The following is a 112629-nucleotide window of genomic DNA, read 5'->3' as shown; positions in this document are numbered from 1 at the left end:
GTGTGTACTTGCTCTCAACCGTCAAGACAGCGTAATCCATTCCATCCTGCCCCCGCAACAAGACTTGCTCCCCAATGGCCACATCGGCGTAGGATTTGTCTACGGAAAGCGTAATGGGAATCGACCAGATGAGACCGTTCTGGAGCCGCATCTTCTCGACTACTGAAGTATAATCCGCTTCATTCAAAAACCCGACAAGCGGGGAAAAAGCCCCAATGGCAATGCAGTTAAGATCAGAGAGCGTCCATGTGTCAACGGTAATCACGCGCAGGGATGGTATCAAGGAATGAAGCTTTTTTGAAGCCGTTTCTGATAATAAGCGATTCACCAGTTGCCCGCCATGCGGCAGGTTTTCTCGTTCCATTCATTCTCCTCCTAGATCATTTGTTAGATTATTGGTGCAAACCACACTCTGTCTTGGTAAAACCGGACCAACGTCCCGCTCGCGGATCCTCGCCAGGCAGTACTTGACGCGTGCAGACACTGCAACCGATGCTCGGATAATTCTGATCGTGCAGAGGATTATATGGAACATCGTTCTCATAGATGTAATTCCATATGTCCTTGTTCGTCCATGAGGCCAACGGATTGAACTTCACTAATTGAAATTTGCTGTCCCACTCCACCTTCTTGGTGTTGGCTCGTGTAGGAGCTTGATCCCGGCGTATCCCGGTGATCCATGCGTCATATTGACTTAACACTCTATTTAAGGGTTCAACTTTACGAATATTGCAGCATTGATTCGGTTCGCTTTTCCAGAGTTCATCTCCATAAATCTTTGCCTGTTCTTCCAGTGTCAATACTGGAAGCATCTGAACAAACGAGATACCGTAGCGTTCCTGCAAACGATCGCGGGTCTGGTACGTCTCCTCAAAATGCTTGTTGGTATCCAAGTAGAAAATGTTCGTGTCAATAGCAATTTTGGACAGCATGTCAATCAGGACTACATCCTCCGCTCCAAAGCTTGTGGCAAGTGTTATCTTCGAACCAAATTGTTTCGTCGCCAAAGCCAAAATTTCTTCAGGAGTTTGATCCTCCAAATCATCAGCCAAGAGCTGAATCTCCTCCTCAGATAACGGGCGATTTGTCATTAGCAATTCCCTCCTTGAAAGTATTGCACTCCATCTTATGATAGGCGGGCTCTTGTGGATACATGGCCGATCAAAGATGAATACATCATTTAATCCAATAATTCCAATCGGATTTAATAGTTATTAGATTACGTGGCATCTTTACGCCTGTCAATACGGAATTGTCAGAATTTAAAATCCGCAGATTATACCTCTATTTAGCGGGAATTTATTTAAATTTTCTGGTTGACCTCGATACAGTCGGACGTTATACTCATTTCATATTATTCCGATTAATTTGGTTGGTTTTATATAATCACAGGGAGGGTGTTAGCATGACAACGAGTGGGATTAGGCCGTGGGAACAAGATCCAAGCAAGCTCAGCAAATTGGAACTCGTCAAATTGAATCGTGATGGGTTGGATATCATTAACCTAATCCGTGAGAAAGCCAGCGGGGGCTATGAGGCATTCAGCGAAGAAGATCTTGGTTTCTTCAAATGGGCAGGTGTCTACGAGCAGAAACCAAAGGACGGACACTTGATGATGCGCGTGCGTATTCCTTCGGGGATCTTGAATAGTGATCAGGCTCGTATGTTAGCGGAGATTAGCCGCGATTATGGTCGAGGCCTGATTGATGTGACGACTCGGCAAGCCGTTCAGTTCCATTGGTTGCAGGTTCAGAATTTACCGGATATTTTTGATCGATTGGAGCGAGTTGGCCTATTCTCTTATCAAGCCTGTGGTGACGTGCCGCGGACGATTATCGGCAACCCGCTGGCAGGTATCGATCCGAACGAGCTCATGGACACAAGCTCGCTGGTTAGAGAATTGGAGGATTTCTTCCTGCTGAACCGTGAGTTCTCCAATTTGCCGCGCAAGTATAAAACGTCGATCTCCGCCAACATCTACAATACAGCCCACGCAGAGATTAATGACCTTGCCTTCACGCCTGCCAGCAAAGAATTAAACGGAGAAAATGTCATCGGATTCCACGTCTGGGTCGGTGGTGGGCTGTCCGCTAAGCCCTATTTGGCGAAACAGCTTGATTTGTTTGTTCGTCCTGAGGAAGTGTTAAAGGTCGCCAAAGGTGTGACGGAGATTTTCCGCGATTACGGCTTCCGAGAGAAACGCAACCACGCTCGCCTCAAATTCCTTGTAGCGGAATGGGGCCCTGAGAAATTTCTCGATAAGCTGATTGAACTGATTGGTCCGATGCCTGCTCGGGGAACAGATCAAGTAAAAGGCTGGAATGCTGGATACTTCACCGGAGTTCATCAACAAAAGCAGCCAGGCCTGAATTACGTCGGCTTGCTGCTTCCGGTTGGACGTCTGAATGCAGATGACTTCTTCGAGATCGCGCGACTTGCGGATACCTACGGTGATGGTTCCATTCGTACTTGCAACTCCCAAAACCTGATCATTGCCAACGTCCCCGACGCCAAGCTGGACGGATTGTTAACAGAATCATTACTGGAGAAGCTGACCCCTTATCCACGTACGTTTATCGGTCACGCTGTTTCCTGCACAGGGAACGAATTCTGTAACCTGGCGATTGTGGAAACCAAGGCAAGGATGAAAGCTATTGCCACTTGGTTGGATGAGCATGTGGCGATCGACACACCGATTCGCCTTCACGTCAACGGTTGCCCGAACTCTTGCGGTCAGCAGCAAATTGCCGATATCGGCTTGCAAGGCTCCCTGATCAAAACGGAGGATGGAATGAAGGACGCATTCGACCTATACGTAGGTGGAAGCCTTGGACCTGATGCAGCTTTTAACCAAAAACTAAAAGGACGAATTCTTGGGGATCGCGTCGCCCCTGTGATTGGCAGCCTGCTGGAGCAATATAAGCAGCACCGATTGCCTGATGAAAAATACCATCAATATGTTCGCCGAGTGGGAGTTGCCGAAATTCAACAGCAGCTGGACCAGATCCTGGCCGTGAATCAGGTATAAACGTCATCAGAAAAGAGGTGGACTATGTTTCTTTATAAATTGGAGATCATCACAGAGGAGAATCAATCGTTGGTGGCTGTCATCCTAGCTGAAACCGACGAAAAAGCCTTCTCCTATGCCGAAAGCCAGATCCGCAGACAATTTCTTGTTCCTCCTAAACTGACACAAATCTCTCTCGTGGAAAAGAAATACGTAGAAAAAGGAAAAGGATATTTGATTGAGGCCACTGCTTTGTAAGCAGTGGTTTTTTCTGTTAACAAAAGGGTAATTATTGGGATAACAGAAAAGGCAAAATACGACTTGTCAGATGTAGAAGAACATGGCCAGCATCCGGGAGAAGGTTGACTTTTGCATCAGGCAACAATCTGGTAAGCCTCTCTTCTGACTTTTTTGAATGAAGCATCACGTCTTTTTCACCAGCAATGAACATCACAGGCATGGTCAACCGTCTAAGTTCATAATCCGTAAAGATCGGTACTGGCTCCTTGCGAAAATGAAAATGGCGTGCAATTAATTTTACATTCTTTGCTGCCTGTTCCGGAATAGACTGGTTACCATTTACGAGCCGAGTAACTATGTCTCTTCCTTTCTCACTTAAAAGCAAAAGCGGCATTGCCTTAAACATAAATGAAGTTTTCTCGGAGCCAATACCTGAAGGAGAAATTAAGACAATCTTATCGACCTTCGCCGAGTGATTTACAGCAAAATGAATGACCATCCATGCTCCGAGAGAAATACCGATAAAACTTGATTTTTGTAGCTGCAATGAACTTAGAATATCATCTATCCATTCCGAATAGGCAGAGCTTTTCAATGAGTATCGCTTTTCCTCACTCTTTCCAGCATCACCAGGGATGTCAACCGCAAATACTCGATAATGCTTGGAATACTGAGCCATATCTCCAAGCCACATAGACGAGTTTGAACCTGAGCCATGTAAAAGGATTAGTGGCGGCAAGGATTTATCTCCACTCGCAATGATATACGTTTGTCCATAACGCGTAAGAATCTTCAATTCTTCATAAGGAACGGAGCATTGGGCAAGCAGTAAATCATAATGATTGAGTACAGCAGCCCTCCCAGCTTCTGTTTTGTACAATGATTTGTCATTCAATATTTTCACCTTCATTTTATGATCATTTCAAAAGCCAGCTCTCTGCACCTTCTCTTGTTTCAAAAACCCTAAAATGATTGCTTTTATTTGTCTCGGCCACCATTTCCTTAAACTTGCCTTTGTTAACCAACTCCATTGGTATGACAGCCGCCGTTTTTACAGAGTAGTTGATCCATTTTTGAATCATTCTTCCTGCTACGCCTGTTCGAAGTTTGAAAAAGTCTTCCGAAAGAGCCTGACTATGCAACATCAGAAGATTTGTCTCATTTTCGATGCTCAAAGCAACTAGATCCACAGCATCCTGTTCGCTGCTAAGTGGGGTTGGAGCAGAAAGTAATTCGATATACTTGTCGGTTCCGTTCTCGATTAGTTGATAGTTCATATTGATTCTCTCCTCCATCATTTCGTTTTCAAAAAGTTCTTTACGAATTCCTTGAACCCAGTTTAGTTCGTTGTGATAGGAAGATAGCAGGTTTTCGGAAATCTTATTCCACAAAAACACTTCACGCGCGTTTCTACTGGGTGAAGGAACGCCGCGTTTGATTTTTTCCTGCTGGAAGATCAATTGCATTTTGATCTCGTTCTCATAGTTGATCAGCAGATCATGTAATTCCTCGTCACTTAGTTGTTCCGCCCACGCCAATTGAATTAAAAAGGGTTTCCTGAACTCAGGAGCTTCTGGTGTTGAAAGAACCCATTCTTTCAATCGAGCAAGCCCATCATCCGTAATGCTGTATATTTTCTTGGATGGAGAGCTCATCTGATGTTGAATCTCATTCGTCACATAACCTTCATTCAAGAGCTGAACAAGCGTTTTGTAGATTTGATTGTTGTTACCCGACCAATACATTGCGGAAGATTCTTCAAAAATCTTTTTTAATTCATAACCTGTTGAAGGCTTCCAGCTAAGAAGTCCTAGAATGGCATATTTGATTGACATAAAAACACCTCTGGTTGTTATTGGTAACCTATGTTAATAGTAACCTATGTTATTAATAATGTAAATGAGATCGTGCAATACCTATTCACATTTAGACGACTGATGGGCCAATGCTACATTTCCCTGACGTTTAAAGGAGAAGGACGACAAAAAGGCCGTTACTTGGACGTACTGTACGCCACAAGTAACAGCCTTTTGAATCGATTGATATCGTTCTACCCTGATTTCCCAACGTTTTTCTCTTCGTTAGATACTAATCCGTTGCAAACCAACCGGCTCAACCGAAGCCTCAAGCGCCTGCTCCAGATCAGCCGCCAAATCATGCACATCTTCCAGACCGACAGATAAACGGACCAAACCATCCGTAATCCCTCTGCGGTGTCTTTCGTGTGCGGGCATGGAAGCATGCGACATCATCGCGGGATAGGAGAGAATGCTCTCTACGGAGCCCAGACTGACCGCCACAAGCGGCAATTTGACGGCTTGCAGGAAGCGTTTGGCCTGCTCCTTGCATCCCAAATCAAAAGAAAGCACAGCGCCATGTCCCGTTGCTTGACGCTCTTGCAGCGCATGTCCCGGATTATCGAAGAGACCCGTGTAGTAGACCCTCTCGACCAGCGGATGAGCCTCCAGCCAGGTAGCTAATCTGTGGGCGCTCAGCGTGCTTACATCCAGTCGAGCCTTCAGGGTTTTCAGCCCTCTCATCACCAGCCAACAGTCTTGAACGCCGAGAATGGCTCCAAAACCGTTCTGAATCATATACAGTTGCTGCCCCAGCTTCTCATCCTTCGTCACGACGAGCCCCGCCACGACATCGCTATGTCCAGCAATAAACTTGGTCGCGCTGTGAATGACAATGTCTGCCCCTAATGCAAGCGGACGCTGGTAATACGGAGTTAAAAACGTATTGTCGACAATCGTCAGCAGTTTGTGTTGTTGCGCAATCTGGCTGATCGCTTGGATATCGGTCACTTTTAACGTAGGATTGGAGGGCGTCTCCAGGTAAATGCCTTTGGTCGTGGGCCTGATCGCTGCTTGAACTCGCTTGGGATCGGTCGTATCCACAAAAGTTGCTTCAATACCTAATCGCGTAAATACGTTGGTTAAAATCCGAAACGTTCCGCCATACACGTCTTCAGACACAATTAAGTGATCACCGGTAGAGAACAACAGGAACACACTGGAAATCGCCGCCATCCCGGAAGCAAAAGCAAAGCCTCGGCTCCCCCCTTCCAAACCGGCAATTGCATCTTCTAGGGCTTCTCTCGTCGGGTTGCCTGATCGCGCGTAATCAAAATGTCCTGGTTGATCCAAATCAAATTGATGAAAGGTAGACGCTTGATAAATCGGGATACTCGACGCTCCCGTAACCGAATCAATCCCACTCGTCCCATGCAGTAATTGGGTGGCAAATTTCATTCTGATCTCCTCCTCACCTATTGACAAGATTCCAGGGCTTGCGCCAAATCGAGGATAATATCCTGAGCGTGCTCGATGCCGATGGACAACCGCAGCAATCGGTTACAAACTCCGACATGCTCTCTAATCTCTTGCGGAATATCAGCATGTGTTTGAGTGGCAGGATAGGTACAAAGCGACTCTACTCCCCCCAGGCTCTCGGCAAAAGAGATGATCTTGAGGTTGCTTAAGAAGGTCCCAACCATGGATGAATCCTTGATTCGAAATGAAACCATCCCGCTATACCCGCTAGACTGTTTTATTTGGACTTCATAGCCTTGATGAGACGACAGACCCGGATAAAACACGTCTGTCACCAGCGGTTGAGATGCCAGGAAACGAGCGACGAGATAAGCATTTTCCTGGTGTCGATCCATTCGAAGGGCCAAGGTTTTCAATCCGCGAATCAATAACCAGGAGTCTTGCGGACCAAGTACTGCGCCGATTGAATTGTGTAAAAACCGGACTTTTTCCGATAATTCCTCTCCCTTGGTTACAATCAGTCCCGCCAGCACATCATTGTGTCCAGCTAGATACTTGGTCGCGCTATGGAAGACAATATCGGCTCCAATCTCCAGTGGACGTTGATAATATGGGGTCATAAAAGTATTGTCAACAATCACGAGAAGCTGATGATCTCTCGCAATTCCGACTATTGCGTCTATATTAGTGATCTGCATCAACGGATTCGTCGGTGTTTCCACCAGTATGGCTTTGGTGTTGCTCTTGATCGCAGGCAGCACATTGTCTGTCTCACGTAAATCCACATAGCTAAAGGTGAAGCCGTAGCGGGAATACACCTGTTCGAACAGACGATAGGTTCCTCCGTATAGATCAAGCGAAACGATGATGTGGTCCCCTTGAGAGAACAATCCCATGATCGTCTGAATCGCTGCCATACCGGACGCACAGGCAAAACCGGCAGTGCCGCTCTCCAGTTCGGCAATCGCTTCTTCAAGCAAACCGCGTGTTGGATTGGCCGTCCGCGAATAATCAAACCCTGTACTCTCTCCCAAGGTAGGGTGTCGATACGCTGTCGAATGATAGATGGGAAAGCTGACAGCACCCGTTGTTTTCTCTTTTCCCACACCAATTTGAACCAGTTTCGTCTCTACATGCATGTGTATATCCCTCCACTTGTCATCACTTGAGTCTTCCCTTAATCCTGCATAGCTTTGGCCAAGTGGCTTTTTCCAAAGAAAAAAGCCCTCTTTCCTGTCGAAAGAAGGCTTTGTTTACGTTTCCGCAAGCAAATCCTTCTCATCTCTCAGAGCATAATGCTCCGCAGGAATTGGCACCGTATCCCCAAAATGGGTGATCGGTTGCCGGGCATCATCGGGCCAGTCCCTCCGCCTCTCTTGATAAGAAGTTTGCTATTCAGTTCAAGTTGAAATTAATAGTAGCGTAAGGATTCTCGAAAGTCAAGCGGTTAAACGGTAAAGGATTTTACCTTGTCATGCAGGATTGCGATATTACGGGATACTTCCGAAACGGATGCGACAGTCTCCTCCAGCGTAGCCGTTTGCTCCTCGGCAGAAGAGGCAATTGTCTCCATTCCTTCCGCAATTTCCACGCTGACTTTGGTTACATTTTGAATGCGTCCAAACGCAAGCTCGCCCTGCTCACGGATGTTGGTTGATGCCTGATAAATCTCCGCAATCTGATTGGAAACCAATCCGACGTCGTTGGTAATCTCTTTGAAGGATTGGCTGCTCTTATTCACCAGTTGTCCAATATCATTCACACTGTCCACACCGAGCTTGATGGCATCCACAGCTTCCATCGATTTACCTTGAATTTCACCCAGCACCTGTATAATTTCTTGTCCCGCTTTATTGGTTGCTTCGGCCAGCTTACGTACCTCGTCAGCCACGATCGCAAAGCCTCGACCATGTTCGCCCGCTCTAGCCGCTTCAATCGCAGCGTTAAGTGCAAGCAGATTGGTTTGTCCGGCGATGGCCGTAATCAGTTGGGTTATCTCGTTAATTTGATCCATCCTTCCCTTTAGACCCTCTACAACATCCGCGGAATGGAGAACAATCTCATTGACTCGATTCATTTCGCTTTGCACATGTTCACTTGTCTGCAAACCAGCCTGGGCGTTATCAGCGGCACGTTTGGTCGAGTCTGTCGTGATTTTCAACAGATCCGTCGATTCTTGAATTTCTGCCTGAAGCTCACGAATAGCTTCCGTCGTTACCATGGTGTCGTCCCGCATCATGGAAGTGGCTTCAGCCATGTCTGTTATGGTTACAGCAATTTGCTCGGAAGCCTTGCCTGTTTGCCCTGCCCCTTCATTGAGGAATTCGGCGTGTTGCGTCACCGTCTGCGTTACCTCAATGACCTCCTGAATCATGTTTCGCATATTAGCCGTAGATTTATTGAGATGAGTAGACAAGTGCGCCACTTCATCCCTTCCTTTTACCGTCGCCTGCAAGGTCAAATTTCCTTTTCCGACCTCTTCAATCACTGAGCCGATCTGACGAAGAACACGAGAATATTGATGGGCGAACCAGTATGCGACTAAAGCTCCCAGCAAGGTTGCGCTTACTGTAACGATTATAATCATGTATTCATAGGACTTAATCGATTGATAAAACTCATAATCATACGCTCCACAAGCTATGTACGCGTTCCAAGGCTCAAAATAACGAAGATACGACGTTTTGGTACCAATTTGAGCATTCGGATCATTCAGGCTTTGTCCAGGCAAGTAAAATGGAAAATCGACATAACGTTCCTCTATGTTCGCTTTCTTGGAAGCTTCCTGAAGCATCGGTAGAACTTCCTGACCATCAGGAGTCTTCATCATCGGAACCTTGCCAATCACACCAAACCGAGGATGCACGTAGGTTTTTTGAGGCGTTTGGGGATCTGCGCTGTTAATGAACAGATACCCACTCTCCCCATAATGATAGCTGGTTTTCAGATAGTCTCGTTCCTTGCCATCTGCTTTTAAGGGGCCCGCCAGAATTTCATTTGCTCTTTTCAGCGCTTCTTCTTGCGTAATTTTCCCTGTCTTCACTTGTTCATCTAACAGCGTCAGGACATCGTAGGCATTGTCTACAACCGTTTTCAGCGCTTGTTTGCCATCATCGATTAACGATTGTTTGGCTTGCATGTAACCAATCACACTAATCGTCAGCGCAGGAATCACCATACATGCAACAATTAATACGATTAATTTGCTTCGAATTGAGGATAACATTTGAGACTTCCCTTCCATTCCTTCTTTGGCTACTCTCTCTTGTTTGGATATGAATGCTGTTCTTTTCTCCTTACTGTAGCTTACACTTTAGCGACACAAGAAAATGTTAAGAAAAAAAGAACAAAGTCCAGACATAATTAGATTTAGACACATATATCTTCCCAATTTCCACTTGAAATAAACCTGGAAGATGATTCAGGAATTGTAGCGGTTTGCAATTGGTAAAGGAAACCTCCAGTTTGTTCATATATTGTTCATATTCGTGCAGTAAAGTATGAGCATAGACAAAAACAACATGAATGGAGCTGATCTTAAATGTTAGCAGCAGCCGTGATTATCATTAATCTAGCGCTTATTTCTTATACAATTGGTGTTTGGAGTGAAAAACGCTCCGGAGAACTAAAAATGAAACATCTCCTGTTTTTTGGGTTCGGAATTTTGTTTGATACCGTCGGGACATCCTTGATGAAAATGTTGGCGAAAGGTTCATTTATGAATATCCACGGGATTACTGGTTTGATTGCGCTTATTCTGATGTTGTTCCACACCGTATGGGCATGCGTTGTTTTGTGGAAAAACAATCAAAATCAAATCAAGAAATTCCATAAATTTAGCCTGACTGTATGGGGCTTATGGCTTGTGCCTTATTCCATTGGTGTAGCCTTGAGCATGATTCATTAATCAACACACTTTCTTTTTCTTCAACTACACAGCAACGAGAACGCGCAGACACCTTGTCTGCGCTTTTTTTATTTCTGTGATCAGTTTTTTTAGTTTTGTGACATTGCTCTCCAACACCTAGTTAATCGTTTGTTTCTGGTGTAAAATGTAAAAAAATGAAAGTGTGGGGACTATGAGCAAATTTGATCAAGTGATATTATATATTTTTAGCTTTTGCTTTTTCCCAATCGGAGTTATCATGTGGGCCGTTTCCTTGTTTAACCAGAACCAACAAATGAAGAAGATTGGCCGTAAAGCCCTCTATCTTTCTCTTGCTTCTTTTAGCTTGTATTTTATTATAGGAATCCTTAATTTTGTCGCGACTTAAAATTAGGTTCCGACAGTTATTTCTATTTCGATAGAGGATCGCAACTTGAAGCAATAATAATGGTTCATACAAGAATTATTTTTTGGTTCCACAATCATTCCGTAATTGCCCCTTAAGCTAAGTAGCGTAAAACCTACCACATTACTTAGGAGGGTTCATCGTGAAAAAGAAAATCGCAGTTCTATCAACCTGTCTGTTACTTACCGGAATACTTTCAGCCTGCGGTACTCAAAATACAGACTCTTCTTCCCAAGCACCAGCGTCTAACACTCAAACGGGAACTACCAATACCCAAACAGCTACTTCTAGCTCTCAGACAGCAACTTCTACACAGCCGCATGAGATCAAACTGGATATGAAGGAATTCTCTTACTCCATGCCTGAGATTAAAGTACATGCGGGAGAAAAAATTCACTTTGTCTTGACCAACTCCGGCAAAGTTGAACATGACATTAACAGCGAAGAATTGAAATTGGATAAAGATGTAGCGCCTGGCAAAACCGAAACTCTTGACTGGACTGCCCCTTCTAAACCAGGTACCTATCCAATCATTTGCGACAAACCAGGCCATAAAGAACAAGGAATGACCTTCAATTTAGTCGTTGAAAAATAGCCTGTACGTCCCAGCAGCCTGAAAAAGGCTGCTTTTTTTCTTCTCTAGAACACTCCGAAAAGAATCTTTTGACCTCCTATGGAGGAGTTTATTGCCACCTTCAGCTTATCCTTAATTTCGTCGATTGTTTTTTCTTTCCTGATAGTTGTAAAAGGATAAATTATGTGTATCCATTCAAAAAAAGCACTCATCCGAGGATGAGTGCTTTTTTCATGTGTAATTAAACATCGTGCTGGAACTTCGCCTCGTCTACTCGTTGACGATCAGTTCCAGTTGATCCGTTACCTTCCCGTTCGAGGCGATAATAGTTAGTTTGGTGCCAGCAGGAGCATCCTTTTTGACCTCCAGCAAACCGTCTTCGCTGATCGTTGCATATTCGGTTTCTGCCAGTTGGTAGGTAGTGCCCGCATTTCCTTTGGTAACATCACGCTTGCCGCCACTGGTCAAAGTCGCGTTGACGTTCAGTTGTACCGATTCACCTGGGGCTATCTCCTGTTGGCTGGCTGTGACGGTGATCTTCTTGATACTCGCGATCTGGATAGTGACGGTCTTCGTCGTCTTTCCGTTTTCCACCGTAATTTTGACCGTTTTACCACTTCGTGCGTTGCTAGCAATCGTCACGAGGCCGTCCTCGCTTACCGTGGCGACCTTCGAGTTGCTCGATTTGTAGGTGGTGCCGTACTCCGCTGCGCTCACATCCCCCTTGCTACCGTCGGGATACGTGCCGGTCACTTCCAGTTGCTTTTGTTCGCCCGCAAGCAGCGCCATTTTCGTTTCCTTCAGCTTGATGTCCTGGACAAGGACCTCTGCCACCAGGAACGTGCCTGTTGAAGCCGTCTCCAACGTGGCGCGATTCTTTTCTTTTGTCACTGCGGCGGCTTTGCCGTTGCTTGTCGTGACCTGTTTCCATTTCTTCTCTTTCTCGTCGTAGCGGTACGCCAGCAGCTTCTTGCCCTTCTTGTCATAAGGAATGCTCAGGCGAAGCGCATCCCGTTCTTTTCCGTCAGTCATCTTCATGGCTTTGCCGTTCGCCAGCAGGGAAACGTCATACGCTTTGCTCATTTCGCTGTATCCCTTCGGAAGCGCGACACGGCTGTTTTTCTTGATCGAAACCCCCAGCTTAGCTCCGTCTAGCACTTGCAGCCATGTGGTCGGGATAAACAGGCCGGTGTTTTCCGCGGTTTCCACCTGCAAGTTGACCTCTTTCTCTGCCATTTTCTCCGCGAGTTCTCCTGATAAAGTGAGCAATGACGAAACCGCCTGCGCGTCCTTCGTTACGTTTGCGCGTTTCTTCACGCTCTTCCCGGTGTGAATGGTCATCGTCTTCGCCAGTTCAAACTGCGAAGCATGCTTGCCTAGGCTCTCCGTAAACCGGTTCACCATCCCGGACAAGCGGTCGATTTTCTCTGCCACTTTTCCGGTGTCTTTCAATTCTTTTTGATCCGCAGCGTTAACCGTGGCGAGTAGAATCGACATTAATTCACTCATATTTCCCGCCAGCTTATCCTTGGCTGCATCGTCCTTCGGTTTGGCGATGATGGTATTCGCCATTTGCGCGACAGCCTCTTGCGCTTCTGCAATGATCGGCCAATCTACTTCTTGTGTATCTTCCTGCGCTTCGCTTACTGCCTGCTCCAGCACCTTCTTGGTCCGCTCTACTACCTGACTCTCTTCCACAATGCCCTGATCCTTTTTCTCCAGAAGTGTCCCAAACACCGTTGTGACCGTGGACGCGATGACCTGCCACTTTCGCTTCTGGTCAACCGCTGTGGATGCGTTGACCTTTTGAAGATGCGCCAGTACCTGATCCACACTGTTCAAAATCGTCCCTGCATCGTTACTGTTCTTAATCGTTTGTACCACCTGCTGATTCAGCTGCTCCTGCGATTCGGGAGTAGGTGTTACTGGTGTTGGCGTGCCTGGTGTCGTGTCCGGTGGCAGCGGTGGGGTTCCTGCTGCTACGGTCACTGCCCGGGCAGATAACGACTTGTTCATCTCATGGGCCGAGGCATCCGCCATCGAAAAATGCTCCAAATCTTTGGTTTGGACGTTATAAGATTTGTCACCCACTGTCGCTGTCTGTTTGATTTTGAAGGTAACCGTGAACAGCTTGTCGCCCGCAGCAAGCGGAGTTTCCCCGCCATCGCGGTCCACCCAAGCCGTTCTCAGCCAGCCCCCCGTATTATTGTAGTTGGAGTCAAAGTCATCACCGGATTCGCCCGTAATTTTGGCTACTTCCAGGGCAGACTTGTCAAAATCAATCTGCATCTGGTAGGCAGCGATACCTGCCGTTGCCTTCGTTACACGAACCGGAATCTGCACCGTCTGGCCTGCCGTTCCGCTCGCGCTGCCGATTTCCACCGTCGCGGCATTCGACTCCCGGACGGTCACGTTGCCCGCTGTGGCGGCAGCCGTTATCGGATTGTCTCCTTCATAGACAACGCCTGCGACCGGGTCCACTTTGGAATCGCCCGTTGTTGCTGTGCTTTTGATTTTGAAACGAATCGTAAACACTTTCGTTTCTTCCGTGAACAAGCTTTCCAGTAATTTCGCCTTTACCTTTACAGTACCGGCACTGGTTGCGTCCGCCTCGAATGTATCCTTCGAAACAACACCCCGTTCATCGGTAACCTTCACCACTTCCAGCACATCCGGATCATAGTGAACCGTCACATCATATTGCCAAATCATCGTTTCAGGAGTCAGAGATACCGGCACATCTACCGTATCCCCCGGCCATCCCTTCGCACTGCCGACGGTCATCGAATCAGGTTCGGCCGCACTAGCAAACGAACCGAAGGACATCACCATGCTCACAATCAGCCAAACCGAAACCAACCTTTTCCACAGTTGCCCTTGTCCGGTTAACCTACGCTTATTCAATCAGGACTTCCCCTTTCCAACAGCTATCGCCAAAATCAATTTCACGTCTTCGTTATCCAGCTTGTTATCGCCGTTCATATCCAATGCCTTCTTCTGTTCGTCAGTCAAGGAAAACTTGACCGGATCCTTCAAATACTTCTGCAGCAGCAGCATGTCCGTCGCAGTGATCATTCCATCGCCATCTGCATCACCGGTAACCGGCGGCGCTTCGTTCACCACTGTCGCCGCTGCCTGGCCGAATTTCACCACGTTCCCGCTTGCGTCCACTTCCACCATCGCGATCTTGTCGCCATTCGCCGCTGCGATGAGGCCTTCTGTCGGCAATTCCGTGTAATCTGCTCCGATGCTGTCCCCTACGCTTGGCACTGTCACTGCTGCGCTCTTATAGTTTTTGTACTTCAGCTTATTGCCGTTTCCGATCGTGTCCGTAACGCTCACTATCGTCTTTCCGTTTTTGTCGGCTCCCGCAGGGTCGCTCGTCGTCACGGTCAAACCGCTCGCCGCAAGCTTCGCCGTTGTCTGAGCGAAACGCACCGTTTTGCCATCTGCGTCCACTTCTATGACCGCGATCTTGTCGCCGTTGGCCGCTTCAATGATACCGTCTGTCGGCAGGTCTGAGTAATCCGTACCGATGCGATCCCCTTCGCTTGGCACTGTCACTTCTGCGTTCTTAAAGTTTTTGTACTTCAGCTTATTGCCGTTTCCGATCGTCTCTTTTATGCTCATTTTCGTCTTGCCGTCCATTCCGGCTCCTACCGCGCCTCTTGTCGTTACGGTCAAGCCGGTCGTCCATTTCGCGTACAGGGTCACTGCGGTTGTCCCCATGCTAAGCGTACTGCCTGCTGCATACGTTGTTCCCTTTCCATCCGCTTGTGTATTCCATCCGGTGAACTGGAAACCGGGCTTTGTCAGATTCCCAGGGTTGGCCAGTACGGTCACTGCTGCCCCCTTCTGGTATGTGTTGCTGTCCGTCGGTGCGGTTCCCGCCGTTGCGCCGTTGCCGTTATAGGTGATGGTGTTAAGCGCTACTGTTGCCTGTCCGAAATTCACCACTTTCCCACTTGCGTCCACTTCCGCCACCGCGATCTTGTCGCCGTTGTCCGCTGGGATGAGGCCGTCTGTCGGCAAGTCCGCGTAGTCCGTACCGATGCTTTCCCCTACGCTGGGCACTGTCACTTCTGCGCTTGTAAAGTTTTTGTACTTTAGCTTATTGCCGTTTCCGATTGTTTCCACAACGCTTACTTGTGTCTTGCCGTCCTTGTCTGCTACCGCAGGATCTCCTGTCGTCACGGTCAAGCCGGCCGTCCATTTCGCATACAGCGTCACTGCGGTTGTCCCCATGCTAAGCGTACTGCCTGTTGCATACGTCGTGCCGTTCCCATCCTCCTGTGTATTCCATCCGGTGAACAGGAAACCGGACTTTGTCAGATTCCCAGGGTTGGCCAGCACAGTCACTGCTGCCCCCTTCTGATATGTGTTGGTGTCCGTCGGCACAGTTCCTGCCGTTGCGCCGTTGCCGTTATAAGTGACGGAGTTTAACGCTACTGTTGCCTGACCGAAATTCACCACTTTCCCGCTTGCGTCCACTTCCGCCACCGCGATCTTGTCGCCGTTGGTCGCTTCGATGATGCCGTCTGACGGCAAGTTCACGTAATCCGCACCGATGCTGTCCCCTACGCTGGGAACTGTCAAGTCTGCACTTGCAAAGTTTTTATACTTGATTGTGTTGCCAACTCCAACCGTCTCCGCAACGCTTACTTGTGTCTTGCCGTCCTTGTCCGCTCCCGCAGGATCTCCTGTCGTCACGGTCAAGCCTGCCTTCCATTTCGCGTACAGCGTCACAGCGGTTGTCCCCATGCTAAGCGTACTGCCTGCTGCATAGGTCGTGCCGTTTCCATCCGCCTGTGTATTCCATCCAACGAACAGGAAACCAGACTTTGCCAGATTACCCGGGTTGGCCAGCACGGTCACTGCTGCCCCCTTCTGATACGCTTTGCTGTCCGTCGGTGCACTTCCCGCTGTTGCGCCGTTGCCGTTATAGGTGATGGTGTTAACCGCTACTGTTGCCTGTCCGAAATTCACCACTTTCCCGCTCGCATCCACTTCAGCCACCGCGATCTTGTCGCCGTTCACCGCTGCGATGAGGCCTTCTGTCGGCAAGTCCGCGTAATCCGTACCGATGCTGTCCCCTACGTTGGGCACTGTCACTTCTGCGCCTGTAAAGTTTTTGTACTTTAGCTTATTGCCGTTTCCGATCGTCTCCGCTACGCTTACTTGTGTTTTGCCATCCTTGTCTGCTACCGCAGGATCTCCTGTCGTCACGGTCAAGCCGGCCATCCAGTTTGCGTACAGGGTCACAGCGGTTGTCCCCATGCTAAGCGTACTGCCTGCTGCATACGTAGTGCCGTTTCCATCCGCCTGTGTATTCCATCCGGCGAATAGGAAACCGGGCTTTGCCAGATTGCCCGGGTTGGACAAGGTCACCGTTGCCCCCTTCTGATACGTGTTGCTGTCCGTCGGTGCGGTTCCTGCTGTTGCACCGTTACCGTTATAAGTGACGGTGTTTAACGCTACCGATGCCTGGCCGAATTTTACCACTTTCTCACTCGCGTCCACTTCCACCACCGCGATCTTGTCGCCGTTCGCCACTTCGATAATGCCCTCTGGCGACAACTCCGCGTAGTCCGCACCGATGCTGTCCCCTACGCTGGGTACTGTCACTTCTGCGCTTGTAAAGTTTTTATACTTAAATGTGTTGCCAGATCCGATTGTCTCCGCAACGCTTACTTTCGTCTTGCCGGCCTTGTCCGCTCCCGGCGGATCGCCCGTCGTCACGGTCAAGCCTGGCGCCCATTTCACGTACAGCGTTACAGCGGTTGTCCCCATGTTAAGCGTATTGCCTGCTATATACGTCGTTCCGTTTCCATCTGCCTGTGTATTCCATCCGGCGAATGTGAAGCCGGGCTTTGCCAGATTCCCCGGGTTGGCCAGCACAGTTGCTGCTGCCCCCTTCTGATACGTGTTGCTGTCCGTCGGTACAGTACCCACCGACGCGCCGTTGCCGTTATAGGTGACGGTGTTTAACGCTACCGCTGACTGGCCGAATTTCACCACTTTCCCGCTCGAATCCACTTCTGCCACCGCGATCTTGTCACCGTTCGCCACTGCGATAATGCCGTCTGACGGCAAGTCTACATAGTCCGCGCCGATGCTGTCCCCTTCGTCTGGTACACCCACCGCTGCGCTCTTTAAGTTTTTGTACTTGAATGTGTTGTCAGCTCCGACCGTCTCCGCAACGCTTACTTTCGTCTTGCCGTTCTTGTCTGCTCCCGGCGGATCGCCCGTCGTCACGGTCAGGCCGTTAGCTATCACCGAATACTTCATCACCGTGGCTTTATAGCCGTTACCGTAATCCGAATAGGCCACATACGGAGTGCCGTTTGCTACATACAGGGATATGTACCGACCCTCACCTGTCGTGAAGCCTTCGATGCCTACCGTCTCCCAACTGCTTTCATTGTACTTCTTCACCGTGACTTTACCGGCTTTCATCCAATCCGAGTATGCCACATAGGGGGTACCGCCTTCTATATACAAGGACATTTGATCAGCAGAATATGCCGAGAAGCCGGCGTTGCCTACTGTCTCCCAACCGCTCCCATTGTACTTCATCACCGTGGCTTTATAGCTGTTACCGTAATCCTTATAGGCCACATAAGGGATGCCATTATCAACAGACAGGGACATGAAATCTGCCTGTCCTGCCGAGAAGCCTTCGATGCCTACCGTCTCCCAACTGCTTCCATTGTACTTCTTCACCGTGGCTTTTTGGCTGTTTGCTCCATCCTGATAGGCCACATAGGGGGTGCCGTTTGATACATACAAAGTAGTGTTCTTTGCCTGACCTGCCGAGAAGCCGGCGCTACCTACCGTCTCCCAACTGCTTCCATTGTACTTCTTCACCGTGGCTTTACCGCTGTTTCCCCAATCCTGATAGGCCACATAGGGGGTGCCGCCATATACATACAAGGACGTGTAAGATGCGTCACTTGCCGAGAAGCCTTCGATGCCTACCGTCTCCCAACTGCTTCCATTGTATTTCTTCATCGTGGCTTTACCCCTGTTTCCCCAATCCTGATAGGCCACATAGGGGGTGCCACCATATACATACAAGGACGTGTAAGATGCACTTGCCGAGAAGCCTTCGATGCCTACCGTCTCCCAACTGCTTCCATTGTACTTCTTCACCGTGGCTTTACTAAGGATTACTGAATCCGTATAGGCCACATAGGGGGTGCCATTATACACGTACAGGGACGTGAAAGATGCATTACTTCCCAAGCCGGCCTGGCCAACTGGATGCCATTCCGCCGCTGCCGCATAGGCGTAGCTTCCCCCGGGCGCCAACCATCCCGTCATCCCTCCTATCGCCACAAGCATGGCCAGGAGAAGCGCTCTTGTTCGCTGCCATATGGTACGCATTGCCGTCCCCACGTTTCTCTCCTTTTTCCTGATAACCTCCTGTTGCAAAATGCCCACTCTCCTTATGAAAAATGTAAAATGCCGGGCAGCGTAAACCAAATCCGCTGCCATTCTCTCCCTGTTCCCTGCAATTTCGCTTGATTCATTCGCCGCTATTCCCCTTCCTCCTTGATCCACATGAATTTTATCAACTGGCTCTCAACAAATTCTCGACAAACCGCGAATACTGTCGAAACAACAACCAAAAAAAAAAAAAAAAGCACCCATCCGAAGATGAGTGCTTTTACTTTACATATGAAAATTAAGCGTTGATTTTCGCTTTAGCTACGTTAGCCAACTCGTTGAACGCTGCTTTATCGTTAACAGCCAAGTCAGCAAGCATTTTGCGGTTTACATCTACGCCAGCAACTTTCAAACCGTGCATCAAACGGCTGTAGGACAAACCGTTGAAGCGAGCTTGAGCGTTGATACGAGTGATCCACAATTTGCGGAAATCACGTTTTTTCTGACGACGATCGCGGTATGCGTAAAGCAAGGATTTCATTACTTGCGCATTTGCGGAACGGAATAAACGGTGTTTAGAACCGAAATAACCTTTAGCTAACTTCAAAACCTTTTTATGACGACGGCGAGTCACAATGCCACCTTTAACTCTTGGCATACTCAATTCCTCCTGATCTAATCCAGCATGGCGGTCCTAACGACGCTTATGGGGCGCATGACTGAGTGATTTTCGTGAAACTTATTTTATAACGGTCTTGCGTGTGATCCCTACTTCTTACAAGTAAGTGATCATTTGAGCGATGCGTTGTTGATCGCCTTTAGAAACCATTTCAGCTTTACGCAAGTGGCGTTTTGCTTTAGTGGATTTATTAGCGAACAAGTGGCTACCAAAAGCACGGTCACGTTTCAATTTACCGCTACCAGTTTTTTTGAAACGTTTCGCAGCTGCCTTGTTAGTTTTCATTTTAGGCATTGATGGATCCTCCTAACTAATTCTCCAGATTACTTATCCGTTTTCGGTGTTAAGATCATAATCATGCTACGACCTTCGATTTTGGGTTTACGTTCTACAAGAGCGATATCCTCACACAGTGTAGCGACGCGTTCCAAAACCTGTTGACCGATTTCGGAGTGGGTGATTTCACGACCACGGAAACGGATTGTGCATTTCACCTTATCTTCGTCTTCAATGAACTTACGGACGTTACGAAGTTTGGTCTGAAAGTCGTGCTCTTCGATGTTGGAAGAAAAACGTACTTCTTTCAGCTCGATGATCTTCTGGTTGCGACGTGCTTCTTTCTCCTTTTTTGCTTGCTCGTATTTGAACTTACCAAAGTCCATAATACGACAAACAGGAGGTTTAGCTGTTGGTGCTACGTTAACTAAATCCAGGTTAGCTTCTTGTGCAATACGTAAAGCTTCTCTAATAGCTACAACACCAAGCTGAGCGCCATCCGGTCCAATCAAGCGAACTTCACGAGCACGAATCGCTTCATTGATTAACATCTGTTCCTTGCTGATACTTGCCACCTCCGTCAACTTTCGAGAGCAAAAACGTAATGAAAAAAAGGTGTAGACGCTACTGCGCCCACACCTATCTCACCTAACAAGCAAACGATTGTGGTAGAGATTACCCGTCAACAATCCACGAAAGGATGTCGATGCAGGTGAGAAGCTGGGCGCTTCTGCTTATTCCTCGAATGTAATGTAATTGTACCTAATCAATATTAACCATGTAGGAACAACTTGTCAAGCATTCTATTTCATTTGTTCAATTTCTTCTGTCAAGCTGGCAATAAACTCATCCACAGCCATTGCGCCTAGATCGCCTTGGCCGCGTTTGCGTACAGAGAGAGTCTGATCTTCCATCTCTTTTTCGCCGATGACGAGCATGTATGGAATCTTGTTGACTTGAGCTTCACGAATCTTGTATCCGATTTTCTCGTTACGCGCATCCAGTTCCACACGGATACCCGCTTGCTTCATTTTTTCCTTTACTTGCTCAGCGTAGTTCACATGAACTTCATTGATGGTCATCAAGCGTACTTGAATTGGTGCGAGCCAAGCAGGGAATGCGCCAGCGTAGTGCTCTACCAAGATACCGATGAAACGCTCCATAGAACCATACATTGCGCGGTGCAACACGACTGGACGGTGCTTTTCGTTATCTTGACCAACATAAGTAAGGTCGAATTTCTCCGGCATTTGGAAGTCTAACTGGATAGTTCCGCATTGGTGCTTACGTTTCAGAGCATCCGTAATGTGGAAGTCGATTTTCGGACCGTAGAACGCTCCATCGCCTTCGTTAATGTCATATTTCATGCCAATTTCATCCAACACGCGACGCAGGGAGCTTTCAGCTGTTTCCCATAGTTCATCAGAACCCATGGAATCCTCTGGACGAGTGGACAATACCACGGAATATTCGAAGCCGAATACTTTGTAAATGCGATCAATCAATGACATCATGCCTTTGATTTCTGTTTCAATCTGATCAGGACGAACGAATACGTGAGCATCGTCCTGACAGAAAGTACGAACACGCAACATACCATTTAACGCGCCGGAATACTCATGGCGGTGCACTTGACCGAATTCAGAGTAACGGATTGGCAGGTCGCGGTAAGAACGATTTTTATTTTTGAAGATCAGCATGTGACCTGGGCAGTTCATTGGTTTCATCGCGAACTTAGTATTGTCTACCTCGGAGAAGTACATGTTCTCATGGTAGTGATCCCAGTGTCCGGACTGCTCCCACAGACGTTGGTTCATCATGAAAGGAGAGCGAACTTCAGTGTAATTAGCCAATTGCTGCAAACGGCGAGAGAATTGCTCCAGCTCGTTACGGACAGTGAATCCGTTAGGCAGATAGAACGGCATACCTGGCGCTTCTTCGGAGAACATATAAAGTTCCAGCTCACGTCCCAATTTGCGGTGGTCGCGTTTTTTGGCTTCTTCGATGAAGTGGAGGTATTCGTCTTGGTCCGCTTTTTTCGGCCAAGCCGTTCCGTATACGCGTTGCAATACTTGGTTTTCGGAATTTCCACGCCAGTAAGCGCCCGCTACACTCATCAATTTGAAGACTTTGATATGCCCAGTGGATGGAAGATGCGGCCCACGGCAAAGGTCGAAGAATTCACCTTGCTCATAAATTGAGATAACAGCGTCTTCTGGAAGGTCACGAATTAACTCCAGCTTCAAATGATCGTTGTTTTTTTGGAAAATTTGAACCGCTTCTTCACGGCTTACTTCTTTGCGAACGATTTGGAGATCTTCTTTGACGATTTTCTCCATCTCCACTTCGATTTTACTTAAATCGTCTGGAGTAAGGCTCGCAGGAATATCCATATCGTAATAGAATCCGTCCTCGATAACAGGACCAATTCCGAACTTAACCTCTTCACCATAAATACGCTTAACCGCTTGAGCCAACAAGTGAGCCGTACTGTGACGATACACTTCCAGACCATCTGGTGAATCAAGAGTGACCACCTCAACAGCCGCATCCTCATGCAATTCTGTAGAGAGATCGACAACTTTACCGTTTAATTTACCAGCAATTGCTTTTTTGCGAAGTCCTGGGCTGATGGACTGAGCCACATCAGCGATTGTGCTGCCCGCGACAAACTCGCGTACTGCTCCATCCGGCAGTGTAATATTCACCTGTGCCACTTGAAAAACTCCCTTCTGTTTTAAAAAAAAATAAAAAAACGCCCATCCCCATAAGGGACGAGCGTTGTTCTCGTGGTACCACCCTAGTTCAGATCAACGGGAATCCGTACGATCTCTCCAGTAAAATAACGACCCGTTTAATCGGACCGGCTAGTCGATAGTGAAGGACGCTCCTTTACAAAGAACTCCTCGTTCCCGACAGCTACTCGAAGGGGGTAGAGCATTATCCGCGCACTGTAGGCTCACAGCCAACGACCTACTTCTCTGAAAGCGGCTAAAATAACGTCCATGTCCTTCTCATTGTATTTCAATCATGTATTTAGTTATGTATTATAGTGAGTCGATTTAATGAAGTCAAGGGCGCGCTGGACATTTTGGCAATACGAACAGTTTTGGCATGATGCCAGACGGTCTCCAAAAATTCCGTACAGGGTCTCAATTAAATTGGAGCGCTGGTCCGCCAAGTGGAACAGAATTCTTTTGGGAGCCAAGGTTATTAAAGCGCTTACCACATAATCTTCCTCGCGAAAATCTTGTCCAACCGATTGTAAAATCATATCCAGTTGATCTAGATTAATTAAACTTCCGGTTTCATCAAAAAATAAAAAGGGCTTGCTTCCGCTCTGAACAACATGGACAAGCTCATAACGCGTCTCTTGAACGGAGACAAAATATCGCAAAAGCTCCACAAACTCTTTGTATTCCTTGTCCTCTTTATATTGCTTGAGACCTACCTCGATCGCATCCTGCAATGTATCGAGGTAAGGCTTGCAGCGAAAACGAACAAAACCGTCCATGACGATTTCTCGATGATCCTGCAGATACTCCAGAATTTGCTGGTAAAGCCTCGTCTTGTAGGAAAGCTGAGACTGTTCTCGATCATTATCTTGCAATACCACGTGAATATAAGGCAACAAAGCGCTCCAGTCGTTCGATACTTGATCGGAAAACGCCTTGCGAATAATTTGCCGAATCAATTGAGGCTGCAGCTGCTCAATAATAAACTCCATCACGACAAGCGACACAAATGATCGAACCCTATCCCGCGTCTCCAATGTATATTCTTCAGCGGACCAACTGACAAACGTAAACATGTCATATCCAGCGGAACGATCTTCCCTTACCTCTATGGTAACAGGAGAGGTTGACACTTGCTGTTTCGTTTTGGCGACGATCTGACGAAAATGATCACGGCTGGCAGGCTTGTCTTTTTGGAGAAGTACGGATAAGGTCTGCATCTTGCGTCACCTCCAACGTAGTACTAACAGTATATGTTGAAGGTAAGCTGATATACTTTTAAAGAGTTGGAAATGAGGGGTGTGGTGAGGAAGAAAAGACTTCGTCACGCTGGGCTCTGTTTAAGCTCGTGGTGAAGCTTAGACTGTCCGCTCCGTTCACTGCGAAAGGGAGTCGGCAAGAAAATCACTTAGCCTCTCAGTCTGAAGTAAAGAATGCCGACTTTTTTCCCTTCCTACGTTCCCTCCTCTGGGTTTCGCTTAAAAGGAGCTACGCGTCGACGAAGTCTTTTCTTCTATCGGAGTGAACGATTGGAAAGGCAGAAGGCAGAAGGCAAAAGCGGAAACCAAAAACCGGCAACCTACAGGGCTACCGGTTAATCTCTTTCATATTCGATTAATTCTGCATCACGAAATCCACATCAGCCATTTCAGTATCCTTGAACACACGCAGAGTGTCGTATTGCGTATTGCGTTGAGCCGGGATTTTGCCTGCTTCACGGATTAATTGCAAGATATGGTTAGTGTTTACTTTATACGCGCATTTGGCGGCGGAAACCACGTTCTCTTCCATCATGGTTGAACCGAAGTCGTTGCAGCCGTATGAAAGCGACAGTTTGCCGTAATCCGGGCCAAGCGTTACCCAGGAAGCCTGGAAGTTTGGAATGTTATCCAGCATCAAGCGAGCGATTGCTAAGGTCTTGAGATACTCTTCTGGTGTATTGTTCACAGCTTGCATGTTGGTGTTGTCTGGTTGGAACAGCCACACGATGAAGGCTTTGAATCCGTTCGTCTCATCTTGCGCTTCCCGGATGCGCATCAGTGATAATACGCGCTCCTCCATCAATTCGCCAAACCCGATTACCATCGTAGCTGTGCCTGGAAGCCCTACACGATGAGCGGTCTTCTGTACATCAATCCACTCGGTCCAGGAGCCTTTGAGTCGGGAGATTTTTTTGCGGGTACGGTCATCGAGAATCTCTCCACCCGCACCTGGCAGTGAATCAAGACCCGCTTGCTTGAGACGAATTAACGTCTCTTCCACTGTCAGATTGGAAACCTCAGCGATTTTCATTACTTCCGCCACTGACAACGAGTGCATGGTGATGTTCGGGAATCTCTTTTTGATACCTCTTAGTAGATTCTCAAAGTAGTCAATTTTCAGATCAGGATTGGTTCCACCCTGCATGAGAATTTCAGTTCCGCCTACATCTACGGTTTCTTGAATTTTTTGGAAAATAACATCATCTGGCAACACGTAACCCTCTGACGAACCAGGTGCACGATAGAATGCACAGAAACGACAGTAGGTGTCACAAACGTTCGAGTAATTAATATTTCGTCCAATCACGAATGTCGTAATCGGATCAGGATGCCACTTTTGCATAATTAAATTGGCAGCGTGACCAATCTTTTCTACTTGATCGCTGTCAAACAAGGCCAAGCCATCTTCGAGTCCCAAGCGTTCACCGGCGACTGCCCTTGCTAATATTTTATCAATCAAGAGAATCCCACCTTTACACTATTTGCACCTATCATCCTACCACAGGGAGATTAGACAAGGGAACCCTTGAGGTGTAAGAAGAAAAGACTTCGTCCCTTTCCGCTCTATTTAAGCTCGCTTGAAGCATCTACTGTCCGCTCCGTTCACTACGCTTTGTTTCGCTTAAAATGAGTCTTCAGTGACGAAGTCTTTTCTTCAGCGGGCTAACGCGAATGGAAGGAAAGTTTAATTGCTTTACCTCTGTAAAGCAATTAAACTTTCCGATATGATAAAAAAGCGTGTCCATCCACACGCTTTTTTTTGATCATATGTAGGATGCTTATTCAAATCCGATATGTTCGTACACTTCCGCTTCCCAATAAATGACACAGTTCGCAAGTGGAAAGTTAATTTCTCTCGCACCATTCGGACGTCCGTTAAAATAGATGATCTCCGTCACAACCACTCGATCCTGACGAATGGTGATTTCTCCTTTAATCTGTACTTTTGTCCCATCGGGTGCATAAAACAGGATTTGACCAGAACCAATATCTTTCATAAAAACCTCCTACAGCGTACCGTCTATGACTTCTATAGTAGGGAGAAAGTAATGATTCCGTCAACTTATTTTCAGAAAAATTGTAACAAATGTCACATCTATCGGTCAGGTTAGACTAGTGTCATTCGTATTATCTAGTCCTTCAGTTTCCCAACTATTGGAGGATACCGATTCACTAAAAGCTGTTTCGGCAGGAGATTTCGAATGCTCGAATGTGGATTGGACGGATTGAACGTCCGTCGGCTGAGGACTGAAATCATGCAACAAATGAGAATGCGATAATTCGTTCACGGATGGAACAGGATAATGGTCGTGTGAATGGATGTAATCCCATACCTCGTACGCCTGGTGCGCGCAATTCGCGGCTCCCTGCAACGTTAGCTGACGAATCTTGAAATCTGCGCATTCCAATGCGGCGTGCATTCGCATAGTGGCGCTAGCTTTGTGCAGCGTTAACATGCATGAGGCTAGTTCGATGTCTGACATAGAGTGATTGCGATAAGGGGAATGAACATTGGTCAGAGCATTGGGGACGTTTCCTTGATTGACTCCAGTTGTCCAATCTCCAAACGAATGGTAGGAAATCGTTTTACCCGCCGCAAGTCCATGGACAAAATGAACGAGTTCGTTATATTCCACTGTCATAAACCGCAATTGGTTTAACGCGATCTGCCGCAATGAAGAATCTTGGATCGATTGTAAATAAAGTTGAAACGTATGGATGGTGTTAATCGTATTGGTTAATACATCGTGTAATTCAATAACCTCATGAGCACCGTAAGCATGATGAGTCATCAGGATTCTTCCTCCTTCAGCGCGTTATTCACATTCTCCAGTATGTCCCAAATGGCCATTACCTACTAATGATTGAATTTGGGCTACCCAATTGAACCATGACAAAGGAGATCAAGATGTTTGAGCAAATCACCCAAATTTTTATGCAATATGGAGCATTCGGGCTTTTTTCGATGGCGTTCCTTGATTCTTTCGTGCTTCCCGTGCCCCCGTTTTTTATGCAAATCGCCATGAGCCTACTCGATCCTAGCAAATCCTTTCAGTATGCCACCTATGCTTTTCTTGGCTCTATCCTTGGTGCTCCAGTGGGATTCCTGTTGGGGAAGTTCTTAGGAAAACGATTCTTGGATCTGATTTTGCCCCAAAAGTGGGTAGATGTGGCCACTGAGAAGTTCACGCAGAACGGAGATGCCGCAATCTTAATTGGCTCTTTTACTCCCATTCCGTTTAAAGTGTTTACGATTTTATCGGGCGCCTTCGGATTCTCTTTTTTCAGGCTCATGATGTACGCCATCCTGGGAAGAGGACTCAAGTTTTATTTGATTGGCGTGTTGTTTTACTTTTACGGCAAGCATGCCAAAGAAATCCTGGATAACTATCAGGGAATGGCGTTGTTCGGAATCACAGTACTGCTCGTGATCACCTGGTATGTCGTTCAAAAAAGAAAACGAAAATAACTTACAGCTCGCCTTCTAGAAAGGTGGGCTGTTGTTTTTTTACCTAGACAATCACCTAAACGAACTTCGCCAATATATTGATAATGTAGGTTTCAGCGTGGAGGTGAACGAATGGCACTTATCAAGGCAAACTCAAGTGACGTAGATTTACTGGCTCGCTTACTTCGGGCAGAAGCAGAAGGAGAAGGTGAACTCGGCGAACTAATGGTAGGTAACGTTGGCGTGAATCGTATTTACGGGAATTGCATGGATTTTAAAAACATCCGGACAGTGAGTGACATGGTCTATCAATCTCCTGGTGGATATGAATCCGTACAAAAACCGTATTTCTATCAACGGGCCCGTGATAAAGAAAGACGTCTGGCAAAACGAGTGATAAACGGGGAAAAACAACACCCAGCTACCAATTCCTTATGGTTCTTCAAACCTGAAGGAGGCTGTCCAGGTCAATGGTTCAACCAAGCAAATGTTGGACGGTATAAATCTCACTGTTTCTTTGCCCCGATCCCAAGCAATTGCCCACGCGTTTACTAAGTTCATCCAAGCGAAATCGAGTACATCAGAAGGAGAGAGAAAATCGATGAGTTATCCAAGTCTCGGTGGACAAATGATGATGCCTTGCTACGATTGTAGTCAAACACCCATGATGCCATTTGATCAGCAGCAGTCTATGGGAATGGGAATGCCAATGCAACCAATGATGCCCATGCAGCCCATGCAGCAAATGATGCCGATGCAACAAGTTACGCCCGTTCAGCCAAGTGGAAGCGCAATCCCCGGTACACCAACTGGTTTTGTAGAAGAATCTTATATAGAAAATATTTTACGTATGAATTTAGGGAAAATGGCTACGATTTACCAGACTTTTGAAAACAACAGCGAATGGAACGCCAAAGTATTCAAGGGCATCCTCGAAGCAGCTGGACGCGACCATATTATTATTAGCGATCCCACAACAGGTCGTCGCTACCTGCTCTTGATGGTGAACCTAGATTACATTACGTTTGATGAGCCCCTAAATTACGTTCGTCCACAACTGCCACCTGGAGTTCGATAAGCTGTTCCATACGAAAAACCGACTTGGGCCATTAGCTAAGTCGGTTTTTCTATTCGTCAAAATGTGTAATTAGGCGAACCCGATTTCAACCAGGAACTGTTTGAGCGTGTCTGCCGAATGTTTTAATTGAGCTTCTTCTTGTTCTGTGAGAGGTAATGGGACGAGATGTTCTACGCCATTTTTTCCAACGACAGTAGGTACTCCGATACAAACTCCGCTGATTCCCTGGTAATCTTCCAGATAGGAGGAAACAGGAAGTACGGAGTGTTGATCTTTCAGAATGGCTTCGCAAATACGGGCGAGCGCCAAGGCGATCGCATAATAGGTGGCGCCTTTCTTTTGGATGATTTTGTAGGCTGCCCCCTTGGTGTTCTGATAAATTTCCTCTTTATGCTCATCGGATAAATGCCAACGAGAGTCTTGATCGGTTTTCTCAGGAAGTAAACCAGACACGTACATGGAACTCCATACAGGAACTTCCGTATCACCATGCTCACCCACGATTAAACCGTGAACACTTCGCGGATCGACCCCCATCTTCTCAGCGATGAGATAACGGAAACGCGAGGTGTCCAAAAGTGTTCCCGAACCAATGACTCGGTTCTTATCCCAACCGGACAGCTTTAACGCAACCTGCGTCAAGATATCCACCGGGTTGGTGGCAATCAGTAGGATCCCGTTCTGATTGTACTTCGTTATCTGTGAAATGATGGAATCGAAAATCGAGACATTGCGATTCATCAGGTCGATCCGCGTCTCACCTGGACGTTGGGCCGCACCAGCGGTAATTACAATAATGTCTGCATCTTTACAATCGGCATAAGTCCCCGCTGTTATTTTCATCGTATTGGCAAGCAACAGACCATGATTTAAATCGAGTACGTCACCCATTGCCTTGTCTTCGTTGGCATCAATAATAACCAATTCATTAGCCAATCCTTTTAATAAGACCGTATAGGCAAAAGTAGCACCTACTGCTCCACTACCGATCAATACAATTTTTGAAGAAATTCCCATTTAATTCACTCCACATACGTTCATTATTGTGCATCACCTCTCCCTTACATCCAGACCCTTCGTCTAACGGGACATGCAGGCTTGAAAAAAGGATTGAAAACTAAGGGATGCTTTTGTTAGTATTGTAACAAATTTCCCTTTCATTCATGTGACTAAATTCACTGCAAAATTCTCAAAAGATCGTCACACGAACTCCTTGATTCTTCTTCTCGTTTATTTGTTATACTTTACGTAAGACTAACTTACTTTATTTACGTGTATGATGAGGTGATCAAACAATGCCCCCCAACGGGCTATCTTTTGCCGAACAAATCTCATCGGCATTTACCGCACAACTCGAATCCAAAGCGACGCTCCAGACGTTCAAAGCCCCACATGTATTGTTTAACGATGGTGATAAAGCAGACTTTGTTTATCTTATTTGTTCAGGCTCCCTGAAACTAATGAAAACGACCATGGATGGCAAGGAACTGACCTTGCAGGTTTGTGGTCCAGGGGAATTAGTTGGAGTCGTAGGCATATTTGAAAAGAACCTGGTGTACAATTCCACAGTAATCGTCATGGACGTCTGTGAAGTTGCCATTGTACCTCGCGCAACCCTCGAAAATCTGCTGCTTTGCAACAGTGAATTCTGCATAGAGTTCATGCGTTGGATGGGAAGGGTCCATCGTCGCACTCAATCTAAGTTCCGCGATTTACTTTTGAATGGAAAAACAGGCGCACTCTACTCGACATTAATCCGCATGAGCAATTCGTATGGGGTGCCTCAAGAAGACGGCAGCATCCTAATCGATTTATCCTTAACCAACCGTGACCTCGCTCAATATATAGGACTGACTCGCGAAAGCGTAAATCGGATGCTGGCAGAGCTTCGCAAGCTGGATGTAATTGATATACTTCCACTGGGACATATCCTGATCAAAGATATTCATTACCTTAAGACAGCCATTCATTGCGATGATTGCCCACCTGATATTTGCCAAATATAGGGAAATATTACGAAACCCCGTTCCTCATTGACGGGGTTTTTTCGTAAATTTTTTCCTTTTCTCCCTTTCACTCCAAGGATGTCTGTACTACAATTCTTATTAGGATACATAGTGAAGGACGAGCCTAACGCAAGGAGGAACTCACGATGCTTGAAAAGATGAATCTTAATCAGCAATACGAAACTGAAAAGGATTATAAAGCGGAATTGAAAGAATATCAGTTGGAGCTTTTACTGTTGCAGCGCGAGCTTCATCAGGCGGGAATCCCTATTCTTATCGTCTTTGAAGGCTGGGATGCGGCGGGTAAAGGTGGCGCCATTCGTCGTCTCACCGAGCGATTGGACCCTCGTGGTTTTCAGGTTCATTCGATTGCGGCACCAGATGGAATTGAAGCCAAGCATCATTATTTGTGGAGATTTTGGAATCGTCTGCCCCAAAAAGGAAGTTTCGGAATTTTCGATCGTTCCCATTATGGTCGGGTATTGGTAGAGCGGGTAGAGAAGCTGGCTCATGAGCATGAATGGAAGCGAGCGTATGATGAAATCAACCAGTTTGAAAAAATGCTGACGGATGATGGATATTTAATCGTGAAATTCTGGCTTCAAATCTCCAAGGATGAACAACTTAAACGCTTTGAGGAGCGTCAAAAAAATCCGTTTAAACAGTGGAAATTGACAAAAGAGGATTGGCGGAATCGGGAAAAATGGGAGGATTATGAGGCGGCGGTAGAAGAAATGCTATACCGTACGAATACCCCTTACGCCCCATGGACACTGGTTGAGGCCGAATACAAATGGCACGCGAGAGTTAAGGTGCTAAAGACCGTTGTCGACATGATTAAAGCCCGTAAATCTATATAAAACGTTGCAAGTTTGCTTCTGAAGACAAAATCCCCGGGGCTCCGGGGATTTTGTCATGCGCAAATTATCCTTGAAGATAGATTTTCGCTTGCTGCAACACTTCTTCGGGATGCAGAGGAATAGCTCCTCCACCTTGAGCCATCTCCGGTTTGCCTCCGCCTTTTCCCCCGATATGCGGAAGTACCTGCTTGAGCAGAGCGGCTACATCCACTTGAAGATTTGCGCCTCTCGCAAAAACCAACTGGCATTTATCCGTTACGGAAAGAAACAGCGCGAGGCAATCCTGGTCCGCCGTCGTCAATTGTTGGGCTAACTGCTGTAATTCCTGCATGCTTCGCCCTTGGTATACCTTAGAGATCATTCGCATCCCTTGGTGAAGCTCCGCATGCTGAAGCAGATCCTTTTGTTCATAGCTAATCAGTGTGGCTTTGGCCTCTTGCAAGAGCTTGGCGGTTTCTTTTTGCTCTTCCATCAATCGGCTGACTTGAGCGGGCAGCTCTGATTCCGTGCACGTCAATAACCGCGTCACTTGTTGCATAATCGCTTGCTGCTCACGGGTAAACTCCAGCACCCGAGAACCCGCAATAAAGCTGAGACGAACTCTACCTCTCTGCTTCTCCCAGCCTAACAGCTTGATCATTCCTACTTCGCCTGTCCGACGCGGATGTGTACCTCCGCAGGGGTTATAATCAAAGTCCTGGATGATCACCAAGCGAATATTGTCTTCAACCGTAGGCGCTTTGCGCAACGGATAGGATGACAACTCCTTTGGATCAACGAATTTTGCTTCGATTGCCCTGTTTTGCGCGATGACCTGATTGGCGAGGTCTTCCGCCTTACGCAACACGTCGTCCGAAATTGAAGGGGTCTCAAGGTCAATCGTAACCACTTCACGTCCCAGGTGAAAGCCAACTGTCGGAAGTCCGGCTACCTCTTCAAAGGACGCGGACAAAATATGCTGACCTGTATGCTGTTGCATATGATCAAAGCGTCGGTTCCAATCGATTCTTCCCTGCACGCTGGTGACAGATTCAGAGAAGGCTTCTTCGAGATAATGACGAACTTGTCCCTCTACTTCCTCTACCTGTATGACTTTGGCACTGTTCAGAGTTCCCTCATCACAAGGCTGACCTCCGCCGGTAGGGTAAAAAGCTGTTTGATCCAGCACAACGTAAATTCCTGTAGTATCTTCCCCACGCTGGACAATCTCCGCGTTAAAATCTTGTATGTAGGCATCCTGATAATAGAGTCTATCTTTCATAACGTCCTCTTTTCTTCTAATGGTTATTACTTGCATTACTATAAAAGTAATACAAAATCACGTTAGAATAAAGGGCGCGTCTATTTAAATGTAGCTTGCACCAACCGATCTGCCGTTTGGGCAATGTGATCGAACGCATGATGGAGCTCTTGCATACTGGCCGAATGCTCTTCTGTATAACTCGCGATTTCCTGAATGTTTTCGTTAATACGCTCAACCGAATTGCGGATGTGTTGAAGTTGGTCGTGGATATTTTTGGCGGAACCCTTGCTTTGCTCGGCCATTTTGCGAATTTCGTTGGCGACTACGGAGAATCCGCGTCCTTGTTCACCCGCCCGTGCTGCTTCAATGGCTGCGTTAAGTCCCAACATGTGGGATTGACTTGCCACTTCCTGGACGAAAGCAAGAACAGAATGAATTTCTTGGATATCCCGAATCATCGTCTCCGATTCACTTAATAAGTCTTGTAGGCGATTCGCCATATCTGTAGAGGAAACCGAAACTTCATGAGTCGTTGCCGTCATTTCTTCGACAGTAGCAGAGAGCTCAGTGGCGCTCGTCCGAATGGTATCAATTTTGTCGGCTGTTACGATCGCACTGACGACACCTATTACTTTTCCATTTTCAATGATTGGGTTGGCTGTAGCGATATAAGCGATTCCAAAATGCTCAGCTCCACGTTCCTCTTGAAGGATTTGTCCTGTCTTGAGTGTTTTGTAAGTGACCGAGTCTTTAAAAACTTCAATCGACGCCCCAACCGGAACCTTCAGGTCGATTTTTTTACCTGGGAGAACTCGGAGAATTTTCTCTGTATCGGCCATAATAAGATAAGCGTCCTCCGGATACGTAGCTTGATAATATTCCATTGAATCCATAATGGACTGTAATTTAGCAGACATATGAACACCCCGTGTATGTTTGATTTCATCTTCTTATATTAATAAACATAATATTCTTAAAAAGAATAGCAGGAACAATTAGGAATCAAGTTCATTTGGATTGATGGAGAGAAATTGTTTGATGGGTGCAAGATGGTGCAAATCGTGTTCGATCATCCCTTTAAAATACAGATAGATACTGGTCTCTTTCTGTGATGAGGTGTACATAACAGCGGCAACCTCTTTCTCACTTCTTTTTGCAATCTCATCCAAAATTTTTTCCCGATCCAGGCAAAATTCCTGAATAACCGTTTCCTGACTAGCCTCTTCACGGGCGTACCTCGCCGCTTCTCCATTGAAGGCTTCCAGATCAATCTCCGCTTTGGGCAATATAGCCCCAGCATGCATGATTGGCATTCTCTCCTCCAAAATAAAGCGATCCCAAAACACCAAATGAGCAATCGTCTCGGCAACCGACCATTTTCCTGGTTGCATAGGAGTTAACCACAGATCATGATCAATACCAGACAACCCGCGAACATACGAAAGCATCTCAGCGAAACCAGTCAGTATCTCTTGTTTTCCCGATTGAATTGATGAATTCATCGCAATAACCTCCTGTTTAGTTAACTGAAAAGCCTGCAAAAGCCTCTCCTAAAATCGCCTTCTCCACTTCCTCCAGCTCCCCTGCTTCTGGAATGCACATCAGCCCTTTTTGATGATACTGGGTCAGCTGCTCCCAATCATTCACCACCTGAAGCTGGACCTCTAAAGGCGGCAGCAACACCTTCATCCGAAACAAATGCTTGCTATAGATAGCGGCTACGTTGGTGGTGGCACTCTTCATTCGCTGAAGCTGTGAGTTCCCCGAATTGGAATAGAAAAACCCCTGAATATACCGGGAGTCAACTCCATCCTGAAAGCGCATTCGCATCAGGTTGTTGTTAAACAGCAGCGGATATTCAGCCTGACCGAAGTAAACGGCGCTTTTCCCCACCAATTCCCAACTGTTGCGTGTGTTGATCACCAGGTCACCCTTCCTTAATTGGTAGTCGGCGATTTCTTGCTCGGTAGCCTCCACGCGCTTTAGATCCGTCAGGTCAAGTTCTCCGGATGACGTAATGTTATTCATCTTCATATATCCACAGCGATAATGCTCGGATTGCATCGCAGTAGAGCGTACCAGCCCGATTCGAGATTCCCGAACCAACTCCCCCAAGGTAGCCAATCTCCAGCCACTCGGAACCTTTTCCAGGGAGGTAGGATAAAGTTGATGGAGAATCGCCAATCTGCATTGGGTTAGCAAATTCGTTGATTCCCGAAGCAATTGCTTTACTAGCTGTAATTGATCAAGAGACTGCTCAATCCACCGGACAACTGCCTTTTGTTCCTTTAAGGGCGGCAGTGGAAACGGCAGATTCGAGAGTTTGCTCTTATTCACGATCGCGATCGTGGTTATCGTAGAACTCTCTCGCAGCATTCTCTGAAAGAACGGACTTCTCGTATAGTAGTAGGTAAAAGGCGGATAAACCACTTCACCCGGTATCAGACTGTTAATTTGCTGATTGGTCGTGACGGGAACACAGGAATAAGCTGATTTGCCGATGGTCCCGATGCAAGAGAGTAATGTGGCATGAGCCCCAACCACACGCGCCCTTTGTTTGCCGGCTTCACTCAAGTGTTCGGCGGCGTCCACCAGTCTTCTTCCTTGCTCGAGATCTTGCGGTTTGACAAAAGGGATACCTTCCCCATAATACGCGCCGTTTATCCGGGAGGGCGTAGAGCCTGTCACAATCGTATGCGCGTCACCCAGTCGAACCCGGCTCCACTTCATAGGCTTCTCCCTTTCCCTCTTCGCTTCAGCTCTTCAAGGAGGATGTGCAAATGCGACGTTGCCTGCTCAAGTTTGTGAAGGGCTTCTTCTGCCAAGGATTCGGGATCAAATGAAGGAGGATGTGTAACGCCCTCCTTTATTAAGCCTAGATCAAGATTGTCGTGATTGTCTCTGATTTGTTGACGCGAGTAGGAAGACCAGCGAGGATCTTGCACGGCTTTGCGATCCGAAGCGAGATAGGCGTCACAAAATACCGTAAAACAGTCTTCGGAAAGAGGCAGCTTCTTGCCATAGACGGGCATCTCGGAGCGCAGATCATAATACCAAACCTCCCGCGTATTGCCCTGATCTTCACAACCCCGCGTAAAAAAGAGGACACTGGTGTGAACTCCTGGGGCGTAAAAAATCCCTTTAGGAAGGCGCAGGATGGTGTGCAAATCGCATTTTTCCATCAAATCCGTTCGAATCTTCTGACCATCTCCTTCATGGAAGAGCACGTTATCCGGTACAATCACAGCGGCGCGGGAGAGGCCATTGGGGAGAAGCGAGAGATAAATATGCTGTAAAAAATTCAATTGCTTATTGTTTGACGGAAAAGGCAAGTCATCTCGCAGGCTTCGTTCTCCCCCTTTTTTGGCGCCAAACGGCGGATTGGTGAGGATCACATCATACAACGGTGAGCTGCTGTCTGCCTTGGCCAAAGAATCTTCCAAGCGTATGTCGCCCTTGATGTTATGAAGCAGGGCGTTCATCAGCGCAAGACGGTGGGTATCCGGAACCAATTCTGATCCGGTGAACGCTTCTGTCTGTTGGAAGCTGACTTCTTCCTCCGTTAAATCCCGATAATGATTGGTTAATGCGCGAACATGACGATCACAAGCAACCATGAACCCGAACGTGCCAGCTGCTGGATCGTGGCATCTCTCTTTTGGCTGTGGATTGATCAACTTCACCATTACGTTAATAAGTGGCCGTGGCGTAAAATATTGTCCGGCGCCCGACTTCTTCTCACTGGCGTTCTTGGCTAATAAACCTTCGTACAAATCCCCCAGTCCTTCGACGTCGGCATGGTACCAATCCAGTTCATTTATTGCCCGAATCAGCTTCTGAAGATTGCGGGGTTCTTGTATCTGAGTACTCGCATTCGCATAAATCTTTTGAATGAAGCCTCTTTCATTTTGCCCAAGATCATACAATAGCTGCGTGTAAAGGTTAAGGCAGGCCTCCCCTTCCGCTGCGACAAGTTGATCCCAACGGTAGCGTGTCGGCAGGTTATCCTCTTGTCCTGTTTCTTTTAGTAATTTTATGAACAGCAGGTAGGTGAGCTCGGTTACATATTGATGGTAAGTAATCCCGTCATCTCGCAGGATATGGCATAGGTTCCACAGTTTCTGTACAAATCCATGGATCGACATTTTGTTTACTCCAAGTCTTCTTAGTATTCCCACTATCAAAACGTGCTTCAAGTTAGTTAGAAAGGGATAAACTGGATTCGTTAGATGCTATCCAGTGCCATGACAATCATTTCATTGAAGGTTTTTTGACGCTCTTCCGATGAGGTTTCTTCGCCAGTCAAGATATGGTCGCTTACGGTTAAAACAGACAAAGCCTTCACATGGAACTTGGACGCCAGGGTGTAGAGTTCCGCTGTTTCCATTTCGAGTGCGAGAATATCGTAATCGGCCCATTTTTGGATGCTGGCTTGGTCTTCGTTATAGAAAGTATCACTGGTTAGAACGCTTCCGACATGAACAGAGAGTCCTTTATCTACTGCGTTTTCATACGCTTTTTTCAAGAGATGGAAGTTGGCTGTCGGCGCAAAATCAATTCCGTTGAAGCGGATGCGGTTCACTGCTGAGTCAGTAGAAGCACTCATGGCAAGGATGATATCTCTTACTCTCACATCCTTCTGGATCGCCCCGCATGTTCCTACCCGAATCAGGTTTTGGGCGCCATAGCTTTGGATCAATTCGTTCACATAGATAGAGATGGAGGGGATTCCCATTCCTGTTCCTTGAACAGATACTCGCTTTCCTTTATAGGTACCGGTGAAGCCGTACATTCCGCGAACTTCGTTATAGCAAACTGGGTTCTCCAAAAAGGTCTCGGCGATATATTTGGCCCGCAATGGATCTCCCGGCAGAAGAACGCTTTGGGCAATCTCACCTGGCTGTGCTCCGATATGTACACTCATCCTTCAACTTCTCCCTTCTAGTCAAACAAATCAAACACTTTCAAACTACCACAATTATCTGTAAAAAAACATGTCCAAATTGGTTCACTTCAATCCAGTGTCGTTCCATCTAATAAAACACTTGATCAGGCAAGGATTTCTAGTTACCTTATTTATATAGTCACCAAGAATAAGGCAGGTGTTGGAATGGCTAACTACTGGAAGGATATTCTCATCAACATTTCTTTCATCATACTACCTGTTTTTCTGTGCTTGGTGTTTTATACCGACCGTTTTCGTCTGAGCGGCAATCACAATCAGGTGCTGACCGGGGTATTATCCGCTATTAGTATTGCGCTTTGTATGAGGTTCCCTTTTGCCAGTGTTGATGGATATCTATTTGATCTACGGATGATTCCGTTTGTGCTAGGAATCTTGTATGGAGGCTTCTCGATCGGATTTCTCCTTACCTGCTTCCTCAGTATCTATCGATTTTTTCTTGGAGGAGCCGGGGTAATCCCCACCATGATCGTCACCAACTTTGTTCTGTTCGCCTTGTATAGACTAATCCCGCTTTATCACCGTCTTACGATTGGCAAAAAACTTCTGATGACAACCCTAATCGGATTCATCGGATCATGTATTCATAATCTTTTTTTTCTCTATTCCACACATCAAAGCGCTTCAAACATTGTTAATCGAATAGATTGTATCTTACTTCAAACCTTTTGTATGTTTTTTGTGACGTTAATGGTAGAGCGTTTACGAGAGAATGCGGCTTTAAAAGATAGGCTCCATCGAAGCGAAAAGCTGCGTGTGGTTAGCGAAATGGCTGCATCCGTGTCACATGAAATCCGTAATCCGTTAACCGTTACTCGCGGCTTTATACAATTCTTGCTTATCGATGAGCTCCCAGAAGACAAGCGCAAAGAGTATTTGAAGCTTTCACTTGACGAAATTAACCGCGCGGAGTCGATTATTACGGATTATTTGACACTGGCCAAGCCTCAATTGGAGAGTATCGTCCCCTTAAACCTGACGGATGAAATTCAATACGTTGTGGATGTAATGGCGCCATTCGCCACCCTGAATAATATCCAGATGGAAAGTTATTTCACCAATGATTGCGTCATTCAAGGAGACCGCCAGAAATTCCATCAATGCTTGATCAACCTGGTCAAAAACGGCATTGAGGCCATGCCCGACGGCGGCACGATTACGATTGGATGTTGTTCCTCAAACAAACAGGCCCAAATCGAAATCAAGGATACCGGTGTCGGGATGACCAAGGAACAAATCTCCCGTCTGGGTACCCCCTATTATTCAACCAAAGAGAAGGGGACAGGACTCGGAACAATGGTTGCTTTTCATATTGTTCATGTGTTGAAAGGCAAAATCCATATCGAGAGTCAGCTAGGCAGAGGCACCAGCTTTGTTATTTCCATTCCGACATCATCGTAAGGGAGAAAAGAGCTTCGTCCCTTTACGCTCTGTGGAAGTTCGCAATGAAGTGGGTAAGTCCGCTCCCTCAATCCGAAAGGGAGTCGCCAAACGCTTCGCGCCCCTACGGGGTTGGGTGGCGACTCTTTTCCCTTTCTCCTTTCCATCGCTAGGCTTTACTTCCAAGGAGGCTATGTTTCAACCCCCCGAAGAGAGGGGGGAAGTGGACGAAGCTCTTTTCTTGGTGGGCTTGCGCGAAAGGAAGGGAAGTATAAATTTCTTTCCTTTCGAAAAAAATTTCTACTTCCCGAATTAAATGAGAAAACCCTTCGTCCCCCAACCTTCCTGTAAACAAGAAAACCTGCTGCGCACGCAACAGGTTTTCTTTCATTTATTCCGCAAACACAGGGGCTTCTCCGGTATTTCTCTTCTCTTTTTTAAAGAGGAGTCCTAACGGTGCAAGCGCCACAATGATAAAGGAAAAGACCAGAAACACATCGCCAATCGCCCATGACGCCGCTTGTGCCATGACTTGTGAATTCATCATGCTTAGCGTTACCGCAGGAACGGAAGACGTATCGCCGACAGTGGCGAGCAGTCCAGTTGCGCTCTGCTGCATCATGCCCCAGCTGGGGGAGAACAGATCCAGATTCTCTGCCATCCGGTGCTGATGCAAGATTTGGCGATTCTCCATCAACACCGTAGTCAGCGCGATTCCTATTGAACCGGCCACATTACGTACCAGCGTAGTGAGAACTGAAGCAGCTCCCGCTCGTATTGGCGGCAAAGTATTAACTCCCGCGGTATTCACCGGCATGAAGGTAAGCCCCATACCCAATCCGCGGATGACCATTAACATACTGATGACACTGGATGGTGTCTCTGTAGACAAGGTATGCAATTCATAGGTACTGAGCAGGATCAACGGAATGCCGACCATAATCAGCGGCCTTGCTCCTACCTTGTCGAACAGTTTGCCAGATATAGGCATCATCGCACCCATCGCCAACGCTTGGGGCATCAGCAACAGACCTGTCTGGATCGCCGAGTATCCGCGGATGTTCTGCAGATAAATTGGAATCAGGATGACACCTGTAATCATGGCAATGTAAAGCCCGCAGCTTAACACCGTACTGTACAGGAAGCGTCGGTTCAAAAAGAGGCGTAAATCCAACACCGGTTCAGCATGGTTCAACTCCACGACAATCAGGAGGGCCAGCATCGTTGTCGCTGTTACGAACAGCATGACGATAGAGTATGAACTCCATCCCCAGCTCTCTCCCTCTGCAAGGGCGAGCAGGTAGAAAAACGCACAGCCTGATGCCAAGAGCAGCCCCCAGAAATCAAATCGCCCCATCTGTCTTCGTTGTGTCTCGGGCAACAAGATCTGGCATAACAAGACCCCAATTAGTCCGATTGGTACATTAATCATAAAAAGCCATCGCCAACTGTAATGCTCCACAATCAGACCGCCGAGTGTAGGACCGATGGATGGAGCTACGGCCATGGATAATCCGAAGATCCCCATTGCAGCACCCATCTTATCTCGAGGGATAAAGCGGAACATGAGAGCCATCCCGACTGGCATGATCAGGCCGCCGCCAATTCCTTGAATGACGCGAAAGGCAACCAGACTCGGGTTATTCCACGCTAACCCACACAAGAGCGAGCCAATCGTAAAACTTCCCACAGACCAGGCATATAGTCTTCGGTAACCGAATCGTTCACCCAAATAGGTGGTAATCGGAATAATCGCTCCGGAGACTAACATATACCCTGTCAACACCCATTCAATCTGTTTGGTATCGACACTAAACAGTACCATTAATTTGGGTAAGGCTACGTTAAGGATGGACGTATCCAGAATTGCCATGAATGTACCGATTACGATAATCAGCGTGGTCGTCATGACGCCCGGTACTTTTCTTTCTTCAGAAGAGCCCATCTTGATCCCCCCTTACATGTATGGCTATTTCCGCACCGGTTCCCGGGATAATGTTTACATCCGGTATAAGGATTCGTACGGGGACAAGTTGTTCTTCTCGCGGTTGTTTTCGAGTAGGAGTCAGAGAGATAAGAGGCCACACCGCAGTTTCAGTTACTCCTTCAATCCTTGAAACAATTCCCTTGTATTTCATCTTGCCATTGGTATCCAGCTGCACATCAACAACCTGACCCACACGCACACGATTTACTTCATCCTCCGTCAATCGCGCTTCCACATAAGTCGTTGTCAGGTCACCAATGGCAACAAGGTTTTGGCCGCTTGATACGACTTCCTGATTCTGAACACCAACTCGCAAAACCCGACCGCTAACCGGAGCGAGAAGCGGCATTCTGACCCCCGGAGTCGGCGATGCAGGTCCCGCCTGTATAACGCCTATCACTTCATTGGCCCGAACCTCTTGATTCTCTCGGATATCCAGCTGAATCACCCGTCCAGTTGCCGGGGCCTTCAAGACAGAGAATTCTATCTTCGCGCGAGCATCGTTCGTTTCCACGTAATTCTGGTGATGAATCCAGTAGTAACCCGATATACCTGCACTTACCACCAAATAGATGGAGATGATCATGATGATCATTCGTTTCGCTTTCATCGCTTCATCCCCCGGTGGAAATGTTAACCACAGCGTTCATGCCTGGCAACAATCGAAGCCCACCCTGATCCAGAATCTTGATTTTCACCGGAATACGCTGGGTCACCTTGATGAAGTTGCCGGAAGCATTCGAAGTAGGCAAAAGCGAGAAGGCACTATCCGCGGCAAGTCCTACCTCCTCGACGATTCCTTGAATATCATGGTTAGGAAAGGCATCAACCTGAATGGTTACAGGTTCGCCCACTTTTACCCGCTCGATCTTCGTCTCATCAATTCGGGCCGATACGAACACGTTATCTAGATTGGCTAACAGAAAAACACGCTGTCCGGGAGCTACCGTTTCCCCTGGAGTCATAAACTTTTTGATCACAACACCCGTGCCAGGTGCCTTCACCAGCGCGGCATCACGATTTTGCAGCGTGGTATTCTTCTCTTCCAATCGGGCAAGTGTCTCTCCCGCGTTGACCGAATCGCCTTCTTTTACCCGCACTTCCGTTACTCTTCCGGAAATCTCCGGACTTACTTTGACGAGATCTCCATCAACTCGAGCATCATCTGTCGTGACATAATGAACGCTGTCCCAATAGCTTTTCGCCCCGAGTGAACCCCCGCCGACGACCAAGAGAGCGAGGATCAGTAGGCCAATTTTCTTTTTCATTTGCTGTCCCCCTTCTCATAGTAGACATCAATCGGGTCTCCGTCCTTTAATTCATCCTGTCCGACGACGATGATTTTATCTCCTGCTTGCAAGCCATTCACAATTTGGATCGTGGTTCCATCAGTCGCTCCGGTCACTACAGGACGAGCGATCGCCTTCTTCCCGTCTGTTACCATGACCAACCGCTGATCTCCACGTTTGACGATTGTCTCTGCCGGAACAGTAATAGCAGCAGATTGATCATTAGTAGGCAATGTGACTTCGGCATACATGCCCGATTTCCATTGACTGCGATCACCCGGCAGACTTAATTTGACGGGATATTCCTTGCTTGTTGAATTCGAAATTGGTGAAATGGCCAGAACCTTGGCGTCAAATGGTTCTGTGGAAACTTGTTCAACACGAACCTTCAAGGTCTGTCCTACCTTGAGCGTGTTGATCTGGTCTTCCGGCACATAGGCTTCCACCACCGCGACCCCGCTCACAATCGTCAACAGCGGCGCACTCGTGGAGGCCGTCTCGCCAACGTGAATGTTTTGCGTTGCGATTTTACCAGAGATTGGTGCAGTTATAACGGTATTACTTTTGTTAATCTCGGCTAGGTTTACGGCAGCCTGCATTTGTTCAACGGTTGCCCGCAGGTTCTCGAGGGACGCTTGAGTCGCACCTTCCTTGGCCATGCTCTGCTCCTGTGTCACTTGTTGCAGGGCTGTTTGGGCTTGCGTATATGCCAGGTTGGCGGCATCCAGCTGGGATTGCGGAACGGCTCCCTGATTGAATAAGGTTTTAATGCGATCCAGATTGAATTTGGCATTTTCCAGAGTTGCCTGAGCGGATTGGATTCTGCCTTGAATTTGGATCAGTTGCTGAGAACGAGTTCCGTTCTTCGTATCCTCCAATCGAGCCTGTGCGCCGCGCAGTCCAGCCTGTGCTGATTCCAAAGCGGCTACATAATCCTTGTCATCCAGATAAATCAAAGGTTGACCCGCTTTCACTTCCTGACCGACGTCAGCCAGCACTTTTGTTACACGCCCCTGGATTTTGGACATAACCGCGGATTCCGTATCCCCCATGACGCGACCTACTGCCATTTTGGCTTTTTTCAGATCAGATTTGCCCACCTGCTGTACGACAACCTTTTGAACCCCGATTGTTGAACTTGTAGCAACACTTGAACAGCCAACGAGTGATGCGGCTAAGAGACAAATGAACGCTGCCTGAGCAGATGCTTTCGTTACTGTTTGCAGATGATTTCTCAACGATTAACCCCCCTGTTTCCATCCAGCTAACATCATTTTTACACTTTCCTGAATAAACTCCTCGTCAATCTCAGGCAAGTACTCAATCCCCAGCATCTGTTTATGAAAAAAAGACGTGAGAAAATGGCCAAAAAATAGATTGACCATAATCTTTGGATTGTGAGGCGCAAGCTCGCCTGATTTGATTTTCTCTTCAAAATAAGTCTCCATTAACTTCCGCGCATTTGTAACTACGTTGATAAACAGGGATAAAATTTCAGGATTTCGCAAACTTTCTCCAATGATGACCGCCATCATCTCTGATCGAATCCGTGCCCCATTGATCAATAGCGTAGCGATGTGAACAAGTCCCTCTTCAACGGGCAGTTTCAGAGTCGCGGGCAAAACTTCGGAATAGTAAGGGATTTTATCCGCCAGCGCTTCCTTAAAAAGCTCTTCCTTGTTGGCGAAATAATGATAAATCACGCCAACCGTCACATCACAATGCTTCGCGATATCTTTAATTGTCGTCCTGTCATATCCATTACGGCATGCGAGATGAACCGCCGCTTGTTTCAGCATCTGTCGGCGATCCACCGTCTGCTTCTCTGACAACTTTCATCCTCCTCATTAACGTGTATCCTACTTCAAACTCCTAAATAACTATTCAGTTACTTTTGTAGAGACAACAATCCCTAAATAACCGTTCAGTTAGCATTGTTATTTTTGCATGAGTAGCCAATTCCTGTCAACCAGATTTTATCCAAGGAATTTTCGCTTTAGAACATTTTGGCGCAAAGAAAACCTCTTGATTACAATTTCAAGAGGTTAATCCCAAATCATCGGTCGATCAATCGGAATCATTCGTAAATATTGCAGGAGCTGACCCGTGTGCACCGCTTCATGATAAGCGACGCGAAGCAGGAAATCTCCTAGCCCCCGGATATATCCCACATCCGTGCGATCAATTGTGATTTCTGTCAAGTCTTGAGGAGTAAGTGTTTGAATCATTTCCAGAAACGCTTGATGATGCTTCTCTCCGAATGCGATCTCATCAACGATTGAAGTCAATTCCCGATCATCGAAGGGGGATGTGTACTCCTTTAAGCTTGCGCGATTCAGGATCGTATGATGATAATAATGCTGGCTTTCTAACACATGCCTGACGAGCTCGATGCAGCTCATCGCTTCCCCATCAGGTCTGTAGTCTGCATATTCTGTAGGAATGGATAACCAAACCTCTTTGCTTCTCCTCCGAGCTTCTACTAGATTCCAGATAATTAACTCAATTTGTGTCATCCTTAACTCCTCCCGCCTCCCAATATTCGGCAGGGGAATCTTTTTTCCTTCATTTACTCGATAAAAACTATTGCAATACTCTTTATGTATTTAATGTAAAAATATTCTCATTTCAGTATCTACTAAGAATTATTTGGCACAAGGAAGTTGGCAAGAAATCAACTCATCCTCACGTTCGTACTCTATAATAGAGAGACTAGGAGTGGATTTAATGAGTTCAGTTATCATCGCCATCTGCTTTACAGTAGGATTAATTATCTATAACCATACCGTCGCGAAGGAAAAAGGGATCGCCAATGCCCATAGAAGCGTAAGAATATTTGTTTTTCTGTTTACATTGTCCGCATTTTTGGGTTCATTGGTCTTACCTGCCACGCTGTTGTTTGGAATCATGTGGGTTACCTCTCAGCTGTTTCCCAACGCAATCATGAGCCCCTCTCTTCTGTCCTTGCTTCATCTTAGTATCTTGGCTAGCTTTTCCATTTTTCTATATGATTTATTTATTGAAACTCCCTTACAAATCGTTGTGAAAAAGTTAAAAATCCCACTTGGGTTTCTGGCCTTTACCGCAATCGCAGCCGAAACGACGATTCTGCTATGGCTGACATCTTTTTGGGTGACAGATGTAACCCTCACCGTTACGGGTACGTTGTTGGTGAGCGGGTTTCATGTCGCTTGCAGTCATCTGCTGGATGGTTGGTTAACGAAACGCTCCAGACAGTCGTAAGAGGGCTTACGCGAATGGAAGGAATGTTACAAAAAATCCGAGGAATGCTCCTCGGATTTTTTTAATGGTGAATGAATTTAGATTACCTACCGATAGGTTTTGACCGTTTCGGGTTGATACTCGCCTCGCCCGAATAATTTTCTCAAATAAGGCAAGAGGAAGTAGTCTACACCGTATTTACCAGCGTTGGCGCCAGCGGCAAGTATGATAAAACCAATCATGATCATCCAGGGGTTTACAGAAACCGTACCGGCATAAAGGAACATGAAGTTCATCAGAAGTCCAAAGAACATGGCCGCTGTTGTTAAGACTCCTAGCAGCAAGCCTAGACCAACCAGGAATTCACCCCAAGGCACCAAGACGTTAAATAGCTTCACGTTGGGAAGAGCAAAGTTTTGCAGAAATGCTGTGAAAGTCGGATAGATCGCTTCCCCTGCTTTTGCTACAGGTTTCGCTATCGCACCAGTTAAAAATCCAGATGCGTCGAATGGTTTAGGACCCGTTAATTTGCCCCAACCGCCAGTGATCCATTCCCAGCCAAGATATAATCGAATAATAAGTAAGAGTCCTGCCGCAAATTTACTTTGTCTGAGCCAATTCATGATCATATTGCTCAACTCCTTTTGTCTTTCTGATTTGAGTGTACATCTCAGATAGACAAGGAGTTGTGAAAAAAATCACACCTCGTCACTCGAATTATGAACTTTGGGTTGATTCTGTTGGCATCGATAAACCTTTGGAGAGATGCTGCTTCCCCCACTCACTCATCATTTCCAGGAGAGGAGTGAGTGACTGTCCGTACTCGGTCAGTTCGTACTCTACTTTCAGAATTTTGCCGTAATATTCAACACGCTTAATTAAACCGTCATCTTCCAACTCATGTAAGGCTTGCGACAGCATCTTGCGTGTAACCTCTGGGATCAAGCGATTCAATTCGCCATAGCGGTATTTCTGATGACTCAGATGCCACATAATCCGAGACTTCCACTTGCCTCCAATCGCATCTACAGTAACCTCCACTGGGCAGTAGTATTTCTTTTTGGTCATACACATCCCCCGTCTCATTCAAGACTAGTTACAAAAAAGTGCCTAATTGTTGTGAAACCCACGCTCCCCTTATAGTGAAAACGAACGATGAGAGGAGGATCTGGATGAAACCAATCACAAACTGGGTCACAACTGTACGGAACTACCATATTTCTACCAAATACATCTTACTATGGAATATCTTATTTTGCACAGGATTTGGAAGCTATATGGTCTTATACAACCTTTACCTCAAAGAAGTAGTCGAACCGCAAGTAATTGGGCAAGTAGTGGGAATCAGCTACCTGTTCTACGCTCTTTTTTCACCGCTCGCAGGGTTATTAGCCGATCGAATTGGCTCAAGAAAAAGTTTACTGATCGGATTGTTTCTATTGTCCTGTGGTTTTATCGGAGGAGTTTTTGCTGAGCGCTCTGTTTTCCTCTCCCTTTGGGCGGTTCTGCTCGGAGTTGGGCAATCCTTTACGATCGTCATGTTCGTGCCGATTTTGACTGAATACTCCAAGCCGGAAGAACGACTTCATTTATTCAGCTTTGCCTATGGCTTGGGGACGTTCGCTACATTTCTCGGCACATTCGGATCAGGCATTATCGCCGATCAAATCGCTCGATGGTGGCAGGTTCCTTCACTCATCAGTATCCGCTGTGTGATTCTCATCGCGGCGTGCTTTCTTTTGATCAGTACATTGCCACTGTTTGCCATGCAAAATAAACGGAGAATGGTTAAAAAGGAAATGTCACAATCACTTGAAGCCACAAACGGGAATCCATCACGTCAATCCACGCAAGCCATGAAGCAGTATGGGATCACAAAATTTCTCGAAGGATTAGGTGTAGGACTGGTTATCCCCTTCATGAATTTGTTTCTTGCTAATCGATTTGGGCTTGATACCACCATGATCAGCGGAGTGTTGGCGCTAGCGACTTTGGGGACCGTTGTGATGATGCTATGCAACCCTCGCATCACCCAAAAGACTGGCGAATTCAAAACACTTCTCCTCTACTTGATGATCGGCCTTCCCTGTCTTTTGGTGATCGGCACATCGACGAATTTGTTATTCGCAGCGCTTGGATTTCTGTTATTTCGATCCATGTTTTATGCCATGATGCCAATCCAATCCAAAATCATCATGGAACAGGTGGAGGAAACCAAAAAAGGGTTGACCTCAAGCATCGGCTTTACAACGACGACAATCGGAACCGGAATCGCCAGTCCGCTTAGTATGTACGTCGTGACCCATTATGGCTTCTACTGGGGATACCTGATCCTATTTTTACTCTCCGCAATCTTCATTGCTTCGTCCGTTGGGTATTTCTATCACCGATTTATGAAAAAAGAGAAACTTCCGAGTTCGCTCCCGATGACAAGTTTGGCAAAATAATAGGGCTAAATGGAGATGGAAAATGGAAAAAAGCAGGGGAATCCCCTGCTTTTGGCGTACTTCATTCTATACATATTTGAAAGGAGCTACTAACCTTGACGAAATCCAGTTGGATCCCTTTTTCCATCGTTCTATTAGCTGCCGCAATCGCTTTTAGTGGTTTTTGGATTGGCAATGCGATGAAGGTACAGAACTCTTTGAAATCTGGTTCGTTTCTTACTTCCGCAAGCGCTAGTACAACCATCCCCACAGTTCCTGTCAAAGCCTTGTTAACATTAGATGAGGCCGCTCAGTATTTGGGGCTCTCCAAAGAACAAACCCTTTCGATTGTAAGACAAGAACAGCAACAGTTAGGACAAGCGGGAAGTTACACCGGTGTCATGTTGTCTCCAGTACGAATTAACTCGGATCTTTACTTTACCAAGAGCAATCTAGACAACTGGGCAAATGAGGTAACCTCCCAGGGTAAAAGCTATTAGCTCCTTCACTCTACTTCCTACAGCTCGCTATACAGCTTTTTTTGTTTCGTCGAGTACACCCGATAGGCTGAAAGCACAGGCACACGGTTCGTACATGCCGCATACAGTTGGAAAATTTTGTGAATGAGCGGTTCTAAAATTCCAGCGGACTTGCTGACGAGTAGCGCTACCAGTAAAGCAACAACCGCTCCACCTACTACGTCCGCAGGGTAATGCACGCCAACAAAAACCCGCGCAATTCCGGTCAGCGCAGCCAGTACCATCACCGCCCAGCGATAACGAACTTGTCGATAGTAAAACATTCCCGCAACAGAGAAAGCAAGAATCGTATGGTCACTTACGAACGACGAGTCTGCAGCATGGGGAATTAACTGATTGACTGCATGGGCCATAAAGGGGCGCGGATGCCAGTACAGATGATGAATCACTTGATTGCATAAGAAACTAATCAGGATCGTTATCACGGTGTAAAGGGCTGTCCGCTGATTTTTCTCCAGAACATCCTTATCTTTTTTAGAGCTAAACCAAAGCATCAAAAGGAATAACGCGAATACCTCTGGCGTGTAATCGGCAAGAAAAATCATCGCGCCATCCAACCAAACGGAGTGTCCGGCGTATTGATTCACAAGTTGAAATAATTGCTCGTTCAATGAAGTTCTCTCCTTTTTCAATAGACACGGTCCCACTTTACCACGATAATGCGGAATAAATATGGAATCGCTCGGTTCTGTTTTATCTGGGAATCGTATTTAGTAGATCGCTTGAACCCTGCCTACCTGTCCATCTTGGAGACGAACTTTAATCCCATGCGGATGATTCGGGGAATTCGTCAGGATGTCTTTTACAATTCCTCTGGTGGTTTTGCCCGTTCGTTGATCCTGCTTTAACACGATATCTACTTCTAATCCAGGATAAATATTTTTACGAATTTGACCGTTCATCTTCTGTGAAAACTCCTCTACTAGTGATTATTTGGTACAAACCGCCACCCCGATAAAATAGCGGACTCCCTCTCTTGGCTTCTCAAAAGTCACGCCTCTCTGGTAGTAGATCTCCACCTGCGAAAAACGATCAAACAGCTCCTCAAACTCTTGTGGTGTCAGCTGATGCACGTGAAACGGTTCACTCGTCGGCATTCCGCGCCCGCGTCCGAACGGGCTGGACAGCACCAGTGTTCCTCCGGGCTTGAGCATTCGATACAGATTATCCATGAACGTCCGATCATCTTCCACGTGCTCGATCGTTTCAAAGCTGAGAATCGTATCGAACATCCCCAGCTCCTCCGGGAGATTGGGATCGATCGCGTTTCCCACCTGATAGGTTACCTTCTGATGGTTGTACTCAATATTGGCGTAACGGATCGTTTCTTCATCATTATCGACACCGACAATGTGGGTGATTTCCCGCTTCCGTTCCTTCGCCACCATATGGCAGCCGTATCCAGTCCCGCATGCGATATCCAGTACCCTTCCCTGTACATACGGAGTCGCGAAGTAATATCTTGCAATGTGCTCCAGCAGCATGCCGTTGGTTGGCTTCAGTTGCTTGGGGATAATTCTTTCTCCTGTCCACTCTAACAAAACGCATCACCATTTTTCATCATCTACTTGTTTCCTCTCAATTATTTCTCGTTCGCTTTCTTCTGAAAAGCTGTGTGTGGTATAATCGACAAACCAAAACAATCCACCTGAAATGCGGAGGAATTCATGCTTACGTTCGAAGAAAAACTGTCTATTATTGAATCGTTTAAAGAACTGCAAAGAAATAATGTGTCCCTGGGACGGGTTAATTATCAATTGGAAGAAAGCCTCTACGACAAGAAAAATGTCATCTATCATTTGCATCCTAACGGAAACGGCTTTGTGTACGCCGGCCTTATAAAAGGGTACAAAAAGGATGAAAAAGGTCTCGTCAACATCCGCGATTTCTCTGCGGAAGCCCTGCGTTCCTTGATCCAGGCATCAATCAACTCCCTTACCACACCGCCGAAACCTTCTATTGAAGAAGCGATTGTTGGAGACGGAGAGGAAGAACGCTGGGTCGGACCACATAATCAGACGCTCCTGCTCGTCCATGAAGATGAACTGTGGAACGTATACTCCGGCCTGAATCTGGATGCGGCATTTGAATCCTATGTCGAAGCCAAGAACTATCTGGAGGAAGAAGGATACACCCTTCAATCCTAACCCCATCGTCGCTACATAATTATCAACAATGACAAGACGCCCTTCGTGAAGAAGAGCGTCTTTTTCATCTCAAGCCTAACGAAGAAATTGTTTGAGCTGGTCAAGCTCCTTTGGCGTCAGATTGCGCCAGTGACCTGTTTTAAGTCCGCCAAGCTGGATATTCATGATGCGAATTCGTTGCAATCGCATGACCTGATAACCAAACGCTTCACACATTCTTCTGATCTGGCGGTTAAGGCCCTGCGTCAAAATAATCCGAAAGACACGTTCACCAATACGATTTACCTGACAGGGTTTGGTTTTGGTGCCAAGGATATGCACACCCTTGGACATGCCTTGGACAAACTCCGGAGTAATCGGTTTGTTCACGGTGACGATGTATTCTTTTTCATGATTGTTTTCGGCGCGCAGAATTTTGTTCACGATATCCCCATCGTTGGTAAGCAAAATCAGCCCTTCCGAATCCTTATCCAACCGTCCGATTGGAAAAATCCGCTCAGGATGATCCACGAAATCGATGATGTTTCCCTGAACTTCCCTCTCCGTTGTACTCGTAATCCCCACTGGTTTATTTAACGCAATATAGACATTTCGCTTCTTGGCACCAATCGGCTTGCCATCAACCAGAACAACGTCGCCATGCTCTGCGGTACTGCCCAGCTCGGCAATTTTCCCGTTAATCGTGACACGCTTCGCTTCTATGAGCTTGTCCGCTTCCCGTCTGGAACAGATGCCGGTTTCACTGATGAATTTATTAATTCTCATCTCTTAATCCCTTCTCTACTGTAAAACTTGACTAATTGTACCACAACCAAGGGAGCCACATGCAAGTGTCGAGTGATTTATAAATAAAGTCAAAAAAGTTGCCTAAATTTTTTTAGGCAACTTTTCAATGAAATTGTTAACTTCTCTCAAGTGTTCCTAATCTGTATGGCTGATACAACCCGCTTAAATAGACATTGCCCCACCCGTAGGCCTTCTCAATCCAGTCCAACAACTCATCAACCGCGTGGAAGTGCTCAACATTCTGCCAGTATTCATTCGTTAAAATGGTCCAATTGGGGAGTTCAAGCTGATGCGTCTGCCGCTCTTGCGCGGATAGCTCCTCATAAGACATGATCTGAGGTTGTTCCAGCTGCTCTTTGGACAGAATCGAGTGCGAGAAACTCACAAAATCCAGCTTTACATGAAAATCAAGGCAACCGACCTTCTCGAGTATGTTTTGAAAAACGTTCCTCAGGTTATCCACATGAACCCTCCCCATCTACTCAACGTTATGTCCTAGTACACCTATCTTTTAAGGATTATGCTATAACTGTTATTTTTATACATTTGTTGCAAAATTCCCTTCTTTTCTTTTTTAGAGGAATGGTAAAATAAGGGTGGGAGTTGGTACCCGTGAGTTTAATCGTTTTTTTGTGGTGGATGTCTGGCATTCTCTCATTATTGGTTTTATTTTTTGCAATCATTGCACAATCATGGGTTTGGACGTTAATCAGTGGTGTACTATTTCTACCCATCGCCTATTATTTTGGAGGAGCTAAAAATTCTTTCCAGCTCATTGGCTTGATTCCATTGATTCACCTTGCTTTAGCCTGTTTGTTCTTGTGCAGAAAAAAACATATGTAATTCAGTGACAATGAAAAGCTGGGATTTCCCCAGCTTTTTTGTATTCAGGAAATCCCTGCTATCTAAAATTGGGCAAATGCCCATCACCAAACAACTTAGGCGAACGTACAGTGTAATGACTAGTTAAATACCCAATTTGAAGGAGGCAATGATCTTGTTTTCTCAATTCAAGGCTTGGACCCCCTATGTCAGTCCGTTCGATCCATGCCCACCAATTCGTGTCAAGTGGTACAATACGCCGCCACAGCTCTATATCCCCTTCCAGCCACCCAATCTACCACAGTTTGCTCCCTTTGAAGCCCTAAAATTTGGAGTTCTTTGGCCTTCATTATATGGACCCTATCCTCGCGAAGCAGGTCACATCCGACAAGAAATGCATGATTGTGAACCTTATTCTCGTGGAGCCGGCCAATTCCGACAAGAAATGAGTGATTATGGCCCCTATCCACGGGGAGCCGGTCAAGTCGTAGAAGAAATGAGTGATTATGAATGAGCGACAACAGAACGGTAGATGAACGTTACTACAAGATGCTGGAGGAACTTCAAGCTTTGGACTTCGTTCTCGTCGAGCTTAACTTGTATTTGGACACACATAAAGGCGACACCAACGCGGTCAATCAATACAATCAGTACGTACAAAAGCGTTGGATGTTGGCTCAAGAGTTCGAGTCTTTTTACGGCCCGTTAATGAATTTTGGTCACAGCTATTCCAGTTTTCCTTGGCAGTGGGTCGACACGCCTTGGCCTTGGCAGGTTTAAGATAGAAGGAGGAGAAACACATCGTGTGGATTTATGAGAAAAAACTTCAATATCCTGTTCGAGTAAGCAAGTGTGATCCCAGAATGGCTAAACTTTTGTTGGAGCAGTACGGTGGGGCAGACGGAGAGTTAGCCGCTGCCCTGCGTTATCTTAATCAGCGGTATTCCATTCCAGACAGGGTAATCGGCCTTCTCACTGATATTGGAACCGAGGAGTTTGCCCACCTCGAAATGATTGCTACCATGGTTTACAAACAAACAGCTGCTTAATTGCAACAAATGTGTTACACTCTTCTCAAGGAATAATATACCATGAGGGGATGAAATATTATGGCAATTAAGAAGGTTGCAATTTATTGCAGAAAAAGCCGCGAAGCCGATGATAAGACAACTGCCTCTATAGACGGACAAGCTAATTCTCTGATAGAACTATGTGAAAAGCGCGGGTATGTGTATGATTTGTACAGTGAGACTGGATCGTCTCAAGAATGGGATCGTTCAGAGTTCCAGAAGCTTCTTTCTAAAATAAAGCACTATGAATACGATGCTATCGTTTGCACCGAACAATCTCGCTTGACTCGGAACACGAAACATTACGAGGAAGTCAAAGAGATCATGATTAAGACAGGTTGTGTCCTTGTTACACCAACATCGATTACGGACTATACCAATGAAGATCAAATGTTTAGCGGCGACATTATTGCATTAATTGAAAAGCGAGAATGGCAAACCACTAGAAAGCGTCTTATGAGGGGTTCTAGGGAATCTGCAAAGAAAGGCAACTGGATGGGTAAGAAAGTTCCTTTTGGTTATCGATACAATCGCGACACCAAGAACCTTGAGATTGTACCAGAGGATGCCGAAATCATTGTTCGCATGTTCAATGAGTATGTGTCAGGAAAGTCTACCACAACTATAGCATACGACTTCACCAATGCAGGGATTACTAACATGCAATGGAGTTCATCCTCTGTGGCACGAATGATCGCCAATGTTGCTTATGCTGGTCACTCCTCCTACGGATGCACCAAGCAGTACAAACAAGGTGGAAAGCGTGTAACAGAACGGACTTCAGCGGAAGATCAAATCGTTATTAAGGACGCCCATGAGCCAATCATTCCCCAAGACTTGTTTGATATGGCACAGAGAATCAGGAACGAGAGAAACTCCCGACCTGCTGCTTTGAAGATCGGCAAACATATATTTTCGGGTCTAGTACGTTGTGGGGTCTGTGGCAGTATCCATTCATTTCAAACCGCACACGGTAAGAAGAGAATTACAAGCTGCACGACACGGACATACAAAGATGATGGAACGTATACCATATGTAAAAATGGCGGGGCATACGTTGACGACTTTAAAACGCTTTTCCACGAGTACTTTGCTCAATTTGTCGATCAGCTTGCACAATACGTTCACCTTATGACCGATGACGAAATACAGAATTTTGATGAAGAGATCAAGCGCAGAGAAAAACAGATCGAGAAGCTAAACAAGGATATTAAACGAGTGCAGCAAGGATTCGTTATGGAAATCTTCACACCAGATGAGGCTCGAAAGCAAATTGCATCCTTTAAGGAGCAGATCATAACACTTGAAGAACAGATCAAAACCATGAAAGCAGAGAACAATATGTCAGAACACGATAAAATTTCTTCGCGACTTGAAAACATGAGACGTTTTCTAATTCATGGCGACAACATTCCAGAATATGAAGCGAATGATATTCTACGTGAATTTATTGATACGATCATCTACACCAAGGAGGGAAATGAGATTAACCTGAAAATCATTATGAAGGAATGACAATGTTCCGCATTCTAGGGGAGTTATACTAACCTTTGGTCTAAATAAGAGGACAGTTAAGATTACTATCTTAACTGTCCTCTTATTTACTTAATCCAAACTGTTACTGCAAGTTCACCAAGTCTATTGTGTTTTTTAAGTGGGTTGATGGAACAAAAATTCTTGAAAAAGCTAGGATTCATATGAAAACGTACGTTTGCATTTTTTGCAGTAATATCTTTGACGTAACTTGTACGAAATGTAAGTACCATACATTACAACAGACTTAGTATAACATTCTTTACATGTTAAATGTCCGACATTACTCTTTCTTTTTTCTCGTTCTCCTACAGTGATAAACCCACATTCCCGACAACAGTAACGTTGCTTTCCACTCTCTGTTGTTCCGCGCTTAAAGAAATTTGAGCATATTATTCCTCTTTTTGGACAAGTGATTTGAAACATTTTTAGCCTACTCCCCAAAATTTAATCTAAAAAAACCTCTCCTTACCCCAATTTATCCAAAAAGCACACTTATATCAACATTTTTCTCTATGTTCCTTGAACCAAAAATTCAAGGGAGAGATACACTATGAGAAATTTTGTTGATGTTTTGATCGAGGAATGCAAAAAGAAAATCACATGTACCACAGGGAAGGAATGCAATAGGGAAACCGCATGGAAAGAACTTGACCGGATCTTTACAAAGGCACAAATAAACAGACAAAACAAAAACAAAATTCTCAGTGGTTACAATGGAAATCCAAATTATCGAATCAGCCGCGGTTTCGCAATCGCGCTCGGAGCAGCTTTTGAATTTCAAATTGAAGAAATGAATGCATTCCTCTCGAAAGCAGGCTATTTCCTATCGGGTTTCCACAAAGAAGATAGAATTATTATCAATCTGATGTCTAGAAGAAGACATTGCACAGTGAATGAACTGAATGAAGCTCTTGAAGAACAGGGGCTTAGCTTACTGACTTACCGAACAAAAAAAGTGTAACTTCCCAAGCGACCCCCAACGACCAAGTAACTGATAAGATTTTTATTAAGAAGCGACGAATAATAAGCAGGCTCGTCAGTTCGAACATAGCAAGTCCCTCTCTGGCCAGAGGTTTAACATACGCAACAAAACAATAACAGAGCAGCCTTGCTCAAAGAGCGGGCGCTCTCATTACAACCAATTAAACAAACAAATAAGAGGTGCTTCAATGAAACCAAATCAACTAGCAATCAATGAAGAAGCTGTTTTCAAGTCAAAGCAGGTTCGACTCATCGACATCACACCCTTGCATGGCTATGAGAACAACGTAAAAACCTCCCAAATTGGCTATAACATGGTATGCCTTGCGGAAGCCAATGGCTTCGAGAAGGTCACAGTGAAGCTTGAGGGTCTTAGTAATTTGCCAATTACACCTGAACAGTTAGCAAGCTCGAAAGAACCTGTTTACGTGAACTTCATCGAGTTCTCTGCAAAGTATTACTTTTCCAATCGTTCGCAAAGTTGGGAACTAACGTGCAAGGCTAGCAAGGTACAGCTAGTGAAGCCAGTACAGAACACATAACAACTTATTGATGAGAGGGAGTGAATTAACCTCACTCTCTCCTTCAACCAAGAAAGGATGACCCTCTATGAAACCTATTAAAAACTTTATTACTTTGATTGCTCAGACTATTAGCCGTATGAAACAAGGACAGCTTACACCCGATGACAAAGCCAATATTATTACACTTTCGGTCGTATTGATTGCCAGCGCTATTTCATTAGCTCTGCTCATCAATTATTGGGTTGTAATCGTATTAATCGTACTTGGAGTCTACGTCTATAAAAGCGAGTTTAAACAGCCTGAAAATAGACCTGGTATTGTTGCTGATACCATTGTCTATAACTGCCTCTATCAAACTCTTCATGCTATCCATGACCGAATCGGAGCAAGACGACCAATCGACTTATACGATATTGCCCAGAATCCATCTATCGTAATGAAGAACAATGTTGAGATGGTACGCGCTTCCGTTCCAAAATCCCATAATGGTTTCCTACCCGAGGAAGAAACGAGCATAATCTTAAAGCATCTACAAGCCCGAATTACCGCTGATTTGAGACAAGGTAAGGTTGCCTATGTATTTAATCCATTCCCTGTCGGAAACATTCCTGCAATCGTAGTTGATGACGTTGTAGATAACGGCACACACCTTCAAGTCGATGTTCTATTAGTAGACAGTGAATACAAAGTTAAGTATCTCTACTGGAAGCACAACAACCGCAAAAAACAAACCAACCAATCGTTACCCGAAGATGATGATTTCTAATGATGGGATTGATATAGCCTTTGACGCGACGTTGCTCCTTGATGGAATAAAGCATAGTTATAAATGGTTATACCGTAAAATCCCACATGCGATCATTATAGGAAATACGGGATCGGGGAAGACATCGCTCTTGAAGTTAATACTGGGTAAAATTAGTATTTATATTGCGGACGCATCTGTGTTGCTATGTGATTATAAAGCCCAAGATTTCAGCTTTCTCCGAGGCGAGCCGAACTATTATGAGTTTACTCGATGTTATTACGGCTTGGAGCACTTCTATAACTCCTTCCTGAGCCGTCAGAATGGAGAAGACTTGAATAGATCATTTCTCCTTTTGGTCTTCGACGAATTCATGTCTTTCATTAATATGCTTGAGAAGAAAGAGGCAGATGCGGCGCGATTGAAGCTATCTAACCTCCTTCTATTAGGACGCAGTTATAACGTACACGTTTTAGTCAGTCAACAGCGCGCAGATGCAGAATATTTCGCTAAAGCAAGAGATAACTTTGGACTAGTCATTGCCCTAGGCAATATATCCAAAGAGTCTGCCGCTATGTTCAATTTCGATAGAGATAAGATGGAGCCAGTGTCAGGTATCGGATGTGGCTATATGTTGACCAATGGCACGGACATGAGAGCCATCAGAGTGCCTCTGATACGCGATCAGGCTAAGGTCGAGAGGTATATTCGTAAGACAGTCTCGAAATAGCCTAGCCAAGGCGCGTGAGGGCGGCGGGGCTAGGCCCAAAGCCGCTCATACGCGCCTGCCTCGCGAAGCGAGGCTTGTGGCAAGCCAGTGTTACCTTGCCACTACTGTCGCAAGTCGCAAACCTGTAAATTTGTATCAACATTAGGTGGTGAGCGTAGTGCGTGATTCTCAATCCAGAAAATGGCAGATAACTATTAACAACCCTATTGACAAGGGATTCGATCATTCAAAGATCAAAGAAGTATTGAACGAGTTAAAGTCACTTCAATATGCTGTAATGGCAGATGAAATTGGTCAAACCCACCACACTCACATCTTCATCGTCTGTTCAAGCGCTGTTCGATTTAGCACGTTAAAGCATAAATTCCCCGAAGCTCACTTAGAGATTGCTAAAGGGTCATCAACGCAAAACTATGAATATATTTCCAAGAGTGGGAAATGGGAAAACGATAAAAAACATGGTACTTTTATTTCTGGGACACTGGAAGAAATTGGGGAAATGCCAGTTGAGCGACAAGGTGCGAGAAATGACCTCGCCGATCTGTATGACATGATAAAAAACAATATGAGCAATTATGAAATTATCGAGGAAAATCCAGATTATTTGTTGCGAATAAGCGACATTGAACGTGTAAGACAGATGGTGAAGGCAGAGGAATTCAAAAATACTGTCCGAAAATTAGAAATTACCTATATCTTTGGCTCTACTGGTTTAGGAAAAACACGTCACGTACTGGAAAAGTATGGGTTTACAAATGTCTACCGAATTACTGATTATTCACATCCATTTGATGGGTATAAATGCGAGGACGTGTTACTTTTCGATGAGTTCCACTCTCAGTTACCAATCACACAAATGCTCATGTATTTGGAGGGCTACCCGACAGAACTCCCTTGTCGCTACGCTAACAAACAGGCATGTTTTACAAAGGTTTACATTATTTCTAACATACCGTTTGAACAGCAGTACCCCAACATTAGACTTGAAAAGCCTACCACATGGGCTGCCTTGAAAAGACGAATTCAGAAAGTCATTAACTTTGGAGCTAACGAGCTAATGACTTATCATTTTGGTCAGGGTACGCCGATAAGCCTACCTAATGTAGCGGCAACCCCAGCAGCAGAAACACATTCACGGCTTGCACAAGAAACCATACATGAATCGGACAAATCTTAACACTCATAGGAATAAGGCAGAGGTGATTCCAATGCCGAAGACCGATACGATGATGGGGCAACCACTGACCTTTGAGAAGACTATTAACGGCAAGGGGACTGTGCAGGTATTCGGAAAATTTGATCTAGATAAATTCATAAAACGGTTATTATCCTCGAAAGCCCTATGATTCATATCAAGACCTAATGTAGCGTATTTCCGGTTCTATTACAGATCCAACGTAAATGCAGCTGCCACCTTTTCAAGAAATGTCGAAACAATGTGAGTGATTTACCACCCAATGTATCGACAATATCGTCGTAAGGACCGAATGATTGGACTACAACAAGGCTCCCACAGAATCGTCTGCGGGAGCCTTCGTTGCTATTTATTAGATGAACACTTCGATGGGTTTCCATACATTTCGGTTAGTCACATCCTCCGACCATTCTGTGTTGGAGAGATAGAGCTGCGTTCCGACCGCGCGCACAAATCCCCATTTGATTTCGGGATTGCGCTCGCCGTATTCCTTCAGTGCATTGAACTTACGGTTTGCGTAGCGATCGATGTTGTTGGATTCGCCGTCAGCGGTCCTGCCGCCTTTGGCCTCAATAATCCAAATTTCGCCATTATCGAGCTGAACGATATAGTCAGGGTAGAAGTTATTCCTTCTGAAGGCTCTAGGTAAATCAGGCTAAAGTACTCATCACCCTTATCACCGTTTTTATAGTACCACTGTAGTCGCTCATAGCTCTGGCACCATTCCTCAAATATAATTTCGGTATATGTGCGATTAGGCTGAATCAGAATGTTATTGCCGTAGTTATCAAAGACATTGCGTGTCATAATTGCGGTACTGGGAAGCTTCTTGTGCTGTTTATAATATTGATACGCAGGATGCTCCAGTCTGTCGTTTTCCTGTCGCTGAAAATACTATTCAGCTTCAGCATATCTTGCGTTGTACGAGCAACACCTTCGATAGCATCCGTTTTCAGAAGAGTACCAAAAACATATCCCTTGGTTTTTGCCATCTCTGATCTGTCCAGTTTTCCGTCCTGATTGCAGTCGCAATTTTCCAGCATCTGCTGGCGCACCACTTCAACCACGGCCTGCGGTTTTATAGCAAAACGGTCGGTGCCGTTCAGCGCCTCCTTTTGCAACACAATCGTGAGCGCATCCATTCTGAGTCTGTACTGATAGGTGTAAAAGGAATCACTCAGGCTACTGGTCAGACCTTCACTGAAATCACTGTCCAGCGTTTAACTACCCTAGTTTGGAAATGAAACATATACAAATCTGTGATATTATAATTTAGTATAGAATATGTGCGATTACAGCGGACTTGAAGAGCATTTAGGGAGGAGGAGCTTGGGTGGCTTTTAACGAGAATACTCGCGTAAAAATCCCGGCTTTGCTCCATTTGACACGTCTCGGATACGAGTATGTGTCTCTGAAGCATGCCGTTCGGGATACCGACACTAACATCTTCCATGAAATCTTCGCTGCAAGTGTTCAACGACTCAATCCCGGAGCAGATGTCAATCCCCAAGCCTTGCTTTCAGAGATGTCCGATCTGCTGGACTATAACGATCTGGGACGCGCCTTTTATAAGCGCATTATAACCAAGTCAGGTGTACGCCTGATTGACTTTGAGGACTTCAACAACAACAGCTTTCATGTTTGCACGGAGCTTACCTGCAAAAATGGCGAGGATGAGTTTCGCCCTGACATTACCGTTCTGATCAACGGTATGCCGTTGGTGTTCATTGAGGTAAAGAAACCCAACAATCGCGACGGTATCCTTGCCGAGCGAAACCGAATAAACAGTCGCTTCCAGAACAAAAAGTTCCGGCGGTTTATTGGCGCAACACAGTTCATGATTTTCTCCAACAATATGGAATATGATGCTGATTCGACCGTGCCGATTCAGGGAGCGTTCTATGCTTCTGTCGCGGCGAAGGAAGCCAGTTTCAATTGCTTCAGAGAGGAAGTCCCAGAGATATTTGACCGCTTTGTACCGTCTGACGACGCGACTGAAGATTTTATCCTGAGTGACAATAACCTGCCGCAGATTAAGTACTCGGAAGAGTACATCACCAATAAGTCGCCGTATAAGCCTACAAACCGTATTCTATCGTCATTGCTCAGTAGGGAACGTTTGCAGACCATACTGCAATATGGCATCGTATATACAACCGAGAAGAATGGCTTAGAGAAGCATGTCATGCGGTACCCGCAACTGTTTGCAACGCTGGCTATCGCCCGGAAACTCGATGAGGGTGTACGCAAGGGCATTATTTGGCACACACAGGGCAGCGGCAAAACCGCCCTTGCGTACTTCAATGTCGCCTACCTGATGGACTATTTCCAAAAGCGTAAAACGGTGCCAAAGTTCTATTTCATTGTGGACAGGCTCGACCTGATGACCCAAGCTCGCGACGAGTTTGAAAACCGGGGGTTGCGGGTGAACATCGCCAACAGTAAAGATGAATTTGTTGGCCACATCACTGCGCAAGGCGCGATAGAAAATCCCGAAGGAACGCCCGAGATAACGGTTGTCAATATTCAAAAATTCAGCACAGATTCCAAGGTTGTCAAGCAAAGCGACTATGATATAAATGTCCAGCGCGTTTACTTCATCGATGAGGTTCATCGCAGCTACAACCCGCACGGCAGCTTTCTTGCCAACCTGTACGAGAGCGACCCGAATGCGATCATCATCGGCTTGACCGGGACACCGCTCCTGAACCAGATGCTCAAGGACGCCTACGGCAAACCGCTGCGCTTCAACAGCAAAGATGTGTTCGGCGAGTATATGCACAAATATTTTTACAGCCGCTCCATTCAGGATGGCTATACGCTGCGCCTGATCCGGGAAGGAATCGAAACCACCTATAAGGCAAGGCTCAAAGAAATCCTCGAACAGTTGGAGGTTGCTCTCGGCTCTGTCAAAAAAGGTGAGATTTATGCCCACCACCGCTTTGTGGAGCCACTCGCCGAATATATCATCAACGACTTCATTGCCAGCCGCATGAAACTTGGTGACGCGTCTATCGGAGGCATGGTCGTTTGCGACACTAGCGAACAGGCGAAAGAATTGTTCCGGATCATAGTCGAAAAATATCCGGATATAAAAACATCGCTGATCCTGCACGATGTGGACGACAAAGAAACACGCCGCAACAACCGAGATGAGTTCAAGCTCGGCAACATCGACCTGCTCATCGTCTACAATATGCTTTTGACGGGCTTCGACGCCAAGCGATTGAAGAAGCTCTACTTAAATCGCGTTGTCAAAGATCACAATCTGCTCCAAACGCTGACGCGGGTAAACCGTCCCTACAAAGACTTCAGATATGGCTTTGTGGTGGACTTCGCCGACATCAGCCGCGAGTTTGACAAAACCAACGCTGCCTACTTCAAGGAATTTGAAGAGGAAATCGGCGACGAATGGCAACAGTACAGCACGTTATTTAAAACTGCGGAAGAAATTGAAGCAGAGATCGGGCAGATACAAGAAAAGTTATTCTATTACGATATACAGAATGCTGAACGGTTCAGCGAGCAGATCAGCGATATTAATGACCGCACCGAAATTCTCGAACTGAAACGGGCTTTGGAAAATGCAAAGGTGCTCGGCAACCTAATCCGTACCTACGGTCATGATGAACTAGCCGACAAGCTTGACTTTAAAAAGCTGAACAATTTGCTGACAGAGGTAAACAATCGTCTTGCCCTCATCAACCAGCGCGAGGCGTTGGAAAATGCCGAGGATAACTCAAACATTCTCAATATGGCACTTGAGGAAATCGTATTCTCCTTCCGAAAGGTGAGCGAGCGAGAACTGCCCCTCGGCTTGGTAGAAGATTACAAAGAGCAAGTCCGCAAAACCCGTGAGGCGATGCAGCAAAACTTCGATCACAAAGACCCTGTTTATGTTACCCTTTATGAGGAATTGGAACGTCTGTTCAAAAAGAAGAAGCTGACCGAAACGCCCACGCCGGAAGAACTGGATAACGACATTAAAATCCTGCGGTCGATTTTTGAGCGAATCAGCGAACAGAACCGCCGTGACAGAATGCTGGCTGACAAATACCAAGGCGACCAGAAGTTTGCCCGTGTGCATAAACGTCTTGTTGAGTTGGACTACCCCGATTGGAGTAACCGCATGGTCGCCATTAATCAGGCGTTGCTCGGAATAAAAAAGAAAACCGACGAAAACCTTCTCCATCAAGCCGCGCTCATCAAACACGAAGCGTTTTTCGAGAAAGACTTGATGCGGTTGGTCATCAGTAACTTCGGTGGCTTAAAACTCAAAACCGATGCGACCACTACCAAACAAATTGGCTATCTCATCGCCAATGAATACTTCGAAGAATATAGGAGTTGGGCAGTTTAGTGAACTTGACCATCAAAGATAAAACGAAACAGCTTGTAGACGACTTGAAGGCCATCTGCGCAAATCACGGATTGGGAAACGATGGCAACGAATATAAAATCATCACCGAGGTGTTCCTATACAAGTTCATGAACGACAAATTCTTCTTTGAGGTTCGCAATCTGAATGCCAAGTATCAGAGTGCCACGAACCTCGAGGAGCTATTGAAGGCTTTGCCCGATGATGAATATGATCTTCTCCTGTTAGAGTTGCCCGCTAGTGTGGCGCAGTTAAACCGCGAGCACTATATATCTAATCTCTTCAACAGCCAAAACGTCCCCGAGTTTGCAAAACTGTTTGACGACACCATGCGCTCGGTAGCGTCCTTGAATGCGGACATCTTTTCGGTTGGCACATCCGGCGGTGAAAAAGTCAGGCTTTTCAGCGGCGTCAGTCAGTATGTGGTGGAGGAAGCCAAGCGCGACGGCTTTTGCCGTGCCATCGTAAATAAGCTATTCCATTGCAACTTCGGCGAGATCTTCCACGAGAAATATGACTTCTTCGCCACAATCTTCGAATACCTTATCAAGGATTACAACAAGGACGGCGGTGGCAAATACGCCGAGTATTACACGCCCCACGCAGTGGCTCGGATAATGTCCGAGATACTAGTTAGTGATGAGGTGTCCAACGTTAAGTGCTACGATCCTAGCGCTGGAACGGGTTCCTTGCTCATGAGCCTTGCACACCAGATCGGCGAAGATCGCTGCACCATCTATTCCCAGGACATCAGCCAGAAATCCTCAACTCTTCTGCGTATGAACCTGATTCTCAACAACCTTGCCCATTCACTACTCAACGTGGTGCAAGGAAACACCATGACTGAGCCATTTCACATCATCAAGCGTGAGCCGAAGGACGGATTTGATTACATCGTCAGTAATCCTCCGTTTAAGCTTGATTTCTCCGACTGGCGCGACCGTGTGGACGCAAGCCATCATACCGTGCAGGAAGGTGAAACCGAAGAAACGAAAAAGCTGAATGCGCGTTTTTTTGCGGGAGTGCCGAAAATCCCAAATAAGGAGAAGGACAAGATGGCGATCTACCTCTTGTTCATTCAGCATATCATTTCGTCCCTTAACAGTAAGGGCAAGGCGGCTGTCGTCGTTCCGACCGGATTCCTGACTGAGGGCAAAGGCAAGGCGACAAGTATCGCGAACAAAATACGTATGCGGCTTGTCGATAAGGGGTGGTTGCGCGCGGTTGTCTCAATGCCGAGTAACATCTTCGCCACCACCGGAACAAATGTGTCGATTATATTTATAGATAAGACGAACAAGTCTGGAAAGTGCGTCCTCGTAGATGCCTCCAATCTTGGCACGAAAATCAAAGACGGCAAGAATCAGAAAATGCTCCTGTCGATAGAAGAGGAGCAGCGTATTATCGATGCTGTAAACGGTCAAGCAGTAGTTGATGACTTTAGTGTCGTCAAATCGTTCGCTGACATAAAGGAAGCGGGATACACTTTCAATCCGGGCGCATATTTTGATGTGAGTATTGATTACGTGAATATTTCCTCCGAAGAGTTTTCTTGGAGAATAAACGAGAGCAAGACGAGGCTCACTGAGTTATTTAACGAAGGCAGAAAGCTTGAAAAGGATATACTCAGCGGATTGGATGGACTATTCTATGTTGACGAAGCGTAAGATTGGCGATTTCGTTCGAATAAAGCACGGTTTTCCATTTTTGGGGGAACACTTTACTAATGAAGGCAAGTATATCGTTTTAACCCCTGGAAACTTTTTTGAAGCAGGGGGATTTAAGCACACACCAGGTAAAGAAAAATACTATGACGCTGACTTTCCAGAAGAGTATCTCTGCTCCGAAGGAGACTTAATTGTAGCAATGACTCAGCAGGCTGAAGGCTTACTGGGAAGTACCGCTATTGTGCCCGAAAGCGGTACTTTCCTCCACAACCAGCGAATTGGACTTATTTCTTGGAATGAAACGCTCTCTGAAAAAATGTACATTTATTATCTGTTTATGACTGACTTAGTACGTCAACAAATCCGCCGTACAGCTTCTGGATCTAAGGTTAAGCATACTTCACCAGAACGAATCTATGACGTAGCTGTTTGGATACCCGACGATATAAAGATTCAGAAAAGAATATCGAGAACCCTTGAGAATATCGACCATAAAGTATCTCTCAACAAAGCCATCATCGCTGAGCTCGAAAATACGGCTAAATTGCTCTATGATTACTGGTTTACACAGTTTGAATTCCCTGATGAGAATGGCAAACCATACCGATCCTCTGGCGGCGCGATGGAATACAATGCGCAGTTGAAGCGGGAGATTCCGAAGGGGTGGACTCATGGTGCCTTGTCTGATATTGCATATATCATAATGGGTCAATCCCCCAAAGGAATTAGTTACAACACGGAAGGAGATGGAATGATTTTCTTCCAAGGTTGTACGGATTTTGGGCACCGTTTTCCTACATCAAGGGTTTATACTAACAAGCCTTCTCGCATAGCGGAACAAGGCGATATACTATTGAGTGTTCGCGCTCCGGTAGGTAAGACAAACATTGCTTATGAGAAGTGTTGTGTTGGTCGTGGTCTTTCCGCGCTCAGAAGCAAAATCGGCGCTAACGCATATCTAAATCAGGTTATTCAAGGTGTTAGCGAACGCCTTAATACCATGAGCGGAAACGGTACAACCTTCGGAGCCGTAACGAAAGAAATGCTTTATGAACTGCCTGTTTGCAAACCAGAGGTCTCTGTTATAAAGGCATATGAAGATAAAGTCGCACCTATGGATCGGCTTATTTTCAAATATGAAATGCAGACACGCGAACTCACGGCCCTGCGCGACTTTCTCCTCCCGCTTCTGATGAACGGGCAAGTTACGGTAGCGACGGCAGAATCAGTGGAAGAGCAACTTACGCTTAATCGTTAATTATAGTATCCTCTCACAACTATGACTCTAATTAGGTAAAATCGGGCTTTCTCTTCTGTAGCATTTTATAAATTGTTTACAAGCTGATCAAAGATGCTACCCCCGAGCAAATGCAAGAAGCTGGCTTGGGTGAACATTACGTAGCGCACGACAATGGTCTCTTCTACCAAAGTGCTTCCGGTGTTCCGTGGACAGCCACTTATATTCAGGCCAAAGGCGATCCTTTTGTTCATCGAAGAACAAAATTTCCGCAATAAAAAGAGTGCAGTTATATATATAACGTAAGCCTGCTAACTGCACTCTTTCCATCTATTTTTTGAGTTCATTCATGTCCGAAAGACCACTTCTGTAAGAAATATCAATAGCTTGTCTAGCCATCAGAATAAATATATTTTCAAGATCAAAAATCAAATCGTTTTCTATATTAGTTGATTTAATCGAATTAATAAACTTGTTATAAAATCCGTGACGCTCGTCACATAGATCATTAAAAATTTTATCTGTTCTCCTTTCGATACTCGGCTCAAGCCATTTTGGAAGGCACTTGACTTCAATTTCCTGAAGCTTGATATCAATTTGTTTTGTTTCATGCATCAACATTTCATATCCTCTCCTGTGTCTAAATTAGGTCTGAGGATATAATAACATGGGCATTTTTTACTACTCTGATAATTCACTGGATAACCCACTCGAAACAGGCGTTTAGAAAAATAAACGCCTGTTTCTTATCCTAAGTTGGTGTTTTCAACGCGTTTAGAATTCTAAACGCCTAAATTATATGGAAAATTATGTCGAATTTTGCGGAACGTTTTGTATTGACGGATTTTCGGTTGCAAGCGAATTGTAGGTGTTCATCCATTCTTTTTTATGATCATCTGATACCCTTACCACCATTTGTTTTCCTGTGCCATCCGGTTGAAGGGTTAGCTCCATAGTGACTAAGTTATAGGACAAATACTTATCCAGATTGACTATTGTATTACTGCGGCATTGAAAAAAGTTGCAGCCATTCTCCGCCAGGAATTGAGCATAGACTTTTAGTGATACACTGGTTTCGTATACTCTATTATGCGTGTAGATAAATATTTGTCTTCTGATCCGTTGTATACTGTATACGTCCGAAACATGAATATATTCGATTGTCTCATTAATTGCCGGTATCCATATTCCGACCAATCCTCTCTTAACTAAAGTCGATTTAAGTAGTTGTAATCCCTTTTTTAATTCCTTTTGAGTTAGGCCGAGTTTCCTTATCAGACCTACTAGTTTCTCACCATCAATCTCTGTATCTTCAATCAAATACTCGTACCCAGTTACTATCAGCGCTGGATAGTCGTAGCCTTCGGCAGCTACTGTATGATACAACTCAATACCATTAATTTCTTCGCCAAGGTTATAATCGATTAGCATGGAGTTGTATTGATCAGTTTTCAGTTGCTGTCTGGTTTCGGTTAGGTTTTTTGCTGTTCCGTAAAAAACACCTAAACCCGAAAGAAGGTCTCCGATATATTTTTTGTGGCCTGGTTGATCCTCTATATGCAAAATCCGCAACTTAAACATGCTGTATCCCCCGTGATGTTAGTCGTGGTATGCTGATTGTAATAAAATATTTTGGGAGGCATCTATGGCTGAAATAGCTGGAAGATGCCTACTCAAGAGACTGCTTAGAGCTAGAAAAATGAGCCAACAAGATCTAGCAGACAAACTCGGTAAACCAAAATCTCAGATATCTGAATATGCCAATGGCAATGTGATAATGTCATTAACTACGGCTCGTAATATCGCCAAAGCATTAGGATGTATGATTGACGAATTGTACGAATGGATACCGAGCAAAGAGTAGGCACGAGTAGTTCGCTACTCGTCGCCAGAAGTTCGGTCTGTACCGAACTTTCCCGCAAGTTTAATCCATTCTATTTTGTGATATACCCTATTATGATTTAATTCTAACGTGGTAATATGTAACACCACAAGGAGACCATCTAATCAAAAAGGTTGATGGTCTTCTGTTTTTATCATTTTATTTTGTTGTTACATCGTCCAGAAATCATCCTGTTTAACATTCGGATCGATCTTTCTAATGGCCTGTAATACCTTCTTCATCGTATTTCCTGTTGGTATATACTCTTCTTCTGAAGCTAGCTGACTCACCGTTTTCTTATTCAGCTTGGCTACATCAGCAAGCCACTGTTGCTTAATTCCCCTCTTATCAAGATACCTTCCTAGCTTACTTCTTTTCTTTCCTAACCCGAACATTTAATCACCTCAACACCCAGTTTGGACAAGAGGTGAAAATTTAAAACTTTTGTGGAGAAAAAAGTGTAATTTTGGACAACCAATGCCTCATTACTAGTATCAAACGAGTGACAAACTCACTCAGTCACAGAAATGAGGTGATTGGAATGATCGGGAAAAGAATTGGGCTCACCCCGGACGTTGACACCAAGGAAAAGCTTTCAAAGCTATCTGTATCATGCGGTATGCAACCGACGACAATGGCCAACAGGATGCTCAAAATATGTCTTAACAACCCGAACATCGTCGAGTACATCCAGCAAATGTATAACAAGGATTCGCAATACAGAGTGAAGCCGCGACTAGTGGGTGACAAGTGCATTTATGAATCTGCTGGAGGTGTCGGAGATGGGGCGTAAACGGAATTATTACCGAGAGGAACGCAAGCCCGCTCGTTACCGCGACGATTATTACGAAGAATGGGATGACGACGAGGAAGAAGCAGAACCACTTGACGGTGATAAGCTTCTTAAGAGGGGTGGGTTGGGGATACTGATTTTCTTTGTATTTGGGTTTTTACTATGGGCGACACAGTTCTTTTACAGTCCGCCCGTTCAATCGATGACTGGCGGGTACCGTGTTGTCTCTGTCTCAAATGGGCAGCTACATACGATTGAAGTTGACTCAGGACGGAGTGTCAACTTCGCCGATCAAGACATGGTGCGTAAGGCGTTACGCGGTGACTTAAAGCGCGGGGATGTGTTTTACAGATGATCTGTCTATCCTCCACCTCTTTGGAGTGGCCTCCTAGTGTGTAGTGTGCTGAATGATGTTTTGAAATCAAGGTGAAATTCAGACGATTTCCAATCGATAAGCGAAAGGGGAAGGGGCATGGATTTCGGGGAGACTTTTACGGATTTGCCGCGCGTAACGTCAACGCATTCGTTGGTCACTTACGGAAACATTTTGAGAGCTGCTGATAACATAGATTTTCGGAACCAGATTTTCTTCGGAAAGTCAAAGAGGAATAGATCAGCTGGCAGCGCCCAGGCGTTCATAGTCGAGCTGGCATTATCTGATCCAAAGTTCAGGGAACATCTGAAACAGTACATGATAAGAGGTGGACTTGGGTTTATGTACGAATCAAGCTATTTAGACAAATATCGGTGAACAAAATGAGCTACCTGGACAAAAATTCAGGTAGCTTTCGACTTGGAGGTTTGTTTATTTTGTTTCTATCCTCACGATATTATCCATTGAAATCAACTGTATATCCTCATCATTCACAAGCTTGATCCTTCTTGCCTGTTGATCGATCCATTTGACGGCACCCCAAAAGGTACACGTTAATCCAAGATTCTCCTTCTTTGCCACCCACCATGTAACTGTAATCGCGTAATCGTTGCGTGCCGCATCCATAATCTGATACTGAAATGATTGCAACTCGTCATCTTCAAGAACAGGCTGCAGAGTGAGTTTCTTATCCTCTTGAAGTTCCAAAAGTGCCTTTACATGCTCAGGCAGCATAAAACGGCTGATTAACGGATCATCTATCTTAGATGCCATGGTTTGCTCTCCTTTCGTTCCCATGCTTCCAAAAGATCAATTTTATCAGGTTCTGTTCGGTTCCACACGATGTATTTTTCTTTGTTCAATACCTCAAGGACAGTCATTATACCTCCACGGTCGCGCCCCGTCTTGATGCACAATTCACCGATAGTCGGTGTTCGCCATCGGATTGATGTGTAATTACCGATCACACGCAAGACTTTTCGTTCGATATCAGATAGCATGATGATTCACCACCGGATGTACAGCAAGGATGTTCTCAAGTAGAAAAACACGCGGTGACTTGCTGGTTAGACAATATGCCTTTAGTCGGTTATCTTTTACCTCAAGTGGCCTGACAGTACGCTTACTTATGTTCCCGTGACGGTCCAGATATATGATCTCAATTGCTTGATTGATGTATCGTTCCAGTCTCATCTTGTTCGCTTCCTTTCACATTTTTACGAACGTTTGTTTGTATTATATACGAACGAGATGGGAACGTGCAAATAAAAAAAACTCCACTTGATCAGTGGAGTTGAGAGCCGTTTTCTGGTGGGCCTTGTTTAATTGGGTTATTTCCTTCTGGAGGACCAAAGTTCAACTTATCCCACCTTGGCCCAATTTCATCAAATGCAACACTTCCCCACCCATCCGGTGGGCCAAATTCGTGAATGCTTGTCTCGCCAGGACCAAACATCACCACATTTGTTTCTTCTGGCGCGTCTTGGAAGTTCCATCGTGGAGTCCCGTCAAATTGTGAAGTGGGTCTTGACCCATTTTCTAGATATCCTGTTTCGCCTGGCCCCCATCTTGGTCCAGAATCAAGCTTGTGTCCTGGGCCTATGTCTTTTCCCCATCTTGGAACTACGTCTAATTTATGACCAGGGACAAAATCATTGCACTTCCAACCTGGGCCACCGTCGAGCTTGTGTCCAGGGCCGGCATCGTAACATTTCCACACACCACCGTCATGTAAACCTGTGTCAATCGGCCCCAAAAATGGCGAACCACCTTCACCGTAACTACTCATAACACCGCTCCTTTCATATGACTCTATCATACTACCATCCAAAAAATAGAAAAAGCCCCCTACCAGAAATTAATCTGATAGAGGGCTTCGACTACGCGATCATAGACCGGATATATTCAGCGGTTTGATGTACCTCGTTGCACTTGTCCTGGCGGCCTTGACCGTTGTAGTAAGTCCAGGAATCTTTACACAATTTTTCGAGATATCTCAACGGATTGGTATGCAAACCGCATCCCCAGCTTGGATGGTCTGTTGTCCTGACCTCATAATGAAGGTGTTTACCTGTTGATCGCCCTGTTGATCCCATAATGCCCAGATGCTGTCCTGTTACGACGTGATCGCCAACATTAACTTTAAGTGATTGTTTTTGTAAATGGGCATATAGATGGACCATGCCGTTACGGTCTTTCACAAGCACAACCCAGCCATAGTTACCTAGGCCAGTACCTGGATGAGTGTCATTGGAATAAATGACATCTCCTTCAGTAAACGATTCGATAGGGTCATTTACCTCTTTACCGACTAAATCCACACCAGAATGGATGGCGCCTGGCTTTCCGGTAATAGGATCAATACGAGGACCATAATCACTAGTTACACGATACTGTTTCAAAATTTCAAGTAGTGTCATCATTTTACTTATCCCCTTTCTGACGTAGCGAACGTTCTGCCTTTGCTTTTATCTCCGAGGACACGTAGTCAACAATCTTTTTTGGAATCCATCGTTTCCAACCAGCTCGGTAAGCGTTAGCGGTCATGCTCTCCCAACTGTGGTAAGCAATGCCGAGAGTGAGTGCGTAGTAGAAGATGCCCGGTTGAGCGACTTGAAAAACCATAAATGTGACCTTATCCAATAAAAAACCAATGATCGGTATCCAGCCTAGAAGCAGTGTTCGAAATACACCAGCCAAGCCATATTCACTTGCGTAAGTTTCGTTTTTCTTTGCTGCTGAAGTTCCTGCTAACCAATCACCCGCGATAATTGAAGCCATAAAGAGGTAAGCCCAAAACTTACCGCTTTGCACCGCTGTGTCTAGGAACGGTGCTATTGTTGCTCCTATCAATGCTGCCAGACCATTTGAAGGCTTACCTAATGTTTCTAGGCTCAGGATAGCTTTTGCAAATCGTTCCATGTGTTCATCGTCCTCCTCACCCCCTTAAGGGCAAAAGTAAAAGGAGAGCCGTAGCCCTCCTATGAGAAAACGCCTCTCTCGTCTTGAGAAAAGGCGTTTATAATACTTGTTCAGCTAGATATTCAGCTACAGAAAGACGGTACGCCTCTGGAACCACTTTTTCTCCTTCTTCTCCAGTCGGTTCAATTACCCAACTACCAGATTTAACAAGAAGACCATAAACAGGAATCATATACTTTTTCACCATCATTTTACACCTCCTTTCAATGATGCTATTTCAGCCTTTAAGGTATCTACTTCGGATGATAGTAAAGCAATGGCCTCATAGGCTGCAACCAGTTCGGGACTAACCCCCTGCATCTCCTTATTAAGATTAATTTGAGAAATGCTCATTGGATTCTTGATATCCATTAGTCAAAAGCACCTCCGAATCCATTGATAATCACTGGTTGAGTAGCAGTTCCTTTTTGGATGGTTACCCGAATGTTGATGGCCCATTTCGTAGCCGTTTTAGTCGTATTGGCGAAAGTATGCCCGCGTCCTGCCAACACTTTAGATGTGATATCCTCCCACGTTGGGCTTGCATCATAGGCATTGTTACAGGTTTCTACCTTCAATGTCGCTCCGGTCGGAATCACTGAATCCATTGTAAACAAGACCCTGTTCGCCTTTGCATCGTTCGAAAATGGTTGGGTGAGTTGGAAAACAATGCTGTTGTCTGTTCGAACAAAAGTATAAACACGATCTGAGTACATTCCGCTGTTGTCCGTTGCACGCACCTTTAGTGTGTGTGTAGCCAGCGGAGTCCTGATCCACTTATCTTGCGGAATAGTTACGGTATACTGTTTACCTGCTTCTCCTGCAAATGTCCGAAGTACTTCACCGTCAAGGTACTCTGTAATCGTAAATGAATTGCCTTCTGGATCGGTTACGGAGTATGTTTTGCTCGGTGACGCGCTGATTGTACCCAAATTTTCATCTGCTCCGCTGATAGTTGGTGGTCGATTCCAAATAACAGTAAATGTACGCGTGACCTGGATGGATACCCCGCCTTGATCGTCCTCTGCCCACACATATAATGTGTGATTTGTGCCCTCGGCAAGATCAACACCTACAACATCCGTAGTGCCGTCCCATAGGCGCTTGTCGTGATACGTGAGACTTTTGGCAAAAGAAATAGGCGTGCTCCCGTTAGAAACTCCGGAATTCAACGCCCTGGTTGCACCGTTATTGATTTTGTACTTGATTGTCACTACATTTCCGTTGTCTAAATCAGTAGCCGATCCCTGCACGCTGTAGCTGTTTCCTTCTGATAATACGAGATTATTGGAAGGATTGGTTAGTGTGAGCGTTGGTGCTTGATTCAGCAGGATAAAGTCGAATTTTACTGATGACGTTTGTGAATCTTTCCATACCCATCCGATTAGTCCGTTAATTTCCTTTTCCATCGAACTGGGATTGATCGCTGATCCTCCACCGTTAGGCTGGCTAGTCAAGTTTGTGGTAGTTGACCAAGTTCCGGAACTAGTTTTGCTTCTTAATCTTATGTCGTTGACAATCGAGGATGTGTTATATCTACCCTCCCAAAAAACATAAACATTGTTCTTTTTATCAACAGATAAAGAAGGGTTGTATTGCGAATACATAGTGTTTGCGGATACGTTGAATATAGTTGACCAAGTTTGACCGCCATCGACAGACGATGAATAACGAACATTGTAAATAGAAGTATAAATAGAATCTGCTCCATGCCAGACCACATGAATCACGCCGTTACCGTCTACGACAGCGCATGGATTTGCTTGTACTTGAGCAACATTAGCTAAATAAGAAGAAGTTTGTGTCCACGAACTACCATTTTTATAGTATGCAGTCATTTGATAGATAGGCGTGTTTGTGTTTGCCATTTCAACTAAAATTACAGGGCGACTACTAGTATAAACAATACATGGATTATTATTGTTAGTACCAGTAGCATTACTTGTAGTAACTTGTTCTGCACTACCCCATGTTACACTACCGTTTGCATCAATTGTCCCTTTTGCATAACGGATGTTGAACGAGTTGGGGTACGTGGAGTTTTTCGATGACCATGCGGCGTGTAGTTCTGTTCCTTCGGAGTTGATTGCGAGTGAGCATCCAGATCCGCAGGATGTTTGAGACGCATCTAAATCAACAGATGCTTTATTGTCGTCTGTTACTGTTAACGCATCAAAAAATAGCCTTCTAACCGATCCGTTGCTATATGTGGCTATAGAGTAAACATTTGTCCCTTTTGATGCTAAAGCAAATCCCACTAAAGTTGTTCCTGTACTACTGAATGTTGTCCAGCAGAGCCTGCTAAAGGTTAATCCATTGTCCTTGGATACATAAAAATAGATTTGCGGTGCATTTACCTGTGGAGTGTATAAAGTTGCTACTAGCCACCCGTTACTTAACCGAACCAATTTACGCCCACCGTTACCATACGTATCAGCAGCCGCATTTACTACTGTTGAAACTGCCATTCTCTCACTCCTTTCTGCAAATGGTCGTTATCCGAAGGTTTCCACATATCTCCTATACCTCCAGCCTGGTTTGCGATGCGTTGTAATATCCATGTGTCAGCGTAATCGCATCCAAAGTTGTTAAATCCTCTGTGAACAAGTTGTGCGTAAAACTGTCAGGGAATGTGGCTTTAATTAAGTCAATTTGATTTTGCAAAGTAGAAAATCCTGATTGAATCTCGCTTCTCGTCATGTGCAGATTTGTGTCGTTTACGTGCGCTATAAAATCAGATTGCGTGACAAAAGCATTTGAAGGGATATTAACTATGACTTGACTGGCATTACCTACAGCTACATTCAGTTGGAATTCACGTGAAAACGGCCCAGCAGCAATTGGTGGGATGTAATCTCCATTACTACCAGCATTAGCGTAGGCATACAAAATCTCTCCATAGTCCGGGTCTTGGGCATACAAACCAATCTCGCAGGAATATGTGATTTGGGTAATCTCTGAATTTTGAAAAACTCCTTTGATATGGGCGGTTTGATTAGTTACGGATAACGAATTAATCGGTACGTAACCAATTGGCTGTACCAAATCAGTTAAGTTCGTAGGATCTCCTGAAAAGTTACCAGAACCAATACGTATGCGTGTATATGTGAGTGCCTTTCCGGTTTGAGCTTTCGCATAGAGAATTTTTCCGAGTTGAGTAACGATCATCTGTCCGTATAATGCCATCTGTTTCCCTCCTTTTTCAGAAATCTAAATAGGTGCTGCACAATTTATTGCGACGGTATCCCTAGTTGTGACTGCAATTCCCACATAATCCGTCCGAGACAATTCCGACTCCCATGAAATGTTCAATCGAACACCAGCCGGTTTAGGAAGAATATACCCGACTGTAACTAATTGCACACTTTGCAGCCCTAATTCTCCACGAATTGTTGCCTGCATGCTCATATCTTGATTGTCACGAATCTTTAGTAAGGCGTTCGGAAAAAGGTTACTCCACAAGTCATAGATTTGTGGAATAGTACCATTCCATTGATTCTGGGCTATTTTCGCTTTCAGGGCCACACGGTAGTTGGAGTCGTCCAAAACCGGAGACGTTCCATCAGCTAATTGAAAAGGCAGGTACCTTGACCTGCCAATCAGCTCGCCTTGGGTATCCAGTTGAACTCCAACTGCATTCTCCACATCAAAAGCGCTAGGAATGTTGTTCACTACTGTAACCGCTGCATCTCCCTTCTCCAGAACAGCGGTTAGCCAGGCCATGTACTTCGGTTTATCGCTGTGTTGCGAGGTGATCAGGTTAAGATATGGAGTAATAGACATAACTTCATCCCCCTTATTAACCTACAACGTTGACAGTGACATTTGCCACTGAACCACGAGCTGCTTCATTGAATGAGAGAGGAATATCTGCCGTTCCTTGTACACTTCCTAATCGTGCTGCTGTTACAGCGGTAATTGAGAAGTAAGGACTTGTCATTACTTTGTTTGCTTGTAGAGCAGCACCCCATAAACTAGACAGAACCAAACTGCTATTGCCAATGGCAAGGCTGTTGATAAAGTCGGAAACATAACTTTGGATATCGCTTGTTGTTTGTGTGGTGTACCCGGCCAGTTTCTTTACAGATACCACTACAACAATATCTACATAGGTAGGTCGGTAAAATCGAATTGGAGTAGGTTTTCCATACTTATCTGATACAGTTACTGTTGTCGTGCCGTTGGAGTAACATCCTAGTCCTTTTCGGGCAAAAATCGCTTGTGCGATATCTTGATCAGTGCCGCCCTCCGCAACCACCGTAATAGAGTGTGGAGGTTGCCCTTTTGAATTTGGTGTATCCGTGTCATTTTCATCAACGCTATATCGCGTAATGCCACTTACTGAGGCAACGGCCCCGCGTACCCCTTCTAAGATAGTTTGACTAGGATTGGCCGTACTGATTGATTGACGGGAACGTAACGCATGATCTGATTCAGTGTCGTTCCCTGCCACGGCAGGCTGTGGATTCGTTATACCCGTCCATCCTAGTGTTGGAGTGACAATCCCTGTGATCGTATTGGAAGACGCTTGGATGGGTCCGGGAGTTAGGCACGTAGCAATTGCGGTAACAGTACCATCAGTGCCTATCGTTAAAGGAGAAGGCAAAACCCATTGATACCCGGACGTATCCGAAGCAACGCCATTTGTGATGATCGCCCCTGGAGTACCCGACAGCACTACTGATGCGTTCGAAGACCTTTTTACAAGTCGTTTAATACCATTGATTCCTACAATAGCATCCAATCCTACGCCGACTGCCGCCGATGGTCCTCTACTGTTGTAAACCGCCTGACAAGTTAGAAAAGCATCATAAATCTTATTAGCAAAGGCCGAGATGTACTGATAATCCTGGCTATCATTCCCAAGATAGATGTCTTGTCCGAAAATCTGCTTTGCTTGGCTGATAAGATCGTCACGGATATCGTTATATGATGGCATGTGGAATCCTGTTTCATCGATGTACGGTGCGAAATAAGCCATCTTGTCCTGTACACCTCCTTAGAAAGTCATTGATATTGGAATTGTCTCACCGAATGTCGTATCCACATTGCACTGAAATGAATACGTCCGGTTATCATAAGAACTTTGGAAATTTGTTATCTGCGATACATCAGGAGTTTCAATGATTCTTGCTTGGATCAATAGATCAATAGCATTTAGACTATCTTGATGTCCTCTTGATCCAAGGATATTTTGGAAGAGAGGAAGTCCGTCGTCAGCTTGTTCCCACCATTCCTCTAATAGAAGCTTCAAACGCGTGTATATTGCTTGGCCTACAGCAGCAGACTTTGAAAGGAATGGCTTGCCCATAGAGTAGTCTCCACCATCTAACTGTCGATAGATCATCTATCTACTCTCCCTCCTCCTGTTATCCACTTGTCATAGTTATCCTGATTTGTGATGTTTACGCCATTCACACGGACGGAAGGGGACACAAGGTCAATTGCGCCCTCTTTAATGCGAATGAACTCGCTTCGGTTCTCATTCCGCAGTTCCACATGCTTGGTCGAGAAGTCTTTCAATTGTTTAGGCTGGCTCCATAAACCCGGAATGGCGATTGCGTCAGATAGGTCGTGACGTCTCATTTCAATCTGGTTCTGTATCCCTCCCACACTGAACCAAGCGTCAATACACATGTCTGCAAACACAACGAGACATTCGTCGCCTTGGCTAATCGGAAACGTTAGAACATATCCACCGCCTCTTGGAAATACGACCGGGACATCTTGTAGTAAAGGAATCTCTGTCCACTCCCTAGTCATATCTGGTTGTCGGACATGCTCCCTAATAGCTACTTGTACCGTGGCTGTCTGCGTGATCGAGTCGAATGACTGAATAATACCAGGAATACTTACCCGCATCGTGCTAAATATTTTATCTGCGAACTCTCGATGAAATTCCGCATCATTACCTTTTAACCTTTCGTTTATTGTAACGCCCACTCATACCACCTCACTTCGGATAAGTACTTGGACTAGCCATAATGCCTGGGATCACACCGCCTGCTTGTGTTAATGCCACACACTCTGTGTACCATTGATCCCCATGAGTATCTCCTTGGTGTCTCACTTCGATAATTCGGTACAATCCTGCCGAATCAAGAGGGTACGCGGGCTGTCCCGGAGTAAATGCCTGCGCCTGTATCTGGCTGTTTTGGATATGTACCCAAGACCCAATGTTTATTTTCGGGTTGAGCAAGCATTTAAAAGTGATATGGTAGTCGCTCTGCATCGGCGTACCGATCAAGCCAGACTCTGGCGATAAATCTAATATCGTAGGCGGTGGATCAGTGAATTGAGAAATATTCACTTGTCCGTCATTGGTATAAAAAGTAGCATTGTTAGTTTTTGCTACTTGATGATAATAGTCTTCTGCCTTACCGAATATCACTTTTCCGCGTGTCAGCTTGGCCGTAGATAGTCCTGCTGATATCGAACCAAGTTTTGCTGGGACAACAGCACGACTAGCCAGATTATTGACTACATCACGTTGAGTGAGTCCTTTCGCGAGCGAGGTATTGACAAATCCACCTAAATTAAGTGCACGATCACACGGCAATGCATAAAACGATAACTTATAGGTCACCCCATCATCTTTACCCCGAATAGCATTAACAACATCACCACGAAAGATCATGCCGTACTGCTCACCTTCATAACCAGCTTCTACAATAACTGTATCTCCTTCATTGATGAGTTTGTTCTCTGTCGTAGGATTCAAGTTGAATATCGTCACCGTAGAAAAATTGGGCTGTCCAACATATATTTTCCGAATTTCAAAGGTGCATCTTAGTTGCGAAACGTCTAATGCGGTTCCTTGTTTATTTGCAACCAAGATACGATACTTTCTTCCGTAAAGGATATTTCCATATTTTTGGCTGTTTGCTACGATACCGTAATTGGTTGATGGAAAGGAAACGCCGTTGATACTTTGCGCTTGTGTACCACTCCCGCCTGCATCAGCTCCACCAGGTGCAAATGAAGGAATTCCAGTCCCTGTTGTTACCACTCCACCCCCGGCGTATTTCTGATAAATCTTCAGGCGACGCTGATAGTCCCAATCAGGGATTTTTGGCCCAACATAATACTCGGAAAACTTGCGGAAGTTATAACTTGCTCCTTTCCAAGTTCGTCCTATTACGTATACAGCAGCAGCTGTAGCCAGTCCGTCATTGCTTAAAACGAGGTTTGTTTGCTCTTGAAGAGTTGACGGCCATTCTACGCGATATCGATTTGATGCGTATTGAAAAGCATCCGTGTGCCATCTAGGCCAAACTTGTCCAGGACCCAAGGCTTTGCCACTATCGCCAGTTTTGTTTGTAAAGTTTGTTTCTGCCTCAAGTGTGGCTAACACGATATTCACGTCAACACCTTGATAGTTAGCTTCATAGATAGCAATGCTACGAATATCACCCATGTCTGTAGTCACCTCTTCTGATTGTGACAAAAAGAAAAACGCCCCGATTAGGAGCGCTTTAGTTAGACCTATACAATTAATCATTATTTTGCAATATTCACATCCGTGTGATCTTTGCCGTCGCATATCCTTAGATTAACATTTTTCTCGGCTGTCGTCGGATACACATAAAATACAGCATTTAAGTGGACCTCTCGTTTAGACGGAAAGTCGAATTTCCCGAGTGTATTTCCGTTCGAGGCATCCATAATGTATTCTGGCTCAATAGCTAGTACGTTTAATTCACTTCCTACAGGAATGTTTTTTGGTACTAACGCAAAATTTTCTTTGCTAATTTCTATTGTTTGATTGCTGTTATTTGAAATAACAACTGGTACAACCCATATTTTTGCCTCTTTAATTCCGTAATCGTGTGTTATTTTGGTTAAACCGTCATCTCGAGTTGGTGTGTTAGTTTCTACATATAATCTGAATGTGAATCCATAATCAATGAGATTCGGACTAACTTTAAGAATTACGCTCTTGTTATTCTTCATATAATTTAAGATGTCATTGTCTGTTTTTATGATGCCTCGTGACTTTAAATATTTTACCAACTCATCAAGTGTTTTAATACTGTCAGGTATTTGCACCTGATTTTGTTTTACAGGATTGGGTGTTTCCGCGCTTACTATACCCAAAGACATCATAATCATAGTTACTATTGCGATAATTGAAACAATCCATTTAATTTTCATAACCTCACCACCAAGTTTAATTAAGAGAAATGGTACCACAGTTGAAGTAGGTCTTTTGTCGATTTTTGACGAGTAAAGAAATTTTCTAGTTATCTGCTTAGAGATTATCTCCCCAAGCAATCAAATGTTCACGTCCAAGAGACTCAAATGTTGGCATCGAATTGTCACCTGATTTAGAAATTAGGACGGCGCTGCCTATACCAAGGTAGCTATATTGTCCTAAGAGATTCGCTGATGGATACTCTCCAGACAACAATGGTAGCGCATCAATTAGCAATGTACCTGTATCATGGTCAGCGATTGACATAAACCAGTAGCCTCCCGGTGAATTGTATGTCAGAGAAAATTCCAAGCTGATATTCTTATCATCAACTGGTAGTGTACATGTAAAAGATTGATTCATCTCAGGAGTAATAGGCAACAATATAGATGACATTTTTTCATCCTCCTGACATTTTCCTGCGTATTTGTTCTAAATCACTCACATTTGCACTTTGAGGCTCCTGCTTCCCCCGTTTCGCCCGATCAGTCACAGCAGGCTTTGAACTTACCTTAACTGTCCTTACTTGTGCGACGATTATTTCACGCAAGGTAACTGTACAGCGTAAAGCATAAAGCGTTGTGAAGTCGTCAGGTGCTGATAACTCCTCAATGAGCATGTTTTGATACAACCCAAGCCTTGTGTGTACCTGAAGTGGGACACGCAAGGCTTGTAACTCCTGCAAAACCTTAAAGGCTTGTACAGAACGACTCCACCCACCCGTAAACTGCCCCGGGATAAGCCCCTTAGCAACGTCAGACATACCTATTTCCATAGTTAGTTCTTTCGGTTGTAGGAATGCATGATCAGTCACTGCTGCGCCTGTTTGAACAGGGTGTTGAGTAATATTTAAGCGGCTGGTATGAGTCGAGCGTAGAATCGCATCGAAAAACCAGCCGCCAATGTTTGTTTTCAGATAGACAAGGGAAGAAATCTGTGGATTCGTTAAATCGAGTATTGGATTCAATCCCATAAGCTATTCCTCCTTATCCATATACACCGCGAACAGAGCGAATATTCATACCAGACCAGCGTTGTTCAACTTCTTGAGCTGCATTCTTTGGATCCGTACTGCTAATATAAAACACTGGTTTGTTTTCATTTTTTATGACTGTCTGATTTGAAGTTGCGTTCGTTGTGTACATGTAACTGTTTGGAAGATTACCAGTACTCATATCTTGATATTGCTGGAACACATCGGGATTAATAGCCATCGCAAGCAGATTGAATCCCTTGTTCATATCCTGGTTGAACCCACGAAATCCCTTAACGACCTCCGACTCGTTCAACGCTTTTTTAAAGGACGGTTCCATTCCTTTTGGAAGGTTATTTACTGAGGTATTCAGCTTGTCTGTTTGTTTACTGGATTCAGTTGTATTAGCGGGAGCTGGCTCGGGTGCGTCTCCGAATAAAGAATTCAAACCGCCTTTAACTTTGTCAAACGTTTGACTAGTTAACTCTTTTCTTTCTTCCCATGCCTTGTTTAGCGCCTCATCATCCCCGGATAGTAACGCTTTTGCCATCTTAATTCCGTTTACCATGTTATCGATACTAAATTTAAGTGATTCGAGTGCAACTTTTAAAGTTCCAGAGAAAAAATCGCCAATCCATTGTAGCAGTTCTTTCGTTTCTTCCAACCCATATATTTTTTGGATAAACTCCGCAAGTGACTTATAGTCTTCAGCTATTTCCTTACCAAGGCTTACGAAAGAATCTTCAAGGCCGGATAGTGTACCATCCGAGTTGAGCTTGTCAAAGACCTTTTCCACCCATGAACCAAAGTCTTTGACCATTTGAATCGCTGTTCCAAAGTTTGTTTCAATGCCTTTTCCAAAGTTCTCAATAGAGCCGTTATCTTCAAATTTATTGTATAGACTGACAAGCCAGTTCCATACTTTCTCTAAACCTTCTTCAGCAGTTCGAGCAGCGCCATCAATGGCGTTTCCGAATCGCTTTATCACACCTGTATCTTTCAGCAGGTTGTAAAACCCCTGCAATTTTTTCCACATCGGGGCAAGCGCACTCTCGCCACCCTCAAGATAAGTGTAGAAGTCATCGAGCAAGAGTAACAGGCTGGTGATAAGCGTCATTGCAACTCCTATTGGACCCGATTTGATGATAAGGCCTAATGCAGCTACAGCTATCCCAATCACTTTCAGCTTTTGGGGTATATGGTCAGCCAGTTCATCGAATATTCTTAAAACATCCCTGCCGCCTTTTACCATTGCTATACCTAGCCGTCCTATCCAACTCAGGAACTGGGCAACATTTTTCGTCCAGTGAGGCATACTCTTTGTGATTGAATCATTAAATCCTTGTAACCCGCCCTTAATGTTTTTGATTGGGCCTTCTAGGTACTTAAAAAGATAGAAGCCAATCCATTGTAAGCCGTAGGTCATTTCCAACCTCATACGTTGGAACTCTAAGGTGATTGATCGGATAGTCTTCATCTGTTGTTGAAACTCAGGCGGAGGTTTCATCTCAGCAATCGTGGAGCGGAGTTGCTGGAAGTTTCTCAGCAATTCCGGGCTAAGATACAGGTCCTCCACAGTGGCATTCATGGCTTTCAGTGTGTTGTTCAGTTCCGTTGCTGTTTCCTTGGACATCCACATTCTACGAGCGAACTTCTCGTTTTCAAGATCAGCCTTTGCCAAACTACCAAGAAAAGAGGCAATGCCAATGGTTGCCGTGACCATTGCACTCGCCATTGCCGCGCCAGCGATAGTAAAACTTTTTACAATCGATCCCGCGGAGCTTTTTACCCCTTTTTCAAGAGTTTGCATCGTCTTGTTGGCCTCATCAAAAGACTTCTTATCAACTGACATGCCCAATGAAACCAAGTACTCCTTAATCACATCAATCATATCGGCATCCCCCTTTCTTGTTGCTGCTTGGCAGCCTCTTTCGCCCTGAGTGCGTTTTCAGCCCGAACCTCCATGATTTCATGAGCGTCCAGTAAGTCGTCAATGTCAAACACATCGTCTACCACATCCCTGTGCGTCCAAAGTCCGCCGAGAACAGGTCCGAATAAAAATTCATCGACATTCGGCAACCTTACCGGGATGAAATCAGGCCCGTTACCAGACCACCCAACCCGTTCCCTTGAAAAAAACTTGTCAGATTAAAAATCAACGAATGGACGGTTAGCGCCATTACTGTTACAGTGTCGTCCTCCAAGCCTTCCACACCAAATGTTCCATTCGGATTTAATACTGGTGCATGACCACCTGGCAGGGATTCATAGCAAACGCATAGAGCTTGTTCCTGGATGTAGTTGAAATCTTCTTCTGAGATTTTCCCGAGTTGTTCCATTACACCTTCAATATTGATGTAATCGACGTTGATTTCATCAACAGATTTCGCTTTCAAATTAGGCTTGAATCCTGCAAACATAGGAGCCAAGATTTTGGTCAATTTGATGATCATAAAAGAACCAACCCGGGCCGGAAACTTCCGAATACGGAAAGTCCGGCCATTGATTTCAACGTCCTTATACTTCACTGCTTGTTGCATCTCAGTTCCTCCTCACATTAAAAAAGAGCCTTCTTTGGCTCCATGAATGATTGGTATTTAAGCTACTGCTTGGTCAATATCTGCTGCCATCAGTACCCAAGAAACCTGTTGACCTTGTGCTTGGTACGGCTTGTCTGGGAGCTTTTGAATAGACACTCCTGTAGCGCGGATCAGATCCTGCATAGTGGGAGCCCGAACTGTTACCTTAATGGCCGCCCATTCTGAAGTAGGGGCTTTCTCAAGATAGTTATACAGTTTCAGCAACCACTTATGCAGGTCAGATGTTTGCTGTGCGGAAAGCGTAAGATTCCCGTTTCTCCCCATGATTTTAGAAACCATCACGGAACCATCAGCAGAAACATCGTGGGATGATCGATCTGTGGACATGGAAATAGAAATGGTACCCAATCCGGCCCCGGTAGCTACGAATTGTCCAACAGCTGGATGGCTGATGACCGTTGATACGTCTGCAAAGCTGTACGTTGTATACGACACTAGTGATTCCTCCCTTCTTATCGATTGACGGCTACACCGATCACGGCATGCTCAATAGCCCCTGCTAACTTGACAGGTACATAGATAGATGGTGCTTTTCTGGCATCCCGATCATCCTGTGATTGGTCTGCGATCCTTCCGGACAATACCAAGTATCCTTTTGAAAGCATGTCGCCTGTTTGCAGAGACAAAATGGGAGATGCTTTCCATACTCCTGGAGCGATCGCACCACGGCGGACAGATTTCTCGCATTGTTCCTCGATAGCACTCAACAAAAGTGAGTTACCGTCTTCTGTTTGCGGGATTTTTTTTGATATAACCAAAGCATTAGTCGCTCCGATTTGAATCTCCGCAGTGAGCATGTCCAAATTTAATACCTCGTCGAAATGTGTCCCGTCTGCCATCGTGCCTTGAACAAGCAGTTTATAGTTGTTACCGTACTTTGTATAAACGTTTCCATTCATACTTAGGATTTTCTGTGCCTCAGTTGTGGAAAGAGGTTCGGGATCTACCCCAACTAACGTTTTGTACGCCAATGTGTATGCCGAGTTTGTTAATCCGGTGTTCGCTCCCATTGCGTACCCCATTAAGGCCACCGCCGCGTGTGGAGTCGTACTATAGAGTCCACCTGTATGTTTATAGCCCGCATTCTTCAGTGTCTCCATGATGTTTCCAGTGGCTCCGGTTTTTACTGCATCATCATTTGTTGTGTAGAAATAGGCGGATGTTGGAATCATGGATTCTACTGCCGCTGCAACGGCTGCAATATCAGCACTCGTGGCGTTAACCACATAAGAGGAATACCAATCATTATTTGCTGCACGACATGCGGCTACTGCCGCATCTGCTGTCTCCGATCCAGCTCCGTCCCACCTGCCGACTACAAGTTTAGATGGCCGTGGAATCTGGCTGAAGTAAATCTGTGCCGCCTTGTATTCTTCATCATTAACTTTCCACTTATCTGATAGCATGTCGGTCGTGCTGGAATAAACCCTTACACGTTCTTTAACAGGAATCAATGTAGACTTCCCAACAATCAGACCGATATTGAACGAACCAGCACTTACCGACATTGGCGATACCGTGACGTTTACCTTAACGATGTCATCAAGAGATTGTGCCAAGAAAAACACCTGCCTTTCTTATCTGTTTGGAACAATTTGTACATCAGCTGATTCGATGTAGTTGACTGTGGATCTGCGGACGACCTTTTCGTTGAATCGTGCGCTGAATGATGTTCTTTCCCACCATTGCCCACCGAATAACTCTGGTAGCCGAAACGGAGAGGGAACACTCGTTACCAGATTCAATGGAGAGAAAAGTATTGGATTTCTGTATAAGCCGGCTCTCACTTTGTCAGCATCATCGAAACTACTTGGACCGTAGAACGTCCACGACACCTGAATAACGCGGGTATAGCTACTGATGTGATCTGCCGTCGTCTCACTGGTCTTTTTATAAGACATCTCGACTTGTTGTGAGATTGGATCATCAACCGGCGTGACAAGAATGAACCCGACGTTCTCAGTACGCTTCCAAGCTGGAGCGCCTTCTGCCGGGTACCCAATACGAACGCGTTTTTGACTTTCCTTTGCTACAGGGTCAAGCCCTAAGTTTCTAATCGTGCAATTCCAAAAGATATCTTCTATCTCCCGGAGTGTAAGCACAGAATCAGCCATCTAATCACCTGCCATTCGATCGCCAACCGCTTTGTAATATCCGTAGTCACCATAAGGAAAAACTTTCTTCACCCGATATCTCTCTCCGCGCCATTCAATTTCATCGGACGTTCCCTGCTCACGAGTCCTAAAAAGTTCCTGAGTAGAGTAGAAGCACATCATCCCCGTCACACGGTCACCCTCTGGTAACTGCTCCAATGTATCGGCGTCAGCCACAGTCACAATCCCGATCATTGAAAGCGATACTTCTGACGAAACTGTACGGCCAGATGACCAAGTATCAGACTTTCGATGGACAATAAACGTCTGCGCAAAATCAGGGTCAGTAATCACTTCGCTCACGTCAAGCATTTACTTCATCCTTTCACTACGTATGTGATAGCTTTACGGAGCTCGCCCTTATCGATGAGCGGCTTGTCGCTGCCCTTCCGTTCCTCGGTAATCGGAGAGTTTGGCGGCCATCCGTTGTTAGGATCTGTAAACCAACCGCGCGCAAAGTTTTGGCCCATCATACCTGCTTTGTGCAGCTCCACTTCCGGATCTCCGCCATCCAAAGCAACCTCCGAAACCTTCTTCAACTGTTTGGCAATGGCTTCCTTGTTATGCTCAATAGCCGGTTCAATGACAGGACGGGGAGGCGAACGCCATAACGGCGATCCATGCGTCTGTAGCCACATTTGGTAGGCTTTGCTGTAGCTCATTTCTCCACTTTCTACTTTCGGATTCATCTCGTCGCGCATTGCCTTCTGACGGATGCCGTTTGAGTGGATATAGAGCAATTGGGCGTTATCGATTGGCTGGCCGGGTTCCTCAGGTCGCTCGCTTCCTTCTGGAATTCCTACATACACCTGTTTTTTGGCTAATCCCTCAAGAATCTTGTTGAGCTCGCCAGTCTTATCAATTCCAGTCGTGACTTTGGAAAAAGCATTGAACATATGTCGTCACTCCTTAGTACACATACATGCCACCTTTTCCAACAATCCGCCCAATTGTTGCTAGCTGCTGGCCGTAAAGAGTTAGCTTCCACGCTGCCCAGCCGTCCAGGTCTTGAGCAATCGAAGAATAATCTGTGCTTACAGATACGTCTCCCGCTGACTTCGAAGTTGGTAACCCGCGCGTTTGTCCCGCCTTGAGTACTCCAGCAGCTCCACTGTTCGGATCGGCTACACCCTGTAGATACAACGTACAGAAGTGAGCAACAAACCAACCCATAGCTACTTTCCAATAGGAGTGCCAACGTGTTTCTTTGATGCTGGCATCCGCAAGAGCGATATACATCTCCACGATAGGTTGCGTAATTATATATGCTCCATCAGTATTAGGACCGAATTGCGGGTAAATAGCGATGAAGTCGTCAAACGTGAAAGCAGGGTTGCTTCCAGTCTTTACGTTGGAGGCAACCCCGATGATTCCGCTAGCGCTCATATTGCCATCATTTGTGATCGACATATGCGCTCACCTTCTTTATTGTTGTTGACCGGATTCTGCAGAAGCTTGCTCTTCTGGTTTCTTCGCGGCGGCTACCTTCCCTCTGGAGCCTGTTTCAGCTGCGATTTCATCCTTCTTGTTGCCGATCACATCGACGTCGCCATCTTGACTTGCCAGCTTGAACATGGTGGAGTCAGATACCCAATCTGGAACATCAACAAATGAACCTGCAAGAACAACAACGGCAGGCTCTTGGCCCGTCGGGTGATCGAATTGAAAAGATTTTTTAGAAAAAATTCGCATGTTTTGTTTTCCTCCTTTAGATTCCGTCCATGTAACGTGCACACTGTGTATACAGGAATTTCACTTGTCCCAGCTGTGCGGCGTAGGCAGTTAGATATGCCATTTCTGTGACTTGTGCCTGTGTCATAACGCGGCTAAGCGGAACGGGTAAATCGAAATTAACACGGTCCTCATCATTTACATAAGCCACCATTCGATCTTTACCACCAGCTCCGGCACCAGTGCACCAACGTGAAGGAGCAATAACCAGTTCAATTCCTTGGTTACGTCCAATGTTGTTTTCGAGTAAAAATTGCAGGATCGAGATATTACCAGCATTGCTGACTTTACGGCCAACTAGGTAGCCATATTGGACTGGCGGAACAAGAATATGATTCGCCATACCTGTCGTGTCGTACTCGGATGCTGCCCATGTAGCGGTGATAATAGCGTTCACATCATCCAGAATTTCGTCAGGCGTTTTCCGATTCCAATCCGCAAAGCCGCCGGCGCCGTTTGGTGCTGCCGTGGCAACCAAATTGGGGTTATTCACTAGACCATAAACTCCGAAGCTCGGGAATCCGTTATACACCAAATTGTCAATCGACTTGTTGTAGTTTAGCCGGATTCCTTTGTCCAAGATGTCATCTAGGCTGCGCCCGATACCCTGCAATTTTGCTTGATCAACGAACGGAACCTTCAAGATATTCGAGAATGTGAACACCTTGAAAACATCCTTGTTCATATTTGCTTGCATGATCGGAATATCGTTGGTTTCTCCACCGATAATACCGCTCTCGTTTCCTCCAGTAGTAGCATAATCCACGAAATAGTTAGACGTGAACTCTACCCATCCGCCGCCAGTTTTGGAGACGATATCCCGCATCCACGTCACGCTCTGCAACGGTTCAAGCAGGCGCGGATCACGCTTTTCCAACTCAGCGTTAAGAAATGCCATGCCAGAGCCGATCGCTGCGTCATTGGTGAGGATCGCGCCGCCAAGACCGTCGACTGAAAAAACCTTTGGTGCTTTCGGTGCTGTATTCATAGTTCTAATCCCCCTCGATTACGGATTATTCCGTTGTGTAATTGTGACTTCTGCAACACGGTTACTGTCGAGTTTACCGGTCTTCCACTTGACACCCGGTAGTTTGATAGTATTTGCCCCATCAGCAGCTGCTTCAAATCCGTTCACTACACCATTAGGGACTGAGCCGTTAGCAGTAATACGTACATAAACGTCTCCACCTGCTGTAGGTGTTCCGACGTTACATACTACTGTCACAGATCCGCGCTCTACCACATCGCATGGTTGCCCTGGCTTATAGAATCCTTGTCCTGCGAAATAGTCAGTGCTTTGTTTAACCTCTCGAACTGCAATTCCCGCGAATGTGGCAGCCGTTCCGGTAGCACCGAAGGCGGAATAAGTATTGTCACCATTAAGTACAACCGGATCACCAAAGTTGATGTTGGCTGCGTCCGTCAATTTAACGATACGATTTGTAATGATGGCGTCTGCACTTCGTGAAATATTACCGGGGTATCCAAGATTTAAGGATTTACCTACAACTGAACCTGGCATATTCTCATCATCCTTTCCTTACGCGTTCTGAGCGCGTTTCTTGTAATGGGGATTGTATTGCTCCGCGATATTCCGACCGAGTTGCGAGTGATCTACTACCTTTGTGGTATTAGCCTGCTTATCGGTTGCTGCTTTTTTCTGACCTCTACTGATAGCAGCGTAGGTGTTATTTCTTGATGTTGATTTCATGCTAGCAATTGCAGCATCGGCAGCGCGTTTTCGTTCAACTGGGTCAGGAATAGCCGCGATAATCGGCTTAATCGCTCTGAGCGCCGCAATTTTATGGGCGTTGTCTCCAGTGAAGGCACTTGTTGGGCGTTCATCAGGATCGGCAACAGGACCTTCCTCATCCATGATCTCAGCAGGAATGGTATGGCTTTCTTCTTCATCATTGTCGCCTGTTTGTTTTTCAAGCTCTGCAATTGCAGCATCGATCTGTTTTTCAGGATCGATCTCTGCATTATCAGTAGACGTAAGCTTTTGCACCATTTCCGTCAGTTTTGCTACCTGTTCGGTCAATGCTGAAATGGCAGGGTCTTGGTTGTCATTGGTGCCCTCTTTATTTGTTTCGGGGTCAGCTCCTTCATCGTCAACAATTCCTTTTTCCTCTGCCATCGCGCTGACTGCGTCCATGATTTCCTCCGGCTCAGCATCTGTCGCAAACTGCTTAAGACCAAGCGCGGCCAGAAAGTCCGTTACAAGTGATTGCTTTTTTTGTGGCAATTTGAGTTTTTTTGCCATGTTTGATTCTCCTTTCGGATTTGGATTGATATTCCCAATCGCTTGGGATTTTGAATCTTTTATTGCAACGCGGTCACCAGCGCGGCCGTTTTTAACAACAGCAACGTGGTTGCCGCATATTTGCTTCTGTTGGTACGTCCCGTTTCCCATATCCTCGTACACGCAATCATAGCCGCATGATACCTCTCGTTTGCCCTGTTGAATCTCGTTGATTAAGGTTTGATCATAGACAACTAGATCAGCTAATAGAAGGTCAGTATTGGATCCAGATCCTTCCCGGACATTCTGCACAACGCCCTTGGTATATCGAGTAGCGTTGTCCGGCGTTACGACTTCTGCCGGATGTTCGTCTGTCAGGACCTTTCCCTCGAAGCTGGCAATGGCAGCTGGGCTGAATACTTCTTCTGGGCTTCGATACACCTTCACAATCTTTCCTCGCTGATCATCTGCCCCAATTTCCTCACCCAGGTATTCATACCAGCCTGTCCGAGCTATCGGAACGTTGTGACAGATTAGGAAGCCTTCAGGAGTGGCCGTCATATTTGGGCTGAACCGTGAACCGTAATATGCTCTCATCAGATCGCACCACCTTTTGCCGTTCTCCTTATTTCATCAAAAACGTCCTGTCCAATTTGTTCAGCAGACTTTAATCTATTAGCCCCATGTACTACTACTTGATTTATTACTTTTTTCAAGTCATCAAGCTGAATTTCTTCTTCTTTAATTTTGATAACTGAAGGATTCAAAGCTTTTTTTAGATTAATGACGTCTTGAACGGTGTCACCTTCATAAGAAAGTTCGTAATCTCCTATTCGTTCTGTAAACTTGAACATGCCTTTCACCTCCCTTCAGACAATAAAAAAAGGACTCCATCTGGACTCCATTCGCTTGAAAATATGCAGTTTTTCATGCATGCATAGCATTGTATAAAGTGCTTTGAAACCGCATTTCACCGTATGCATAAAAGTGATGATTATTGATCATTCGGAAAGCATTGTCATAAGTGGGATTTCAAATGGCATCAGAGTCCTAATAGATTGATTATGTTAACAATGGATACATAATTTTGCATAACGTATTCACCTGGTTAGTACATCACGCAATCTTGTCAAACTGCTTGCGAGTCATACGCTGAATACGTCCACCGTAGTACACTTTTACAGGCCAACTAATCAAATCAAGATCGATCACAGGTTCGGTGTAACAACGACAGTTGAATATTTCTCCTGCGTGATAATGGCCGAATGTGCGTTTTTCTCCGTCAAGCTTCTCAGGGCTGGGTGGATCAGTCCACTTAACTAGAACGCCATCCATGAGTTTATGAGAATCACGAACGCGGGCATCCTCACTTGTACACCATATATACCAATCTGCTCCTACAAACTCGCAACGCGCTTGCGTCAAGGCAGTAGAAGTTTTGCTTACCTCTGTGCGGGCTATCAAGTTTGCTTTTGCCTTCGATGCATCCGGGAAATACGTCTTAATCTGCTGTGCAATCTCACTAGCACGCGTACCTTTCATAACCTCTCGAAATACATGCTCGTTAACCTGCTTTGCAACGTCGATAGGCAATGATTTAACTATCTCAGCGTTCCTCGCTACTTGCTGACGTACAGCCGCACCAATAGGACCTCGCATTTCTTTTTGAAGAGCTGCATAGATCATGCGGCCCTTGCTGTTATGCTTGGCAGCTTGTCGCCACGTCCGGCCAGCGTCACTAAATAGGTGAGTGACCATCTTTAGAGCTGTAGCTTCAGCGTATTCCATGAACTGTGGATCGTAAGTGTAATTCTTAATTCGTTCAAGAATTTCGGAAACGTCGTCTAAACCTGTCAATGACTCGTTTAATTTTTTCAACGCTGCTTGAATCGCCTTGCGGTAGGCTTGTTCGATTCGCCTTTTCGGTGCCCAAAGGGAAGCCGCCATAGTCTAAATCACCACCAAACCCCATCTCTCCTTGATGCGTGCTCTCATCGGCATTTTCAATATCCTCATCCGTGATGTTCGTGAACATTCCTGTTGTATCACCGAGTTGCTTGAGCTCTTTCAAAGCTGTTCTTTGATCTATGATGCCGGCATTGTATACATTGATAATTGAGGTCGTCTTCTTATCAGCCAACTCCGCGACGTCTTTGTCATTCGGTGTACGTATCGGATTGAACATGTAATCAATGTCATCTGGAATGGCACCCAGTTCCGACATGCACATGATAGGTAGCAACTTATCCAGGATGGGGGAGAGCGTCGATTCTTGGGCCTGTTGCACAGTCTCATAGTAATTCTGCATATCACTCTCACCTGTAGAATTCATCCCTGCGGGAGACCTACCAAAGAGTTTAGTTACAGGAATCTGGCATGCCCCGGCTACATCAAGCATGAAGCTCTCATAGATATCGTTTAGACCAGAGAACGTATATTGGTGAGTGGCAAAGTCATCATCCTTGCCTAGCAAATACATACCCATGTTTGACATGAGCCAGTTTTGTGCCTGCAATGTGTTGTAAAGGTCCTTTTGGGCGCGTTCATCACCTATTGCCATGACTTCACCCAAATCACCCATTTTCAATACCCGCAGATTCGCTAGGAAGATCAACTGTGCAATATTCCAACTGGTGTTATCACGCTTTTTCAGCTCATCGAACACTACCTCAATTTCAGAAGCTCCCCAATATACCTCAGCAAGCTTCTCCATATAGGGTAATTCCCGTCCTGTGAACCGAATTACGCGTGTATGGTGAACGTTGAATACTTGTCCATCTTCGGTAGTCACTTGATAAGACTGAGGCAGTCCAAACTCATTGTCGTTGATATCCTCAACCATTTCTTGGCTCGGGTATACTCCAGCCCATCGGTCGACGATCATTAGACCCTTTAGGGAACCTGGCATAATCGTGTCAAAGTCAAGCGGCTGATGTAGAATATCCTCATGACCTTCAATCATAATTAAACCAACAGCTCCGCCATACAAGCGGCCCCACTTGAGACCTTGGAGAATTTTCTGCTTGATCCTCCGTGTTCGCCATAGTTTATCTATCTTCCGTATCTTATCAGGAGGCAGCTGAGTATTAAGCGTGATCCAGTTCCTCGTCATGTCCTCTGGAATTGTATCGACAATACGACGAACAATCCAGTGGCTACGGTACAAGCTATTCATTAACTGGTAATTTTGCGTCAATCGAGTGACAGGGTATTCTGTACCTTCTAGTAGATTTGGCGTTCCATGCCCTAAGCGTGCTAAGACGTTCTGAAAGGCATCGGTTGTAAGTCCTCTTGGTAACTTCTCGGTCGGCTTCTTTTGTGCTCCACCGGACTTATCAGAGGCTTGTACCTGCCTGCGGTTTCGTCTGCTCACGTTGCCCCTCCTTTCTAGCCTAATAAGCGTCTAGACTTGATGATTGTTTTCACAAAATATCGCCCGGCATCCATACAGTGATCTGCATGCTTTAATGGTTGCTCAACTCCGCGCATGACAGCTTTTTCATCCCAAACATAGCTCGATACCTCATTCAAAAAGTTCTGGCATCGATCTCGATGAACTTTGAATTTTCGCTTTGATATCATTGTTGATGTCATTCGTATGCCTTCCAGCACTTCGTTGTCAGCATCTTTGATCCGAAACCCTCGATTACGTAAGGTTGTTTTGAATGCAGCTGCAGAAGGGTCAACAATTACAAATATCGGATAATCTGTACCAATAAACTTTTCAAGATCATCCGCATACTCAGAATTTTCCTTTTGCTTTCCTTCTTTTCGACCGTCGTAATAGTATTCATCCAACACCCACACTGTTTCGCCATCATCCCAACAATCTAGAAATACTGTTGGGTTCTGACTACCATAGTCGATGGAGATATATCTTTGAGCGACGCTCTTGAATCCTGGAACTAAGTTTTCGTCGGTAAATGTGTTCAAATCCTTATCCCACATATCATAGATCGCGCCTTGGGCAACAACCCATTTACCCTCGATCATTCGTAAATACCAAAAGCCCGTATAAGCACCACGGATAAAAGTTTTGTACTCCTCATCCAGATTTGGGTTGTCATCCAACTCAAAGTGATACACTTTTACCATACCGCTCTTAAGTTTTTTCTTGTCGGTAATGTATTCAGTGTAAAGGTAATGGTACGGATGATCTGGATTGGTTGTACCGTATAGCTTCGCGCCTTTCACCGATAAACGGTTAAGTAACTGCTTGAAAAACTTCTCTGGCATTAGTGTAAGCTCATCGCAGTATGCTCCAGCCAGCGTTTTCCCGCGCAGGTATTTCTCTGATCCTTCGTCCTTGGCCCCGATAACTTTGATCTTCCTACCAAACATTTGGATAAGCCCGGTTTGGTGATTGTATTTAAAATTACCAGTTCCGACTGTATCGAATAGATCCTGAAGAACGTTGTCATAGATGGTCTCTTTCGATATACCAGTTATGACAAGTAAACCTTTAGGGCCATGCTTAATGTAATTTATCCATTTTGGAATCATCCCAACTGTTTTCCCACTGCGAACCGATCCTTCAAGGATGTTTATTCGGGCATCTTTTTCTATTGGGTTAAGAATAAACCTTGTAATCTTTTCACCGAATAGTTGAAACTCCATTACGCATCACCTTTAATTGCTGCTGCACTTTTGGCTATGACTTCCGCAAGCTGATCAAGTCCACTCTGACCACCTTCACCATCAGGGTTATTCAGAGCTTTAACCTCCGCCTTCAGCTTTTCCACTCTCAGCAGTTGCTCTCCAGTAGCAAGGTCTTCATATTGCCTAATTAGTGATTGTAGGGCTGTCATGGCTCTGGACTGCGCTTGAAGGAATGTAGCATGCTTATCCCAGGCGTGCTGGTATGCCCATTGCTCTTCAACTCCTGATTCGGTGTACTTCTCTTTAGTCTTCACTTTCGTTTCATCTTGCTTATCACGAACAAACATGAGCTGCTGTGCTCGGATAATAGCCGTGTACTGAATTACGATGTTATCCCACAACATGTCAATGGGTGAACGTTTCTCTAGTTGTTCCATAATCTCCAGAGTGTCCTCGGGAAAGAACTTTCGAAAAAAACCGTGAGTGACGGCGTTAGAGTTTCGTACTGGCGCCCCGCCGTCGTTGCCTACGGCATTTTTATTCCCTTTTGGAGCTCCATTTCCTACAGCGTTTTTGTTCCCTTTGGGTGCTCCTGTTCGTTTGGTAACGTTACTATTCACATTGGTAACGTTACTAATGAGTTTTGACTCCCAGTTGTCCTGATTCTTCCACTTCCTGACCTGCGTATCACTAACGCCAAGTTTCTCTGCGATATGCTTGAGCAGAATTTCTCCATTATTCTCCAGATACATCTTTTCGGCCATTTCGCGATTTGGACTCCTAGCTCTTGCCACTACATTCACCCCACCCCCGAAACGGTATCAAATATGAATACCGCATACATTTTTGGTTTACATAATCGCCGCTATCGGACTTATCGTCTTTTACAATTTCGTTGATACTACAGCACTTTTTGGAATTCGAATTTTATTCATTATGCACCTTTTTATTCATACCACTAAAATCAAGGTTCAGCGATCGTTTATTGGTCTCGACATTGCATAAAAAAATGCATAAGCCGCTGTGTCATCTAGCTATTATTTGAGTTGTTTTGCAAAATAAAAAAGCACCGCGTGGGTGCTTAAGTAAAAAGACAATATTCTTATTCAAAGTGAATTGCACGGAGAGACTTAAGTTTATCTTGGTCCTCTACCATAGACTTAAAAGTTTCCATTAAAGCAATAGGGATTTCAGTTCTTTTTGTAACATCCGGAACATTGACCTGATCAAATTGGGTCCTAGATTCAGTAGCAGGTTTATCTTCCGCTGAATCATAGTATGTAATGCTTTCGATTTCAACACCAGGAGAACTGATAGCTAGATTAAAAAATGGTGATTGGTGCAAATCTCCCTTTGATGATGTTTTAAGAGTTAACTCGGATAACTCACTTGCATCATCATTCCATGTTATCTTGTGATTCTCCTCAATAACACTTCCGTCGTATAGCTTATCCACTAGAAAACCAGGACCAAAGTTTAATTTGGCTCCGAGGACACGCCTGCCATTAATAAAGTTTTTAATAAAATATTCATTTCCAAGAGTAAGGTTTGTTGGGATATAGTTGAACTCAACGTGCATTACTTCATCCCAAGCTTCATCAAGTATATTAACAATCCGTCGACGAACTGTTTTTCGTGAAAGATGTTTTGGTGAATAGTCTCGTTGTTGAATCAGAAGCTTTTTATTTGGAAAATCAATCGCAAAGATTGTTCTCTCCCAAGGATCAATATTATCAATAGATTGTTCTTCTTGATCATCGTTTAGAGTAGTCTGATCAGGAATGTATTCCTCGTGTATTGCACCGACATAAATGCCTCTTTCGAAATAGTACTCTTTATTCAGACTATACCGTAAATTGTGCTCACCAGGATAAAAAGTAGTTTCTGAAAGAATATCAATAATTTCTTGCCACTGTTCTTCTTTGTTTGGTGATTGGATAATTTGGTAGACTTTTAGATTCATGACTAAACACCCCTTTCTCGCTACATAATAGCAAAAATAGGGGAATTTTGTAAATCTAAAGGCCTATTTTGTAACAATCAGCAGATAATTGTCACATTTTCTGATGGAATCCATAACTCTTCACCACTTGGAAGTTGGATTCTGTAGTCGGTTTCGATCTCATCGCAATCCATTTCGATCACGTTACATACCAATCCTTCCAAACCATCTTCACTCCGATTAATCTCAACTAATCGTGGCATTGTTTTAGTAGTCATACTAAAGCCCTCCATGACTTTTTTAAAGTATTATCCTTATTTAAACTGATTATCCATAAATATGTATATTTGTCCGTTAATATAATTATGATCAAAGATGCCGCCCAGTTTCCCAGGCGACAAGAAGGGGTCTCGTGAAAAACAAGAAATTTGCTTCTCACTTATAGCGGGCTTTCGTATGACAAAAAAGGACCTCTTCACGCTAAGAAGAGGTTGGTCTGAAGCTGCTCTGTAATTTTTGCTTGTGCTCGTTTGACATATGTTTGGACACTGCCTTTTGTGATCTTCAGTAGTTTTGCGGTATCTTCAAAAGAAAATCCCTCACCGTGCGTTAGAATGTAGCATTCCCTTTCCCGCTCTGTAAGGCAAGATAGCGCTTCTTCTAATCTAAACATCTCATCATCTGTGAGGTTTGCCGGGCTTCCTGCCGTGCTACGTGATACAAATGCCTGCATTTTTACTGGGTCCATTGGCTTTTCTTTTTCATAAGCTGCTCTTCGTTCTATACCTCGTTTGTTGCCTGGACGCTTACCTGACTTCAACCATTCAATGACGTACTCGCAATCGCCTATCATTTCCCCGATGATCTGACGTTCGGTTTTGTGCTCATCACCATTTGAGAGGGCTTTGGCCTTCCCTGATTTAATTCTCGCTTCTTCTAAACGAATCACTCTAATATCATCATCTGACTCTTTCAAGCTTCGCTGTATGCTTTGTAATGTCTTCCTTGTCTCTTTATAACCATTTAGCAAATCTTGCATGAGAACCCCTCCTCAGCTCGTTTACTTGCGTCTATTGCCTTTATCCTTTAGGAACTGTCGCGCTCCTGTGTCGCCCATCATCCGACGAAGCTGTTCAATCGTCATTACTTCGGCTGGTTTATGGGGCGGCGGCTTCCGAAACCGTTCCTTTGCTTTCTCCAAATGATGTGCAAAGCTGATCGTCTCCTTTTGTTTCTCTCTCTTTGCGTCCATGATTTCGTAAATCTTCGCCACACTTTGTCCCTCCTTTAGACAAAATAAAAAGGACGCCAGAACTCATCCTTATTGGATGAATATTCTGACGCCCTCTGCTTTTCAGTCAGGCTCTTATTTAGATTTTCTGTATCGTTTGCGCTTGGTTTCTTCAGTATCGAGTAGCTTACCATCTTGAGTAATAATGGTGAACTTGTGATGAGGTTCTAACTTGCAATTCTCCACAACGTTTCCATCCTCAATGACTACTACTCTTACGCCTTTTTCTAAGGGTAATTTTACCACATTTTGCTGATTTTCGATAGTGCTCATCCGTTACTGTACCCCCAATCTCTGATTTTAAATTGAGAATCACTTTGCAAGAGTCGCATATTTTAAGCTCGTTACCATTAAACTTATTTTGTATGACATACCTTGCTGCATTTTCATAGCAAAGTTGGCACTTTTGACGACCACATTGTTTGCAGTGATCTTGCTTTACTTCCATATGTTCTCCCCTTTTACTCCCGAAATATTGTGTTAAATCAATACCATCTCTGCCTCCTGAATGGTACAATATGGGTATATAATAGTTGCGTTGGAGGCGATTGCATTGCAACAAGAAGACCTTATCAAGTCAATGCTATCCCGTATTGATAATTACGGACCAGCAGCGGACGAAGAAATAATAGGCTTCACAAGCGGTGTTTTATGGACGATCAAAAAGCTCCAAAAGGCAGGACATTTTAAGCAAGAGGTTGATATAGCCCAACTATATAAGGAAATGTTGGGTAAACATATGAACTTTCCTTTTCCTTAGTGAAGTCGCTAGATAAGCGGCTTTTTATTTTTTCTCTTTTGTTAAATGGACTGTAGCAGCTCCGGCTTCTCGTAGATGTTCCCGATGACTTCTGTCATTTCAAGATCACATCCATTCAAAAGATAATCTGACTCTGGTGAAGAAAGCTGTTTCACCATAAAAGCTCCTCCATCATAGTAAACGCTAAGTTTGTACATTTCCCCTTCATACCACTCTGTTAAAATGTCACCCTCATAAATCTCCTTGTCGTTCTTATCACGGAGGGCTGTGAATTGCATCAATTCAACATCATCTAAAAAAGCATCTGTTAGTGTTCCATCTAAAGCATCTCCCATTGTTTCATACCATGCGATAATTGGATTAGGCATCTCAAAGTTCAGGTAAATAACCTGGTCAATCATGCGCTTTTCTTGCTTGTGCCACGCCCGAAACTTGATTTCACGTCCTGCTTGCATCCCTTCGACCATATGCAAGTTGCCGTCCTTACCCAACTTAAACATCCCGTTTCCCTCCCCAATTCCATAGTCCTTGCTGACCTTTTGCTGGTATAGGATATATCTTTTGTACGTCCGACAGTTCCCAAGCATATCGACCAGGTTCGTACCACCCAAATTCATACTCATTACCAATGACCACGTTTGTGGGATCTCCTATGGTTGCCAAATGGTGATTACTTGAACGCACCTGATAGCATTCAGATAGATCACATATAGCGACAATGGACCCAGTTGGTAGGTTGTCTGATGTGTACCCGTGTTTGGCTAATACGCTCTTGTACGGTTCGATCTGGCAAGCATCCCGGTCAATTTTCTTCGCAGCATGGATGGCAATTTTCCCTCGATACTTGGTCGCCCAGCTGCGTGTTTCGAACTGCTTTTCTCCAAGCGCGATCAGCGTCGCCCACGGCTGGTGGATGGTAATGGCTTTCATGCCGATTCCTCCTGCATCTTTGTGATGGAATGTTCTCCATATTCAAAGATGATGTTGCATTCGTTTGCCTCCAAAAATTCGAATTGGTTTTGGCTGTATAAGCAGTATTTCAGCAGTAACGGCTTCAATGCTTTCAAGTCAATCCTGAGAGTGGAGCGTGCAATCGTGTCGTCATCGATCCAATCGCCTTCCTCCACAGTTGTCGATCTGCTGATGTGTTGCACGATCGCATCCAGAGCTGCTTCATTCTCTTCCAGCTTCTTTAGCGCATTGTATTCAAGTGTAACTGTTGCTCCGCTCAAATCAGTCATTGGTTCCATCCCCTTCTCAAAAGTAATGTTAAGTCAATTTTAGGTCGAGTTCGATGATGTCGCTTTCCTGATTAATTGCCCCTTCTCTCTTGAGCAATTGGATTACATCCTTTTTCATTTGTTCAATCGAATCCGCAACTTCTTCCTCACTTGAGGTTGAAAGATGTGCTTTTTCTTCGTCATCCAACGGTCTTTTAATCGTCAAACTCACATTAAAGGTTTGCATTTTGCGCCTCCCCATTTAACAAATCGATTGTTGTGTTAAATCGCACTGATTAATTTCCTGATTGGCTTCCTCTTTGCCCATTCAAACTCTCTAAACGGTGGCGGTTCATTCTTTCGATTGTTGTATTCTGACAGCGACATGTACTTCCACAAAAATCGATTAGCATATCTTGCAAAGTCCCGAAGCCGTTGTTCTGTCCAGTCATGATGTGTCTTGATTGGGCCGCCTAAGTAGTTCAGTTGTAACACTGGCTGACAGTAAGGCTCCCCGCCCCATTCCACTACTTTTAACAACCTCTCATAGCATGCTTCCATAGGTTCATTCCCGATAAGCACATAAACTCTCTTTTTCGAAGAAGCTACGCCATTCAATATTTGCATCATGTCAAAAACTGCTTGCTCTTCTTTTACCTCATCAAATGCGAATCTCCATGGTCCTCGAAGTATCTCTTTCCACCTAAGATAGGTTTCCTCATTGAAAAACCTTGGTTCAAAACCTGAATTTGCATCAGCAAGCTTTGTACCAGTCTCCTGATACCTTTTAATAATGTGTTCCTGAAAATCTACTGGCAGCGCTGATAGATTGTTATCACAAAGAATTGGTGCAGGTGTGAAATCCCAGTCTAATGTGAATTTCAGCCCTTCTAGTTGAGGAACGATGCAAAAATAACAACCTACTGGACATCCTCGACTAGCAAAAGTCATTCTATATTTACCTCTTTGCTTATCGAGCCTTGGATCCAGTCCTTTAAAACTGTCCAAACCCGTTTCGTTTTTCCACCAGTTGGAAAGAGAAAATATACCAGGTCCACCACACCACACTTCTGAGTTAGCTTTTACCCTTAATGCAATCTCTTTGGCAATTGGAGCATGCCAGGTAAAGATGACTGACAAACAGACAAGATCATATCCATACACGAACACGCCCGGATCCCCGTCTAGCATTTCAACTTGCCACCCTTGTTCAGAAAGCCAGTCATACAGTTTGTGTGCTCCAAGGTTATAGTGTGGTGCGGAAACATTTATTACTGCCGCTTTACCAAACATGTTCGTTCCTCCTTGAATGCACGATTATTCTCACTAACTAATAAGTTAATTAGCCAATTGAAGACTTTCTAAGAACTCTTTGTAGGTCATTTCGATTTGCCCTTCACCAGCGCATTCCTCGCAAGAATCATGATCTTCACCAAAACCCTTATCGAAAGTGATTAACCCATGACCCTCGCAGTTCTGGCACACGAAAATAAAGCAGCAATCATCTTTTAAAATTAGGAGACCGTTATCCACTTTGAAAGAGTCTGGGAACTCCTCAACAATTTCAAAGTCATCCTGTGTTCCGACACTCTCTGCGTACCATGCGCTTGGATCAGTAGCTTTCTCAACACGTACAACGTTTCCTACCATATATAACCTCTCCTTTACTATTTAAACAGTCGGGAACTCATCAGCACCCTCCGGTAAGGATACCGCGGGGTTGCTCCATCGGACTTTTCTGGACTTACCGCACCTTCCGGGATAGCTTCTACAGCCGGGACAGCGCCCACACAACACAGTACACGAAATGTTAAATCGCCATTCTAGTTTGAAGCTCCGTACGTGGTCTGAATGGTACCATTTGCTCACCATATCCTTGCAGCCATTCATCAATTGTTTTCTGTCTATTCCATTCACTACGAGGAATCCACGTTGTACTATCACCGCTGATAGCTTGCTTGTATGGTTCGAACCATTCTGGACGCCACATGCCAAGAATGTGGATGCTGGCCTTAATATCGTGATCGTAGAACAAGTGATCAAGGTACAACTTCCTTTGATCTGCTGTCATCGGCACCGTTCCGCCTAATGCTACTCGTTTCTCCTGAAGGAGCTGCGCGTCTCCGCCCGGCTGAAGTACAGGTACCGGATCATAACCGCGTCTCCTCATGTCGTTTAGATACCAGGCCGTTGCTTCTGGATCGCCAATCTCGTCATACTGCAAAAATTCGTCTTGGCTTCTAGCGTACCGATCAAGATATGACCGATATCCCTGATAACTGATTGCATCCTCGCTGAATGTTCCCGGGTCCCAGATAAGCGTCCGATTGCTTAGGTACTGCGCTAGCCAGTTTGGATACTTTCGGAGCAATGTTACGGAGAGAAGCCAGTAAGGACACTGATCGGCCGCAGACGCAAGATGCTTTCTATTCACACCTGCAACGTAGATGTATCTTTTCATTCGATCACCCTTTCAGGGCACTAAACGTAATATTCCAAACTTCTGTAGTATGGGAATTTCCCTTGCTTTTTCAGTTCAAGATACTTATTTTGAATGACTCGTTCAGACCGACCAAGGGCAAAGGACATCGATCTGCGGCCATCTTGTTTATAAAACTTAACAAGGTAGCAGAGCTCCTCTTCGCTAAAACGTTTTCCGTGGTTCTCATGAAATTCAGGATGGTACTTCATGCGACCAAGCTTATCAAACTCGAGAATCTCCACCTGAAATCACCGTCCATTTATCAAAATTGAGATTGTGTTACCTATAAGCTAAAGCTGTCCACGGCTGCGTCCATCAGGTCTTGGTTGATGCCAATGTATCGTAGCGTAATGGCAGGCGAACTATGGTTAAAGATCATTTGCAGCGTAGCCAGGTCCTTGGTTCGTTGATAGAAATGATATCCGAACGTTTTTCTGCAAGTGTGCGTACCGATATTTGTTAGCCCTACATTTCGAGCAGCTCCGTTGATAATCTGATACGCTCGGACCCTGGTTATTGGCATTTTGTACTGATCAGAAGCGAATAAGTACGCATCCGGATCCATTCCTTTGGTGTACTTGTAAATCGCTTTCTGAAGCTTGGCGTTCAGCAAAAATTGCTTACGTTTTCCTGTTTTCTTCTCGATGATCAGTAGGTGTGTTTTGTCTCTCACATCCCGCACCCGTAATGGCAATATGTCTGATATGCGTAGGCCAACATTGATTCCAAAGGTGAACAGAAACCAATCTCTTAATGACTGCTCTTTCAAAACTTTCTTCATCTGCTTGATTTTCTTCTTATCCCGAATAGGCTCAACATAGTTCATATCGACCATCCTTTTTTTGTCCCAATTTCCTGAGCTATCTTGATAGCAAAAGGAGCGTGACATTTATGGAAAAATCGTTTTACTATTTGGTGCCTGTAGAGAGAGTCAATCGAATGCAGAGAAAGTTTTTGTATCTTGATATTCCTTATTTTTTAGAGGCTCCAGGACAACGTTTGTTGGTCCCGGAAAATTATGTTGCATTTGTTTTCCCTGATCTTCCGGTAAAACAGTATGCTATCCTTCGATTGATCTTTGGTTTTGACGGATTACCTTATCCGTCTCAATAACCAGTCTGTTGCCGTCGAATGTTCTCTTCCCACTTCTGATGGTAAGCTTGTTCGATTTGCTCCCATGTGAATTCAAACATTTCACCAAGTCCGAGAAGTAGCTTTAGTGATTGATCATATCTGTCATAAAAATTTGAGGTAGTGAAATTACCTGCTTCATCTACTGACCATGCAAAGGACATACTACCGACGTGCTTATTCAAAGATAGGAACTGCTGAATAACTCCGCCTGTCTTAGCTTGTAGTGGCTCTACTATTCCCGGTTCATGCCGCGTTTCAATTCCAATCGACAGTACAAAGTGCAGACAATCAACGTACTCTTCTAGGAGTGGGTTATAGGTTTGTTCCCCTTCTCCTTGACACATTGGACAATTCTCAGCAGTCGATTCACCAATCGGGTAAGAGCCTGTCCCAGCACACATTTTGCACGTTCCACGCTCAGCTACAGTACGCGGCTCCCGGTTGTCGCTCCAGTACTTAAACCCGCGCCATTCGTTTGCCAACTCACCTAACTCCACCTGTAATGCCAGAATCTTGTTTTGCAGAAGGTCATGTCCTTCCAGCCCTTTTGTCTTGTTGATGAAATTGTCTAACTGCAGCTGCTTTTCAAAGAATGGTGCTAAATTCATTTCTCCTTCATCTCCTCACGGATGACTTGTTTCTGCCATGTTAACCAATTATTCAATGGTTCTTGTACTTTTGAACTATCCAATGAATTTACGCCCTTTCTGCAACTGATTTTTGCTTTATTGCTTAAATTGACATTCCTTTCGGCAGTTGTCCTGTGCCGTCGGGATCCATGTTTCCATCAAGTCCGCTCGAAGGTCACATTCCTTCCAATCTTTTCTTTCGCATCCGGTACAGTCTTTCCCGATCGCTCTCTCAGCTAGTCTATAGAGAGCTGATTGACTTACGCGAATCAAATCGTTTTTTGGTGTGTTGTTATCTACTAGCTTGAGGCGGCTGTTTCTTACGAGTGTCTTAAATTTTTTCACTTCACTGTCATGGAGTGTTTTGCCGACAGCACCTAAAGCTTTTGAAAGATACGTTCTTGCGCGTCTGAAATCTGGAAGACTTACCTTAAAAAATGGGTCCTTCTCGATATCATCTTTTCATTTGTGATTTGTTCCATTACAGCCAAATGTTCACGTTGCCTTTTATTCGCAAACATATCACCGCTCATTTGCAGTTACCTTCTTCGCAAGCTTTCCTCTCTTGGGCGGCCTGTAACGTTCTTCTGTCTTTACTAGAGGTATGTTGCTTAGGTGTTCCCACTCTTCTTCTGTCATCTTACGTGTGACGCACTCATGGAACTTCAGCTCAGGCTTGCGGTCCATATGTGCCCTTGCTCTATGATCTTGTCCAAATGAACGAGCCATTTCACACACTCACCTTTCCGAAGATTGCTCCGGGTCTATTCGAAATTAATCCATGTTCAGCCTGATCTAGTGCCAAAATGAATACCTCGTTGATATGACGCTTTAAAGCAATTGCCATTTTCATAATCGGAGTCCCCTCGGCCCACATCGTTCGGAATGCAGTGATTTCCGTATCGGACCAAGTAAAATCATAATCTTCACAGGCGATATATAATTTGTTCCGGCTTTTATTTAGATGAGACCTTTCTAGTCGACGTATGTTATCTGTTTCAGCTAATGCATTCACGCGGCTCCATCCCCGATCATTCGATCTACGTACACTAGGTAATCCAGAAGTGCCCTCTTGCTTTTTGTTACCTCATAGGCGTAATATTCGAAATCCTCACGAGGGATGCTTTTTCTACCACCGTTATTCACATGAATGAAGTAATGGCGGATTGTTGATAGTGGCACGAAGTAAACTTCATTGTAGGATGCGAATTCGATTAAGAAGAAACATATAGCCCCATTATGTTCTGCTTTCTCTAGGTGTTCCAATTGGTGTCGTTCAATATTTTTTAAATCAAAGCGGTTTTTTTCTCTGGTTGACTTTGCTTCGAAATAGATTGCCCTGCCTTTATAGGTGCCGTCATAATCGACTGTGGACTTTTTATCGTACACGGCATTGGTGATCAAGTTCCCTCTGGTTCGTAGAACTTTAACCGGCGTTGGTCGTTTATGAATCAACGCGATCCCTTTGGCTTCGTATTGCTGATTCGTAAGGTTCAGCAATTGTTCGAATGCTTGTCCACGATTGGCTTGACTAACTTTCATGTTCTCCCTCCGTTCTCATCCAGCAAATGTGTTTCCGTTGTTTCCGTTTTCTTTCATACGCTTATCGGCTAGTTCTTTCCGATAACTCACAGCCGAATTTTTCACAAATGTGCACATTTCGTAAATCCTGTCCTGCACACGTTCCCGATTCTGTACCATTGTTTCTGTTGCTCCTTGCGGCAGACTCTGGACAAGTTTGCTTGCAGGAACATTCGAGGTAAACACAACTGGTTTTTTATCCTCATACCGCGTATCAATGATTTCATATAGCGTTTGTTCCACCCACTCAGTTGATTTATCTACGCATATATCATCTAGGACGAGTACGTCACATATCCGTATATCCTTCATGATTTGAGTTTGAGAAATCCGTGTTTTCTGGTCGAATGTGTCCCGGATCCTTTGCAGTAGCTTGGTTGCCTTTTCGTATATTACAAAATGTCCTTTTTTTGATAGCGCGTTGACAATTGATCCAGCTAATTTTGTTTTACCGTTTCCAGGTGGCCCGAAAATGTACAATCCTGTATCAGTCTGTTTCGAGAATCCTTCAGCGAATTCTTTAGCTGTATTGAATGCTTGTTCCGACCCTTGCCTCTTCGTAAAATTTTCGAATACGTCATCCTTGAATCGTTCTCCAACCTTCGCCAACGAGAACCGTCTCTCTGCTTCCTTACGTTCTTGGTACTGTTCCATTTCGCGTAACTCTTTCATATGTGACTCAGACTCACACTTGCAAACTGGCTGTACCGTCTTTTTTACTCCCGGGAACAATTCGACTTCTAATTTTGGAACATGGCGTCCACAATGTTGGCAATAGTGTGGAATATCAGTAGGAAACATCTTCGTATTGGCTGAAAGCGCTCCGTTGATCACTTCTAGTACTGGATGCTTGTCCACTAGATCGATCCCCCTTTTGTCGCTCAAATTCTTCTTGCTCTGCTCGTACATCATCAATTGTCTTAATTCCCTTGGCGTACCAATCATTGAGGATACCGCATACGTATGACCATGTTCGCTTGTTCGCTGCTAATGTTCGTTTCATCGCTTCAATCACAATTGTGTCACCTAGAGTCTTACACCATTTTGTTATGTCCTCAGAGATGAATGGACTCATTACACCAAAATTATTTTGATAAAATACGAACGGATTGTCTGCTGCCTCTTTCCCTTCTTCTTCTTTTCCTTTTCTTTTATCTTCTTTTAACTTCTTTTCTTTTAGGCAAGAATCAATCTCTAGTTGATCTCTAACCGAGTTAGAAACATTCTTGGAATCATTCTCGGAATCATTCTCGGAATCGTTCTCTCCCTGATCTGGAATAAGACTCGGTTGAGGTTTATCAACTCTCTGGAACTTTTTCCAGTTAACGAATTTGATATATTTGCTTCCGTTTACTTCGTACTGAATGATCGATCCTATTTTCTCAATGCAATCTATGTCATCCTCAATTTCGCGTGTGCTGAAATCCTCATATGGAAATACAATTGATCTTACGAAAGAAGGATTTCCCCTGAGTTTCCCTTCGTCGTCAGCGTTTGAGAATAGACCGATTAACAGCAATCTTTGTCTAATAGAGAGTTTTGCAACGTCTTCGCTTTGCCAAAAATTTGGGTCAACCATCCGCCTGCGCGCCACGTTTGCACCACCTTGTTACTTACTCATAGAACCTTTTCAAATACTCGCCAATCCGTTCCCTTATTGCTCTATAGCTATGGGCCAACTCGTGGCATCGAATGCACAGCATGACAAGGTTGTTTTCCGTACCTTCCCCAAGCTGCGATCGGTACACATGATGGTGGCACTGTAGGCTGTCTGTACGCCTACATAAGACACATTGTCCGTTATCCCGGTCAAACACCTTGGAATATGTTTGAGGTTTGATTCTACCGCGCTCCTTTCGTTTTGGAACGCGTCGTTTGTGGTTTGGTTTTGGAACAGGATTATGAACGAACTTCATAGTGCTAGAAAGGCAAGTCATCATCTGAGATGTTGATTGGCTTACCTGCATCAGCAAATGGATCGTAGTCATTACCTTTGCTCGCTGGCTTGGATTCACCACTAAAACCTGTATCAAAACCGTTACCGTCATCTTTGGAGCCTAGGAACTGGACATTTTCCGCCACGACTTCGGTTACATATACTTTTTTGCCTTCTTTATTGTCATATGACCTTGATTGAATACGTCCTTCAACAGCAGCTTGCTTTCCCTTTTTTAAATAGTTGGCACATAAGTCGGCCAGCTTACTCCAGGCAACAATATTGATAAAGTCTGCTTCCTGTTGTCCTTCTTGTTTTCTTGATCGATTAACAGCTAGTGTCCAAGTGGTAACAGCCGTTCCGTTCGGTGTATATCTCAACTCAGGATCTCGTACAAGACGACCGATAAGAATCACTCGATTAAGCATGGTGAACCTCCTTAATACAGCGCCAATTCTGCAAAATGTTTTATTCGCTTGATCTTTTTAGTTTCACGGCAAAATTCGCATTTTTCGCAACGGATCGGTTCTTCTTTACCTGACTTAACATCAACCACTCGGTTTATATATTTCCCCACGATCGCCAATCCACTTTCAATTGCATCGAAGTCAAAAAATAAAATCTCGTGGTCAGGTGGATCTTGTTTTGTTACAACGACCATATGAGGCAAAAGCCAGTTATTACGTCCGATTGCTCTCTTCTCGATTTCAGAGTAGACCGCCATTTGTAGGTTATATCCGTAATGGTCAATGAAGTTCTCGTATACTTGCGCTTCTTTATTCCAAAACTTTCCATCTATCTCTTTCAGCGCCTTCAAATCTGCAAATATCCCTACTTCTGGTTGATAGCTGTCGATCATGATTTTCCACTGGATGCCGAATAGTTCCGCTGTCATGATGACTTCTTTACGTCCGGCCAGCGCCTTCATAACTAGCGGATCGTTTTCAAGGACCTCAATCATCTTATTGCAATGTTGAAAATTACTCTTGAGCTGCCCGGCTGTAGCGCCACGACTGCTATATAAATCAGGGTTGTTGGCTTTGAACTCGTCAAGCGACCCCTCGTTCCAACTATGCACATAATGTCCTTCCATAAATGCAGTTAGAGAAGGTTGCTCATATTCTCCTGAAAGTTTAGCCATTGCTCTGGCCTCACACCCTCCAAAAGAGGGCGTGAAGTCCTTAAACTGGCTGACGGACATATAATGCAGATTTGCTTCGCGACTGTAGTAGTTATCCTTGGTTAGCTTCATCGGCTACCACCTCGTATTCTGCTTCAACTACATTCAGAGGGCTTTGTTGGGACGGTTTAGCTTCTTGGTTGAAATCCATGTCAGAAGATTCCTCGAATGCCTGCGCCTGCTCGATCGTATCGAAATCCAATTCAATGTTTTTGCATAGTCGTCGCAAAACAGTTTTCTTGTACATTTCACCAGGACTTTTCGTCCATGCTTGTCCATTCGCTTGCTTAGAATAATTTTTGCGCGTGGCCTCTATTTCTGCTGTTGTCATTACCTCGTAGACAAGACCGCCATCCTCAAAAAGTGCCACTGCGAACGCTCCCAAGACCTTACCGTCATTAAACGGTTGAGGAATAAACTGGATGGTCTGCTGACCGTCTTTTACTTCCTCTTTGAACTCGTCTCCTTCGCGAACGAGTTTTGCATAAATATCCTTCACTGGGCGGACGCTGTACTTCTTGGCTAGCTTCTTTTCGCCCTTGTAGTCCGTTTGAAATTGAACATTTCCACCATATACGATTGCGTAGCATTCTTTATTAAAGAAATCCAAACCCAAGAATGCGCCTTTCAAAAGCGTTCTTGCTACACTCTTAGCGTCACATTTCTCAACGTCCCTCGTGTCTTGCAAAACTGTCATACAATTTTGTAAGAATCGCGTTTTATTGAAACTTTTCGGCATTGCTTCTCGCTTTTCGTCCAGTAGTTTTTCAAGATTGTTATGAATGGAAACCAATTGATTAGATTGATTAGACATAATTAACCCTCCACAATTTCAATGTTCAAATCTTGGCCGTCCACTGTTTCCAGAACGAAGTACTGATAATCATCCTGTTTCGCTGCTTCAATAATCTCCCGTTGGAGGCTACCTAGGTTTTGCCAACCATCCACGCAGATAACTTTCAGTGGTCCTGCTTGTGCCTTAGCAAGCTTGAATGCGAATTCCAAAGACTCACCTTCTGACAGCCCATCGATCAGTGTATCGTTGATTCGAATGCGTCCTTGCTCGTCCACGGATAATCCTTCAACCGGCAATGATGCAGTTTTAAGAAGTTCTTTTGGTAATTCACGAGACGTTTTGATCTTGACTGTCAATTCCGCGCTGCGTTCTTCTTTCGGAGCAAGTTTCTCTCGGATTATGTCGTTCATGCGCTCCCATTCACGTAGATATTCTTTCATGCTGGCTGCATGATCAGCAGCAGCCTTTAAAGGCTCTGAATCAACCCAAACCAAATTTGAAATAACCTCTTGCGCGTTGCCTGATTTTGATTGCTCTGCTGCAATTAGGTTCGCCTCATGATCAGTGATCTTCTCCAAATCTTTCCGTTCATGCTCGTCGATACTAACCAATGTTGCCCGTTTCTCTGCAATTTGTTCCTTATATTCAGATATGAAAACAAGGGATTGTTCAGATGACTGTCTGATTTCTTCACGTGCAGTCTGTTTTTTCACCTGGTATTGAATTTTCAAACGTTCAATTGCTTGTTCAAGTTCATTATCTAACTGAGTAGATGTCTCTAATATCCTGCGTTCCGTATCATCAATAATCGCCTGATCTCTTTGAATGAACTCTTCAAAACGATTGATCTGCGAACGAAGGCTGTCACGTTGCCGGCTGTATTCCAAACGTTTTTCTTCGGCGGCCGTCTCAGCCCTGCGCTTTATATCATCGATTCGCAATGATAAGCCATCAATAACAGACTGAGCTTCACGAAGTCGTTTATTTGACTCTTCTGCATCCGACAAATGTTTATAACAAGATTGGAGGTTGACGTCCTTCCATTCTGTTCCATCGTAGTTAGGTGGCAAATCGCGCTTGATACCTTCGATATTTGCTCGGAGCAGGTTAATTTCACGGTTTATGCTCTCTCGCTCTGCATAGTAACCAGTTTCAATTTGTTTGAGGATTTGCAGAATATGCAATTGATAATCTGCCTCTGGCACTTCTCCAAACCATGCCTTAATGCCATCAACTGTCCAATCGATCTGCAGCATATTGAGAATAATCTCGGTTTGTTCCTTGGCCGTTTTCTGTACAAATTCGATAGGACGGAAAATGTCTCCATTGATGAGTTTACGCAGGAATGCTTCTGTACTTGTAACAGCTTTACTATCGTGTTTAACCTTTAGGTAGTCTGCTTTCTCTGACCGGACTTTTCGTGTCGTCTGTAGACCATCGTCAAGTTCAACAAATAATTCAGCTTCATCAGCATCATGTCGGATAACTTCCGTTCGGCGATTTCGGTTCGTGAAAATCTTTTCCAAAGCTTCGACAAGGCTTGTTTTACCTGTTCCAGAGTCACCAGAAACCTTGTTAATTTTCCCTGGATTAAACAATAACTCTTTGATGCCAAGCCAGTTCTTTATCTCAATCCGTTTAATATGCACGCGTACCCCTCCAAATGAATTCTTATTGATTTTTCGTAACAGAAACGATACGCTTGTTTTATCCGAAACTTGCATAACGTTTCACTTAAGACTCCGTTGGTGCGGGGTCTTATTTCTTTACAAGCAACTGTGTAATTTCGTAGATTGCTGTAAGATGCTGAACAGTTTCTTTCACTGATTGTCCTCCTCTCTTCTTAGTCACGAGGCCGCCGATAGCCCAACCTCTCTACCAGCCGTTACAGCTCCGGTGACTGCGCCACGTTGTGACCTCGTTTATTTTTGGGGTACACGTTGGAGCATGCACCCCATTGCGAAAACCTTTATTAAGATGGATCGCTCCACCCGGGAAAGAACCAACTAATGAAGGGGTAAACCAGTCAGTTCTTTCACGCGAGGAGAAAACCTCACGTAGTTCCAAGAAGATGAGGATCATCGTAAATGTTGCCGATGACTTCTAAGGAACCCCAATCATTCCACATTGGTACAGCGCTGCTACAACGAACCAACTCCCCATATTCGTTGTGTCCGAACACAGTGGCGAAATAAAACGCTGCCCAAGATTCGTGGAACTTCACCACTCCGATAGCGCCATATTTATTTATAGCGACATCACATTTGTAAATTTCCTTGCTGTTCTTATCCATCTGGCCTGTAAATTGCCCTACTGTTTCCGGTCTCACTTGATAAGCAAACGGTAATCCAACACTGTTAGAAATGTAGTGACCTTGCTTTAAATGCCTTACATTTTCATTCAGCACTGCTAAATTTCCGTAGTGCCACCTTCCTTCTATGTCCATGCCGCGAAACTTAACCGCCATCATCCCGTCAGCCTCCTAGCCTGTTCTCGTACTGCATCCCAGTTCTCCACTCTACTCCTGGATGCCCATGAATCTCGGATATACTCCAGCTCCTCGATTACATCCCGTACTACATGGTCTGGAACTCCATCCTCATCAAATGCTGTACCAATCGGCTTGTCCCAAGTTTTCTGAGTCTGATTAACGTATGAAGGAAAATCAAGCAGTTCCTTTTTCATGTTGATCACTACCCAATGCCAGTTTTCTGTTACATAACCTGTAAATAGAGTCTCGTAACTCTTCTTCTTTCTCACGACCATTGTTTAGCCGCATACATAATGGTTTAAGATCAGCTTCCAAAATGTTGTTTTTCTCAACTAGGTTAATTAACTCCCTTTCGATACGCTTTAAATTCCAATCGATAACTGCAATTTCAAGGTCATGATTTTTCAAACTTGTCCACCCCATTTCTGATAGAAGGCTTGTAAACTCATGCGGTGATTTTCATTCACTTGATCGATACTTCCAGAGATTCCGTATCGTTCGAATATTTGAGCCCCAATAACCGATTGCAGAGCCATTTCACGCTCAAAAGTGGCCGTGATTACTTCGCTTAAGAGTGAGTTCACTTTCTTCATAAGGCAGCTACCAACTTTCCGCCCGCCAGGTAAGCCATAAACATTCTGGCCTCTTTAAAAGTCATCCAGCTTTGGTGAACTGTTTCTCCGAACGTACCCTCACCA

The 112629-nt window shown here is 45.0% G+C and carries 136 protein-coding genes, 3 pseudogenes and 1 riboswitch (2 of these 140 cut by a window edge); of the genes and pseudogenes, 34 read left to right on the top strand and 105 right to left on the bottom strand.

The window, feature by feature from the left end:
- Both sat and ACQCN2_RS01550 read right to left on the bottom strand, forming a co-directional pair.
- Positions 1-364: the 5' portion of a sulfate adenylyltransferase gene (gene sat / locus ACQCN2_RS01555; protein WP_426927123.1), read on the bottom strand. The gene continues 806 nt to the left of window position 1, outside the view; 364 of the gene's 1170 nt are visible here — the first part of the coding sequence; its start codon is at positions 362-364; its stop codon lies beyond the left edge, outside the window.
- A 28-nt stretch (positions 365-392) separates the two neighbouring features.
- The gene (locus tag ACQCN2_RS01550) at positions 393-1091 is read right to left on the bottom strand and encodes a phosphoadenylyl-sulfate reductase (protein WP_426927122.1); all 699 of its coding nucleotides are present in this window, start codon (positions 1089-1091) and stop codon (positions 393-395) included.
- 314 nt (positions 1092-1405) lie between these two features.
- Between ACQCN2_RS01550 and ACQCN2_RS01545 the strand changes: the two genes are divergently transcribed.
- Positions 1406-3028, top strand: coding sequence for a nitrite/sulfite reductase (locus tag ACQCN2_RS01545; protein WP_426927121.1), 1623 nt, complete (start codon positions 1406-1408; stop codon positions 3026-3028).
- A gap of 24 nt (positions 3029-3052) precedes the next feature.
- Positions 3053-3265 (top strand): DUF3906 family protein, encoded by a 213-nt coding sequence (locus ACQCN2_RS01540; protein ID WP_426927120.1) that lies wholly within the window; start codon positions 3053-3055, stop codon positions 3263-3265.
- Between the two features lie 31 nt (positions 3266-3296).
- Here the strand turns inward: ACQCN2_RS01540 and ACQCN2_RS01535 are convergent, their stop codons facing one another.
- The 5 genes from ACQCN2_RS01535 to ACQCN2_RS01515 all read right to left on the bottom strand — a co-directional run bounded on the left by ACQCN2_RS01535 (position 3297) and on the right by ACQCN2_RS01515 (position 9748).
- On the bottom strand, positions 3297-4142 hold the full coding sequence (locus ACQCN2_RS01535; RefSeq protein WP_426927119.1) for an alpha/beta fold hydrolase: 846 nt from the start codon (positions 4140-4142) through the stop codon (positions 3297-3299).
- A 22-nt stretch (positions 4143-4164) separates the two neighbouring features.
- Positions 4165-5082, bottom strand: coding sequence for a PadR family transcriptional regulator (locus tag ACQCN2_RS01530; RefSeq protein ID WP_426927118.1), 918 nt, complete (start codon positions 5080-5082; stop codon positions 4165-4167).
- A gap of 246 nt (positions 5083-5328) precedes the next feature.
- Complete coding sequence (locus ACQCN2_RS01525) at positions 5329-6501, bottom strand: aminotransferase class I/II-fold pyridoxal phosphate-dependent enzyme (RefSeq protein WP_426927117.1); 1173 nt, start codon at positions 6499-6501, stop codon at positions 5329-5331.
- 17 nt (positions 6502-6518) lie between these two features.
- Complete coding sequence (locus ACQCN2_RS01520; protein ID WP_426927116.1) at positions 6519-7661, bottom strand: aminotransferase class I/II-fold pyridoxal phosphate-dependent enzyme; 1143 nt, start codon at positions 7659-7661, stop codon at positions 6519-6521.
- A gap of 136 nt (positions 7662-7797) precedes the next feature.
- Positions 7798-7908: riboswitch (SAM riboswitch) on the bottom strand.
- Between the two features lie 61 nt (positions 7909-7969).
- The gene (locus tag ACQCN2_RS01515; protein ID WP_426927115.1) at positions 7970-9748 is read right to left on the bottom strand and encodes a methyl-accepting chemotaxis protein; all 1779 of its coding nucleotides are present in this window, start codon (positions 9746-9748) and stop codon (positions 7970-7972) included.
- A 315-nt stretch (positions 9749-10063) separates the two neighbouring features.
- Here ACQCN2_RS01515 and ACQCN2_RS01510 point away from each other — a divergent pair, with 315 nt between their 5' ends.
- Together ACQCN2_RS01510 and ACQCN2_RS01505 are read left to right on the top strand one after the other, a co-directional pair.
- Positions 10064-10429, top strand: coding sequence for an HsmA family protein (locus tag ACQCN2_RS01510; RefSeq protein WP_426927114.1), 366 nt, complete (start codon positions 10064-10066; stop codon positions 10427-10429).
- A 527-nt stretch (positions 10430-10956) separates the two neighbouring features.
- Positions 10957-11409 carry a cupredoxin domain-containing protein gene (locus ACQCN2_RS01505; protein ID WP_426927113.1) on the top strand — a complete coding sequence of 151 codons (453 nt, stop codon included), beginning with the start codon at positions 10957-10959 and terminating at the stop codon, positions 11407-11409.
- A gap of 249 nt (positions 11410-11658) precedes the next feature.
- On the opposite strand, the gene ACQCN2_RS01500 is transcribed toward ACQCN2_RS01505, so the two are convergent.
- From ACQCN2_RS01500 to ACQCN2_RS01455, 10 genes are all read right to left on the bottom strand, one after another.
- Positions 11659-14292, bottom strand: a complete 2634-nt coding sequence (locus ACQCN2_RS01500; RefSeq protein ID WP_426927112.1) for a cohesin domain-containing protein — start codon at positions 14290-14292, stop codon at positions 11659-11661.
- Positions 14293-18786: an InlB B-repeat-containing protein gene (locus ACQCN2_RS01495; RefSeq protein ID WP_426927111.1), complete on the bottom strand. Its 4494-nt coding sequence runs from the start codon at positions 18784-18786 to the stop codon at positions 14293-14295. It lies immediately after the preceding gene.
- Positions 18787-19075: 289 nt separating this feature from the next.
- On the bottom strand, positions 19076-19435 hold the full coding sequence (rplT, locus tag ACQCN2_RS01490) for a 50S ribosomal protein L20 (protein WP_426927110.1): 360 nt from the start codon (positions 19433-19435) through the stop codon (positions 19076-19078).
- Positions 19436-19552: 117 nt separating this feature from the next.
- A complete protein-coding gene (gene rpmI, locus ACQCN2_RS01485; RefSeq protein WP_426927109.1) occupies positions 19553-19750 on the bottom strand; it encodes a 50S ribosomal protein L35 in 198 nt (65 codons plus the stop codon).
- Between the two features lie 29 nt (positions 19751-19779).
- The gene (gene infC / locus ACQCN2_RS01480) at positions 19780-20283 is read right to left on the bottom strand and encodes a translation initiation factor IF-3 (RefSeq protein ID WP_426927505.1); all 504 of its coding nucleotides are present in this window, start codon (positions 20281-20283) and stop codon (positions 19780-19782) included.
- Positions 20284-20535: 252 nt separating this feature from the next.
- Positions 20536-22449 (bottom strand): threonine--tRNA ligase, encoded by a 1914-nt coding sequence (gene thrS, locus ACQCN2_RS01475; RefSeq protein ID WP_426927108.1) that lies wholly within the window; start codon positions 22447-22449, stop codon positions 20536-20538.
- Positions 22450-22772: 323 nt separating this feature from the next.
- Positions 22773-23687, bottom strand: a complete 915-nt coding sequence (gene ytxC / locus ACQCN2_RS01470) for a sporulation protein YtxC (RefSeq protein WP_426927107.1) — start codon at positions 23685-23687, stop codon at positions 22773-22775.
- Positions 23688-24081: 394 nt separating this feature from the next.
- Complete coding sequence (gene mqnC / locus ACQCN2_RS01465) at positions 24082-25188, bottom strand: cyclic dehypoxanthinyl futalosine synthase (protein ID WP_426927106.1); 1107 nt, start codon at positions 25186-25188, stop codon at positions 24082-24084.
- Positions 25189-25507: 319 nt separating this feature from the next.
- A complete protein-coding gene (locus ACQCN2_RS01460; RefSeq protein ID WP_426927105.1) occupies positions 25508-25726 on the bottom strand; it encodes a hypothetical protein in 219 nt (72 codons plus the stop codon).
- Positions 25727-25831: 105 nt separating this feature from the next.
- Positions 25832-26521 carry a spore coat protein gene (locus ACQCN2_RS01455; RefSeq protein ID WP_426927104.1) on the bottom strand — a complete coding sequence of 230 codons (690 nt, stop codon included), beginning with the start codon at positions 26519-26521 and terminating at the stop codon, positions 25832-25834.
- Between the two features lie 116 nt (positions 26522-26637).
- On the opposite strand from ACQCN2_RS01455, the gene ACQCN2_RS01450 reads away from it, so the two are divergent.
- From ACQCN2_RS01450 to gerQ, 3 genes are all read left to right on the top strand, one after another.
- Positions 26638-27198 carry a YqaA family protein gene (locus tag ACQCN2_RS01450; protein ID WP_426927103.1) on the top strand — a complete coding sequence of 187 codons (561 nt, stop codon included), beginning with the start codon at positions 26638-26640 and terminating at the stop codon, positions 27196-27198.
- Between the two features lie 111 nt (positions 27199-27309).
- Positions 27310-27732 (top strand): cell wall hydrolase, encoded by a 423-nt coding sequence (locus tag ACQCN2_RS01445; RefSeq protein WP_426927102.1) that lies wholly within the window; start codon positions 27310-27312, stop codon positions 27730-27732.
- A 136-nt stretch (positions 27733-27868) separates the two neighbouring features.
- Positions 27869-28255: a spore coat protein GerQ gene (gene gerQ / locus ACQCN2_RS01440; protein ID WP_426927504.1), complete on the top strand. Its 387-nt coding sequence runs from the start codon at positions 27869-27871 to the stop codon at positions 28253-28255.
- Positions 28256-28324: 69 nt separating this feature from the next.
- On the opposite strand, the gene ACQCN2_RS01435 is transcribed toward gerQ, so the two are convergent.
- Positions 28325-29272, bottom strand: coding sequence for an L-lactate dehydrogenase (locus ACQCN2_RS01435; protein ID WP_426927101.1), 948 nt, complete (start codon positions 29270-29272; stop codon positions 28325-28327).
- Between the two features lie 278 nt (positions 29273-29550).
- Between ACQCN2_RS01435 and ACQCN2_RS01430 the strand changes: the two genes are divergently transcribed.
- Both ACQCN2_RS01430 and ACQCN2_RS01425 read left to right on the top strand, forming a co-directional pair.
- Positions 29551-30261: a Crp/Fnr family transcriptional regulator gene (locus ACQCN2_RS01430; RefSeq protein WP_426927100.1), complete on the top strand. Its 711-nt coding sequence runs from the start codon at positions 29551-29553 to the stop codon at positions 30259-30261.
- Positions 30262-30407: 146 nt separating this feature from the next.
- Positions 30408-31121 (top strand): polyphosphate kinase 2 family protein, encoded by a 714-nt coding sequence (locus ACQCN2_RS01425; RefSeq protein ID WP_426927099.1) that lies wholly within the window; start codon positions 30408-30410, stop codon positions 31119-31121.
- Between the two features lie 64 nt (positions 31122-31185).
- Here ACQCN2_RS01425 and ACQCN2_RS01420 read toward each other — a convergent pair whose 3' ends face one another.
- From ACQCN2_RS01420 to deoD, 6 genes are all read right to left on the bottom strand, one after another.
- Complete coding sequence (locus ACQCN2_RS01420) at positions 31186-32382, bottom strand: alanyl-tRNA editing protein (protein WP_426927098.1); 1197 nt, start codon at positions 32380-32382, stop codon at positions 31186-31188.
- Positions 32383-32462: 80 nt separating this feature from the next.
- Complete coding sequence (locus ACQCN2_RS01415; protein WP_426927097.1) at positions 32463-33281, bottom strand: methyl-accepting chemotaxis protein; 819 nt, start codon at positions 33279-33281, stop codon at positions 32463-32465.
- Positions 33282-33359: 78 nt separating this feature from the next.
- Positions 33360-33866, bottom strand: a complete 507-nt coding sequence (locus tag ACQCN2_RS01410) for a DinB family protein (RefSeq protein WP_426927096.1) — start codon at positions 33864-33866, stop codon at positions 33360-33362.
- Positions 33867-33882: 16 nt separating this feature from the next.
- The gene (locus ACQCN2_RS01405) at positions 33883-35094 is read right to left on the bottom strand and encodes a restriction endonuclease subunit S (protein WP_426927095.1); all 1212 of its coding nucleotides are present in this window, start codon (positions 35092-35094) and stop codon (positions 33883-33885) included.
- Positions 35091-36509, bottom strand: a complete 1419-nt coding sequence (locus ACQCN2_RS01400) for a class I SAM-dependent DNA methyltransferase (protein WP_426927094.1) — start codon at positions 36507-36509, stop codon at positions 35091-35093. The genes ACQCN2_RS01405 and ACQCN2_RS01400 overlap by 4 nt, the downstream gene beginning before the upstream one ends.
- An 80-nt stretch (positions 36510-36589) precedes the next feature.
- Positions 36590-37288 (bottom strand): purine-nucleoside phosphorylase, encoded by a 699-nt coding sequence (gene deoD, locus ACQCN2_RS01395; protein WP_426927093.1) that lies wholly within the window; start codon positions 37286-37288, stop codon positions 36590-36592.
- Positions 37289-37474: 186 nt separating this feature from the next.
- On the opposite strand from deoD, the gene ACQCN2_RS01390 reads away from it, so the two are divergent.
- Entirely contained in the window at positions 37475-38728 is a 1254-nt protein-coding gene (locus ACQCN2_RS01390) for an ATP-binding protein (protein ID WP_426927092.1), read from the top strand.
- A 370-nt stretch (positions 38729-39098) separates the two neighbouring features.
- Here ACQCN2_RS01390 and ACQCN2_RS01385 read toward each other — a convergent pair whose 3' ends face one another.
- The 6 genes from ACQCN2_RS01385 to ACQCN2_RS01360 form a co-directional block, all read right to left on the bottom strand.
- Positions 39099-40652, bottom strand: coding sequence for a DHA2 family efflux MFS transporter permease subunit (locus ACQCN2_RS01385; RefSeq protein ID WP_426927091.1), 1554 nt, complete (start codon positions 40650-40652; stop codon positions 39099-39101).
- Positions 40639-41304 carry an HlyD family efflux transporter periplasmic adaptor subunit gene (locus ACQCN2_RS01380; protein WP_426927090.1) on the bottom strand — a complete coding sequence of 222 codons (666 nt, stop codon included), beginning with the start codon at positions 41302-41304 and terminating at the stop codon, positions 40639-40641. Before ACQCN2_RS01380 ends, ACQCN2_RS01385 begins: the two co-directional genes overlap by 14 nt.
- 4 nt (positions 41305-41308) lie before the next feature.
- Entirely contained in the window at positions 41309-41962 is a 654-nt protein-coding gene (locus ACQCN2_RS01375; RefSeq protein ID WP_426927089.1) for an HlyD family secretion protein, read from the bottom strand.
- Positions 41959-43221 (bottom strand): efflux RND transporter periplasmic adaptor subunit, encoded by a 1263-nt coding sequence (locus tag ACQCN2_RS01370; protein ID WP_426927088.1) that lies wholly within the window; start codon positions 43219-43221, stop codon positions 41959-41961. Before ACQCN2_RS01370 ends, ACQCN2_RS01375 begins: the two co-directional genes overlap by 4 nt.
- 3 nt (positions 43222-43224) lie before the next feature.
- Complete coding sequence (locus tag ACQCN2_RS01365; protein WP_426927087.1) at positions 43225-43815, bottom strand: TetR/AcrR family transcriptional regulator; 591 nt, start codon at positions 43813-43815, stop codon at positions 43225-43227.
- A 213-nt stretch (positions 43816-44028) separates the two neighbouring features.
- Entirely contained in the window at positions 44029-44499 is a 471-nt protein-coding gene (locus tag ACQCN2_RS01360) for a DinB family protein (protein ID WP_426927086.1), read from the bottom strand.
- Positions 44500-44710: 211 nt separating this feature from the next.
- Here ACQCN2_RS01360 and ACQCN2_RS01355 point away from each other — a divergent pair, with 211 nt between their 5' ends.
- Complete coding sequence (locus ACQCN2_RS01355; protein ID WP_426927085.1) at positions 44711-45226, top strand: hypothetical protein; 516 nt, start codon at positions 44711-44713, stop codon at positions 45224-45226.
- 86 nt (positions 45227-45312) lie between these two features.
- On the opposite strand, the gene ACQCN2_RS01350 is transcribed toward ACQCN2_RS01355, so the two are convergent.
- Positions 45313-45834 (bottom strand): DoxX family membrane protein, encoded by a 522-nt coding sequence (locus ACQCN2_RS01350; RefSeq protein ID WP_426927084.1) that lies wholly within the window; start codon positions 45832-45834, stop codon positions 45313-45315.
- A gap of 88 nt (positions 45835-45922) precedes the next feature.
- Complete coding sequence (locus tag ACQCN2_RS01345) at positions 45923-46273, bottom strand: winged helix-turn-helix transcriptional regulator (RefSeq protein ID WP_426927083.1); 351 nt, start codon at positions 46271-46273, stop codon at positions 45923-45925.
- 104 nt (positions 46274-46377) lie between these two features.
- Between ACQCN2_RS01345 and ACQCN2_RS01340 the strand changes: the two genes are divergently transcribed.
- Complete coding sequence (locus tag ACQCN2_RS01340) at positions 46378-47652, top strand: MFS transporter (RefSeq protein ID WP_426927082.1); 1275 nt, start codon at positions 46378-46380, stop codon at positions 47650-47652.
- 95 nt (positions 47653-47747) lie between these two features.
- Entirely contained in the window at positions 47748-48131 is a 384-nt protein-coding gene (locus ACQCN2_RS01335; protein ID WP_426927081.1) for a helix-turn-helix domain-containing protein, read from the top strand.
- A 17-nt stretch (positions 48132-48148) separates the two neighbouring features.
- Here ACQCN2_RS01335 and ACQCN2_RS01330 read toward each other — a convergent pair whose 3' ends face one another.
- The 3 genes from ACQCN2_RS01330 to ACQCN2_RS01320 form a co-directional block, all read right to left on the bottom strand.
- Positions 48149-48781, bottom strand: coding sequence for an undecaprenyl-diphosphatase (locus ACQCN2_RS01330; protein WP_426927080.1), 633 nt, complete (start codon positions 48779-48781; stop codon positions 48149-48151).
- A 99-nt stretch (positions 48782-48880) separates the two neighbouring features.
- Positions 48881-49072, bottom strand: a complete 192-nt coding sequence (locus ACQCN2_RS01325; protein ID WP_426927079.1) for a YwbE family protein — start codon at positions 49070-49072, stop codon at positions 48881-48883.
- A 27-nt stretch (positions 49073-49099) separates the two neighbouring features.
- Positions 49100-49654: a class I SAM-dependent methyltransferase gene (locus tag ACQCN2_RS01320; protein WP_426927503.1), complete on the bottom strand. Its 555-nt coding sequence runs from the start codon at positions 49652-49654 to the stop codon at positions 49100-49102.
- 183 nt (positions 49655-49837) lie between these two features.
- On the opposite strand from ACQCN2_RS01320, the gene ACQCN2_RS01315 reads away from it, so the two are divergent.
- Positions 49838-50317 carry a hypothetical protein gene (locus ACQCN2_RS01315; protein ID WP_426927078.1) on the top strand — a complete coding sequence of 160 codons (480 nt, stop codon included), beginning with the start codon at positions 49838-49840 and terminating at the stop codon, positions 50315-50317.
- A gap of 75 nt (positions 50318-50392) precedes the next feature.
- On the opposite strand, the gene rluF is transcribed toward ACQCN2_RS01315, so the two are convergent.
- Positions 50393-51082, bottom strand: a complete 690-nt coding sequence (rluF, locus tag ACQCN2_RS01310) for a 23S rRNA pseudouridine(2604) synthase RluF (RefSeq protein WP_426927077.1) — start codon at positions 51080-51082, stop codon at positions 50393-50395.
- 136 nt (positions 51083-51218) lie between these two features.
- The gene (locus tag ACQCN2_RS01305) at positions 51219-51566 is read right to left on the bottom strand and encodes a hypothetical protein (protein ID WP_426927076.1); all 348 of its coding nucleotides are present in this window, start codon (positions 51564-51566) and stop codon (positions 51219-51221) included.
- Between the two features lie 149 nt (positions 51567-51715).
- On the opposite strand from ACQCN2_RS01305, the gene ACQCN2_RS01300 reads away from it, so the two are divergent.
- The 11 genes and pseudogenes from ACQCN2_RS01300 (at position 51716) to ACQCN2_RS01250 (ending at position 59355) form a co-directional block, all read left to right on the top strand.
- Positions 51716-51946, top strand: a complete 231-nt coding sequence (locus tag ACQCN2_RS01300; protein ID WP_426927075.1) for a hypothetical protein — start codon at positions 51716-51718, stop codon at positions 51944-51946.
- Positions 51947-52100: 154 nt separating this feature from the next.
- A pseudogene (locus ACQCN2_RS01295) lies at positions 52101-52292 on the top strand (spore coat associated protein CotJA); the annotation flags it as partial.
- A gap of 143 nt (positions 52293-52435) precedes the next feature.
- The gene (locus ACQCN2_RS01290) at positions 52436-52705 is read left to right on the top strand and encodes a spore coat protein CotJB (protein WP_426927074.1); all 270 of its coding nucleotides are present in this window, start codon (positions 52436-52438) and stop codon (positions 52703-52705) included.
- A gap of 23 nt (positions 52706-52728) precedes the next feature.
- Positions 52729-52965, top strand: a pseudogene (locus tag ACQCN2_RS01285) (manganese catalase family protein); the annotation flags it as partial.
- A gap of 69 nt (positions 52966-53034) precedes the next feature.
- Positions 53035-54510: a recombinase family protein gene (locus tag ACQCN2_RS01280; protein WP_426927073.1), complete on the top strand. Its 1476-nt coding sequence runs from the start codon at positions 53035-53037 to the stop codon at positions 54508-54510.
- Between the two features lie 571 nt (positions 54511-55081).
- Complete coding sequence (locus ACQCN2_RS01275; protein ID WP_426927072.1) at positions 55082-55492, top strand: hypothetical protein; 411 nt, start codon at positions 55082-55084, stop codon at positions 55490-55492.
- Between the two features lie 208 nt (positions 55493-55700).
- The gene (locus tag ACQCN2_RS01270) at positions 55701-56054 is read left to right on the top strand and encodes a hypothetical protein (RefSeq protein WP_426927071.1); all 354 of its coding nucleotides are present in this window, start codon (positions 55701-55703) and stop codon (positions 56052-56054) included.
- A 67-nt stretch (positions 56055-56121) separates the two neighbouring features.
- Complete coding sequence (locus tag ACQCN2_RS01265) at positions 56122-56802, top strand: hypothetical protein (RefSeq protein ID WP_426927070.1); 681 nt, start codon at positions 56122-56124, stop codon at positions 56800-56802.
- Between the two features lie 181 nt (positions 56803-56983).
- Entirely contained in the window at positions 56984-57511 is a 528-nt protein-coding gene (locus ACQCN2_RS01260; RefSeq protein WP_426927069.1) for a hypothetical protein, read from the top strand.
- Between the two features lie 157 nt (positions 57512-57668).
- Positions 57669-58688 (top strand): hypothetical protein, encoded by a 1020-nt coding sequence (locus tag ACQCN2_RS01255; protein WP_426927068.1) that lies wholly within the window; start codon positions 57669-57671, stop codon positions 58686-58688.
- A gap of 280 nt (positions 58689-58968) precedes the next feature.
- On the top strand, positions 58969-59355 hold the full coding sequence (locus tag ACQCN2_RS01250) for a hypothetical protein (protein ID WP_426927067.1): 387 nt from the start codon (positions 58969-58971) through the stop codon (positions 59353-59355).
- 154 nt (positions 59356-59509) lie between these two features.
- Here the strand turns inward: ACQCN2_RS01250 and ACQCN2_RS01245 are convergent, their stop codons facing one another.
- Positions 59510-59830 carry a hypothetical protein gene (locus tag ACQCN2_RS01245; protein WP_426927066.1) on the bottom strand — a complete coding sequence of 107 codons (321 nt, stop codon included), beginning with the start codon at positions 59828-59830 and terminating at the stop codon, positions 59510-59512.
- Positions 59831-60039: 209 nt separating this feature from the next.
- Here ACQCN2_RS01245 and ACQCN2_RS01240 point away from each other — a divergent pair, with 209 nt between their 5' ends.
- The 4 genes and pseudogenes from ACQCN2_RS01240 to ACQCN2_RS01225 all read left to right on the top strand — a co-directional run.
- A complete protein-coding gene (locus tag ACQCN2_RS01240; RefSeq protein WP_426927065.1) occupies positions 60040-63066 on the top strand; it encodes a type I restriction endonuclease subunit R in 3027 nt (1008 codons plus the stop codon).
- A complete protein-coding gene (locus tag ACQCN2_RS01235) occupies positions 63066-64751 on the top strand; it encodes an HsdM family class I SAM-dependent methyltransferase (RefSeq protein ID WP_426927064.1) in 1686 nt (561 codons plus the stop codon). Before ACQCN2_RS01240 ends, ACQCN2_RS01235 begins: the two co-directional genes overlap by 1 nt.
- Positions 64735-66009, top strand: coding sequence for a restriction endonuclease subunit S (locus tag ACQCN2_RS01230; protein WP_426927063.1), 1275 nt, complete (start codon positions 64735-64737; stop codon positions 66007-66009). The genes ACQCN2_RS01235 and ACQCN2_RS01230 overlap by 17 nt, the downstream gene beginning before the upstream one ends.
- Before the next feature lie 71 nt (positions 66010-66080).
- Positions 66081-66266, top strand: a pseudogene (locus ACQCN2_RS01225) (manganese catalase family protein); the annotation flags it as partial.
- A gap of 52 nt (positions 66267-66318) precedes the next feature.
- On the opposite strand, the gene ACQCN2_RS01220 reads toward ACQCN2_RS01225, so the two are convergent.
- Positions 66319-66609 carry a hypothetical protein gene (locus ACQCN2_RS01220; protein WP_426927062.1) on the bottom strand — a complete coding sequence of 97 codons (291 nt, stop codon included), beginning with the start codon at positions 66607-66609 and terminating at the stop codon, positions 66319-66321.
- Between the two features lie 186 nt (positions 66610-66795).
- Positions 66796-67569 carry a response regulator gene (locus tag ACQCN2_RS01215; protein ID WP_426927061.1) on the bottom strand — a complete coding sequence of 258 codons (774 nt, stop codon included), beginning with the start codon at positions 67567-67569 and terminating at the stop codon, positions 66796-66798.
- A 64-nt stretch (positions 67570-67633) separates the two neighbouring features.
- On the opposite strand from ACQCN2_RS01215, the gene ACQCN2_RS01210 reads away from it, so the two are divergent.
- Entirely contained in the window at positions 67634-67852 is a 219-nt protein-coding gene (locus ACQCN2_RS01210) for a helix-turn-helix transcriptional regulator (protein WP_426927060.1), read from the top strand.
- A 188-nt stretch (positions 67853-68040) separates the two neighbouring features.
- Here ACQCN2_RS01210 and ACQCN2_RS01205 read toward each other — a convergent pair whose 3' ends face one another.
- Entirely contained in the window at positions 68041-68265 is a 225-nt protein-coding gene (locus ACQCN2_RS01205; RefSeq protein ID WP_426927059.1) for a transcriptional regulator, read from the bottom strand.
- 146 nt (positions 68266-68411) lie between these two features.
- On the opposite strand from ACQCN2_RS01205, the gene ACQCN2_RS01200 reads away from it, so the two are divergent.
- Both ACQCN2_RS01200 and ACQCN2_RS01195 read left to right on the top strand, forming a co-directional pair.
- On the top strand, positions 68412-68663 hold the full coding sequence (locus tag ACQCN2_RS01200; RefSeq protein WP_426927058.1) for a hypothetical protein: 252 nt from the start codon (positions 68412-68414) through the stop codon (positions 68661-68663).
- Positions 68653-69018, top strand: coding sequence for a hypothetical protein (locus ACQCN2_RS01195; RefSeq protein ID WP_426927057.1), 366 nt, complete (start codon positions 68653-68655; stop codon positions 69016-69018). Before ACQCN2_RS01200 ends, ACQCN2_RS01195 begins: the two co-directional genes overlap by 11 nt.
- A gap of 450 nt (positions 69019-69468) precedes the next feature.
- Here ACQCN2_RS01195 and ACQCN2_RS01190 read toward each other — a convergent pair whose 3' ends face one another.
- From ACQCN2_RS01190 to ACQCN2_RS00995, 40 genes are all read right to left on the bottom strand, one after another.
- Complete coding sequence (locus tag ACQCN2_RS01190; RefSeq protein WP_426927056.1) at positions 69469-69810, bottom strand: YolD-like family protein; 342 nt, start codon at positions 69808-69810, stop codon at positions 69469-69471.
- Complete coding sequence (locus ACQCN2_RS01185) at positions 69795-70037, bottom strand: LexA family transcriptional regulator (protein WP_426927055.1); 243 nt, start codon at positions 70035-70037, stop codon at positions 69795-69797. Before ACQCN2_RS01185 ends, ACQCN2_RS01190 begins: the two co-directional genes overlap by 16 nt.
- Entirely contained in the window at positions 70027-70230 is a 204-nt protein-coding gene (locus tag ACQCN2_RS01180) for a WYL domain-containing protein (RefSeq protein WP_426927054.1), read from the bottom strand. Before ACQCN2_RS01180 ends, ACQCN2_RS01185 begins: the two co-directional genes overlap by 11 nt.
- Before the next feature lie 91 nt (positions 70231-70321).
- Complete coding sequence (locus tag ACQCN2_RS01175; RefSeq protein WP_426927053.1) at positions 70322-70825, bottom strand: hypothetical protein; 504 nt, start codon at positions 70823-70825, stop codon at positions 70322-70324.
- 91 nt (positions 70826-70916) lie between these two features.
- On the bottom strand, positions 70917-71459 hold the full coding sequence (locus tag ACQCN2_RS01170) for a M23 family metallopeptidase (RefSeq protein ID WP_426927052.1): 543 nt from the start codon (positions 71457-71459) through the stop codon (positions 70917-70919).
- Between the two features lies 1 nt (position 71460).
- Complete coding sequence (locus ACQCN2_RS01165; RefSeq protein ID WP_426927051.1) at positions 71461-71958, bottom strand: phage holin family protein; 498 nt, start codon at positions 71956-71958, stop codon at positions 71461-71463.
- A gap of 97 nt (positions 71959-72055) precedes the next feature.
- Positions 72056-72208: a CD1375 family protein gene (locus ACQCN2_RS01160; protein WP_426927050.1), complete on the bottom strand. Its 153-nt coding sequence runs from the start codon at positions 72206-72208 to the stop codon at positions 72056-72058.
- On the bottom strand, positions 72205-72369 hold the full coding sequence (locus ACQCN2_RS01155) for a hypothetical protein (RefSeq protein WP_426927049.1): 165 nt from the start codon (positions 72367-72369) through the stop codon (positions 72205-72207). Before ACQCN2_RS01155 ends, ACQCN2_RS01160 begins: the two co-directional genes overlap by 4 nt.
- Positions 72369-74465, bottom strand: a complete 2097-nt coding sequence (locus ACQCN2_RS01150) for an Ig-like domain-containing protein (RefSeq protein ID WP_426927048.1) — start codon at positions 74463-74465, stop codon at positions 72369-72371. The genes ACQCN2_RS01155 and ACQCN2_RS01150 overlap by 1 nt, the downstream gene beginning before the upstream one ends.
- A 52-nt stretch (positions 74466-74517) precedes the next feature.
- On the bottom strand, positions 74518-75183 hold the full coding sequence (locus tag ACQCN2_RS01145) for a hypothetical protein (protein ID WP_426927047.1): 666 nt from the start codon (positions 75181-75183) through the stop codon (positions 74518-74520).
- Positions 75184-75207: 24 nt separating this feature from the next.
- Positions 75208-75780 carry a baseplate wedge 1 family protein gene (locus tag ACQCN2_RS01140; RefSeq protein ID WP_426927046.1) on the bottom strand — a complete coding sequence of 191 codons (573 nt, stop codon included), beginning with the start codon at positions 75778-75780 and terminating at the stop codon, positions 75208-75210.
- 16 nt (positions 75781-75796) lie between these two features.
- Positions 75797-76936: a baseplate J/gp47 family protein gene (locus ACQCN2_RS01135; protein WP_426927045.1), complete on the bottom strand. Its 1140-nt coding sequence runs from the start codon at positions 76934-76936 to the stop codon at positions 75797-75799.
- A gap of 60 nt (positions 76937-76996) precedes the next feature.
- Positions 76997-77344, bottom strand: a complete 348-nt coding sequence (locus ACQCN2_RS01130; protein WP_426927044.1) for a contractile injection system sheath initiator — start codon at positions 77342-77344, stop codon at positions 76997-76999.
- Positions 77341-77940, bottom strand: coding sequence for a Gp138 family membrane-puncturing spike protein (locus tag ACQCN2_RS01125; protein ID WP_426927043.1), 600 nt, complete (start codon positions 77938-77940; stop codon positions 77341-77343). The genes ACQCN2_RS01130 and ACQCN2_RS01125 overlap by 4 nt, the downstream gene beginning before the upstream one ends.
- 10 nt (positions 77941-77950) lie before the next feature.
- Positions 77951-79414: a phage protein gene (locus ACQCN2_RS01120; RefSeq protein WP_426927042.1), complete on the bottom strand. Its 1464-nt coding sequence runs from the start codon at positions 79412-79414 to the stop codon at positions 77951-77953.
- A gap of 83 nt (positions 79415-79497) precedes the next feature.
- On the bottom strand, positions 79498-80151 hold the full coding sequence (locus ACQCN2_RS01115) for a hypothetical protein (protein WP_426927041.1): 654 nt from the start codon (positions 80149-80151) through the stop codon (positions 79498-79500).
- A gap of 97 nt (positions 80152-80248) precedes the next feature.
- Entirely contained in the window at positions 80249-80587 is a 339-nt protein-coding gene (locus ACQCN2_RS01110) for a phage baseplate plug family protein (protein WP_426927040.1), read from the bottom strand.
- Between the two features lie 4 nt (positions 80588-80591).
- Positions 80592-81164: a phage baseplate protein gene (locus ACQCN2_RS01105; RefSeq protein ID WP_426927039.1), complete on the bottom strand. Its 573-nt coding sequence runs from the start codon at positions 81162-81164 to the stop codon at positions 80592-80594.
- 13 nt (positions 81165-81177) lie between these two features.
- Positions 81178-83055: a hypothetical protein gene (locus ACQCN2_RS01100; protein WP_426927038.1), complete on the bottom strand. Its 1878-nt coding sequence runs from the start codon at positions 83053-83055 to the stop codon at positions 81178-81180.
- A 190-nt stretch (positions 83056-83245) separates the two neighbouring features.
- The gene (locus ACQCN2_RS01095) at positions 83246-83704 is read right to left on the bottom strand and encodes a phage tail assembly chaperone (RefSeq protein WP_426927037.1); all 459 of its coding nucleotides are present in this window, start codon (positions 83702-83704) and stop codon (positions 83246-83248) included.
- 57 nt (positions 83705-83761) lie between these two features.
- On the bottom strand, positions 83762-84199 hold the full coding sequence (locus ACQCN2_RS01090) for a tail tube family protein (protein ID WP_426927036.1): 438 nt from the start codon (positions 84197-84199) through the stop codon (positions 83762-83764).
- A 17-nt stretch (positions 84200-84216) separates the two neighbouring features.
- Positions 84217-85323, bottom strand: a complete 1107-nt coding sequence (locus tag ACQCN2_RS01085) for a DUF3383 family protein (RefSeq protein ID WP_426927035.1) — start codon at positions 85321-85323, stop codon at positions 84217-84219.
- An 18-nt stretch (positions 85324-85341) separates the two neighbouring features.
- Positions 85342-85878, bottom strand: a complete 537-nt coding sequence (locus tag ACQCN2_RS01080) for a phage neck terminator protein (protein ID WP_426927034.1) — start codon at positions 85876-85878, stop codon at positions 85342-85344.
- Entirely contained in the window at positions 85879-86229 is a 351-nt protein-coding gene (locus tag ACQCN2_RS01075) for a hypothetical protein (protein WP_426927033.1), read from the bottom strand.
- Positions 86230-86234: 5 nt separating this feature from the next.
- Positions 86235-86813 (bottom strand): phage virion morphogenesis protein, encoded by a 579-nt coding sequence (locus ACQCN2_RS01070; protein WP_426927032.1) that lies wholly within the window; start codon positions 86811-86813, stop codon positions 86235-86237.
- A 13-nt stretch (positions 86814-86826) separates the two neighbouring features.
- Positions 86827-87327: a DUF4054 domain-containing protein gene (locus tag ACQCN2_RS01065; RefSeq protein WP_426927031.1), complete on the bottom strand. Its 501-nt coding sequence runs from the start codon at positions 87325-87327 to the stop codon at positions 86827-86829.
- A gap of 15 nt (positions 87328-87342) precedes the next feature.
- Positions 87343-87609: a hypothetical protein gene (locus ACQCN2_RS01060; RefSeq protein WP_426927030.1), complete on the bottom strand. Its 267-nt coding sequence runs from the start codon at positions 87607-87609 to the stop codon at positions 87343-87345.
- Positions 87610-87625: 16 nt separating this feature from the next.
- Positions 87626-88636, bottom strand: coding sequence for a DUF2184 domain-containing protein (locus ACQCN2_RS01055; RefSeq protein ID WP_426927029.1), 1011 nt, complete (start codon positions 88634-88636; stop codon positions 87626-87628).
- An 18-nt stretch (positions 88637-88654) separates the two neighbouring features.
- The gene (locus tag ACQCN2_RS01050) at positions 88655-89170 is read right to left on the bottom strand and encodes a structural cement protein Gp24 (RefSeq protein ID WP_426927028.1); all 516 of its coding nucleotides are present in this window, start codon (positions 89168-89170) and stop codon (positions 88655-88657) included.
- 18 nt (positions 89171-89188) lie between these two features.
- Positions 89189-90487 carry a DUF2213 domain-containing protein gene (locus tag ACQCN2_RS01045; protein WP_426927027.1) on the bottom strand — a complete coding sequence of 433 codons (1299 nt, stop codon included), beginning with the start codon at positions 90485-90487 and terminating at the stop codon, positions 89189-89191.
- The gene (locus tag ACQCN2_RS01040; RefSeq protein ID WP_426927026.1) at positions 90487-90744 is read right to left on the bottom strand and encodes a hypothetical protein; all 258 of its coding nucleotides are present in this window, start codon (positions 90742-90744) and stop codon (positions 90487-90489) included. The genes ACQCN2_RS01045 and ACQCN2_RS01040 overlap by 1 nt, the downstream gene beginning before the upstream one ends.
- 262 nt (positions 90745-91006) lie before the next feature.
- Positions 91007-91549 (bottom strand): phage head morphogenesis protein, encoded by a 543-nt coding sequence (locus ACQCN2_RS01035; RefSeq protein WP_426927502.1) that lies wholly within the window; start codon positions 91547-91549, stop codon positions 91007-91009.
- Positions 91550-91712: 163 nt separating this feature from the next.
- Positions 91713-93263 carry a phage portal protein gene (locus tag ACQCN2_RS01030; RefSeq protein WP_426927025.1) on the bottom strand — a complete coding sequence of 517 codons (1551 nt, stop codon included), beginning with the start codon at positions 93261-93263 and terminating at the stop codon, positions 91713-91715.
- Between the two features lie 14 nt (positions 93264-93277).
- Positions 93278-94507 (bottom strand): PBSX family phage terminase large subunit, encoded by a 1230-nt coding sequence (locus ACQCN2_RS01025; protein ID WP_426927024.1) that lies wholly within the window; start codon positions 94505-94507, stop codon positions 93278-93280.
- Entirely contained in the window at positions 94507-95283 is a 777-nt protein-coding gene (gene terS, locus ACQCN2_RS01020) for a phage terminase small subunit (protein WP_426927023.1), read from the bottom strand. The genes ACQCN2_RS01025 and terS overlap by 1 nt, the downstream gene beginning before the upstream one ends.
- A gap of 308 nt (positions 95284-95591) precedes the next feature.
- Positions 95592-96452, bottom strand: coding sequence for a hypothetical protein (locus ACQCN2_RS01015; protein ID WP_426927022.1), 861 nt, complete (start codon positions 96450-96452; stop codon positions 95592-95594).
- 77 nt (positions 96453-96529) lie between these two features.
- A complete protein-coding gene (locus ACQCN2_RS01010; protein WP_426927021.1) occupies positions 96530-96709 on the bottom strand; it encodes a hypothetical protein in 180 nt (59 codons plus the stop codon).
- Positions 96710-96906: 197 nt separating this feature from the next.
- Positions 96907-97470, bottom strand: coding sequence for a sigma factor-like helix-turn-helix DNA-binding protein (locus tag ACQCN2_RS01005; protein WP_426927020.1), 564 nt, complete (start codon positions 97468-97470; stop codon positions 96907-96909).
- A 21-nt stretch (positions 97471-97491) separates the two neighbouring features.
- Positions 97492-97704: a hypothetical protein gene (locus tag ACQCN2_RS01000; protein ID WP_426927019.1), complete on the bottom strand. Its 213-nt coding sequence runs from the start codon at positions 97702-97704 to the stop codon at positions 97492-97494.
- A gap of 93 nt (positions 97705-97797) precedes the next feature.
- The gene (locus tag ACQCN2_RS00995; RefSeq protein ID WP_426927018.1) at positions 97798-97995 is read right to left on the bottom strand and encodes a hypothetical protein; all 198 of its coding nucleotides are present in this window, start codon (positions 97993-97995) and stop codon (positions 97798-97800) included.
- A gap of 280 nt (positions 97996-98275) precedes the next feature.
- On the opposite strand from ACQCN2_RS00995, the gene ACQCN2_RS00990 reads away from it, so the two are divergent.
- Positions 98276-98482 carry a hypothetical protein gene (locus ACQCN2_RS00990; protein WP_426927017.1) on the top strand — a complete coding sequence of 69 codons (207 nt, stop codon included), beginning with the start codon at positions 98276-98278 and terminating at the stop codon, positions 98480-98482.
- Between the two features lie 41 nt (positions 98483-98523).
- Here the strand turns inward: ACQCN2_RS00990 and ACQCN2_RS00985 are convergent, their stop codons facing one another.
- The 8 genes from ACQCN2_RS00985 to ACQCN2_RS00950 form a co-directional block, all read right to left on the bottom strand.
- Positions 98524-98982 carry a YopX family protein gene (locus tag ACQCN2_RS00985; RefSeq protein ID WP_426927016.1) on the bottom strand — a complete coding sequence of 153 codons (459 nt, stop codon included), beginning with the start codon at positions 98980-98982 and terminating at the stop codon, positions 98524-98526.
- Positions 98975-99412 carry an ASCH domain-containing protein gene (locus tag ACQCN2_RS00980; protein WP_426927015.1) on the bottom strand — a complete coding sequence of 146 codons (438 nt, stop codon included), beginning with the start codon at positions 99410-99412 and terminating at the stop codon, positions 98975-98977. Before ACQCN2_RS00980 ends, ACQCN2_RS00985 begins: the two co-directional genes overlap by 8 nt.
- Positions 99409-99723 (bottom strand): hypothetical protein, encoded by a 315-nt coding sequence (locus tag ACQCN2_RS00975; protein ID WP_426927014.1) that lies wholly within the window; start codon positions 99721-99723, stop codon positions 99409-99411. The genes ACQCN2_RS00980 and ACQCN2_RS00975 overlap by 4 nt, the downstream gene beginning before the upstream one ends.
- A gap of 28 nt (positions 99724-99751) precedes the next feature.
- Positions 99752-99949 (bottom strand): hypothetical protein, encoded by a 198-nt coding sequence (locus ACQCN2_RS00970; protein WP_426927013.1) that lies wholly within the window; start codon positions 99947-99949, stop codon positions 99752-99754.
- 35 nt (positions 99950-99984) lie between these two features.
- Positions 99985-100995 carry a radical SAM protein gene (locus tag ACQCN2_RS00965; protein WP_426927012.1) on the bottom strand — a complete coding sequence of 337 codons (1011 nt, stop codon included), beginning with the start codon at positions 100993-100995 and terminating at the stop codon, positions 99985-99987.
- Between the two features lie 45 nt (positions 100996-101040).
- Complete coding sequence (locus ACQCN2_RS00960; protein WP_426927011.1) at positions 101041-101352, bottom strand: hypothetical protein; 312 nt, start codon at positions 101350-101352, stop codon at positions 101041-101043.
- 160 nt (positions 101353-101512) lie between these two features.
- Positions 101513-102163, bottom strand: a complete 651-nt coding sequence (locus tag ACQCN2_RS00955) for a hypothetical protein (protein ID WP_426927010.1) — start codon at positions 102161-102163, stop codon at positions 101513-101515.
- Positions 102164-102467: 304 nt separating this feature from the next.
- Positions 102468-103010 carry a site-specific integrase gene (locus tag ACQCN2_RS00950; RefSeq protein ID WP_426927009.1) on the bottom strand — a complete coding sequence of 181 codons (543 nt, stop codon included), beginning with the start codon at positions 103008-103010 and terminating at the stop codon, positions 102468-102470.
- 65 nt (positions 103011-103075) lie between these two features.
- Between ACQCN2_RS00950 and ACQCN2_RS00945 the strand changes: the two genes are divergently transcribed.
- Positions 103076-103297 carry a hypothetical protein gene (locus tag ACQCN2_RS00945; RefSeq protein WP_426927008.1) on the top strand — a complete coding sequence of 74 codons (222 nt, stop codon included), beginning with the start codon at positions 103076-103078 and terminating at the stop codon, positions 103295-103297.
- Here ACQCN2_RS00945 and ACQCN2_RS00940 read toward each other — a convergent pair.
- The 16 genes from ACQCN2_RS00940 to ACQCN2_RS00865 all read right to left on the bottom strand — a co-directional run.
- Positions 103291-103926: a dUTP diphosphatase gene (locus ACQCN2_RS00940; RefSeq protein WP_426927007.1), complete on the bottom strand. Its 636-nt coding sequence runs from the start codon at positions 103924-103926 to the stop codon at positions 103291-103293. The two genes, ACQCN2_RS00945 and ACQCN2_RS00940, sit on opposite strands and share 7 nt — an antisense overlap.
- A 117-nt stretch (positions 103927-104043) precedes the next feature.
- Positions 104044-104292 carry a DUF5651 domain-containing protein gene (locus ACQCN2_RS00935; protein WP_426927006.1) on the bottom strand — a complete coding sequence of 83 codons (249 nt, stop codon included), beginning with the start codon at positions 104290-104292 and terminating at the stop codon, positions 104044-104046.
- A 177-nt stretch (positions 104293-104469) separates the two neighbouring features.
- Positions 104470-104676 (bottom strand): hypothetical protein, encoded by a 207-nt coding sequence (locus tag ACQCN2_RS00930; protein WP_426927005.1) that lies wholly within the window; start codon positions 104674-104676, stop codon positions 104470-104472.
- A gap of 282 nt (positions 104677-104958) precedes the next feature.
- On the bottom strand, positions 104959-105489 hold the full coding sequence (recU, locus tag ACQCN2_RS00925) for a Holliday junction resolvase RecU (protein ID WP_426927004.1): 531 nt from the start codon (positions 105487-105489) through the stop codon (positions 104959-104961).
- 15 nt (positions 105490-105504) lie between these two features.
- The gene (locus tag ACQCN2_RS00920) at positions 105505-106386 is read right to left on the bottom strand and encodes an ATP-binding protein (protein ID WP_426927003.1); all 882 of its coding nucleotides are present in this window, start codon (positions 106384-106386) and stop codon (positions 105505-105507) included.
- Positions 106316-107122 carry a DnaD domain-containing protein gene (locus ACQCN2_RS00915; RefSeq protein ID WP_426927002.1) on the bottom strand — a complete coding sequence of 269 codons (807 nt, stop codon included), beginning with the start codon at positions 107120-107122 and terminating at the stop codon, positions 106316-106318. Before ACQCN2_RS00915 ends, ACQCN2_RS00920 begins: the two co-directional genes overlap by 71 nt.
- A 19-nt stretch (positions 107123-107141) precedes the next feature.
- Entirely contained in the window at positions 107142-107444 is a 303-nt protein-coding gene (locus tag ACQCN2_RS00910) for an HNH endonuclease (RefSeq protein WP_426927001.1), read from the bottom strand.
- A 4-nt stretch (positions 107445-107448) separates the two neighbouring features.
- A complete protein-coding gene (locus ACQCN2_RS00905) occupies positions 107449-107892 on the bottom strand; it encodes a single-stranded DNA-binding protein (RefSeq protein WP_426927000.1) in 444 nt (147 codons plus the stop codon).
- An 11-nt stretch (positions 107893-107903) separates the two neighbouring features.
- Positions 107904-108716: a PD-(D/E)XK nuclease-like domain-containing protein gene (locus tag ACQCN2_RS00900; protein WP_426926999.1), complete on the bottom strand. Its 813-nt coding sequence runs from the start codon at positions 108714-108716 to the stop codon at positions 107904-107906.
- Positions 108697-109458 (bottom strand): recombinase RecT, encoded by a 762-nt coding sequence (locus ACQCN2_RS00895; RefSeq protein WP_426926998.1) that lies wholly within the window; start codon positions 109456-109458, stop codon positions 108697-108699. The genes ACQCN2_RS00900 and ACQCN2_RS00895 overlap by 20 nt, the downstream gene beginning before the upstream one ends.
- Positions 109459-109460: 2 nt before the next feature.
- Positions 109461-111089, bottom strand: a complete 1629-nt coding sequence (locus tag ACQCN2_RS00890; protein WP_426926997.1) for an AAA family ATPase — start codon at positions 111087-111089, stop codon at positions 109461-109463.
- A gap of 404 nt (positions 111090-111493) precedes the next feature.
- Positions 111494-111910: a YopX family protein gene (locus tag ACQCN2_RS00885; protein WP_426926996.1), complete on the bottom strand. Its 417-nt coding sequence runs from the start codon at positions 111908-111910 to the stop codon at positions 111494-111496.
- The gene (locus ACQCN2_RS00880; RefSeq protein WP_426926995.1) at positions 111907-112125 is read right to left on the bottom strand and encodes a hypothetical protein; all 219 of its coding nucleotides are present in this window, start codon (positions 112123-112125) and stop codon (positions 111907-111909) included. Before ACQCN2_RS00880 ends, ACQCN2_RS00885 begins: the two co-directional genes overlap by 4 nt.
- The gene (locus tag ACQCN2_RS00875) at positions 112106-112339 is read right to left on the bottom strand and encodes a hypothetical protein (RefSeq protein WP_426926994.1); all 234 of its coding nucleotides are present in this window, start codon (positions 112337-112339) and stop codon (positions 112106-112108) included. Before ACQCN2_RS00875 ends, ACQCN2_RS00880 begins: the two co-directional genes overlap by 20 nt.
- On the bottom strand, positions 112336-112524 hold the full coding sequence (locus ACQCN2_RS00870; RefSeq protein WP_426926993.1) for a hypothetical protein: 189 nt from the start codon (positions 112522-112524) through the stop codon (positions 112336-112338). The genes ACQCN2_RS00875 and ACQCN2_RS00870 overlap by 4 nt, the downstream gene beginning before the upstream one ends.
- Positions 112521-112629: the 3' portion of a hypothetical protein gene (locus ACQCN2_RS00865; protein ID WP_426926992.1), read on the bottom strand. The gene runs 188 nt beyond the window's last position; 109 of the gene's 297 nt are visible here — the last part of the coding sequence; the start codon falls outside the window, past its right edge; it ends in the stop codon at positions 112521-112523. Before ACQCN2_RS00865 ends, ACQCN2_RS00870 begins: the two co-directional genes overlap by 4 nt.

It is taken from the genome of Brevibacillus ginsengisoli (assembly GCF_050113715.1).
Lineage (GTDB): Bacteria > Bacillota > Bacilli > Brevibacillales > Brevibacillaceae > Brevibacillus_H > Brevibacillus_H ginsengisoli.
Note: the sequence above shows the minus strand (reverse complement) of the source record. Positions and strands in the feature narration are given on the sequence as shown.

Bases quoted from the DNA above. Each gene is read 5' to 3' on its own strand.
- ACQCN2_RS01550 (WP_426927122.1), bottom strand. From the start codon at position 1,091: ATGACAAATCGCCCGTTATCTGAGGAGGAGATTCAGCTCTTGGCTGAT.
- ACQCN2_RS01545 (WP_426927121.1), top strand. From the start codon at position 1,406: ATGACAACGAGTGGGATTAGGCCGTGGGAACAAGATCCAAGCAAGCTC.
- ACQCN2_RS01540 (WP_426927120.1), top strand. From the start codon at position 3,053: ATGTTTCTTTATAAATTGGAGATCATCACAGAGGAGAATCAATCGTTG.
- ACQCN2_RS01530 (WP_426927118.1), bottom strand. From the start codon at position 5,082: ATGTCAATCAAATATGCCATTCTAGGACTTCTTAGCTGGAAGCCTTCA.
- ACQCN2_RS01525 (WP_426927117.1), bottom strand. From the start codon at position 6,501: ATGAAATTTGCCACCCAATTACTGCATGGGACGAGTGGGATTGATTCG.
- ACQCN2_RS01520 (WP_426927116.1), bottom strand. From the start codon at position 7,661: ATGCATGTAGAGACGAAACTGGTTCAAATTGGTGTGGGAAAAGAGAAA.
- ACQCN2_RS01515 (WP_426927115.1), bottom strand. From the start codon at position 9,748: ATGTTATCCTCAATTCGAAGCAAATTAATCGTATTAATTGTTGCATGT.
- ACQCN2_RS01510 (WP_426927114.1), top strand. From the start codon at position 10,064: ATGTTAGCAGCAGCCGTGATTATCATTAATCTAGCGCTTATTTCTTAT.
- rplT (WP_426927110.1), bottom strand. From the start codon at position 19,435: ATGCCAAGAGTTAAAGGTGGCATTGTGACTCGCCGTCGTCATAAAAAG.
- rpmI (WP_426927109.1), bottom strand. From the start codon at position 19,750: ATGCCTAAAATGAAAACTAACAAGGCAGCTGCGAAACGTTTCAAAAAA.
- infC (WP_426927505.1), bottom strand. From the start codon at position 20,283: ATGTTAATCAATGAAGCGATTCGTGCTCGTGAAGTTCGCTTGATTGGA.
- ytxC (WP_426927107.1), bottom strand. From the start codon at position 23,687: ATGCAGACCTTATCCGTACTTCTCCAAAAAGACAAGCCTGCCAGCCGT.
- ACQCN2_RS01460 (WP_426927105.1), bottom strand. From the start codon at position 25,726: ATGAAAGATATTGGTTCTGGTCAAATCCTGTTTTATGCACCCGATGGG.
- ACQCN2_RS01455 (WP_426927104.1), bottom strand. From the start codon at position 26,521: ATGACTCATCATGCTTACGGTGCTCATGAGGTTATTGAATTACACGAT.
- ACQCN2_RS01450 (WP_426927103.1), top strand. From the start codon at position 26,638: ATGTTTGAGCAAATCACCCAAATTTTTATGCAATATGGAGCATTCGGG.
- ACQCN2_RS01445 (WP_426927102.1), top strand. From the start codon at position 27,310: ATGGCACTTATCAAGGCAAACTCAAGTGACGTAGATTTACTGGCTCGC.
- gerQ (WP_426927504.1), top strand. From the start codon at position 27,869: ATGGGAATGGGAATGCCAATGCAACCAATGATGCCCATGCAGCCCATG.
- ACQCN2_RS01435 (WP_426927101.1), bottom strand. From the start codon at position 29,272: ATGGGAATTTCTTCAAAAATTGTATTGATCGGTAGTGGAGCAGTAGGT.
- ACQCN2_RS01430 (WP_426927100.1), top strand. From the start codon at position 29,551: ATGCCCCCCAACGGGCTATCTTTTGCCGAACAAATCTCATCGGCATTT.
- ACQCN2_RS01425 (WP_426927099.1), top strand. From the start codon at position 30,408: ATGCTTGAAAAGATGAATCTTAATCAGCAATACGAAACTGAAAAGGAT.
- ACQCN2_RS01420 (WP_426927098.1), bottom strand. From the start codon at position 32,382: ATGAAAGATAGACTCTATTATCAGGATGCCTACATACAAGATTTTAAC.
- ACQCN2_RS01415 (WP_426927097.1), bottom strand. From the start codon at position 33,281: ATGTCTGCTAAATTACAGTCCATTATGGATTCAATGGAATATTATCAA.
- ACQCN2_RS01410 (WP_426927096.1), bottom strand. From the start codon at position 33,866: ATGAATTCATCAATTCAATCGGGAAAACAAGAGATACTGACTGGTTTC.
- ACQCN2_RS01405 (WP_426927095.1), bottom strand. From the start codon at position 35,094: ATGAAGTGGAGCCGGGTTCGACTGGGTGACGCGCATACGATTGTGACA.
- ACQCN2_RS01400 (WP_426927094.1), bottom strand. From the start codon at position 36,509: ATGTCGATCCATGGATTTGTACAGAAACTGTGGAACCTATGCCATATC.
- deoD (WP_426927093.1), bottom strand. From the start codon at position 37,288: ATGAGTGTACATATCGGAGCACAGCCAGGTGAGATTGCCCAAAGCGTT.
- ACQCN2_RS01390 (WP_426927092.1), top strand. From the start codon at position 37,475: ATGGCTAACTACTGGAAGGATATTCTCATCAACATTTCTTTCATCATA.
- ACQCN2_RS01385 (WP_426927091.1), bottom strand. From the start codon at position 40,652: ATGGGCTCTTCTGAAGAAAGAAAAGTACCGGGCGTCATGACGACCACG.
- ACQCN2_RS01380 (WP_426927090.1), bottom strand. From the start codon at position 41,304: ATGAAAGCGAAACGAATGATCATCATGATCATCTCCATCTATTTGGTG.
- ACQCN2_RS01375 (WP_426927089.1), bottom strand. From the start codon at position 41,962: ATGAAAAAGAAAATTGGCCTACTGATCCTCGCTCTCTTGGTCGTCGGC.
- ACQCN2_RS01360 (WP_426927086.1), bottom strand. From the start codon at position 44,499: ATGACACAAATTGAGTTAATTATCTGGAATCTAGTAGAAGCTCGGAGG.
- ACQCN2_RS01355 (WP_426927085.1), top strand. From the start codon at position 44,711: ATGAGTTCAGTTATCATCGCCATCTGCTTTACAGTAGGATTAATTATC.
- ACQCN2_RS01350 (WP_426927084.1), bottom strand. From the start codon at position 45,834: ATGATCATGAATTGGCTCAGACAAAGTAAATTTGCGGCAGGACTCTTA.
- ACQCN2_RS01345 (WP_426927083.1), bottom strand. From the start codon at position 46,273: ATGACCAAAAAGAAATACTACTGCCCAGTGGAGGTTACTGTAGATGCG.
- ACQCN2_RS01340 (WP_426927082.1), top strand. From the start codon at position 46,378: ATGAAACCAATCACAAACTGGGTCACAACTGTACGGAACTACCATATT.
- ACQCN2_RS01325 (WP_426927079.1), bottom strand. From the start codon at position 49,072: ATGAACGGTCAAATTCGTAAAAATATTTATCCTGGATTAGAAGTAGAT.
- ACQCN2_RS01320 (WP_426927503.1), bottom strand. From the start codon at position 49,654: ATGCTGCTGGAGCACATTGCAAGATATTACTTCGCGACTCCGTATGTA.
- ACQCN2_RS01315 (WP_426927078.1), top strand. From the start codon at position 49,838: ATGCTTACGTTCGAAGAAAAACTGTCTATTATTGAATCGTTTAAAGAA.
- rluF (WP_426927077.1), bottom strand. From the start codon at position 51,082: ATGAGAATTAATAAATTCATCAGTGAAACCGGCATCTGTTCCAGACGG.
- ACQCN2_RS01290 (WP_426927074.1), top strand. From the start codon at position 52,436: ATGAGCGACAACAGAACGGTAGATGAACGTTACTACAAGATGCTGGAG.
- ACQCN2_RS01280 (WP_426927073.1), top strand. From the start codon at position 53,035: ATGGCAATTAAGAAGGTTGCAATTTATTGCAGAAAAAGCCGCGAAGCC.
- ACQCN2_RS01275 (WP_426927072.1), top strand. From the start codon at position 55,082: ATGAGAAATTTTGTTGATGTTTTGATCGAGGAATGCAAAAAGAAAATC.
- ACQCN2_RS01270 (WP_426927071.1), top strand. From the start codon at position 55,701: ATGAAACCAAATCAACTAGCAATCAATGAAGAAGCTGTTTTCAAGTCA.
- ACQCN2_RS01265 (WP_426927070.1), top strand. From the start codon at position 56,122: ATGAAACCTATTAAAAACTTTATTACTTTGATTGCTCAGACTATTAGC.
- ACQCN2_RS01250 (WP_426927067.1), top strand. From the start codon at position 58,969: ATGTATCGACAATATCGTCGTAAGGACCGAATGATTGGACTACAACAA.
- ACQCN2_RS01230 (WP_426927063.1), top strand. From the start codon at position 64,735: ATGTTGACGAAGCGTAAGATTGGCGATTTCGTTCGAATAAAGCACGGT.
- ACQCN2_RS01220 (WP_426927062.1), bottom strand. From the start codon at position 66,609: ATGTTGATGCATGAAACAAAACAAATTGATATCAAGCTTCAGGAAATT.
- ACQCN2_RS01215 (WP_426927061.1), bottom strand. From the start codon at position 67,569: ATGTTTAAGTTGCGGATTTTGCATATAGAGGATCAACCAGGCCACAAA.
- ACQCN2_RS01210 (WP_426927060.1), top strand. From the start codon at position 67,634: ATGGCTGAAATAGCTGGAAGATGCCTACTCAAGAGACTGCTTAGAGCT.
- ACQCN2_RS01205 (WP_426927059.1), bottom strand. From the start codon at position 68,265: ATGTTCGGGTTAGGAAAGAAAAGAAGTAAGCTAGGAAGGTATCTTGAT.
- ACQCN2_RS01200 (WP_426927058.1), top strand. From the start codon at position 68,412: ATGATCGGGAAAAGAATTGGGCTCACCCCGGACGTTGACACCAAGGAA.
- ACQCN2_RS01195 (WP_426927057.1), top strand. From the start codon at position 68,653: ATGGGGCGTAAACGGAATTATTACCGAGAGGAACGCAAGCCCGCTCGT.
- ACQCN2_RS01190 (WP_426927056.1), bottom strand. From the start codon at position 69,810: ATGGCATCTAAGATAGATGATCCGTTAATCAGCCGTTTTATGCTGCCT.
- ACQCN2_RS01185 (WP_426927055.1), bottom strand. From the start codon at position 70,037: ATGCTATCTGATATCGAACGAAAAGTCTTGCGTGTGATCGGTAATTAC.
- ACQCN2_RS01180 (WP_426927054.1), bottom strand. From the start codon at position 70,230: ATGAGACTGGAACGATACATCAATCAAGCAATTGAGATCATATATCTG.
- ACQCN2_RS01175 (WP_426927053.1), bottom strand. From the start codon at position 70,825: ATGAGTAGTTACGGTGAAGGTGGTTCGCCATTTTTGGGGCCGATTGAC.
- ACQCN2_RS01170 (WP_426927052.1), bottom strand. From the start codon at position 71,459: ATGATGACACTACTTGAAATTTTGAAACAGTATCGTGTAACTAGTGAT.
- ACQCN2_RS01165 (WP_426927051.1), bottom strand. From the start codon at position 71,958: ATGGAACGATTTGCAAAAGCTATCCTGAGCCTAGAAACATTAGGTAAG.
- ACQCN2_RS01160 (WP_426927050.1), bottom strand. From the start codon at position 72,208: ATGATGGTGAAAAAGTATATGATTCCTGTTTATGGTCTTCTTGTTAAA.
- ACQCN2_RS01155 (WP_426927049.1), bottom strand. From the start codon at position 72,369: ATGGATATCAAGAATCCAATGAGCATTTCTCAAATTAATCTTAATAAG.
- ACQCN2_RS01150 (WP_426927048.1), bottom strand. From the start codon at position 74,465: ATGGCAGTTTCAACAGTAGTAAATGCGGCTGCTGATACGTATGGTAAC.
- ACQCN2_RS01145 (WP_426927047.1), bottom strand. From the start codon at position 75,183: ATGGCATTATACGGACAGATGATCGTTACTCAACTCGGAAAAATTCTC.
- ACQCN2_RS01140 (WP_426927046.1), bottom strand. From the start codon at position 75,780: ATGTCTATTACTCCATATCTTAACCTGATCACCTCGCAACACAGCGAT.
- ACQCN2_RS01135 (WP_426927045.1), bottom strand. From the start codon at position 76,936: ATGCCATCATATAACGATATCCGTGACGATCTTATCAGCCAAGCAAAG.
- ACQCN2_RS01130 (WP_426927044.1), bottom strand. From the start codon at position 77,344: ATGATCTATCGACAGTTAGATGGTGGAGACTACTCTATGGGCAAGCCA.
- ACQCN2_RS01120 (WP_426927042.1), bottom strand. From the start codon at position 79,414: ATGGGTGATATTCGTAGCATTGCTATCTATGAAGCTAACTATCAAGGT.
- ACQCN2_RS01115 (WP_426927041.1), bottom strand. From the start codon at position 80,151: ATGAAAATTAAATGGATTGTTTCAATTATCGCAATAGTAACTATGATT.
- ACQCN2_RS01110 (WP_426927040.1), bottom strand. From the start codon at position 80,587: ATGTCATCTATATTGTTGCCTATTACTCCTGAGATGAATCAATCTTTT.
- ACQCN2_RS01105 (WP_426927039.1), bottom strand. From the start codon at position 81,164: ATGGGATTGAATCCAATACTCGATTTAACGAATCCACAGATTTCTTCC.
- ACQCN2_RS01100 (WP_426927038.1), bottom strand. From the start codon at position 83,055: ATGATTGATGTGATTAAGGAGTACTTGGTTTCATTGGGCATGTCAGTT.
- ACQCN2_RS01095 (WP_426927037.1), bottom strand. From the start codon at position 83,704: ATGCAACAAGCAGTGAAGTATAAGGACGTTGAAATCAATGGCCGGACT.
- ACQCN2_RS01080 (WP_426927034.1), bottom strand. From the start codon at position 85,878: ATGGCTGATTCTGTGCTTACACTCCGGGAGATAGAAGATATCTTTTGG.
- ACQCN2_RS01075 (WP_426927033.1), bottom strand. From the start codon at position 86,229: ATGCTTGACGTGAGCGAAGTGATTACTGACCCTGATTTTGCGCAGACG.
- ACQCN2_RS01070 (WP_426927032.1), bottom strand. From the start codon at position 86,813: ATGTTCAATGCTTTTTCCAAAGTCACGACTGGAATTGATAAGACTGGC.
- ACQCN2_RS01065 (WP_426927031.1), bottom strand. From the start codon at position 87,327: ATGTCGATCACAAATGATGGCAATATGAGCGCTAGCGGAATCATCGGG.
- ACQCN2_RS01060 (WP_426927030.1), bottom strand. From the start codon at position 87,609: ATGCGAATTTTTTCTAAAAAATCTTTTCAATTCGATCACCCGACGGGC.
- ACQCN2_RS01055 (WP_426927029.1), bottom strand. From the start codon at position 88,636: ATGAATACAGCACCGAAAGCACCAAAGGTTTTTTCAGTCGACGGTCTT.
- ACQCN2_RS01050 (WP_426927028.1), bottom strand. From the start codon at position 89,170: ATGCCAGGTTCAGTTGTAGGTAAATCCTTAAATCTTGGATACCCCGGT.
- ACQCN2_RS01045 (WP_426927027.1), bottom strand. From the start codon at position 90,487: ATGAGAGCATATTACGGTTCACGGTTCAGCCCAAATATGACGGCCACT.
- ACQCN2_RS01040 (WP_426927026.1), bottom strand. From the start codon at position 90,744: ATGTTCAAGTTTACAGAACGAATAGGAGATTACGAACTTTCTTATGAA.
- ACQCN2_RS01035 (WP_426927502.1), bottom strand. From the start codon at position 91,549: ATGCGAGGTCCTATTGGTGCGGCTGTACGTCAGCAAGTAGCGAGGAAC.
- ACQCN2_RS01025 (WP_426927024.1), bottom strand. From the start codon at position 94,507: ATGGAGTTTCAACTATTCGGTGAAAAGATTACAAGGTTTATTCTTAAC.
- ACQCN2_RS01015 (WP_426927022.1), bottom strand. From the start codon at position 96,452: ATGAATCTAAAAGTCTACCAAATTATCCAATCACCAAACAAAGAAGAA.
- ACQCN2_RS01010 (WP_426927021.1), bottom strand. From the start codon at position 96,709: ATGACTACTAAAACAATGCCACGATTAGTTGAGATTAATCGGAGTGAA.
- ACQCN2_RS01005 (WP_426927020.1), bottom strand. From the start codon at position 97,470: ATGCAAGATTTGCTAAATGGTTATAAAGAGACAAGGAAGACATTACAA.
- ACQCN2_RS00995 (WP_426927018.1), bottom strand. From the start codon at position 97,995: ATGAGCACTATCGAAAATCAGCAAAATGTGGTAAAATTACCCTTAGAA.
- ACQCN2_RS00985 (WP_426927016.1), bottom strand. From the start codon at position 98,982: ATGTTTAAGTTGGGTAAGGACGGCAACTTGCATATGGTCGAAGGGATG.
- ACQCN2_RS00980 (WP_426927015.1), bottom strand. From the start codon at position 99,412: ATGAAAGCCATTACCATCCACCAGCCGTGGGCGACGCTGATCGCGCTT.
- ACQCN2_RS00975 (WP_426927014.1), bottom strand. From the start codon at position 99,723: ATGACTGATTTGAGCGGAGCAACAGTTACACTTGAATACAATGCGCTA.
- ACQCN2_RS00970 (WP_426927013.1), bottom strand. From the start codon at position 99,949: ATGCAAACCTTTAATGTGAGTTTGACGATTAAAAGACCGTTGGATGAC.
- ACQCN2_RS00965 (WP_426927012.1), bottom strand. From the start codon at position 100,995: ATGTTTGGTAAAGCGGCAGTAATAAATGTTTCCGCACCACACTATAAC.
- ACQCN2_RS00960 (WP_426927011.1), bottom strand. From the start codon at position 101,352: ATGGTAGGAAACGTTGTACGTGTTGAGAAAGCTACTGATCCAAGCGCA.
- ACQCN2_RS00955 (WP_426927010.1), bottom strand. From the start codon at position 102,163: ATGAAAAGATACATCTACGTTGCAGGTGTGAATAGAAAGCATCTTGCG.
- ACQCN2_RS00950 (WP_426927009.1), bottom strand. From the start codon at position 103,010: ATGAACTATGTTGAGCCTATTCGGGATAAGAAGAAAATCAAGCAGATG.
- ACQCN2_RS00945 (WP_426927008.1), top strand. From the start codon at position 103,076: ATGGAAAAATCGTTTTACTATTTGGTGCCTGTAGAGAGAGTCAATCGA.
- ACQCN2_RS00940 (WP_426927007.1), bottom strand. From the start codon at position 103,926: ATGAATTTAGCACCATTCTTTGAAAAGCAGCTGCAGTTAGACAATTTC.
- ACQCN2_RS00930 (WP_426927005.1), bottom strand. From the start codon at position 104,676: ATGGCTCGTTCATTTGGACAAGATCATAGAGCAAGGGCACATATGGAC.
- recU (WP_426927004.1), bottom strand. From the start codon at position 105,489: ATGAAAGTTAGTCAAGCCAATCGTGGACAAGCATTCGAACAATTGCTG.
- ACQCN2_RS00910 (WP_426927001.1), bottom strand. From the start codon at position 107,444: ATGAAGTTCGTTCATAATCCTGTTCCAAAACCAAACCACAAACGACGC.
- ACQCN2_RS00905 (WP_426927000.1), bottom strand. From the start codon at position 107,892: ATGCTTAATCGAGTGATTCTTATCGGTCGTCTTGTACGAGATCCTGAG.
- ACQCN2_RS00900 (WP_426926999.1), bottom strand. From the start codon at position 108,716: ATGAAGCTAACCAAGGATAACTACTACAGTCGCGAAGCAAATCTGCAT.
- ACQCN2_RS00895 (WP_426926998.1), bottom strand. From the start codon at position 109,458: ATGTCTAATCAATCTAATCAATTGGTTTCCATTCATAACAATCTTGAA.
- ACQCN2_RS00885 (WP_426926996.1), bottom strand. From the start codon at position 111,910: ATGATGGCGGTTAAGTTTCGCGGCATGGACATAGAAGGAAGGTGGCAC.
- ACQCN2_RS00880 (WP_426926995.1), bottom strand. From the start codon at position 112,125: ATGAAAAAGGAACTGCTTGATTTTCCTTCATACGTTAATCAGACTCAG.
- ACQCN2_RS00870 (WP_426926993.1), bottom strand. From the start codon at position 112,524: ATGAAGAAAGTGAACTCACTCTTAAGCGAAGTAATCACGGCCACTTTT.